The organism is Paenibacillus sp. LHD-117 (genome assembly GCF_030929555.1).
Classification (GTDB): domain Bacteria; phylum Bacillota; class Bacilli; order Paenibacillales; family Paenibacillaceae; genus Pristimantibacillus.
Window position 1 is genome coordinate 1 of sequence record NZ_JAVFVT010000022.1, and the last position, 115,343, is coordinate 115,343.

A 115,343-nucleotide genomic window follows, 5' to 3' on the forward strand; every position below is an offset into this window, starting at 1 on the left:
GTCATACTCCTCGTAGCGAATCGCATTTTCGAGATGGACGAGCTGATTACGGGCGTTGTACGTATATTTCGTGCCGATGATCGTATACCCTTTGCCGACCTCGCGAATCCGTTCAAAAAGCTTCTTCTGTTCGCCCGGCGGCAGGTTAACTTCGCCGTTGACGATGTTGTCGATCGCGGCCAGCAGATGCTCGATTTGACCTGTCTCGAACATCGTGGCCACTTCCGTACTCGTTCCATCAGGCTTCGCAAAGGCGGCGCCCAGCTTCTTGTAAAGGCCAAGCTTCTTGCCGTTGCCGTTTTCCAATGCCTTCAGCCAGCCACAACCGCCGCCGTTGCTGCCGTTCCCGTTTCCGTTGTTTCCATTTTCTTTATTGCCATTATTACCGTTATTGCCATTACCCTTATTACCGTTATTACCGTTGTTGCCGTTACCATTACCGTTACTGCCGTTTCCGTTACCATTTCCGTTATTGCCGTTATTGCCATTTCCGCCGCTATTGCCGTTGTTACCATTATTGCCATTGTTACCGTTGCCGTTGTCATTCGTGTTATTACCATTGCTATTTCCGTTACCATTTCCATTATTGCTATTTCCGTTCCCGTTGCCGCCGCCATTCTCTTTTGCGTCTGAGTTGCCATTGGACAGGATGGAAACCTTACCGGACTTGCCGTTACCATTACCATTACCATTACCGTTGTTGCCGTTATTTCCATTGCCATTGCCGTTTCCATTGTTGCTTTTGTCATTCGTCTCGCAAACGGCTGGCGTTTCGACTTCAGGCTCAGTTGGCTCGGTTGGCTTGCTTGGCTTCATGCCGAACGATTCGAGAACCATCTGCACGAGCTCATCCGTCGTAATGACTTTGTTTTTGTCCTCTATAGTTCCTTGGAGAATGGCCTTTCGTACGGTACGATTTCCCGCTCCGTCGTATTCATACAGGATGACATCGCCGTCAGTTGTCTCTACACGCTCTAACTGCTCCCTATTGTCATAAACAAAACTGCTCGCATCATCCTGCTCTTTAACGTGGGTAATAAAGTCGCGCTCATTATGCTCGTAGTCGCTGATATGAAGAGACTCGCCCGACAGTGTCGTCTTCTGGATATCGATAAGATGCCCTGGTTTATAATCGATTGACGTAACGGTATCATTCGGATATTGGATAGCCGTTACATAACCGTCGGCATCAAATTCGTATTCGTACTTAAAACCTTTGCTATCCGTATAACCTGTCGGACGACCAACGGCGTCGTAATCAAACTCGCTACGTTCGCCGTTTACGATCTCCGCAGTCTTCTCCCCGTTGGCATTATACTCGAAAATAATCTTATCGCCGTTCGGATACACCGTCTGCTTAAGCTGGTTGTTGTCATAATAGCTGTAAGTAATCGTACCGCTAGCGTCGGTACGGGTCAGCATATTGCCCGCTTTATCGTAGGTGTACGCGTACCAGATGCCGTCGCTGTAATCTTCGCGGATTTTGCGGTCCATGAAATCGTACTGATACTTCGTGGTTAATCCGCCCGGTCTTTTCTCCACCAGCAAATTTCCATTCGGATCATACTGGTATTCGAATACATCCTGTCCGTTCTCTGCACGAATAACAACCTTCTGCAAACGCCGCCCAAGCTCGTCATAGTCATATTGCGTCAACTGTTCATTTCCGTCCTGTTGACTTGTACGGTTCAGCTCGGCATCGTACGTATAGGACGTTGACAGGCCTCCTACAATAACGGGCGATTCAATAATGGAAGTTAAACTGTCACGCTCGTCATAGTTGTACTGTACCGGTCCGTATACAGGACGGATTTCTTCCAGCTTATTGCCAGCCGAATCGTATCTATAGCTGAGCTGACCTCCATTCGGCGTTTGTTCCAGCGTGACGCGTCCTTCGGTATCGTAATCGTATTGCGTAACCTCTCCTAATCTGTTGTATATCATTAACGTACGTCCATCAATGTCGAGGTCGAATCGCTGAACATGTCCGAGCGCATCCTTCTCCTCCAACCTATTGCCGCGGAAGTCGTACTTCCACTCGCTATCCCGTCCGAGCGGTCGGCGCTCCGCTATTTTATAACCAGCAGGACTGTACTCGTATTTAGTCCATTGGCCTGCGGCATCCGTCTCCATCACCTTCTGCCCTTCGGCATCATAAACTAACGTCATTTGGTGACCGTTCCCATCGACATGCGCGACAGGCAAGCCCCGAGGATCATACTTGTATTCATTGACGATTTGCTTGCCGGTTAAGGACGAGTCTTCGTAGTAAATTTCTTTCGCCAATTGACCGTTATCGCCATAGATGGAACGTGTGAAGTTGCCGTTCGGATCCTTCTCCAATACGACGCGGCCGGCTCCATCGTATACATACTTGGTTAAAGCCGATATATTCGCCTCGCTTAAGTAGGCAGCGCCTTCCTTGTAGATGATCGAATCCGTTAATTGGCCGGCAGCATCGTAGCGATTTTCTGAAATATTGTTCAGACCATCGATCGCAAGAACGAGGTTACCGTTCGTATCGTAAACCGATTGCGACTCCGTGCCGTCCGGTTCGACTCGCTTCGTCTGTCGCCCCATTACGTCGTACGTATACGAAGTGATTCTCTCCTCGAGCAGCCCGCCATCCGCACGATTCCGTTCGATCGACTGCTTCAAACGTCCAAGCTCGTCATAAGTATGGACATTAACCAGGCCTTCGGACGAAACCCGCTCTTCTAATTCTCCTTCAGGCGTATATTTGTACGAGTTAGTCGCCCATTCGCTATCGTTCAACTGGCGACGTTCTTCCGTCTGATTGCCCCAGGCGTCCGTCTTGTAGACAAACTTCTGAACCGCGCCTAAGCTATCTATCTCCTCTATACGTTCCTTCACGCGTCCAAAAGCGTCAACGGTCGAAGCAACCTTCTGCCCTTCCTCGTTAACCGATTCGATTTCATTCCCGAAAGCGTCATAACGAACAATCGCGACGTCGCCCGATTCGGAAACGGTCCGAACGATTTGACCATTCGTATCGTAAGCGGCGCTTTGCGTGTAGTGAATTAGTTTTCCGTTTTCATCGAATGCAGGAGTAACGGTCTCGACCGTGCGTCCCGAATAACGGTACTCGACTTTATACCCGCTGTTGTCCTTTAAACTAATGATACGACCCAGCTTATCGTAACTGAATTTTTGAGTAATCAGCGCTTCATGCCCCTCATACAGGCTGTCCGCTTCTCCTGTGCCGAGAGATGCTCCGTTCCACTCCGGAACCGCTCCGCCCACTGTTTCCTCCACAACCTGTCCATTGCCGTCATACACGGTCCGACTCCATGAGCCGTTAGGCTCTTTCCGCTCGATCAGCCGTCCGGCGGAGTCGTAGCGGGAAGTGGTCACGACAATCTGCGCTTGGGCATTGGCAACTACGATGTTCGTCGGGAAAACGCTCTTTACGAACTTCTTCTCTTCCATTACTTGATCCCATGCGTCATACGTATACTCCGTGCGACCGCCGTCCGCCTCGACGACCGCCTTCTGGCGTCCCGCCTCATCGTACTCGTAAGTCGTCGTTGCATGACCCGGCGTAACAACCGTACGTACCAAATCTCCTGCTGCATTGTAAGCCGATTCCGTCACCGCGCCGCGAGAATCGATATGCTTCAGCACAAGCCCGCGATTATCATAAACAAAGGATTCTTCGATTTGGCCCTCTGTCCCCGCCTCCATCGGTACATGCGCCCAAGTCAGCACCCGGCCCATTCCATCGTACGTATAGCTGATTTTCGTAAGGCCGTCCGATTCTTCGATCAAATTCCCCCCATCGTTATAACGATAGGTCCTCGTAATAGACTTCGATTCGTCGCTGAGATCGCGTTGAACCTGCTTCGTTACGCGACCCCATGCGTCATATTCGAAAGTCTCCTCCAGCCCTTCCGGCGTTACGCGCTGCATAAGCCAGCCGACAGGGTTGAACGTCTGCGTAGTGACGTCTTCATCTTCGGTGCCAGCATCGGTGATGATTTTCGTCTGATTGCCATTCTGATCATTCTCGTAGGTTTCTCTGGCGCCGTCCGTCGTGACGAACCCGTTCTCGTCATACGCGTATTCGAACAGATTGCCGGCTCCGTCTTTCAGCTTCACGAGATCGCCTTTGACATTGAACGTCTCCGTCGTTACGATGCTTGTATCATCGTTCACGCCGCTTGGGTCCACTGCCTTCTGCGTCGTCGTACGGGTTATTATTTTTCGTGCATCCTTGGTGTACGTAATCTTCATTTCATGCCCATTCGGACCTGTCTCGCCTGTAAAATCCAAAGCTTCATCGTATGTATAACGTACGATACGTCCCGAAGGGCTTTGCTGCGCGATCATGAGATCAGCGTCGTTATAACGATAACGCGTTACGCGATTCAGGGGATCCGTCACTCGGATCCGATTATTGCCGCTGTAAGCGTAAGAAGTAACGGCTAGCTTGTCGCCGTCAATCGTCTTGACCGTTTCGATCTTCTGAGTCGGATGACCGTAATTGTCCCATAGCAGCTTGTATTCGCTGGACGGCAGCTGCACCGTCGCTTCATTCGAACCATACGCTGCTCCGATAAACTCCTTGACTTGATCCTGCTTGCGCGTCATCTCGACGCGCTCTATTCGGTTGCTCGGATCGTAAAGCCAATCCGTCGTTACGGAATCCTGCGTTTCCCCTTCCTCTTCCCTTACGTTGTTGCCGTTGTCGATCACTTTAACGATCCGATGCAGATCGTCATAGACGAAACGGGTAATCGTCTTCGACGGAGCCCGGTAGCCGACGAACTCTCCGACCGCGTTGTACATAAAGTAAAACTTCCGCTTGCCGCTTGTAATCTCATTACCCATTGCGTCAATGTCGGAGATAACCGTTGAGTACAGCGCGTCTTTGCCTTTTTCATAAGTAAAGCTCACAACTTCTTGGCGTTCGATATCATGAACTTTCTCAATGCGGTAATCCATGCCGTGTGCGGTCGGCACCTGTTCCCAATCGAACGACATTTCCGTCGTATAGCGGTCCTGAATGAGCCACATCCGACCGTCGTTATGGAATCGGTAGCGCAGCTGATTCGGCCATTCCATAATGAAAGCGTTCCGGTCAGCCGAACTGGAATCCGGATCGAAGGTCAGTTTAGGAAAATACTGTTTTTGCCCGTTCGCATACGTCGCGTATTTGTCCTTGCCCGCCGGCTGGAACCAGTAGAGCGTTCCGTCATAGCCGCTCCATGTGATATTGCCGTCCGGCCACTTCATCAGACGGGAATCGAGGCTGAAGCTCCAGCCGTAACCAAGCTGCCCGTTGACCCGGTTCTGATGATTATACGTCAGGTAAAAATCGAGATCGGCGCCTGGGCGCTCTTGCGTAAACCCGTCGAAGCGCTGAAGGCCGTTGCCCGACGCCAGATTGATGCGCACATTGTTTCCGGCAATCTGCGATTCCGCGAAAGGAATGCTGTCAGCATTGCCAGTTCCCGTAACATAGGGATATACCGGCAGTTCTTCTTCTGTTGCATGGCCTGCCGCATCCTCCACTTTAATGCGAATCGTCTCGCCGCTGGCAGCCTCAATCGGCACCGCACTGCGCAACGGCAACGCGTCATCCTGCCATTCTTTCGTTACATTCGCAGCCCCGGTTACGGTTAGCTTCTTCAGCCCGCCGACCAGATCGCGCACTTCAACCGCAAGCTTCGATCCGCCGAGCGGATGGATCGCCATAACTTTCGGACCGTTGCGGTCTAACCTGATCATCTGCTTCTCGGCGGAATAGCCTGGAGCGGTCAGCTGCTTCGTCGTCGGGTCGCCGCCTTCCTCTTCGGGAGGCAGCTCGAACGTGACGGCAGGCGCTGCCGCCGTAAGCTGCCAATAATAGACGCCGTCCGGTAATAGGTTGCCCTCAGCATCCTTCCCATTCCATTCGAGCCGGTTCTCACCGCTCTGGTTTATTTTATTGCTAACGAGCATGTAGCTCTTTTTCGTTTTGATATCCTCGACTGATACCGTTACTTTATAGCCGGAAGGCGGATTCTGCGCCTCTCCTTCCTGCTCGGAAATCCAATCCTGCAAGCGGTCCTCCCAAGAAAGAACGGCTTGTCCCGTCTGAACGTCCAAGAAGGCGTCCGTATCGTGCATGGTCAGATAATCGCCGCCGGAGCCTGTACGGTCCGGTCCGAGATCGGACATTTCCTCCAGTACTTGCTCTTCTCCAAAAGAATAATAGTGCGGCGTTTCCGTCTTGTCCGGCCCGTCCGTCCACGAGTCACCCAAACCTCCGTTCCCACCTGCACTTGTCGGAACGAGACTCGAAACAAGCCTCCCCGCGGCGCTCGCAGCGTCCGCCCATACGGCAGCCGGAGCGATGCCTAGCAATAATGAAACGATTAATAAGATTGACAATCCCCTCAACCTACGAAACCCCATTTCTATTCTCTCCCCGTCTCTTTGTTTACTGAACGCAAAAAGCCGCAGCGCCAAAATAGGCGCCCGGCTAAGAGGAGAAGACTCCAGCGGAAGACACACGATTTCGGCGGTCTGGCGATCCTACGAGGGACCCATGACTTTGCGTCCCAGCCTCGCGGCTGGTTTGCCTTTTCGATTCATAGATTTTAACAAGATATGATATATTTGGATATCACATTCTTCATTATAGTAGAAAATGTCGATTTGTGAAGTGTTTTTAGGACTTTATGATTAATCTACTGAGACATTGGAATCAAAATATTGCCTTGATTGGCGTTATCGAAAAAAAACAGAGCTACGGCGGCATTTCACCGTGCTCTGTATTTCGTTTCACTCTCACGAGTTTCTCAACCTGCGTCTCCTCCTGGCTGCCGATCTGCGCCGACTTATCTCCCAGGATTCGCTCCATTCCTTGAACAGCTGATAGTCCTCTCTCACCTGATGCGAGTAGGACAAAGCTCTGTTCGCCACATAATCGCAAAATGCGCCCGTATCTTTGCCGATCGCCCGGACGATTTCGTCTTCGCTGTGATAGCTTAATATGCCGCCCTCCACGTCCGCGTCCGCGCGGGCATGCAGCTTGGCTGTAATCTGCCCCATACACTCCGCCGTTTTCACCCAATCCTTCAGATCTGCCAGCTTGTGCGGCTTTAGCTTTTTCTTGTACGGCGATCTTTCCCTAGCGTAAAAATGCCGGCCGTTCAGCGTCAAGTAGCCGAGGAAGGGATCGGCTTCATGATGCATGGCTTGTTGGGTCGTAATCACTCGTTTGCCTTGATGGGCAAATTGTTCCCAGAATGCATCATTATAAGGCATGAAGTATACCGGCACCGGCGCGCGAACTTCTTTGATTTCGATAATAATATCATCAAGTCCTTGATGCTCAGCTCCGCCTTCCATAAGCACATAATACCGGTCGAGGCCAATGGACGCGGTGCCGGAACCGTGCTTTATCGCAATATCTTTTATGAGATAATAGGAATCCGGCAGTCCCAACCGGGAAGACAGATGGCTCATGTATTCGTTCCAGCCGTTTACAATGAGCTCTCTCTCCTCTTCCGTCGGCAATTGGATTTCCTCGGACCAACGGAATGTCCGCCGCCCCTCTTCCAGGAAAGTAATTTTTTCAATAAAATGGCTTGACGCTAGATTTTCCGTTTTCTTCAGCAGCTTCCGAACCGGACCTTGGGTCGTTTGCTGGTCGAATACGAGAGCTCCCGGATCTTCTTTGCGCCCGGCGTATTTCTTCATCTGCTCCACATAAGCCGACAAATAAGCGTTCACGGTATTCATTTGCTCTTCGATCGATCGCCCGTTCTCGGACATGGCAAGAAAGAGACTGACGGACATACGAAGCACATCGTACAAATACGAACCCGTGCAGCCTTCGTCGAAATCGTTCACGTCAAAAACGATCCGCCCCTTCTCGCTTCGGAACGCTCCGAAATTTTCGAAGTGCAAGTCGCCTTGAATCCATGTCGGCCGCTGCGGATCGGTGTGATAGGGCAGCCATTCATTGCCTAAATCATAATAAAACAAATAGGCGCTCCCGCGAAAAAACAAATAAGCGCTGCCTCTCATTTTTGCATATTTCAACATGCGCTTCTCGTCGCTCAGACCCATCACTTGGCCGTCGAACTCCTCTAACACCCGCGATAACGTGAATCCTCTCAATTTGCGCTGCGTATGCTTTACCCGTTCCGTAATCCCTTCTTCCAGCATCATAGATCCCAGCCTCCGCATGAATAATCGCTCAATGATTCCCATATTATAACACGTTTAAATAGAAATGGCCGGAGTTCTCAAAAGAGAAACTCCGGCCTTCGCCATGTTCGTGTCGGTTCAAGCATTAGGTATCCTGCGCCTCCGTTACGACGGCCGGCATCCCGGCTTCGACCAAATGTTTGTTGCGAATGAAGAACAGGGACAGGATGACAATCAATAACCCGGTGCCAATCAGCAGCCATTCAATCTCGATCGCATCCGCCAGCGGACCGAAGATAAGCATGCCGATTGGCATCATAGACGTCGAGATCATACCGAACACGCCGAATATGCGTCCCAAATAATTCGAGTCTACCTTCTCCTGCAGCATTACGGTCGAAGGCGTACTAAAGACGGGCATCGTCACGCCGAATACGGCCATCACCGCTAAGTAGATCCAAAATACGGGGATCATCCCCAAGGCCAGCGTACAAACACCCATCATCAAGGTCGCGAACGTCATCGTGTAAACCTTGTTGCGGAAGCCTCCCCATGATGCGATCAGCGCTCCGCCAGCCATCATGCCGACCGAGAAGGCGATTTCGATGGCGGTCAACCGCCAATAATCTTCTCCGAAGCTGCGCGTCACTTGCAGCGGCGTCAAGAAGGCGGCCGGCGCCATCAGAACGAAGAAGATGGCTAAGAAAATAAAAAAGGTTTTGAGAAAGCCATGGGTATTAATGTAGCTTAAACCCTGTTTAAAATCATCCAAATAACTTGTCGTTTGCCCATCGGCCGCCTTTTGATGCAAAGGAATTTTCAAAAAGAAAAACAAGGTAAAGATCGCGATCGACGCCGTAACCACATCGATAAATAAGATCACTTCAATGGTTGACATCGTAAGCAACGTCGCGCTTACGATAGGCGCAACAAACATCATGAGCGCCTGAAGACTGCCGTTTATTCCGTTAATTTTCGTCAACTGATCCTCGGGTACGATCTGGGGCAATATCGCCCCGACCGCAGGCGTTTGAATGCCTGCTCCCAGCGCGCGAACGGCAGCAATGGCGAACATTAACCAAATGCCGTCGTAACCCAACATAAAGGTAATGGCGAGAATCAGCGTGACAACGGCGATCATGGCATCCGCGATCATAATCAGATATTTGCGGTTGTAACGGTCCGCCCACACGCCCGCGAATGGCGATAACAGGAAGGTCGGAATGAATCCGCAAATAATAAATAACGTCATCATCAGACCCGATTTCGTAGTGAGCGTAACATGCCACATAATCGCGTACTGAACTAATGCGGATCCGAATAGCGAACAGGTTTGACTGCTCAGGAAGAGGATAATATCTCTTTTCCAATGCGGCTTATCAGGTAACTCGGAATGCGTCATGCTCTTACTCCTCTCAACTCTGCTTCCTACTATTAAATCATTACCATATTTAATAGGATGGAAACAAGCCTGCTCGAAAAATTCGATAAGAGTGGCTGCTGATCGCTCGGGTTACTCTTCACTATCGTTTTGGACGATATTGTTATTCACGCCCGAATCTTGAATATTATGAGGCTGGTTGTTACTCAATCGATTTCTGTACACGAAGTTTGCCATATGAGGAGAGTGGATCAACACCCCGTTTTTTCCGTTCTGTTCGATTCTATTTTCTTGAATGTCGTTAAAATCGGAGGAAACATCGATCCCGCTTCCATGATGGTCCATTATCTGGTTAAATCCCGCAAAGTTGTAGTTAGACGCGAACAATAGGCCATTTTTTCGATTTCCTCTTATTTTGCAATTCAAAATGATATTGTTCGTGCTCCGGCCATTAACGCCGTTAGCGCCGTTATAATAGAGATGATTATCCATGATCAGGTTGTTATCGAGCGCGTTCATTAGAATGGCATCGCCCTTATTACGGGAGATCCGATTCCCGACGATCGCGCCATGTCTGCCGTTTTTCACTTCGATTCCGTGTGCCTCGTTATGTTGAAGCGTATTTTGAATCACCCAGTTTCCCGTAGTCCCATCAAGCAAAATTCCCGTTCCCGTCCCTGCGCTTCCGATTCTCTCTATCGTATTCATCATCATCAGATTGCCAACGGAATTCGTATCGAATATGCCGACGGGATCGTTCGCCCCTCCTATGCCGCTTATTCGGTTTTGAATCATCCGATTCGATTTTCCGTTCACGATATTAATGCCGCGCGAAATATAATTCCTTATCTTAATGCCTTCGATCTCGACGCCGGCAACGCGATTCAATTCAAATGCTGCAGTCAAGACATGGTTTCCATCGAGAATCGCTTGATGCCGTCGTTCCGCAACGAGGCGAATGTTGCTCTTCTCGCTTGGAATCCGCACGGACTCATGATAAACGCCTCTATGGACCAATATAACGTCCCCGGGTTTGGCCAAGGCCACCGCATTCCGAATCGCCTTCGGATGGCCGGGAAACACTTCAATGATCGCCATACTATCACCTCAATGGATAGGAAATTGTTTCCCTATATTAAATTCAAAGAAGTGATTGTTAGATAGGAACAGTCGACTATGCGTCTCCTCCAATTTGCATTTCCGTCCAGTCATCCACTTTATCGTATTCGACAAACTCGAAATACAGAAAAAACCTTTTATATGTAAAATTTCTCGTGACGAGCTCCCGCTTTTCTGCTATTGTTTACTCAATTTATTCCTTATATTTCAATTCGGGTGGAGAGGTCTAACATGAGGGCTTACGGTTACCTGATTAAAATGCGGATGCTGACCGCGCTCGCCTATCGCTTCGACGTGTGGATCGGCATGATCGGCGACGTCATCCTGCTCGCGGCGACTGTGTTCATCTGGAAAGCGGCTTACGGCGGCGATATTCTCGGATCGGGCGCGTCCGTCGTAGGGCTGGACGGCATGATCACGTACACGGTCGTCTCCGTCCTGATGAGCTCCGTATTCAGCACTGGCGTGCAGAACACGATCTATACCCAGGTTCGCGAAGGCAACATCGCGCTGGACTTCATGCGCCCGCAGAACCTGCTCGGCATCTATTTGTCCGAGGACCTTGGCACCATGGTCAGCGCGCTCGTGAACAAAGCGTTACCGCTCGTGGTGATGGCGGCTCTGCTGTTCGGATTCCCGATGCCGGACAGTCCGCTGGCGGCCGCGTTGTTCGTCGTCAGCTGTCTGCTCAGCTTCATGATCCTGTGGCTCATGAGCGCGATGGTTGGACTCGTGGCGTTCTGGGTGGCGGAGCTCGGCAATCTGGGCATGGTCAAGGATGCGTTCGTCCGCGTGCTGTCGGGGAGCATGGTGCCGCTCTGGTTTTTCCCCGAAGGGCTGCAGCGGGTGTCGGAGTGGCTGCCGTTTCAGTATACGTACCAGCTGCCGCTCAGCATCTACATCGGCATGACGAAACCCGCGGAGGCGCTGCGCGGGATGGGCGTGCAGTTGATCTGGATCGTATTGCTCGGCGTGCTGCTCGCTTGGATTTGGACGCGGGCGAGGAGCAAAGTGATGGTACAGGGAGGATGAGGCGAGCATGAGCGAAGTAAGGCACTATTTGACCGTATTCGGTTATTACGCGAAGCTGGCGATTCAGCGGCAGCTCGAATATCCGCTATTTCTCGTCAGCTGGCTGCTTATGATCCCGACGCAATATTTCGCCGGCGTGTGGATGCTCCGCATAATCGTCGACCGGTTCCAGCCGCTCGAAGGATGGGCTTTCGACGATCTTGCCTTTCTGTACGGCCTCGGGCTGCTCAGCCACGGGCTCGTCGTCGTGTTCTTTATCCCGACTTGGGGCACCGAGTTCGCGGTTATTCGCGGAGAGTTCGATCGGTTGCTGCTTCGTCCGATGAACGTCTTTTTCCAATTCGTTACCGGATACTTCAACTTCATAGGACTCATCGACCTCATTCCGGGCGTCGTCATCTTCTTGTACGCGGCTCACGCGGTCGATTTCAGTTGGGCGCCCGGCAACATCGTCAAGCTCGCGCTCGTCGTGATCGGCGGCCTGTTCATTCGCGGCAGTCTGTACACGATCGTCGGGGCGGTCGCTTTCTGGACGAAACGCAGCCGCAACCTGATCAACATGTCGGTCGCGACATTGGAGCGAACGACGATGTATCCGCTGACCTTGTACCCGCATGCGGTGCAAGCAGTGCTGACGTTTCTGTTCCCGATCGGCTTCATCAGCTTCTACCCGGCGGAGAGCTTCCTTGGCAAGACATCATCGCTGGAGCTGCCGCTTGGCATGGCGATTTGGACGCCGATCGCGGGCATCGTCTGCATGGCTGTCGCTTACACGATTTTCCGAATGGGATTACGCAAATACGAGAGCGCAGGTTCATAGGGGGCATATCAAGTGGCGATTATCGAAGTGAACGATTTGGTAAAGGAATTCGTTGTCGTGCGCAAGAAGACGGGGCTTGGAAGCGCGCTTCGCAGTTTGGTTCTGCCGGATAAAACGATCGTGCGGGGCGTGGACGGCTTGTCCTTCGATATCGAGCAAGGGGATATCGTCGGGTATATCGGACCTAACGGCGCGGGAAAAAGCACGACGATCAAAATGCTGACGGGCATCCTCCATCCGACTTCCGGCAGCATCCGCGTCTGCGGCCTGTCGCCGCAGAAAGAACGCAAAAACGTCGTGCGCCAGCTCGGCGTCGTGTTCGGCCAGCGCACGCAGTTGTACTGGGATTTGCGTCTTGGCGAGACGTTCGAGCTGCTCAAGCGGATTTACCGGATCGAGGACAATCGGTTCAAGGCGACGCTGGACATGCTGAACGACGTGCTGCGCATTCAGGATTTTATCGATACGCCGGTACGGCAGCTGTCGCTCGGCCAGCGGATGCGTGGCGATCTGGCGGCGTCGATGATCCATGAGCCGACGGTGCTGTTCCTCGACGAACCGACGATCGGGCTCGACGCCGACGCGAAACACGCGATTCGCCGGTTCATTCGGACGATGAACCGCGAGCGGCGCATGACGGTCGTGCTCACGACGCATGACCTCGACGACGTCGAGCAGCTGTGCTCGCGTCTGCTCGTCGTCAACCACGGCCGCATCGTCGAGGACGGGCCGCTGGACGCGATCGTCGGCAAGCTGGCGCCGCACCGTCTGCTCGAGATCGAGCTCTCCGAAGCGGCGCAGGCGCCCGAGCATGAGCGTGCGAAGATCGTGCGGCAGGACGGGCTCAAGGTGTGGTATCAGTTCGACAAAGCCGGCATTACGGCGGCAGAGCTGATCGCCGACTTGTCGGGCAAGCTGCCGATCCGCGACCTTAGCGTCCAGGAGCCGGACATCGAGGACGCGATTCGCGAGGTGTATCGGACGACGGGGTGAGGCACGAGCCTCACCCCGCAGCTATTAACTTGGCTTTTTCTAAGTGTATCTCGTCCAAGACCTTAACGTATGGGCAACATCCGTGCCTTCCGTAATCATTTTCCGTATGTCCTCGTTAATCAATTGGCGTGAGTTGTTCCACTTCCTGTTTTTGAAAAAGCCGCTGATTTGCACATGGTCCAGCTCCTCCAAGTAGCGGGACCAAACAGGATGTTGGGTCAAACCGCGTTGTTCCGCTTGCGATTGAATCGCCGGAGGCATCCAGGAGTGGCACTCCAGAAGATAATGCCGCAGAAATGCCCATGCGACGCGCGGATGTGCCGATTTCACGGTGACTCCGGCTCCCCCCATGTAAATCATGTTCGCTTTGACGCCGCCGGGCATGTTCGGCAATCCCACAATGCCAATCCGAGCATTCTGCCGTTCCCGGGACAGATGGTGCACATCCCACATAAACGAAAACCGCATCGCGCTCTCTTCATGCCACGACGCCGACAAACAAGGTTCATCCGGCATCCGCACGATTCGGTGTTCGCGGAATGCGTCGATGACCATCCGGAACGCGTCGATCGTTGGCGCGCTGTCCACATACCCTCTGGACGTCGCACCGTCCGGAGAAATGTAACAGCCGCCGTTTCGCATGACGAAAGGCTCGAACCACTCGATATCGACGCCGAGTCCGAGTCCGAATTGCGAAGCGACCCCCTGTTCATTGCGAATGGTGAGCCGTTTCGCCAGTTCGACCATGTCCTCCCACGTCCACTCTTCGGTCGGATATGCCAATCCGGCCCGGTCGAACTTCTCTTTGTCGTACATCATTAACGGCGGGCTTATTTCGATAGGCAACCCCGGCAACATTCCGTCGTATCTGGCAACCCGCAATAACCCCGGATATAAATCCTCCTCTAATCCTTGGACTTCCGCCACATAGGGATTCAAATCCATAAACATGCGATCGTTATTGCTAACCTGGAAGCCGCCCGTTTCGATGAGGTCCGGTGCTTCTTCGGATTGAAAAGCCCGCATCATTTCGAAAAAATCCTTTGCCTGCTCGATGATGATTCTAACGCCCGGGTTTGCTCGTTCGAATGACTCTTTGGCCGCCAACACTTGATGCATGTTATAGGTGATTTCCGTCATAAATCGAATTTCGATCATGGACTCTTCCTCATTTCATATGGGTAATGGCTCTTTCCAAGAAACCGATCGCGGCGGATTCGAATTCTTTGGCCTTGCTTAGGGACGCCGCGCACCTAGCGCGCATCTCCTCCGACAGCATCTCGGACGTGCGGATAAACGGAACATCGCCGCATAGGTTGTCGAACTCTTCGGCGGCTTGCTCATAGGCTTCCGCGGCCAACAACGTCAATCTCATCGCTTCGGTGCGGAAGGGCACGCTTCGCAAATATATCGAGGCATAACGTTTTATCTCCGCATAATAAGCCAACAAATGGCCCATTCCGTAGCGATTCGGAAGGTGATGCCGCTCTCGCAGGTAACCGATCCAGCGATCGTATGCATGAAGGCCGGACGTATATTGCAGATAGCTCGTCGTTGGCCGGTAACCGCATCCGCTTCTCGCGTAGGAGACGGCGAACCGGACCGCTTGCTCGGCGTATGCCCGATTCGCGGTTTCCTCCGTTTGCCGAGGCATGGCTTCATGGAAGATAACCCCGTCAATGCCGGCCAAGAAACGTACCGGATTGTTGACTACATCTTCATAAGACAGCTCCTTTCCCTCAGGCGCCATCGGATCGGTTAAGCAGACCGTTCGCCGTTCATCGTCATACCCGTAAATCATCGACCACTCGTGGACATACGGCCCTGAGACCAAGGTATCGAAGTAAAGCACCGGCTGACCCAAGTTGATATACTTCCGGATAAAAGGAATGACGGCCTCTTCGATAGGCAGAACGACTGGAAACCGTTCCACCGCGCCCAATACGGGCACTGGCGAATTCGAAAGTTGACCGCTGAGCACGGAGATCCGATAGCCGAGTTTCTCGAACCAATCGTGCAGCGTTTGCTTCCAGTCAAAGATATAAATACTGTCTGCAAAAGTCGTTCTGTCGGATATTTTCATGCGAAAAGCAATCGTGGACATGCCCATCAACTTCTCGGTATCGCGCCGATCATTCAGCAGGGCAAGCATACGTCCGACGCTGTCGACCAAAGACGTCTTCAAGGATGGCTGCGCCGTCCAATCCGGCAGCTGCAGCCGCTTGCTCTTCAGCATTCCGCCTCCTCCTTTCTGCTCGGGCATTAGGCTAAGGGAGACGCGGGCATGTTCCTTGCGGAGCTTCTGGCGGGTGCGGTAGATGTACGTATAGACCGAGCCGGTAGTCATTTCATACATGGCCGCGATAGCTTCAGGGGTTAGTTGGCGGAAGAAGTAGGCTTTGAAAATGCCTCTCTCCTTCGTGCTCAGACAATGAAGAAGCGCGTGAATCGTTTCGTACAGCTCTTTGCGAAGCAAGCTCTCGGCCGGATCTTGATCTTTTAACGTAGCCTCGGACGCCTTCCGCGCAAGATGGTAGAGGATGCTGTCCAGATCTTCCCAATCGACTTTGGAGCTGCCGTTACTGCCCGATTGCATGGATACGAAAGGACTTTCTTTTCGGTGCGGACCACCGCGGCGTAAGCGCATATTCGCTTGGTTTCTCGCGATTCGGTATAACCATGGGAGAAACCTGCTCGTATCGGCAAGAGAACCTACATGCAGAAAAGCTTTCACGAATGCATCTTGCACGATATCATCGGCCATATACGTATCTCCGGTCATCCTCGCCGCCCAACCATGGAGATGGCTTCGGTGCTGCTCGAACAACTCGCCGAACGCCTCCGTATCTCCATTCCGTGCCCGCTCTACCAACGTTTCATCGATTTCGGTCAAATTCTTCGATTCCACAGCCCTAGCCTCCCGCGTCTTTTCCGCCCCATTAATATGGATGCCATTCAGAACACCGATTTGAACAATGATCTATCTGATTTCCATATTTTTTTGCAAATTCCTTTTCTGACTTAGGTAAGGATGATTTAATCCATCTTACACCTTGATATAACTGGAAATTTGCCTGACAATGTTTCAAGAGGGGAACGGATTCTCGGAGGACATGCTAGGCTATGGGAGGCAATCGGGAAATGATGTCGTTAAAGAACATGGTGCACGGAACACAAAACAATTCTGTTGCCCAACAATTGATTCAGTCTTGGGAGCATGATGCGGATACGTTAACGTTTTGGAGAGCAAGCAGCAATTTCATCTACTTGTTCGACAGAAACGGTGTTCGGCATTTTCTCCGGTTTATTCATGAAGAGGATAACACGACCCAGAATATTCAGGCCGAACTTGATTTTATGCAGCACCTGATAGCGGGCGGTTATCCGACAGTGACTCCCATCCTCTCCAGAAACGGCAATTGGATTGAAACGATCCGGACGGCTGATCATGGATGCTACTACGGTGTTGTATTTGAACAAGCCAAAGGAATCCATCTTCCGCTTGATCGAATGACGGACCGCCAAGTCCAAGAGTGGGGAAAATCGCTTGCTTCGATGCACATTTTATCGGGGTCGCATACTTCCGGAGCGGCAAAGCGCGGAAGCTGGCTCGATGCACTGTCATTCGTCTCTTCCGTCATGCAGCGGCATCCCCGCGAGGCAGGAGCCCGGCGAGAACTTGAACAAGTGCGAAAACAACTCTCGAAGCTTCCTGCAGGCGCGGAACATATGGGATTAATCCATTATGACTTCGAGACCGACAATATTTTCTATGTTGAAGAGGAATCACGATATCGGGCCATCGATTTCGATGATGCGATGATCCATTGGTACGCGATGGACATCGTATCCGCTATAACCGATCTGGTGGAGCAAGATGATGACAACGCTCAGCGCAAAATAGAGCTTTTTCTATCCGGCTATCGATCGATTAAGCCCTTGGATGAACAGTACGTGCAATGGTTCCCCCTATTTCAAAGGTTTTCGGACCTATACACTTTCGCACGTCTCCTCCGCAGCGCCCAGGATATGGATGTCCGCAGCTCGCCAGAGTGGGCCATTCAACTTAGGGATAAGCTGCTGAAGGTGTGCGATCGGATACGCGAACGTTTTCGGCCGACAGTAGAACTCAGACCAATCGATCAAAGCAATTGGTATGCCTGCACCCAGCTTGAAGTGACGGACGAGCAGAAGAACGTTTTTCCTGTACCGACGGTCTATTGGCTCGCAGAGTCGGCCTATTGCAGGTTTACTCCACTGGCTATTTACACTGGCGAACAATTAGCGGGCTTTGCGGTTTACGCTATCGATCCAGACGATGGAAGCTACTGGATTATGGCTTATATGATCGACCAAAACTTCCAACATCGAGGATTGGGACGGTCCGGCATGGAGGAGCTTGTACACTATATGAAAGAAAAGCACGACTGCGACAAAATCGTACTCGGGCATCGGCCCGAGAACGAACGAGCAGCCGATTTATATGCTTCTCTAGGATTTGTCGAAGTAAACCGAAGCGAACGTGAAGTCGTTCGCGAACTAAGATTTACGAAATAAGATCGATTATTGCCGCCATAGCTTTGGCGGCTTTTTTACAGATATAATAGAAGTTAGCATTATAGAGGAGGACAACATGTTTATCGTCATCGGGCTCGTGTTTATCGTTTTGTACGCCTTGATCGTATTTTACATCGGATGGAGCGGCTGGACGTGGATCAAGCCGGCGGTTTCGCGCAGGTTCCGGCTGTTTTATATCATTGCGCTCGTCTTTCTGGCAAGCTTGCTCATCCTCTCCCGGGTTGTGGCGGGCTCTACCATTCTAAGCGTCATCGGCAGCTACTGGCTGGCCATATTCAGCTTATTGGTTATGCTTCTGCCGCTCGTTCACCTTACGGTTTGGTTAACGAAGTTAACAAAGCTGCCGCGCCATTCCGTCCAAAAGTGGTCGGGGATCGCCACCTTAACTCTGCTGGCCGTTCTGCTCGGTTATGGAAGCTACAACGCGTTTAGCCCGACAGTGCGATCCTATGACATCCAAATCGATAAGGAAGGTCCCGGTAACGGCGAGCTCCATATCGTGATGGCGTCCGATATGCATTTTGGTTATTTATCGGGAAAAAGCCATGCGGAACGGATGGTTAAGGAGATTAACGCATTGAAGCCGGACATCGTGTTGCTGCCCGGCGACATTATGGATGACGATATTGTTCCCTATATAGACAAAGGCATCGGCGATACGTTATCGGGAATCGAAGCGCCTCTCGGCGTATTCGCCTCGCTTGGCAATCATGATCGGTTCAAAGGCGAGACGGGGGAGCTGATCAGGCTTGTCGAGGAGAGCGGGATCCAGGTGCTTTATGACGAGACAATCCAGCTTGGAGGCTGGTTGACGCTGGTCGGCCGGAAGGACTACAGCGATACGGAAAGAGCGGAGCTGGCCCCGTTCATGCAAAATATCGATCGCTCGAAGCCGGTATTCATGCTGGAGCATCAACCTGTCGAATTGGATATCGCGGCGGAGCAAGGCATCGATTTGATGGTATCCGGCCATACGCATCATGGGCAGGTCGCTCCCGGCAATTTTATAACCGCAATGTTGTTCGAGAACGACTGGGGCCACTTGCAAAAAGGGCAGCTGCACTCCATCGTATCTTCCGGCTTCGGCTTCTGGGGCCCGCCGATCCGGATCGGGTCGCAAGCGGAGGTCGTGTCCATTCATGTCCGTTTCTCCAATTCGGAAAGTTAGCGGTCCTCCCCAGCTATTCCATTATTCCAGGCATATCATTAATTTGTTGCCGTCAGGATCTTTTACAACGAACCAGTGGTCATGTTCGATCTCCGTTACAAGTTCGACTCCGAGCTCTTCATGTAGTCCAGCGAACCTTGCAAGTCCTCTGTCATTAGCATAAATGCAGGCGTTTCAATGGATGGCGCTCCGCCTGGCTCTTTGCCTCCCCACATCGGCATCGTATCCAGAATGACGCCGGTACCTTCCATCGGCAACGGGCACAAGTGTCCGGAAATAATTTTGCAGTCCGCTTCATTTAGCCCAAGAACCTGACAATACCAGTCGCGCGACTTCTCGATATCCCGTACCGGGACGAAAATGCTTCCGACTTTATTCTTGATCGGACTGGCCGATTTCAAACTTTCTTCCGTTTCCGGTTGATTATTCACAGAGATTCCTCCATTTATTAGTTTTAGTGCCTTAGGCACGATAAACGGGCGGTAGCCTTCCGGAGATTTTTTACGTATCGGCAATTGTTTCATTGCTCGCCCTCCGGAATCGTCTGAATCGGCAGCGAATACTTGGAGAAGCCTTCGCCTTCATAGTTGTAGCGTTCGCAAATGATGTATTTCCGTTCTTTCGAATTTACGATCATGCCGTTGCCGGCTACATATTGATCGACGACGCGGCAGGCCGCATCATAGTCGCCGCTCTTGTTAGGCACGACAACGCATTTCTGAGGCGGCAATGTTGTCTTGAAATACCACTCCGGAACGCCATCGAAAGATTCGACTTCCACGCAGAGGATATAGGCGTGCATATCGGACTCGCTTTGCGTAGGGACCTCGGGCCAAATGCCATAGTGGATGGAGGGGTTCTTGACGAATGGAAAATGCCTTGTCGACGACAATAACCCTTCTTTCGCATGACCATACTTACCGCTCATGTCTTTCAAGCTGATGCAGGGAATTCCGATCAACTTCAACTCATCGTGTTCTACGATGTGAGGTTTCATATCTTCCATCTTTTTCACCTCGATTTGGGATTGTCGCCGTATGACTTTAAGCGCCGCCGGCACTCGCTCCGGCCTGTAACCGTCCGGATTATCAGATGGTCTTTGCTTTGCAGAGTTGTACATTTCGGGCACTCTCCTTCAGCATGATAGGAATATATACTTTTACAATGGCATCCCGCTCTATATCCATTCCTTGAAATGTGTGATATTCCGCGAACCATTGTCTCTCTTCGTCGAACCGATAGTCGTTGTTCGTCGCGATCCATCTGTGCATCTTATCCAGAATGCCGGTCAACAACCCATACGTTTTGGAAGCGCAGCAAGCATACAAACCGGCACCTATAACCTTCTATTCGAGTTCCGACAATGCATTGGCTTCCGCGTCTGCTGCAAGGATTCCGTTCTCCCACCAGTATTCCTCAGAATCTTTGGCGCCGTAATAATAGGACATATAATATTTCCCTGCATGATCCAATCGGTTTCCATTTGACTTTCTATCGTACCAATCAATCAATCGCCGTTCGGCAGCTTGTTGAGCTTCGGTTCCGTACTCCCTGCAAAAGAAAGCTTGTGCAGTCGTCAAATCAACGACTTCAATCGGTTCGTTACGAAACTTTTTCTGCACGGGGAGATACAAGTTCATTCTTGATACTTTGCCGTTGTATGCAATGAACTCCTCGATGTACTGGTGCGTACCGATTTCGAATGTGCTCTTCGGCAGCCATTCCGACAGCAGCCGGTTCCATCCTTCCTGCACGGTCTTTGAGGACTGCGCGGCGATCTTTCTTACGGCATACAACCCTCCGACGAAGGGCACTTCCGTAAAAGCATCGCTCACGATCTGTTCCTCTTCACTGAAGATAAGCACCCGGTAACCATATTGATGCTCGCCGTCTGCATCAGGGAGGTCGACATTGTGACCGAAAATCCGCGCCTTGGCGGACTTTCCCCCCCCCGCTTGCCCCAGTCTTCTCGCTAATAACCCGAAAAGCCTCATTTTCCATTCCGGCTTCATGCTCGGAAATGTGCAAATACGTATACGCCTTCTCTGGCATGAATCGGATCACTTTGACGTCGGGGAAACGTTCGGTCAGCTCTCTGTCCTCCATATAGGAGACTTGCTCGCGCAAGCAAATCGGTTCGAAGCTGAAGTATATGTCTGCATTGCGATAGTCTGCCGGAGTTAATCCGACGATCTTCTTGAACACTTTCGCGAACGAGTGATAGGACTCGAACCCGCTGTCCCAAGCGAGTTCCTCCACCGTACGCTTCGAGTTTCTAAGGTGACTGGCGGCGACACTCATTCTTCTTTTGCGTATGTAGTCTTTGACGGGATGCCCTGTAAGCGCATAGAAAACCCTATACAATTGAGCAACCGAAGTGTAAGACTCTTTTGCAATCCCTGTGAGATCCAGCTCCTCTCCCAAGTGTTTCTCGATATAGTCGATCGCTCTTTGTACGGACTCCGCATAGCTCATATCTGTCACCTGTTCTGTACGACTTCTTGACTCAGATTATAGCAGAACGAATTACACGCACTATGTTCAAATTTCTCAAAAAACAAAAAACTGCCGCTCAAAGCGGCAGCATAAAAATATATCGCCTGAGAAGCTGCACTCGCTAATTCGAATAGCTCTTCAAAATAAAAGCCGGTTTCCCGTTTGCTCCTTCGCGTACTTCCATGTCTTCATGGAAGCCTTCGACGATGAATCGTTTTTGACTTGAATCCAGCATGCCCAGCTTTACGATCTCTGTATAAAAAGGCCCGTATGCTGCGGAATCGCCGCTTCGTTGTTCATAACGGTCATTCTCGTTACTGTGCAACAGGACATACAGATCATCCTTGTAACGAATCGGCTTCCCGATGTCCGAGTGATTTTGCCGGAACGCTTCCCGCACGCCGTTCCGCTGCAAATCGATCGCGACGATGCGATAACCTTGTACCAGATAAAGGACGCCTCGCGCTTCATCGAGCACAGTGGAATTCTCTCCATGGGGCGTTCGATCATAGATTCCATCCGGTTGCGAGCGCGGAAATTCGATTCGGCTCAGCCAATTGCCCTGACGATCAAATCTCTCCAGCCGGCGGTCAAGCATGACCAGCATCTCATCCCGATAAGGAATGATCCGGACGGTGCCGGCAAAGTTCTCGTTGTAGCCGACGAAGAAGGAGCGCAGTTCCTTCTCTTGATCGCGATACTGATACAAATTGCCGTCGTAGTAATACCACGTAAGCCCGTTCTCCTTATCCTCCGTATACTGCTGAGGACGGAAATACTTCTCTGCCTCATATCTCTTTTTCGCCGTAGATTGGAAGGCCAGTGGCTTCTTCCCTTTCAGCGTGAAGCTTGAATCGATTGTAATCAGACTGCCTTCGGAAGCCACCGTCAGCTGATTCCCCTCAAACGACAGCCGATAAGGCGTGGGGACCGCAACCTCGGCTCTGATCTGCAGATTGTCGTCCAACTTGAGCACGCGTGAACCTTCGGTGTCCGCTACGATCCAGCTTTCGTCGACTCGCGCGAAATCCCTCGCCGTCCTCCCGCCTGCTCCGGCATCTATCGATACGGAAATCGTGACCGGCATATCGCCGATCTTCCGTAATGCTCCATCCTCGTAGACGAAGAAGTGATCGTCGTACAGCACGTACCACCGACCGTCGATCAGACGGTACGTCTTCCCATATCCATAATCGCTGTCCATCAAAACTTCATCCATCGCCCTCCCGAGCTCCTCCGGAATCTCGGCGTTCGTGTTAGCTTCCTCATATGCAATGGCGGGCACTCGCGGTTTAGACCAATCTGAATCAGGATTCGGACGGATCTCCGTTCTGGATTCGTAATCTTCCATCGGGGTCAGCCATATCGGACTTCCCGATTGCGCTCTGGCATGGACGAGATCGTGCCAGGAGATCTGCTTCTTTCCGCTCCCCGCTTCATAGGTCAATAGGGAACCTTGACTGGCAAGCAGCCGCGATCCGGCCGTAGAGTATGACGTCAATGTCGGTTCTCCGATTTGCTTCCGCCCATCCTCCAGATCAGTCTCAGCGAACTGCAAAATCTCCAGCTTATCAGGCATAGCCTGCATGAATGTCAACGAATAAGGCGCAAGCACCTGCCAATCCTCTTCCCATATTCTAGGCTCGATCGGAATTGGCGTATCATCGTAGCCTCCATTCAGAAACATCATCACTTCTCCTCCCGCCTCCGAGCGGAAACGCCCAAGCAGCTGATGAGAAGCGTGCAAGCTGTCTATCTGCTTTAGATCCAATAATTCCAAATCGACATATCGTCTCGCAAAAAGAAACGGAGCTTCGGAATAGAGCATCGTGTCGCCATTATCCGCGTATGTGCGAATCGTGGAACCGTCCGCCAGATTGAACACGCGCCCCTCCGTTACATCGCGCATCCCTTGCTGCTTGTTAAAACCAGCCTGCAAAGGATCGAGCCTCCCCCGATATACGGATATCCAATTGTCGTGCGCAGGATCAAGGAGATGTTCGGAGTAGGCTTCACCGTTCACGACTGTCGCGATGAAGAGCCGCGGATTCTCTGCAGCTACCATTTGCAATACTTCCCGCGGTCCGAAAAACGTCGTTTCGTCGTAATCCACAACAGGTTCGGCACCGACCCGAAGACCTAGCCAATGCCCCGGCATCCCTTGCCCCATAGCTAGCTGACTCGTGTCCCGTTCTTTGGCCTGCACGCCAATTAGCAAGCGGTCGCCATTCAGCCACGCCTCGGCGACGAGAGGCTCCGTCCATTCGTACAGGCTTACAGCCTCCGCCCCGTCAGTCAGGCTATAGAGCTGAAGATTTTGAACGTACAGGGAAGAACGGCCATTTTTCCATAAAATATGCGGCTCCCGGACATCCAATCGGAACTCGCCAACTGTAGGCTGCCCTGCCGTCTCGATGGGTTCAATCGTTTCCAAGAGGGGTGTCGTCGATGGCAAACTCGACGCGATGCTTTCTCCCGTAGGAGCTTCTCTCTTGCCATTCAGCAAGAGGATGAATCCCATAAGCAAAATCGCACAAACGCATCCGATGAGTACTACCGTTTTTTTCGTCCCCACTCGAAAACAAGCCCCCTCTATTGACCAAAACTTTCCACAATACTTTAAATGTATAAAAAATGGAAAAAGTTTCTGGGACCCTTATTCAAGCTTCCGACTCCGTCTATCCGTTTTTTGATCGATTTTGTTTGACAGTCTTGCCTTCGCTTTTTCTCTGCGCATCGCGTACTCCAGTTCTTTCTCCAATTTGACATAGCTCTGATAACGTTTTCGATCGAGCTCGCCGTTTGCGATCGCGCTCTGGATGGCGCAGCCGGGCTCGCCCCGATGCATGCAGTCCCGGTACCGGCAAGCGTCGCTTAACCTTTCGATGTCCTCGAACGCCGCGTCCAAGCCGTCGTCCGATGCGTTCAACTGAAGCTCGCGCATGCCCGGCGTATCGATAATAATCCCGCCTTGCGGCAGCACGATCAGTTCGCGATGCGTAGTCGTGTGCTTGCCGCGCCCGTCCCCATGCCTGATATCATTGACGCGCTGCAGTTCCTCGCCGGCCAGGGCATTAATAAGCGTCGATTTGCCAACGCCGGACGATCCGATCAGCGCCATCGTTCTACCTTGGACCAAATATGGCGCAAGCGCCTGAAGCCCTTGCGTGTGAATGGCGCTGATCGTGTGGACGGGGACGCCGGGCGCTATTGCCTCCACTTGCGCGGCTTGCCCCTCCGCTTCCTCGCTCAGATCGGATTTGCTCAGCACGATAATCGGATTTGCTCCGCTTTCCCAGGCCAGAAGCAAATACCGTTCCATCCGTCGAAGATTAAAATCCTGATTCAGCGCCATGACAAGAAGGGCGATGTCGATGTTAGTCGCGACAATCTGTTCTTCCGTCACGGCTCCGGCGACTTGGCGGGAGAACTTGCTTTTTCTCGGCAAGATCGCATGAATGATGGCGCGCTCCCCCTCTTCCTTTATGACCACCCAATCGCCGACTGCCGGGAGATCGGCCCGCCCAGCAGCCTTGAAGCGCAGTTTGCCCGCCAATTCGCCCAACCTCTCTCCGCTTTCCGAAGCGACGTCGTAGAGTTGCCGGTGCTCTTTGATTACCCGTCCTACCGAATACCCACGCTCCCGGAACGGTTCGTAGTGTTGCTCTAACAAAGGATTCCAGCCTAGTTCTTTTAATTCCAAATTCGATTCCTCCCATTCAAACATTCATCAGTAAACAATCACAACATGCCGGCAACACAAAAAAGCCGCGACAAATTCATATCGGCGGCTTTACCATGTCGGGCATAAACAAAAAAGACATAGAAAAGCCCCGGAACCCTACACTTCGGTTCCGGGGCGATTGGCTCATTCGCTCGAAAGCTTACAACCGAGAACCATGAGGATCGCCTCCTCCAACCAAAGCATGCTTAATCCTTGCAGTCGTTGCAGTCATTGTCCTCACTCCTTCCAGTCTTTGTGAAGTAACTATAGCATGCGAATTGCCGTCATGACAGGTAAAAAACCAGTATAACCAAATGAGCGGACGACTCTTTTTCAAGCAAAGTATTATAATAAAAATATTACCTTGACGATCATAGTACTTTGTCGTATTATACAAATACGGAGGTGATGAGATGAGCGAGAACAAAATTACATCCGACCTGCTGCGCGGACATACCGATACGATGATTTTGCGGCTCTTATCCGAAGCTGACCGCTACGGGTACGAGATCGTCAAGCTGATAGCCGAGCGCTCGGGCGGCGAGTATGAATTAAAGGAAGCCACGATGTACTCCAGCGTCCGGCGGCTTGAAGCGGACGGCGATATCGAGTGGTATTGGGGTGATGAATCTCAAGGTGGACGCCGCAAATATTTTAGAATTACCAATAAGGGCAATGCAGCTTACGCCCGCAACAAAAACAACTGGGAATACGCAAAACGCGTACTTGAAAATTTATTATAAGGAGATTGATGTTATGAATGAGAAATTGACCAGCTATCTGAACGGCGTGTTCGCACCGTACGACGGGGTGAAAAGCATCGAGGAATTGAAAGCGGATCTGCACTCCGATCTGCAGGACCGGTTCCGTGAACTTAAAGAAGAAGGTAGAGACGATGAGTCAGCTTTCGAGATGACCATCGACAGCATCGGCGACATCGAGCAGACGGTCCAGGAGGTTGCCAACCTCTCCCGCTCGCTGGAGCGGCAGGTGGTAACGAACTTTAGCGCGAGCAATCTGCCTAAGAGCGACTTCGCCGGCGTAACTGCGCATAAAGGGAAATTTTCAGGCAGCGCGCTTCGAGGCTCCGACTTTTCGAACGCGGACTTGTCAGGAAGCTCGTTTGCGGGAAGCGATGTACGCGAAGTTAATTTCGACGGCGCAAACCTAACCGACTGCAACTTTTCTGCTCTCGACCTTTCGGACACGAGTTTCAAAAAATCAATCTTAGTTCGAACCAACTACAGCTCGTCGGGCCTAGATCGCGCAACATTTGAAGACGCTAAATTGACGGATGTCAAACTGAATACGACCGACCTTAGAAAAACAATTTTCAACAACTGTATTTTTGACGGCGTGGAATTTAAATATTCCGATCTTACAGGTGTAAGATTTGACGGGCAAACCTTTATCGGCGTCAAGTTCGAGAAATCGGCTTTGACCGAAGTTTCATTTCGAGGCGCAACACTTAAGAATGTATCTTTCCATCCGGGGTTTACGCTGACTAAAAAGTATTATCGTAACATCAAAACGATCTGCTTCGACGGGGCCGTGATGGATAAGTTAACTTACGCAGCGCTCAAAGGCATGGAAGCCGATCTATCCAAAGTTACGGTTATATAAAAGGAGGAGAAAAAATGAAAAACAAATCAATCCAAGTGAAGGGACTGCAAAAGTCTTACAAAAACCTTCAAGTCCTAAAGGGCGTAGATTTCGAGGTGGAAAAGGGAAGTATTTTCGCCCTGCTCGGCTCTAACGGAGCCGGCAAAACGACAGTTGTCAAAATCCTGACCACGCTGCTCAAACAAGACAGCGGAGCCGCCGTCGTTAACGGATTCGATGTGGTGTCCAAATCCGACCATGTGCGACAATCGATCAGTCTAACCGGGCAATTTGCCGCCGTGGATGAAATTTTGACCGGACGGGAAAATCTGATCATGATTGCAAAGCTAAGGCATCTGAAAAATCCGCGTCAGGTTGCGGACGACATGCTTAAACGCTTTGGCCTGACAGAGGCTGCCGACCGCAGGGCGTCTACTTATTCAGGCGGCATGCGCCGCAGGCTCGACATCGCCTTGAGCATTGTGGGAAAACCGCAGATCATTTTCCTCGACGAGCCAACCACCGGGCTTGACCCCGAGGCACGCATCGAGGTTTGGAAAATTGTAAAGGAGCTTTCTGACGGCGGCACGACGGTATTCCTGACCACGCAATATTTAGAGGAAGCCGAGCAGCTTGCCGACCGAATTGCCATTCTTCACGAGGGCAGGATTATCGCCAGCGGCACGCTCTCCGAGCTAAAAAAGCTATTCCCATCCACAAAGGTGGAGTATGTTGAAAAACAGCCGACATTAGAGGAAATATTCCTCGCCATCATCGGCAAAAAGGAGGCAATTTAAATGGAGACGGTAAAAAAACATTTTTTCAGCGATATGGGTGTTATGCTTGGACGTTCCATGCGCCATATCTCCCGCAGCATGGACACCATCTTCACGGTCTGCGTCACTCCGATTGCGATGATGCTGCTGTTCGTCTACGTGTTCGGCGGTGCCATTCAAACCGGAACGGATAATTACGTGAATTACCTGTTGCCCGGCATCCTGCTGATTGCGATTGCCAGCGGAGTAGCCTACACGGCTTACAGACTGTTTACCGATGTGCAGCGGGGCCTATTGGAGCGGTTTCGCACCATGCCGATTTCACGTTCCGCTTTCCTGTGGGGGCATGTACTGACTTCGCTTGTATCTAATGCCTTATCGTTGGTCATCATCATTATTGTAGCGCTTATCATGGGTTTTCGTTCATCCGCGGGAGTGCTGCCATGGCTCGCCGTAGCGGGTATCCTCGCTCTGTTTACGCTAGCTTTAACATGGGTCGCGGCTATAGCCGGACTGTCCGCAAAAACGGTCGATGGCGCGAGCGCCTTTTCCTACCCCATTATCTTCCTGCCATTTATCAGTTCGGCATTTGTGCCAACCGAGTCGATGCCGACCGTCGTTCGCGTCTTTGCCGAAAACCAGCCCGTGACTTCGATCGTCGAATCCATCCGCGCATTGCTCTCGGGTCAGCCGGTGGGCAATGACATCTGGATCGCTCTTGCATGGTGCGTCGGAATTTTGCTCGTAGCCTATTACTTTGCAATGAGGGTATATAAAAATCGGGCGTAAAATAAAGGACAGCGTCTTCCAATGGTTATCCACATCCGCCGCATCCCTTGTCCTGACAGGGTTTGCGGCGGTTGGTGCATCTACGTGGTATATTAGATAAAGAAATGATTGCGGGTCTACATGATACGTTTAGGTCTTCTTATAAGGCGGTGTTGCCATGGATGAAGATGTACAGGATCTCAATAATCACAGCTGCGTAACCGAAGCCAGAAATGGCGATTTTGATGCTTTTCGCCAAATCGTGCTTCAATATTCCAACGCCTTGTTTTCCGTTGCCTTCAGTATAATCGGGGACTTTCATGAAGCGCAGGATGCAACGCAAGAGGCTTTCGTGAAATGTTATCGCCGACTTCATACCCTGGATGATCCTTCGAAATTGGGCAGTTGGTTATATGCCATTGTTTATCGAACAAGCCTCGATTTCGTCAAAAAGAAAAAACAAACGTTGCCTTACGAAGATGCGATTGCCCCTTCCATTAATTATGTCGATGCATGGCTAGATCAGCGTATGACGCAAGAAACGATTTGGAATGCGATTCAAAATTTAGAGCAGACAAGCAAAATGGCCATAACGCTGCATTACTTAAGCGAATGGTCAATGAAGGAAATCGGTCAATTTCTGAATCTTTCACTGTCAGCCGTGGAAAGCCGCATTCGGCGCGCGAGAGAAATGCTGAAGCGTCAACTCGCTGGCGATTTCGAGCCTTATTTCCGCATGCAACGTCTGGATCAAAGATTCGAACAGAAGGTTTCGGAACTGGTGTTAAGAAGTGTGGGGCATTTCTATATTCCCGTCCTTCATCGGGAGCGAGTTCTAGACTGGTTCGTCCGTCATTTTAAATTAAGTATCAGCAGACATGGCAATTTAAAAGTAGAGTCTGGCCATGAATTATATTTACTGGAATGCCATTCACATCTACCAAGCGAGCTGCCTTTGTTAGCCTTCGAGGTGACCGATGTTGAAGAGCTATGGCTCAAGTTGCAAGATGACGAAGTGAGGTTGGAGCCGATCGATACGAATACATTTATCGGCAAACACTTCGTTTTCTACGACCCGGACGGTAACCCGTATCATGCGATCGAAAATAAATTTAAAAACGGAGCTTAACGATGACGGCTTTGACGAAGTCGGATCGTCTATATATAGAAACACATTTGATTACGAAAGGCGGAGCTTTCATGGCCGAAAAAGAATTAAACCAAACACAGGAGCAACCAGCAACGCAAGCACCGATGCTAAAAAGAGTCTCTCACAACTATTTGCCCGTATCAAACGTGGAGCTTGCCTCAAAGTGGTACAAAGAGACATTGGGCCTCACGGTTAAGCCGCGCGGGCCTGCCGACGGAGCCATCCTTGTTCTTGGCAACGGGCAATGGTTGTTCCTGCTGGAAACGAAAGAGAAGCGAACGGCAAACTTCGTGACTGATCAATGGGATGGCCACGAATACGAAATGTTCTCACTGACGTTCGAGGTCGAGAACATCGTAGAGGTTCATAAACGCCTCCGCGAAAGCGGCGTCTATGTCGAGCCGCTGAACGATCAAGGAAGCTGCGGTTTACAATTCAAATTCAAGGACCCGGACGGCAACAAGTTCAATGTTTGGCAGGACGTAGATCAAAATTAACGGGGTTGTTGACTCCGTGTTGACTCCAAAAAAATGAAAATACAGAGCTATGGAGGTCATGCTTCCATCGCTCTGTAATCAACATTAACTTAGTCACAAATCTCGTACACCCTGATCATCATTTTTTTAGCTCCACCTTCATGGTGTTCTCCTCCGGTTCCAGTAAGAAGACAGAGGTTTCCTCTCTCATTGGTATATTCTGATAACACTTGTCCTTTCAACCGATGGCGTGAGATAACATTCAGTTGCGAGTCGATTATTTCAATCGTATTTGACCCCGTGATTAAGAGAGCTCTTCCATATGAATCCACGGTGAAAAAATTAGAGTCTTCCTCCCACTTTTTTCTGTAGATAATACGGAATGACTTCGTATCGATTACTAGAAGCTGCTTGTAGGATAGATACACATATAGCTTATAATTTCTAGAATCTAAGGCTACTGAAATACTCCACCCTTCTAAATCTAACTCTCTTATTAGTTCCAGTTGTTCGGTTAAAACAAAAATCTTCACAACCGGTCTGCCGGGAGTCGTTGCACTGCAATAATAGAAAACTCTTCCTGATTCATCAAATACAAATTCACCATTAGGCCCATGATATCCGTCGTATTCTAAGTGAAATGATGCTACAACTTGCCCATTGCGATTTAGTTTTACGAGCTCCGAAAACTGACCTGACGAGTCGATTCTGCACATATAGATTGCATTGTTATTGTAATAAGGAAAACCCATGTACGGGATCTCCCATCTGGTCTCTAAACGCTGCGTATATTCCCTGAGCGTCTTCCCACTATTATGGGATGAAAGAAAGCCGCCATCCTCCAATATGCTGAACGGATTAATGATATTTCCACCCAAAGAAGTTTCGGAAACCATTCGGCCCGTATAATCAAACACATAATATTGACTCCTGAGAAAACTAATGTAACCGATATAACCACGAGCAGCACTTAAAATGCCAGTTCCACTTCTGTGGTTGAAAGAATGAACATCCAGCATAGGTTCCAAAGTGCCGTTTGGGATAAAGGTGTAGATCAGCTCATCCTTATAGCAATCCTTATATCTATCATATGGAGGAACGCCGATGAGATATTTATGATCCCCCAATACTGCAATTAAAGCGCCCTCAAACTCCTGAAGAAGAGTTGCTTTTGTTTGATTTTTAATACGCCTTTTTATTGCTGTTTCATTTATATATTCCTCAATAATAGGAAGTTCACGTTTGCAGCAAAAAGCAGCTTCTGGATCATCAAGCAGCATTGTGTGATCAATCCAAATGGTCACACCTAGAAAATGCTGGAGCAACTCAATCTTCTTCCCTATATCCTCACAAATTAAAATAGCTCTCAACAATATAATTTCGCTTGGTTCAAACCCAAATTGTTCTAGAAATACTGCGGGTTTGCCAAGTGTCCTGGGAAGTCCGTACCCTTCGCCCCCGGCGATATGGCTCGTGAGAGTCTTCCCGTTTCGGTAAACAGACAACTTCAGCATATCGTCATCGAGATATTCAATGGACATGACGCTTGGAGTGATCGCCTTCGATAATTTCTTTGCTGCTTTCTGAATGTCACCGACGTGAAAATGCTCACTCACGATTGTAGTCCATCCATCCGATAGACATCTTACAACACAGCCAGGCAAAACTTTTTCTATTTCCAGAGCAGAACAATCAGATCTAATTTGCAGGTTGGCAAAAGTAGTACCCATTATCCTCATATCCCCCTGTATATCGTTCACTTAGATTACAATTTGTTGATTCTATGTTGTTGACTTCCTGTTGAGCGCTTTCTCAATCTCCGTATTGCATGTATAAATTGAGGTCGTTATAATAAAACTAAAGAAGGAGCCGTGCGCCAACACGACTCCAACAGCACAGTAGACCGCTTCAAAGGCGGTCGGCTCCGGATAAGTGATCAGAAATAGACCGTTTACCTAGCAGAGGGCGGTCTATTTCTTTTGGTTATCTTTAACCTCCATGGGCATCCCTCCCTTCTTCGAGAGGTAGCCGACCACCCTTGCAAGCCGTTCTATGTGCTTGTCTTATTATAGCATTATTTGTAAGAAGCAGAAAAACTTAAATATTGTTCGCGCGTAAGCCCGTTGTTTTCCCTATTGAATTGATCCATATCCATATCTAATGAAAATCCGAACCATTCAAAAACCTTTTTAAATAAACTTGAGTTATATGGATGCAAGAGGTCCACACTTTCAGTAAATTGGGGTTGGTTATTCAACACATTAGTAAGTTGATATTTAGGCAAACTTAACGCTACCCCACTATTGGAATATAGCTGCTCATGCACTTTTTCCATCAACTCACTGTCATCTGATCGATGATCGATTTCCTTAATCCCATAACCCCAAGCAAATCTGTAAACGAGACGATGATTATCGTCACTTATACATTCTAAATGTAAAGTAAAATCAATATCGTCCTCCGCCAACTTCTTATTCCCGATGATTTCATGCGTACCCCAAATCAATTCAGCATCGCTCATGATGTCAGCACGTAATAATCTATGCGAAAATAGGTCCTTGAAAGACAGATCTTTATCTTTTGTTTTAATCTCGAATATTCTTATTAAAATCGGAACCGTCATCAAAAATTTCCAGGGATGATTCTTTGGCGCTCGCTCCCTTAGCTTCTTAACTTCTCCGATAATAAGCCCGAAGCCATAATGCTCTCTATCGATTTCAAATCTAAAAACGTCTCCCGTACTGTACTTTATGGTCCGATGCGGCGTTTCCCTCATTTTGTTCACTTTATCGAAATAACCATTGGGACAAGTGTTCATGTAGTCATGAATCCACGATTCTAGTTCAGAGACATGGTTTAGGTTCTCGTCGTTATCAATGGGAAGTTCAATATTGTTTCTAATGTTGTACGCACGTACCATGGACTTATTTCCCCCATTACTTGTCAACGAAACATAGAAAGTACACCCTGTAGGCATAAAACTAAGGATGTTTGACGGTGTCATTTTTTTCTCTTTGCCCTTGGAGGATTTCGGTAAAATAAATTGTCTGCTATTCGTAAACAGTTCCGTATCATATTCTTTATATGTAAAAGTTCTAAATAGATCGAAGTGAATAACCTTTCTTATAACATCTCCCTGATAAAATACGATAGTTCCTGTTTTGATTTCGACTTCATCCCAATCATCTTCTATTCCGTCCAGCCCGAAATACTGCCTTTGCTCATTGGTTAGTCGAAAGGAAAGATATTCCAATTGCTTAACGTCTGCCAAGTTAATCTTCATATATTCTCTCCCTATCCTTCTGAATACCGCAGATAAATAATGATGGGAACTCCCCAGGTCAAAAATCATAGGTAAGTTCTTTGTTGATTTCATGTTGAATTAACTCTCTTGCTCTTTGCAGTAAGTATTTGACATTGACTCAATTTTGTTGTAAAAAAATAGTAATACAATTTCATACAACTTTGCAATGATGAAGAGAGTAAGCATAACGAATACTCCAGAGAGCTGATGGTTGGTGCGAATCAGTGTAGGGATTATGCCGAAGTGGGCTTCTGAGCATCCAAACCGAAAATACATTGAGTAGGCTTTGGCGAAAGTCTCGTCGTTACAAGAGACGCGTATTCAAACATACTGCATGTTTCGATACGTCAAAGCGAGTCCGATTTATATTCGGGCTAATTAAGGTGGTACCACGGGGTCTTCTCGTCCTTTCAAGGATGAGAACCCCTTTTTTATTTTGAGGAGGGATATCATGAACAATGAAATTGTATTAACTGGAATTAAGCCTACAGGTAAAGTCCATGTAGGGAATTACATCGCAGCAATAAAACCTGCACTACAAATCGCAAAAAATAGTAATTGTACCGCACTTTACTTTATTGCCGACTACCACGGATTAACATTCATTCAGAACAGGGATGAGTTTAACGATCTCTCTTACGGTATTGCAGCAACGTGGCTAGCACTGGGACTTGACCCGGAAAGGGTAGTTTTTTATAGACAATCGGATGTACCAGAGATATTCGAGCTGAGCTGGATACTTTCATGTCTGACTTCCAAGGGATTAATGAATCGTGCCCATGCATACAAAGCAATTCTTGATAAAAATGAACAATTGGGCGTGGATATGGATACTGGTGTTAAGGACCAAATACAGCATGTTGAGATTGCAAGAGATATTGCAGAAGGATTCAACAGAAATTATGGAGAAACCTTCAAGTTACCTAATTATATCGTAGATGATAATACAGCTGTAATTCCTGGTCTCGATGGTAGAAAAATGAGTAAAAGTTATAGTAATACGATACCGCTTTTCGAAACAGCTGATAACCTTAAGAAGCTGATAAACAAAATCAAAACAGACTCTACTCCTCCTCATGAACCTAAAGACCCTGATACATCTAATATCTTTTTATTGTATAAAGAATTTGCGACGCCCGGACAAGTCCAAAATTTAAGGAGTAAATTTCTGAATGGAATTAGTTGGGGGGAAGCAAAGCAGGAACTGTTTCAGGTCATAAATGCTTTTTTGGAAGAACCACGCAAAAAATATAATGACTTAATGTCATCACCAGATAAAATTGACATTATCCTTTATGAAGGAGCCAAGAAAGCAAGAGCTATGGCTGCGCCTTTACTTGAGAAGGTCAAACATAAAATTGGGCGTTATAAATAAGCCTTCGGATAATAGAATAAAGTCATTCAAGTCCATCAGTACCTCCACTCTCCGCTTTACCACTACTTGCGATACGGTTCTGCGTATCATTGTTAAGGCGAAATTTCAGGGCACCCTATTACAAGGGTGCCCTGATTCATGGAAAGGAGTTCAGCGAGGTGAGCCGCGGCTGTACAAATCCGCCGCAGGTTGATGTTGAGGATATTGGGAAAAAATACAGGCAAACACTAATCGGTTTTGTTTTTATTAGAAAGGGAAAATGCGGTATTCATCGCTATGCCTGCGTCGCCATATCCTTCTACTTTATATTCTCAACGTTTTATTGAAAATGTTTGAGAGCCATGATGTCTTCAGTCATATTTTTATATGATCAACTTTTTTTGACCCACTCTCTTCACAGCTGGTTGTAAACATCGATCAGCTTTTGGGCGACTTTGTCATAGTTATGGGTTTGTTCCACATAGCTGCGGCCGGCCATCCCGAGTTTTGGCCAGTCCTCCGGCCGGTTTAATAAATCCTTCAATACCTCATAGATGGTATCGGGGGTAGCGCTGACGATCGGGAAACCGGGAGGGAAGGTGCTGCGCAGACCGTCACGGATATAACAGATGACGGGCTTTCCCATCGCCATTGCTTCCATGCTTAAATTCGCATACGTTCCAACGGTCAGTTGGTCGATAATAATGGTCGATTTTTGATAAATCTGTTTCGCCTGTTCGCGCGGGACTTTTTCAACCAAACGAAATTGAAACTTCTGGCCTTCTCTCTTTAATCGTTCCACGGCCTGCAGCACAAACTCCGTGCCTTTCACCCTGCGGTCCGACGGCGCATGGACAACTACCGGCTCGGCACCCGGAGACGGGTACTCGGGCGTAAATTCACGGGCGTCGATCGCATAAGGGATGATGTGCACTTTTTTAAAATACGGTTCGACTTGAGACAATAGCTCATGATCGTTAATGATGGCATGATCGATGTAGGCAGAATTAAGCATTAGATTCTCCCTGATCCTTTCTTCTGTCCAGGGCTCCCTTACTTGAACATACGGATTGTTAAATGTTCTTGCTATCGATGGCACGCGTGCTTCATCACCGTTAAAGTGAGCCACCAGCTTCTTCCCTAAGCTCTTCAGAATTTTCAAATCCCTTTTATCAGGCGCATAAAAAGTTGAACCAAAATGAAAATGGAAGATGTCGTATGTTTCTAATGCTTCCTCAAAATAGGCATCCCGAATCTTCACTCTAAGATCCATAGGATTTTGATCTAAATTCAAACAAACATCGGATAAATAGGAGTAAACGTCTTTATAAAAACTGCAAGAGGTTGCATGTACGCCGCGAGAACGCAATGCATGAGCCAAAGTGCCAATTCCGATGCCGTGAGGAGAGAGATGGACTTTCTCTCTGATTGTGTCATATTTTTGTTGTGGATTTTCGAAGGGTTTAATGGACACGTAATTCTTTATGATTTCCTGTCTGGATAGCCTATCCATTGTTTCAATTCCTCTTTTCATTCTGTAGATAATAAACCTTTGCCTACCTAAAGCTGTTTGTAGACATTGATCAGCTTTTGGGCGACATTTCCATAACCATGATTTTGCTCTACATAGGATCGGCCAACCATTCCAAGTCTGCGCCAATCCTCAGGGCGATATAGTAAATCCTTTAAAACCTCATATATGGTATCGGGATTAGCGCTTACGATCGGCAATCCGGGCGGGAATGTACTACGGAGGTCGTCACGGATATAACAGATGACGGGCTTTCCCATCGCCATTGCCTCTATGCTTAAATTTGCATAAGTACCAATTCGAAGCTGGTCGATGACGATAGTGGACTTTCGATATAATTGCATGACCTCGGTATGGGGTAAATTTTCTAGCAGCTTAAATTGAAATTCGTGCCCTTCTTTTTTCAAACGTTCGACTGCGGCTATTACGAATTCTGTTCCCTTGACCTCTCGATGCGAGGGTGCATGAACGATTAATGGCTGGGAATCCGGTGCCGGGTAAAACGGCTTAATTTGATGTACATCAATAGTGTAAGGCACAACGTGGACGTGTTTGTAATAAGGCTTGACATATGGCATTAATTCATAGTCATTGATGATTGTATGGTCGATATAGGAGGAAAGCAACCTCATATTAGCGTGGACTTTTTCTTCCGGCCAAGTTTCTTTTACAAAAACATAAGGGTTGTTAAAACTCCTCGCCACCGACAATAAACGCACATCAGAACCATTATGATGGACAATCAACTTTTTACCCATGGTTTTAAGAAGCTGCAAATCCCTTTTATCAGGCTCATAAAAAGTTGAACCGAAATGAAAATGGAAAATGTCGTATGTTTCTAATGCTTCCTCGAAATAGGCATCCCGAATCTTCGCTCTAAGATCCATGGGATTTTGATCTAAATTCAAACAAACATCGGATAGGTAGGAGTAAACGTCCTTATAAAAACTGCAAGAGGTTGCATCTACGCCACGAGAACGTAATGCAGGAGCCAAAGTGCCAATTCCGATGCCGTGAGGAGAGAGATGGACTTTCTCTCTGATTGTGTCATATTTTTGTTGTGGATTTTCGAAGGGTTTAATGGACACGTAACTTTTTATCATTTCCTGTTTTGAAAGCCTATCCATTGTTTTTAATTCCTCTTTTCAACAGTTAATAACCCTTGCCTACTTAAAGCTGATTGTAAACATCGATCAGCTTTTGGGCGACTTTGTCGTAGTTATGGGTTTGTTCCACATAGCTGCGGCCGGCCAGCCCGAGTTTTGGCCAGTCCTCTGGCCTGTTTAATAAATCCTTCAATACCTCATAGATAGTATCGGGGGTAGCGCTGACGATCGGGAGACCGGGAGGGAATGTGCTGCGAAGATCGTCACGGATATAACAGATGACGGGCTTTCCCAACGCCATTGCCTCCATGCTTAAGTTTGCGTACGTTCCAATGGACAGTTGATCAATGACAATCGCAGCCTTTTGATAAATCTGTTTTGCCTGTTCGCGCGGGATTTTTTCAACTAACCGGAATTGAAATTTATGCCCCTCCTTTTGTAATCGTTCGACAGCCTTCAATATAAATTCAGTGCCCTTAACCTCCCGATTCGAGGGTGCATGAACGACTATAGGCTCGATATCGGGAGATGGGTATTTAGGAGTAAATGGATTGGCATTGATTGCATAAGGAACAATGTGAACTTTTTTAAAATACGGTTGGACATGAGGCATTAATTCGTGATCGCAAATAATCGCATGATCGATATAGGCGGAAAGAACGTTTAGGTGCTCCCGAATCCTTTCTTCTGTCCACCCCCAAGCTCCCTCTTGTATATATCGATTGTTAAAACTTCTGGCTACCGACGGTAACCGCGCTTCAACACCGGTCAAGTGGGCCACAACCTTTTTTCCCTTGCTTGAATAAATTTTTAAGTCACTTTTATCGGGATCAAAAAAAGTTAAACCAAAACGAAAATGGAAAATGTCGTATGTTTCTAATGCTTCCTCAAAAAAGGCATCCCGAATCTTCACTCTAAGATCCATGGGATTTTGATCTAAATTCAAACAAACATCGGATAAGTAGGAGTAAACGTCTTTATAAAAACTGCAAGAGGTTGCATGTACGCCACGAGAACGTAATGCATGAGCCAAAGTGCTAATTCCGATGCCGTGAGGAGAGAGAAGGACTTTCTCTCTGATTGTGTCATCGTTTTGCTGTGGATTTTCGAAGGGTTTAATGGACACGTAATTTTTTATAATTTCCTGTCTGGATAGCCTATCCATTGTTTTAATTCCTCTTTTCAGTAGTTAATAACTAACCACTATCAGCTTAAAGCTGTTTGTAAACATCGATGAGCTTTTGGGCGACTTTGTCATAGTTATGGGTTTGTTCCACATAGCTGCGGCCGGCCATCCCGAGTTTTGGCCAGTCCTCAGGCCGGTTTAATAAATCCTTCAATACCTCATAGATGGTATCGGGGGTAGCGCTGACGATCGGGAAACCGGGAGGGAAGGTGCTGCGCAGATCGTCACGGATATAACAGATGACGGGCTTTCCCATCGCCATTGCTTCCATGCTTAAATTCGCATACGTACCAACGGTCAGTTGGTCGATAATAATGGTCGATTTTTGATAAATCTGTTTTGCCTGTTCGTGCGGGACTTTTTCAACCAAACGAAATTGAAATTTTTGGCCTTCTCTCTTCAATCGTTCCACGGCCTGCAGCACAAACTCCGTACCTTTCACCCTGCGGTCCGACGGCGCATGGACAACTACCGGCTCGGCACCCGGAGACGGGTACTCGGGCGTAAATTCCCGGGCGTCGATCGCATAAGGGATGATGTGCACTTTTTTAAAATACGGTTCGACTTGAGGCAATAATTCATGATCGTTGATAATGGCATGGTCGATGTAGGCAGAATTAAGCTTTAAATTGTCCCTAATCCTTTCTTCTGTCCAGAGCTCCCTTACTTGAACATACGGATTGTTAAATGCACTTGCTATCGATGGACTACGTGCTTCATCACCGTTAAAGTGAGCCACCAGCTTCTTCCCTAAGCTCTTCAGAATTTTTAAATCCCTTTTATCAGGCTCAAAAAAAGTTGAACCAAAATGAAAATGGAAGATGTCGTATGTTTCTAACGCTTCCTCGAAATAGGCATCCCGAATCTTCACTCTAAGATCCATAGGATTTAGATCTAAATTCAAACAAACATCAGATAGGTAGGAGTAAACGTTTGTATAAAAACTGCAAGAGGTTGCATGTACGCCACAAGAACGTAATGCATGAGCCAAAGTGCTAATTCCGATGCCGTGAGAAGAGAGGTGGGCTTTCCCCCTGATTATGTCATATTCTTGTTGTGGATTTTCGAAAGGTTTAATGGACACGTAATTCTTTATGATTTCCTGTCTTGATAACCTATTCATTTGTTCAATTCCTCTTTTCATTCCGTAGTTATCCCTGCAGCTTCTCCCGGAAAAATTGTGCGGTTTTATGAATTCCTTCCTCCAACCCGACTTTTGCCTCAAATCCCAAAATTCTCTTGGCCTTTTCTACATTGGGGATTCGAAGTTCAATATCTGCTGAGTCCGCCTCCTTAAATTCAAGCTCCGATTGAGAGTTTAATACTCGTATGATCGTGCTTGCCAGTCCATAGATCGTATTCACAGTTCTTAGATTGCCGATGTTAAAAGACTCGCCAATCGCTTTATCATTACCCATCGTGCAGAGAATACCGTCTACCATATCGTCAATGTAACACCATGCCCGTATTTGAGTTCCATCGCCATGAATCTGAAGCGTTTGATTCTTTAACGCGTGCATTACGAAGGCACGAATGGCTCCCTCTCCCACTTGTCCCGGGCCATAAACATTAAATGGCCTTACAGTTACCGTTGGAAGACCAAATTCTTTGTAGAAAGCATATGCTAAATGCTCTACCGACAATTTACTAACGGCATATGTCCAGCGCGCTTCGCCGACCGCCCCCATAACTGCCGGGCTAGTCTCGTTGGAACGGAACGCCATTTGACCGAAAACCTCGCTTGTGCTAAAGCAAACGATTCTTCTGCAATTAGGGAGCGAGGCCGCAGCCTCAAGCACATTATAAGAACCTACCATATTGATTTTCATAGTCGTAACCGGGCTTTTAATAACGGAATCAATGCCCGCTACGGCTGCTGCATGAACCACTCTGGTTGAATTTTGCATGGATCTCTTGAGGCTGTCCAAATCAAGAATATCCCCATGGATAATGGTTAAGTTGGGGTGGTTATAATAAGGTTTGTCCTTAATGGCGTTTCGTGAGAAATTATCATAAACGGTGACTTTGTTATATTCTATTAAGCGTCCGATTAGCGTCGATCCAATAAAGCCGGCGCCGCCAGTAATAAACACGTTTTCCCCTTGAATCTGTTCGGCAGTCATATTATCACTCCTTGAAATATTGAAGGATTCCGCCTTTCCCATCGGCAGTGCCAATTATCGATGTGGGGCTCTTGATATTAGCAACTACAATATCGCCAAGCGCGCCAAGGATTCCTCCGGCAACGTAAGTTTTACCGTTAATCGTACATGTTCCTGCAATCTGATTTATAAAGTGTTCGGTTGATAAAATGCTGTCAAGGATAAATGGAAGAGCAATCCTAACGTCCAATCGAAACATTTTGAGACCTAACTCTTTGGCTTTCGCTATAGCTTCTTCTGTTACGTTACCAACCCCGCCATCTATCACCAGAGCGTTTGGGGAAAGAGAAGAAACCATAGAGCCATTAATCGCCGGATACCCTTGAGTGAAGCCGATCAGGACATCAGCATCCTTTGCAGACAAAGCGTGGTTGTTCTCACTATAGACCGTCCCAGAAGTGTATCGGGTTTTCATCATATTTATTGCTTCTGCCAGGATCTCGCTCTTGTTATCCCTCCGGGTAATATAAACCTCTGCCCCTCTTTCAACTAGTTTTACAGCTACCTTGGATCCGATATTTCCCGCTCCGATAATGGACACTTTTTTCCCTTTAAGGTCGCCCACAATCTCGCTAACTAATAGATCGCATGCAAGCGCTGTAATATCGTTTCCTTTAAAGGTTTTGATCTTGCTTTTTTTCACCCACAATTCAGCTTCCGCTAGGAAATCGATCGGCGGCTCTGTCTTCGCTTCAACATCGATAAATAGGTAATCGACTTTGCCATCCGCATATCTACATATCTCTTTAAAATGGTTTAAGTCTTTGGTAATAAAGCTGCTGCCAACAAATTTCTCCGATTCTTTCAAAGGCCCTATAACAAATGGAGGATTATTATATTTGGCGGTTGATCCAACAATTGCAAGTGAAACTTTATTGCTCGCCTTAGCTTTACTGATACATTGCTCGATGATCTCCCTCAAAGGCAGCACCTCCCATTCTTCTTGTTAGAAGGATCGAGATATTGTATGTTAGAGACCAAAAGATGTATGGACTAGTGAATGACTACTTATAAATTAGGTATATAGCTCGATACTCGCGAACGTGTTGCGCCTTGACCGATCGATTCCCGTTTGCTCAGAGACCATGTTCATTGGACCTTTTCTTAATAACAAAAGCGCTCGGCTTCAAGCCAGGCGCTTCTAATCCGCTCGGCTTTTATCCAAGCAGAACTCTATCGTCTAACCTGTCTCGCGCGTCCACGGTTACTGCGTGTTCAAGCTGTGGCACATCTGAGCCAGCGAATGGCAGATTCGCTTCTGTATCGCTGCCGATCGGAAGTGTCCGCCATGCGAGCCGAGTGGCGTCCAGTTCATCAAGCCGAATAACAAAAAAACATCGCCAGGGCATACAAGCCGCATGGCGATGTATTCATCGAGTGAATAAGGCCAAGTGAAGCAAGGTAGCACAAGTCTATTTTACAGAATCCGGTCCGAATACCGGCGCTAATTTTGATGCTGACAGCTGCTCGCCGAGGCCGAAATATTCGCAGAAATTCATAATCATCGGATTCCATTTCGAAGGATCGACATAGTTGGAGTTTACATCCATTAGAAGATCGTCTTTTATATGAACTTTTTCGATGTGCACTTCAATGGCGACAAGGGAACTTGGTTCTTCGAATGGATGTAGCTTCACAAACTTGGCTTCCAGATGGACGGGGCATTCTTTGACACGCGGTGCTCGAACAAGTTGTGACGGAAGTTGGGTCAGCCCTGCGATACCGAACTTATCTGCTTCATACTTATAGCCCCTCAATGCTTTGGATTCCGGCACCGGATTGCGGCCTGTTAACAGAGTCAGCCGATCAACCGCGGGAATCAAGTCAATAGATGGGAGATTAAGCACGCACTCGTGTTCACGGATCAAATTCTGAACGGTCTGCGACTTACTACTGAGCCCGAGCATACATGATTGATTGAGCCACCAGGCAGACGACATAGGAGCCAAATTGGGCGTGCCGTCTTCATTGATTGTACTTATAAGCACGACAGAGGTGCCAAAGTAAAGAATTTTGGGTTCGATTACCGTATGCATATCAGCTTCACTTCCCTCGTAGATAGATTCATTTGCAATTAATGTATCACACGCCTTTTAAGTGATATAGGGATATGGAATAAGTCCGCAAGATTGCAAAAGGTTGTTTGCAAGCTGTTAATAGAAATGCCCAAAAAGGGCTGCAACAGCCTGCCTCCCAGCAACCTGTCGCAGCCCCCAAACCCGCGTCCGACGCGGCCTTTCGGCTCTGGCAATCTTATCGAATCGTAGAAATATCCAATCTCCAGTCATTGCATTGCATTAAGCTTCCAGGAGGATATTCAAATTCGCATTCTCGGATATGAGAAAAGTTAAGTTTTCGGCAAATAGCGTTCGACGCGAGGTTATTTATCGATGGAAAGGCATGAATAGCCTTATGCTTTTGTTCGTTTCTGGCAGAAGTAATAGCTTCCGCAACAGCTAGGGTAGCAATCCCCCTACCTTGAAATTGCGGGAGGACGCCCCAGCCGATCTCGTACACGGTTTCTTCCTGCCAGGATTTGTCCCAATATCCTACACTGCCCACAGGTTCGAGGCTTGGAAGCAGGACAATACTAAAAATTCTACCTGCTCCTCGTCCGGTTATATCCAGATAACGTTTGTGTCTAGCGAGAATCTTCTCCTCTGTCTCCGATCCTCCAAGGTACTCCGTCATCTCCGGAGCATTGATAGATCTAAGCAAAGTAAGGTCTTTGTCGGCCCACGGTTCAATCCGAACATGCTGTGCTTTCATATGCTCTGACATTCTATCACTCCTACGGTTGGTTGTGCCGTATCCAATTATATAACAAATGATATCAGGAACATACGTTCTATTCAAGGGCATAAAGTTAGACTCGATACATAGCTGTCATTGAGCGTGAGTATTGCTCATTTCATTCGGCAAGTATGGTTTCATAACAGGATGGATGCTAAAATTGAATAATGACAAGCTGACCGAGGCTTATTTGTTCCGATAGAAAGAAAGGAAGATCAAAGACATGGAATTGATCTTGCAAGGGGTTACCAAAAGCTTTGGGGACAAAAAAGTGCTCCAAGGCGCAGAGTTCCAATTTCAAAAAGGTAAAATATACGGACTTCTGGGTCGCAACGGCGCCGGGAAAACGACATTGTTTAATTGTTTAAGCGGTGAAACCAGAATCGATGACGGACACGCTCGGTTGAAAGAAGCGGGAGTCGCGAGGGAACTGGTCGAGGAGGATATTGGTTATGTGTATTCGTTGCCGATTTTGCCCGAATTTCTGACCGGTTATGAATTTATTAAGTTTTTCCTCGATATTAACCGGGACAAGCACCCTCATTCCAATATTGATGATTACTTCGACAAGATAAGCATGTCGCAAGAAGACCGCCACCGGCTTATTAAGAACTACTCCCATGGCATGAAAAACAAAATTCAGATGCTGCTTTTTCTCATTTCGAAACCGCCGGTCATTTTGCTTGACGAACCGCTGACCCTTCGATCTGATCGTGGCGCTCGAGATGAAAAATATGCTGCGCGAAATGAAGCGCGATCACATACTCATTTTCTCCACCCATATTTTGCAATTGGCCACCGATTTGTGCGATGAGCTTGTCGTGCTGAACAACGGTCAATTGTCCGCCGTACCGACCGATTTGCTGCATAGTCCGGAGTTTGAACAAAACATTATTTCTTTGCTAAAGGATGAAGGCCATGCTGAGAACATTTAACACATTGCTCTCCATTCGGACTTCCTCAGCCGTCAATCGATTCATTTTTTACGCTCAGAGACTGCCGTTAGTCGGCAGAACCATTCAAGATACGCTATACGCCAATCTGGATGGAAAAAAAGCAATTTCCGTCATTGCGTTCCTTCTGCAAATCGTTTGGGGTTTTGTAACCAAGCTGGCTTATCTAGGGCTGAGGAAGATCAGCTTTCGCTGTTTATGCATATTTTTTTGCTGCTTAGCTTTGTGGTGGCGGGTGTCGCCAGCATCACGGTTTTGGAGACGAAACGAGAGAAGTACATTGCCGTCAAGCTCATGCGGATGAAGCCTGCCGCCTATATGCAAGCGTCGTTGGGTTATCGTTATGTCTCTTACTTTATCTACTATATTCCGGCTATGCTGCTTTTCACCTCCCTACTGAATGTCCCTGTTCTTCAGGGGATGGCACTGGCAGTATCGGTCACGCTTTGGCGGGTAGTATGCGAATATCTTCATCTGAAGCTGTTTCAGCAAAGAGGCATCGTACTCATCAAAATTAACGCAGTCGTTTGGCTTGCGATCGGACTTGGTTACGGTGCCGCTTATGCGCCGATTGTTCTGAATTGGATTCCCTCCAGCGGCGAGCTGCTGCTCCTGTGGCCCGTTACGATGCTCATTGCGGTGCTGGGCGCAATTGCTGCGGTGCAGTTAAAACGATATTCCGACTATCGAACGGCAGTGGAAGCTGCGACGAAGCGGGATGATCCGCTGCTCGATCTTGGGCGTATGTTCACGAAAGCCAATAAAACGCAAGTGAAATCAAAAGACATGGACTATACTTCTATGGTCGGGCAGACGAACCAATTCAAGAGCCGGGAAGGTTATGCGTATCTGAATGCGTTGTTTTTCGCCAGGCATCGCAGTCTCATCGTACGACCCCTGTGGAACAGATTGGCGATTATTGGCGCCATAGGCGTAATCGGCGTGGCGTTCTCTGTCATCGAACCGGAAAGGGCCTCCTCCTTGGCCGAAAACTGGAGTATGGGAATCCCTTATTTGATTTGGATCATGAACTTCCTGTCCATTGGAGAAAGAGCGTGTAAGGCTATATTCTATAACTGTGATCTCAGCCTTATGCGTTACAGCTTCTACCGAAACGCCGCCCACCGGCATTTCCGTCAACGGTTATACCGCATCTGCGGGCACAACCTAACTCTTGCCGCCGGGGTTGGAGCCGCATTGACCGGATTTGCTCTGGCTGCCGGGGGAGTTTCTTCAGGAGAATTACTTCTGGCGTTGGTCTGTGTGTTTGCCCTGTCCGTGTTTTTCTCCATCCACCATCTGTTCATGTATTACATCCTGCAGCCTTATTCGACCGAGCTCAATATGAAAAATCCTTTTTTCTTTATGATAAACATTGTTGTTTCTTTGGCTTTCGTATTGGCCCTCATTCTAGAAGTCGATACCACGGCGCTCGCGGTAGCCATAGTCTCCTTAACGGCCGTTTACTACATGACGGCGTTGATCCTTGTTAAGAGATGGGGACCTCGCACTTTCAGAGTGAAGTGAGGAAGCGCTCATCATTGGCGGGGACACGACCAAAGGCCGGCGCAGCCTCCTCGGAAGAGGAGCTGACCGGTGACAGCGCGTCCAAGCGATGGATATGGGATAACCCGTTCAATATTGCTGCTTCAAATCCACGACATTAAGAGATGGCTTCTTGCCTTCCGCTGCCTCCCGCAAATTACGCAAAAAGATTTGCATCGCCCGCTCATGGTAATGGACGGTGGAGCCGGAATTGTGCGGCGTAATGATCACGTTCTCCATCTCCCAAAGCGGACTAGCCTCCGAAAGCGGTTCTTCCTCGAACACGTCCAGCCCGGCCCCCGCAATCGTTCCGTTGCTCAGCGCTTCAGCCAAAGCTTGCTCATCTGTCGTTGCACCTCTGCCGATATTGATATAGATGGCCGTCGAACGCATCCGTCGGAGCTGCTCTCTTCCAATCAACCGATAAGTCGAGTTCGTCAACGGCAGCGTATTGATCACATAATCGCTTTGCTCCAATACCTCGTCCAGCTCCTGAATGCCCACCATTCGATCCACGTGGACGGACGGTTCGCCTGATCTGCGAACGCCCAGCACCCGCATCCCGAACGCCTTGGCCAACTTGGCCGTTTCCTCGCCAATGGCGCCAACCCCAATAATCCCAGCTGTTTTTCCGTGAATTTCGTGCAGAGCGTCCGTGCTCCGCCAGCTTTTCTCCGCTTGATAGCGTACCGAAAGATGCAGCTTCCGCGCAAACATCAGCATCATTCCGAGGATCGTCTCAGAGATCGGATAGGCATGAACACCGCTTGCATTGGTCAACGTCACGCCTTTCGTGGCGAATGCTTCCAATGGCATCTTCTCCACTCCCGCTCCCCAAGCCTGAACCCACTTCAGCTTGGCTTCCGGAACAAGGCACGCCTCTTCGGCGGCTTGGCTCCAACCGACCACCACCGCCGCCTCCTTTAATTGTGACACGTACGCCTCGCTATCGTCTTTGCTTATCAACTCCCAATCCGGAACTACGTTCCGTATTTGTTCCTGATCCCGATCAGTCAACTTAATCAAGGAAACTATCTTAGCCATTCGATTAATCGCCTCCCTTCCCATCTTACTATAATGGCTAGAGAACATGCCGCTATTTCGATTCATCCTTCACCTCATCGGATTTAACTTTTCAACCGGTTCCCCTCAATTAACTCTTATTCTCGACCAGCTTATGCTCGGGCGTTTCCTCCCCTTGCCATAGAAGCCGCATTTCTTCGCTCGTTGCCAGCAGCTCGGACAGGCTGCCCTCAGCCTCGATCCGTCCGTCCTTCAAGACGATGATATGATCGGCTTTCGACAGTGCGGCCCGCCGATGGGATACAGCGATGCAAGTCATGTCGCCTTCCTTGAACAATCCGTTCCATACCTGCTGCTCCGTCTCCACATCGAGCGCGCTGGACAAGTCGTCAAATATATACAAATCAGCGCCTGTCATCAACATGCGAGCTGTCGCAGCCCGCTGAATCTGGCCGCCGGACAGCATGACGCCTCTTGGGCCGACGAATGTCTCCAGACCTTTATCCAGATCGCGGATGTCTTTATCCATAACGGATAAACGAATCGCGCGTTCAAAAGCGAACTCGCTGTCTTTTTTGCCTACCGCTATATTTTCCCTCAGCGTATCACTGAACAAGCGCGGAACCTGCGGCGTATACGCGGCATAGGGCGGCATCAGAAAGCTCGCCGGATCAACCTCTCGGCCGTTCCAGTGAATCGTTCCCTGCTGCTTGGGCAGCAGCCCGAGCAGCGTCCTTACCAGCGTCGATTTGCCTGAGCCAATACGACCGGTAATGACGAGGAATTGGCCTCGCTTCAGTCTGAGGTGGATATTTTCGATCCCGTTGTCCGAATTCGGATATCGATAAGTCAAGCCGCTTGCCTCCAATTCACGCAGCTTTATTCTATCACCCTGCGAGGTTTCAGGCTGCGGAGGCGGGTCCTTATGTAGATAAGTTTCCCGATACTCCATAATGCGGTCCTCTTCGCCGGTTCTGAACAGCGTCCGCATCCGGTCGAACGAAACCTTTAGCCGCTTATGCTGGAACACCATATAACCGAATAAAGAGATGCTGTAGCCGATATTCATCAAGTAGCTTGTAAACAACGCAAAGTCGCCTACTGTAAATTGACCGGCCTTCATCTCCGCCGCGCACATGAGCAAAACAAGCCCGGTGCTAATGCTCAGCACATGCTGGCTGAGCGATTTCATCCATTGCTTGAACAAATCATCCTTGAGCGCCGCTTGACGGCGGCTTTCGTTCAAATGCTCGAAACGTCTGGAGACATGCTCTTCAGCCTGCCCAAGCTTCAAAGTCTGTACAGCTCCGAAGGTCTCTGCGATGAAGCTCGTCACTCTCCCCGTCGCCTCGCGATTCTGCTTTCCGTAGCGGCGGGCGCGGCTCCCTGATAAATTGTTGATTAGCGTTACCAGCGCAAACGGCAGCAACGCAACAACCGTGATCTGCCAGTTAATCGAAGCCATAATGCCGACTGACATGACGGCGAACACGAACATCCCCCAAAAGTCGACCCAGGATTCCACATATTCAACGGCTTCATTAACGTCATCCCGAAATCGGCTCATCGCCTCGCCCGGCGATGCCGGCAGATTCCTTCCGGGCCAGCGCATAATGCCAGCCAGCATGTTCGTGCGCAAGATCGCTTGAATATGATAAATATAAGTAATCCACTTATAAAATGCGGCAAAAAAAATGCCGACTCTTGCAAGCCTGACAACCGCGATAAACAGAAGCGGCGCGGCAAGCCACATAAACCCTGAGTCCTCGACAGCCACTCGGTCAAAAAAACGTTGCATTCCGATTCCGATTAGCAAAGGCAGCGAGTGAAATGCGCACCATAAAACGCCATTCACAAGAAACAAGGCCAGTCTGAATCGAAAGAGTCGGCCGATAAACCCGGCGATTGTCATGCAAGCTCCTCCTCTCGTCCGCTTTGAAGCAGTCTGGCATAATGCGATTCCGGATTCGCCGCCAGTTCTTCCCGCGATCCGAATTCCAATAGCCGGCCGTCGCCAACCACCATAATTTTATCCACCTGCTCCAAGGTAGCCAGCCGATGGGCAATGATGACGCCCGTGCTGTGCCGCAGCAATTGATCCACCCCGGTTTGAAGCATCGCTTCCGTCGCGGCATCAAGCCTCGAGGAAGGCTCATCCAGAACGATCAAGCTCGGCTTGGAAAGAAACACCCTGGCAAGCGCGAATAGCTGCGCTTCTCCCGCTGACAGCGATGAGCCGCCCGACGACAAATACGTGTCCAGCCCTTCCGGCTGAGCCAAAATCCAGGGACGCAGACCAAGCTGTTCAATTGTCTCCATAATTGACGCATCGGACACGTTCTCGTTGAACAAGTTCAAATTGTCACGTAGGGTACCGTCGAACAATTGAACATCCTGCGTCACCATGCCGACCCGGCGATATAGCGCCGGCAATGCGAGCTTCGTTATATCAACCCCACCAATGCGGATAACGCCGCTGTCCAGATTATATAGGCGAAGAAGCAATCGACTAAGACTGGATTTCCCGCTGCCTGTTCGCCCGATAATGCCGAGGCGCTTCCCCGGCTGCAGCGAGAAGGATATATTTTGCAGAACCGGTTTATCTTTGTTGTAGCTGAAGCATACTTGTTCAAACTCCAGACTGAGCGCACCCTCTGGCAGCCGCTCCTCTTCGCCGTCAATGATTTCCGAGCGATGCGACAGCAATTCCCGGGATCGAAGCATGCCCGACTTTGCCTTTTGGAATTCCTGCACCTGATCGCCAAGCCTTTCAATCGGATCATTCAGCATTTGCGTATATTGATAGATCAAATACAGCATGCCCAAGCTGATTTCGTCAAGCATATAGGAACGAACGCCCAGCAGCATAACAGCCGTCACCGCCAGCGTAAACAAGGAAACCGTAACATTAAATGGCACGACCCGAAGCATCCAGGCTCTTCTCCCTTTAAGAAAGACGGCGCGCATGGAATGGTAGAAACGATTCATGACGTAAGGGACATGCCCGTTCGCCTGTACATCTTCGATTCCGGCAATCCGCTCTTCAATCAAGCCGAACAGAGAAGCGCTTGCTTCACGATCCTTATTGGAAGACTGGACGCCAACATTGCGGATGGTCATCATCGCCAGAACGGATAGAAGCGTAAACGCCGTCATTACAACAGCGATCGGCACATTGACCGTATACATAAATCCGAGAATGCCGGCGAGCAGCACGAAGCTGCCAATGACTTGCACAATAAACATGGCAAAAAAATTAGAAATGCTGGACACGTCTCCGTCAATGCGCTCGATCATTTCGCCCGGCGTCTTCTGGTTATGGAATCGCATATCAAGCCGCAGGCAATGCTTCAGCAAATCGCCGCGAAGCCGATTTGTCGTGCGCCAGGACACATCGCTCCCCAAGTAAGTGACCGCAACCCCCAACGATTGATTGACGACAGCGAGTACAAGAAACAAAGCCGCAAGCTCCAGCAATGCGGCCATCCCCCCGCTCCCCGCAGCCGCATCAATAAAGCGCTTAATGACTTGCGGATTAATCAATTGCAGACTCGTCGATCCAAGCAGCAGGATTAGCAGCAGGAAGATCCGCCCCTTAACCGGCTTCAAATAACGCAACAACCAAATCGTAGATATTTTCTGTTGGTCAGCCATGGCGTCTCCTCCTTCTCATTTGCAATAATGAATAGTCTATTCGATATTCAGCCGTGCCGCCAGATAATAAACATTTATAATTGAAGGCGGTCATCTTGGGTTCCGGAATATAAAAAGCCTATCGTCCCGACTGTCCTGTTGTCGCTGACTCCAGGTTTTTTGCAACTGTTCTCCAAGTTCAATTTGCATGCTGATTGCAGAATAACCCATCAGGCGAGACGCTGCGGGCGCTGTTCCCCAGTCAGTTCGATAATCACGCTCCCGAATTCACCTATGCCTTCCATTCCGCGCCGAAGGAAGATCAGGGACTCTACTTCCAGCAGTTCCCGACGAACAAAAAGATTCGAACCACGCTGACCGAGGTTGACGCGGAGCTTAACCCCAATGGCGATCTTGCGCCCAATGTACGCACGTTGTCGGCCGATCCCAGAAGCAGCAAGGATATCGTTCGCAAGTTTCCTTTTCGCATAGAGACGGTCATGCCCGAGACAACGGATGCGTTGTATATCCTGCTTACGGAGCTGGTCGAGTCGGATGAATCCGTATCGGACGCCATCGCGCAGGTCTATTACATACCAGGCAAAGTCATTCATGCGGAGCTTTCAGCGGATAAGCCCGTCTATTCTCCCGGCGATGAGCTGCAGCTGAAGACTATCAACCATGGACCGACGAACCTTGCTCATCACGGGAAGCTGTATGACCTGGAGAAGCAAAGCAGCGACGGCTGGAAGCAGATGAACGAACGTCCAACAGCTATGACGCTTGAAGGTTATTTGCCTATTCCGGTCGGCGAGTACACTCAGAACATTACGCTCCCCGAGGATCTTGCGCCCGGAACCTACCGGATCGTCAAACACATAGGCGGACCTCGCCCAATACGGAACGGAACTATCGGCTACTTTCGAGGTTCAATAGAAAAAGGTTATAATGCCGGTAAGATTCCAAAATGACGGTACCAGCGTTGGCTCCGCGCAAAAAAAACATCGCCCCGGCCCAATCGGCCTGGCGATGTATTTCGCAGCTCCATTCAATATTGCTGTAGGAAACCAACTTCGTCATTCGCTTCATCGCCTCCATATCCCCATCTTACTACAAATGATGGGCAAGGCGGTCAAGAAGTCTAGACAATCGGAATATAAATGTCGACTTCCGAACGATCGTCATGCGGTCCGCGAAACCGCTCGTCGTACCGCTCATAGTCGATGCCTTTGGCAAGCTGGAGTCCTTGCTGCTGCAGCCACTTGCCATAAATCAATTCATACGTTTCGCTAAGCCGGTCAACGCTTCCGGCGTGGGTAAACACGGCATAACGCTGAGCCGGCACGACGATCCGCTCCATCCCTTGCGGAATCGTTTCTCCATCGGTTTCATATCCCGCCACGTACGTGAACTCCTCTTCATTGTCGCCCGGCACGCAAATGCCATAGGAAACGGATGGCTGCGATTTGCCGTCGATTTCCCGCTCGCGAGGGATGAAACGCCCCCATAGCGCGGGAACATCGCCTTCGTCGGTTTTGCTGTTCCATGTCATGCCGACAACCGTAAACGCCTCTAGTTCCACAATCTTCGCTTCCATCGGAATGCCTCCAGTGAACCTCATGTACTCGACCATTCGTTGAATGGCATCCACTTGTTGCCGGCGGGCCGCGATCTCCTCTTGCAGATCGTTCGCGCGTTTCTCCAGGAGCCTTTTAATTTTGCCGTCGTCGTCCAACGTCCCGTCGCGCTTCAATGCCAACAACGCTTCGATGCCCAGTCCCATGGAACGCAGGAACACGATTCGCCGCAGCTCGGGCAATTGATCGGTCGCGTACAACCGGTAATGATTCGTCTCTCCGATTCTGCTCGGCATGAACAATCCAATGGAATCGTAATAGCGTAGCGTCTTGGACGTCACTCCGAACAATCTCGCAAGATGGCCAACCGTCAGCAAGTGCATGTCTCCTCTCGTCAGTGGTCTGTACGTTCATCCTAAAACATTGACCCTGGGGCAATGTCAACACCTTCACGCATCGTAGCATAGGTTCCGAAAGGCGGCAAGCCATCGGCATCGATCCGAGGAAGTTTTTCCCTCCGTATAGATTTAGCTTTTCAGCCGGGGGAAAAGCTGTTGTTAGGATAGTGGCTGTCTGCATACGCAGTCGCGGTTCGTAACCATCCCGCGTTACCAAAACTAAGGGGGCTTTTTTTGTGTTCAATTTCTTCTGGGGCGTGCTGTTCATGCTCGTCCACTTTGGCCTATTTCTGCTGTGCTATCGCATGTTCGGCAAGAAAGGGCTGTACGCCTGGATCGGCTTCGCCACGGTGATCGCCAATATTCAGGTGACCAAAACGATCGAGATGTCCATCGGCACGCTCGGCATCGTGATGACGCTTGGCAATACGATTTACACGTCCATCTACATGACGACGGATCTGCTCAACGAAAGGTACGGCCGGCAACCCGCGAGGCAAGCCGTATGGTTCGGCTTCTTCACGCTCATTGCTTCCACCATTCTGATGCAAATGACGCTTGCCTTCGTTCCGCAAGCCGACGACTTTGCCCATGAGCCGCTGACGGCCATCTTCGGGTTTCTGCCGCAGGTCGCGGCAGGCAGCCTATGCGCCTACTTCGTCAGCCAGTTTCTGGACGTCCGGGTATTCAGCTATTTGAAGCAAAAATTCCCGGTGCGCAATCAGTTCTGGATTCGGATCAACGGCAGCTCGCTTGTGAGCCAGTTCGTCGATTCCCTTGTCTTTTGCACGATCGCGTTTTACAAGGTGCACGCTTTCGATATTTGGATCCAAATCTTCCTGACGACGTACTTGCTGAAGCTGCTCATTTCGTTCCTGGCCACGCCGGTGCTCTACTGGGCAAGAAACATGAAGGTTCGGGAGGACTGACATCCCCGACAAGAAAAGGAGCCCGAAGGCTCCTTTTTCTATTAAGGCGATGTACAATAGGGTTATCTGCTTGCTCATGCAGTAAACCTCCATTCCCTGGCCTATATGGAAGATCGCCAGGTTCTGAGCCTATCTTATCCGTTCCCGCAGGCCTTTGCTTTGCAATTCTTGCTGTAACTTATACGCGTGGATAGATCGCCTAAACTCTCATTAGACGAAATCCAATCGGATTCGAACCTCACATTGCGGGTCAATCAGCATAATATTTCTGGAATTTGTGCAGATCCGCCGGTTTACCTACAAGGAATACCCGATCGCCCTCTTGAAACACTTCCGTAGGCGCCGGGGAAACAATAGGCTCGGCGTTGTTGTTCCGCAGGATATACAGAATTGTCACGCCGAAGCGTTGCCTAATGTTTAGTTGGAGCAAGCTTTTATTCACGAAATCATCGGGCACTGTCGTGTCTATTCCGCCGAGAAGTGACGAAAGCTCGATATATTCTTTCAAACTGCTGAGCGACAGCTGCTTCGCCAGACGAATGCCGGCTTCCTCTTCCGGATAGATGACGTGGTCCGCTCCAACGATGCTCGACAAAATTTCGCCGCGGAATCGGTCGTTGGACTTTACGATCACATGCTTGCAATTTCTCTTTTTCAATTTCGCTACGATCAGAATCGTGGATTCGAAATCATCCGCCGTGGAGACGACGATCACGTCGAATTGTTCCACGTTCATTTCGTCCAGAACATCGTCGTCGCAAGCGTCTCCCTCCACGACATATTCGGCGAAATTCTGAACCTCCCTGAGTAACGCGGGAACTTTGTCGCAGCCTACAACCTCGTGTCCGAGGGAATACATCTCCTTTAGAACGGTGCTTCCGAATCTTCCAAGACCGATAATCAACGCTTTTTTCTTCATTTACGCACCTCTAACCTGCCATAATGGATTCCTTTGCATATTTGATGGCCGATTTCTTGGCGTCCATGACGCTGTAGACGATCGGGATGAGCCCGATTTTTCCGATAATCATGAGGATGGAAAGCCAGATTTGCGAGAACGCCGTCAGCCCCGGCGTAATTCCGACGGAAAAGCCGGTACTCGTCATCGCCGACATCACTTCGAAGGCGACCGCTTCGGGCGGATGCCGTTCGATGCTTACCAACAGAATCGTCGAGAACAAATAGAGCGACGCAAATACGAAAAACATCAAGTAAGCCTTCATGACATCTTCATCATATAGCGATTTCTTCATGATGACGATGTCGGCTTTTCCCTGGAACGCGCTCTTCGCTTTCGCCGCCAATACGGCTAGCGTCGTCATCCGTATTCCTCCGGCGCAGCTGCTTGCCGATCCGCCGATAAACATCAATACCATAATTAGCATGAGACTGCCTGGGTTCAATAAAGCCAAATCCACGCTGGAGTAGCCGGAGTTCCGGGAGCCGGCAGACAGGAACAACCCGTTGCTCAGCTTATCCTCGACAGACAAGGGAGAGAATACCCCGTTCCATTCTATGAGCAGCAGCAAAAGCGTTCCGCCAAGCAGCAATAGGCCATGTATGCGGAGATTAACCTTCGTGAACAGACTTTTTTTATGCTTGCGGAACGCGATCAATTCCCAGATTGTCGGAAAACCTAGCCCGCCGATCGTAATCAATGCGACCGTCGTCAATAGAAATAACGGATTGCCGGTGAACGGGTAGACGTTGCCGCCGAATAAATCTAGGCTGGCGTGGGTGAAGCTGGATATGGAGTGAAATGCGCTTTTCATCAGTGCTTGCGGCATCGAGCCGGTATGCTCAATGACCGCCGGGAACACGAGCAGCATTCCGATCAGTTCGACGGCTAGCGAGAACGAGACGATAAAAAAGATCATGTTCTTGATATTGCGTTGGTTTTGACCGAATCCCATTAACGTAATCTGGGGCAGCGACATTTCCTTCTGAATGATAAGGATGAGCCCGCCGATCACTACCATGATACCGATTCCGCCGATTTGCATCTCGAGCATGAGGCAAAATTCCGAAAAAGGATTTAAGTAATCCGTTAACGTAATCGTAGTCAAGCCGGTTCCGCTAAGCGCGCTGGACGACAAAAACCATGCATCCAGGAAACTCATCTGCCGCTTATTCGCAAAAGGAAGCCAATAAATAATAGAAAAGAAGAAATTCAACAGTAAGTATAGCAAGGCGATCTTTCGAAACGGCAAACGCCGAAAAGTGAATCTTGCCAAAACAAGCACCGACTTCCTCTAAACGACTAGTTTCCGTAGGGTGGATTACCAGTATTCAGCATGTGAATCCGGCTTTAGATTTATACTAACATACCTACTTCTTTTCACGTTAATTTGCGAGCCTATGGTGAATTGTTATTTCATTGGTCTGATGTATAAGGTCCCGTTTCTTCACCATGAACCACAGGAATCATCCATTGGTAATGCAGCTTGTCGTTAAGCTGATAATGCTCCATATTCGGTCCAGCTGGCTCGAATCCGAACGATTGCAAAACGAGCATTAAACTAAAACAAGCGTAAGAATCGGTAGACAAGCAATCAAGTGTAACGAACAGTGTGGGCTGAAAGACTTCAAGCTCAACTTCAAGCTCCGTTTCATGCTTCCAATCGTCCGGTAAGGCTGACTTCAAAGGCAAGCGAAAACCGACTTTGCCGAGCATCTCATCTCCGATCATTCGTTCCTGACGTACATAAGCCTCTTTCGCATGCAAAAGCCCTCGCTTTTCTAAGTAAGCCGCACTCTCATCCATGGCCTGTGCAAACGGATGAAGCTGACGCTTGACACGATGTCGAAACCAAAGCATCCTCGTGGACTGAGACCATCTAACCAACCGGATATGCTCATCAACGGAATCTACACCATCCAGGTACTGTTTGGCTACATTCAGCGCCAACAGCTTCGCGTCGACGTCCTGACGCCATTTACGCAGCCATCCTGCCTGCCCGTCAGCATCCGCAGCAAGATAATGACGGATCTCGGTAAGGCCAATTCCCACTTGGCGCAGCGTATGAATCTTCAAGGCGCTCGGAATCTGATCCTCCCGATAGTATCGATACCCGTTATCCGCCCGATGAAACTCGGCTGCAGCAGCCCTTCTTTTTCGTAATAACGAAGCGTGCTGGCAGGAAGACCCGTCCGCTCGGAAAAGCCTTGGATAGTCATGTTGGTTTTCAACGGTTCCTCCTCCTACCACCCTCATTAATAATAACTCCACACGTTTAATCGATTCCCGTCCGGATCATAGAAATGGAATCCTTTCCAACGCTCCCCTATAATTTCGGATACTTCAATTCCCTGCCCTTTGAGCCATTCATTCGTCTTATACAGATCCTCTTGCTTTTTAATCCTAAAGTATAACCTGGCTCCGGGATTGGCCTTTTTTGATGATCGCTCGACGTTCACTTTTTCCAGCCAGACAAAGTCCCATGTTTCGCGCATCAACGCAAATCCTCGGTCTTGATAATTTTTCTTCGAACTTTCCCAACCGCATATCCGCGAATACCAATTAATTGAAGCTTCCAAATCGGTGACACCTAACCACAATGGCTTGGCAGCGTATTGAATGACGCGCGATTCAGGGAATTTACCTTCCAACTTCCTGTCTTCGCTTAACGTCAGGCGAACATTCCCGAATGCGATAATATCGGCAGACCGCGTTCCGTCCGGCATCTTTAACGGCGCGGTGCATTTGACGCCTTGATTATTGAAGTATTCTAATGTCTGATCAAGATTGGCCGTGCGAAAACAAAACCTGCAATTTCCTTCGAAATAATCTTCGGACGTAAAGTGGCTTAATTCACTTTCAAACGATTTCAGGTTGGCTTGTCCCGACCCAGGCATTTTGAAGAAAGCCTTCCTGCCGACAGGACCATCACCCGTACCTAACAAATGCCAGCCCATTTTCTCGCCATACCATTCTACTGCCTCATCGAACTGATCCCATGGCACCATAATAAAACCACCGTCAAACTTAAAATTAGGTGTCTCCATTTATGCAACCCCCACTTTTTGGAATAATCCCGGGTGAGATCATCATACACCTTGAAGTTACTTTAAGGTCAAGAGCTATTTTTGCGTTTGCCTCCATAAAAATGTCTAGGGCAGAGAAGTAGCTATCCCGTCCCGTTGTCTGTTTGTAAAGAGCATTGAATACGAGCACACGCTAGGCCCGACCATCGCTGTAAGTATTTTCACGAACTGAGTATTGACTTCGAGCTATAAAAAATACATCGCCTGGGCATTGAATCCTCATGGCGATGTTTCAGAGTTTACTTAGCGGCTTGGAGAAAAGCCTTGATCAACGGATGTACTATTTTATTCAAAGCAGATCGTTCAGGCTGAAATAACGTGCCGACAAAGAAGGGATGCTGGCTATGCTCCATGATACGAGTTTCACCATTTTGATCGACTCCAACAATCCGCATCCCTGCTTGTTCCAATAGTGGTGCAAATTCAGGATTCAAACCATAATTACAAATACCGTATTGCTCCGCAATTTCACCCTTCCCATAAATTGCTGCAACCTTTGAATCTGGAGCGAGTTTGAAAGTTTGCGTTTTTTCACTCACGGAGCATGTAAGAGGAGCAACCAGCAACAAGGAAGCAGCAGGATTTTCCTCAGCGTGATCTGCTTCATGAAGTCCCATCACGTTTCTGGCAAATTCAATGATCATGTGTTGAAATCCACCGCACGTTCCTATAAAGGGCACCTGATTTTCACGAGCAAATCGAATGCCGTTAAGAGCACCTTGCATACTGGCATAAGGACTTGCAGGAACTGTCCAAATCGCTTGATACTTTGCCAACTTTTGTTCGAAATCGTGTTCCAACAAAGAAGTTGCAATCCATTCAAAATCGACCCGAAATCTGAGATCTTTCGCCGCTAACTCAATAGCCTGAGGAATTGCCACATGCGCTACGACCTGTCGATCATAATCACCGATTAACGCAACACGAATCATTTGTTTCTCACCTCTCCATTTTAGGACAATATGAAGTACATATAAAAAGAGATAGTAATCCATATAATGGATATTGTCAACACTCTTTTTGTAGTTGACTTGATGTTGATTATGCATACTCAATTTTGTAGGACGTTGACTTCGAGAAATAAAAAATACATCGTCAGGGTGTTCAGACCGCATGGCGATGTATTTATTGAATAAGTACTGCTATACGCTTTTCGATTCTTCTTCATCCCCGGTTGCAATAAGATTGTCATCGTACGAAATCCAATCGCTCCAACTCCCCGCATACAACCGCACCTTGGTGTAGCCGGCTTCCTGCAGTGCGATGACGTTGGGCGTTGCGGTCACGCCGGAGCCGCAATATACGATGAGCTCGCCGTCGCGGTTCAGGTCCGCGAAGCGATCCGCTTGCCCGCTCGCGTCCTTCCAAGCGCCGGACTCCACCAGGCCTTCCTTCCAGAAGCGGTTGATCGCGCCGGGGATGTGGCCGGCAACCTTGTCCAGCGGTTCGACCTCGCCGCGATAGCGCGGAGCTTCACGCGAATCGATCAACGTGACGCGTTCGTCTCCCAGCAACTCCTTCACTTCGTCCATCTCCACCAGCATCGTATGCTGAACGGTTGCCAGGAACTTCGACGGGATGAGCACCCTCTGCTCGGAAGTGACTGGGAAACCTGCGTTCGACCATGCCGTGAAACCCTCGTCCAAGACGAAGACGTTCTCGTGTCCCAAATATTTGAGCAGCCACCACAAGCGGGAAGCCATCGCCCCGCCCTGATCGTCGTAAGCGACGACGCGCGATTCGTTGCCGATGCCGACGCGGCTCAAAGCGACCGTAAGGTCGAAAATATCCGGCAGCGGATGGCGTCCGCCATGCCCGTTCTCTTCGAGCGGCGCGGACAGATCCTTCTCCAAATCCAAATAGACGGCTCCCGGGATGTGCGACGCCTCGTACAATTCGCGGCCGGCATCCGGCTTGCCCATCAGGAACCGGCAGTCGACAATGACGACGTCCGGCTCGTACATGCGGGCCAGCAGCCATTTTAAAGAAACGATATTATTCATTCCGAATTCCGCCTTCCTATTACGTTCATGCGTCCTATTATACCGGAAATCGGCCGCGCGCATAAGCAGGAAAACCGTCGTATAAAAATTTGAAGACCGGACTTCTTCCGCCCGGCCTTCTCTATTGTATTTATTGCAAAAGGATCTAGACCTCAATCTCTTCCCCATAAAAGGTAATCGGTTCGACGATCAAAGCTGCCGGAGTCCCAGGAGTTCCCAGCCGTCAAATTTCATCTTGAATTATAAAATATCCACTTCTAGAATGATGGCTTCAGAATACTTCCCATAATGCGGCCAAGCTAACCGAATCATTTATCTATCGCCTCAGACTGTGCATGGACCATGCTTCTACATCCCACGTTTTTGTTACCCAATCCTCATAAAAATCAGGCTCATGAGAGACGAGAACGACTGTACCTTTGTAAGCATTTAGCGCTCGCTTCAATTCGGATTTGGCGACTACGTCCAAATGGTTCGTCGGCTCATCGAACAAAATCCAGTTGCTTTCTCGCATCATCAGCTTGCAAAGACGAACCTTCGCCTGCTCTCCGCCACTAAGCTGGTTAAGAGAGCGTGTAATGTGCTCATTCTTTAGTCCGCAGCGGGCTAGCGCTGCCCGAACCTCATGCTGGTTCATAGAGGAGAACTCATCCCATACATCCTCTAGCGGGGTCATCGTTGGAGCCTTAGCTTCCTGCTCGAAGTAAGCAGGAGATAAATAATCGCCAAGATAAGTCTTGCCTTCCAGTGGAGAAATAACGCCAAGAATGGTCTTAAGGAGCGTTGATTTACCAACGCCGTTGCAACCTACGATTGCAATCTTATCGCCTCGCTCAATGACCATATCCATCTTAGGAAGAAGCGGCTTATTGTAGCCGATGACCATTCCCACTGCTTCGAATACGGTCTTGCCACTTGATCTGGACTCTTTAAAGTTAAAGGTCGGCTTTACCGCTTCCTCCGGCTTGTCGATGCGATCGATACGGTCGAGCTGCTTCTCGCGGCTCTTCGCGCGCCCGGAGGTTGAAGCTCGCGCCTTATTTTTTTGAATGAATTCCTCTTGCTTCTTAATATAATCCTTTTGTTTTTCGTAAGCGTCGATATGCTGTGCTTTGTTCAGTTCAGCCATCTCCAGAAACTTCTCATAATTGGCCGAATAACGCGTCAACTTCGTAAATTCAAGATGATAGATAACATCGACGACCTGATTCATAAAGCCCGTTTCATGAGAAATAAGAATAAGCGCATGTGGATAATTTTTCAAATAATTAGTCAGCCAGTTAATATGCTCTTCATCTAAATAGTTCGTAGGCTCATCAAGCAATAAAACTCCCGGCTTCTCAAGCAACAGCTTGGCGAGCAGTACCTTCGTCCGCTGACCGCCGCTAAGCGCCGTGACGTCGCGGTCAAGCCCGATCGCATTCAGACCTAAACCATTGGACATCTCATCGACCTTCACGTCGATTAAATAGAAATCGCCGATTTCAAGCTCCTCTTGAATTTCTCCCATACGCACTAAAAGCTGCTCCAGCGTATCCAGATCGGCATCGCCCATTTGCGCGGTAATATCGTTTAGCTCTTCTTCAAGTACTAGTAAAGGCAAAAACGCATCCTTCAATACGTCCCGGATGGTCTTACCTGCTTCAAGCTTCGTATGTTGGTCCAAATAACCGTAACGAACGCGGGGCGTCCATTCCACCTTGCCTTCGTCCTTCAACAGCTTGCCTGTCAAAATATTCATAAGCGTAGATTTTCCTGTACCATTCGCACCAACCAGCCCGACATGCTCCCCCTCGAGCAAACGGAAAGACACATTCCTAAACAATACCCGATCGCCAAACGTATGCGATAATTGCTCGACAGTCAATAAACTCATTTTTCTTTATCTCCATTCATATTTGCGCATTAATTCAAACTTACTAATCTCTCAGATTTGCCCGTATCATTGTACCACAATAACGTTCGATCTATATTCTTCTTGATTCGGCGTTGATCAGCTTTTGTTGCTTGCACATGTTGATTCACCTTTTAGGCTCTATATTTTACATAAACACCAGTAAATTCAAAAAAAGACCAAAGTCACTCGCAAGAGGAGGGCTGACCGGTCTTCTTTGTATGTGTACAGAGGGCTGTACAATGTGTGAGGGAGAATACGAATGAGCGCTCTTCACAGAGCCATGTTGACTTTAGACGTTTGAGGTTGGTCAGTTCGGACGAAACGCCAATCCGTTCTCCTGCAGCACCGCACTAAGTTTGGGCATCGAAGCCTCTACACCCAAGCTTCGTTCGCGTACCCCCGTTGCTCCCAGTAGCCGATATGCTCGCCTTCGATGAGCTCGATCCGGTTCAGCCATTTCACGGACTTGTAAGCGTACATCTTCGGCATGATGAGCCGCACCGGCCCGCCGAGATCGCTCGGGATCGGCTTGCCGTCGTGCATGACGGCGATCAACGCGTCGTCCTTCGCCAGCTGCTCCAGCGTAATGCCACTCGTATAAACCCCGTCCCCCGAATAAAAGATCGCCGACTTCGCGCCGCCCTTCACGCCCGCCATCGCCAGCATCTCCTTCACGGGAATACCCTCCCAAGTGTTCTTGTACACCGACCACCCCGTCACGCAGTGGAAGTCGCTCACCTGCACAGAACGCTTCAGCTTCACGAACGTCTCCCAGTTCCATTCCATCTGCTTGTCCACGAGTCCGTCGATACGGAACGACCAATTGTCGTTGTTGAAAGAAGGGATTGGCGTCACCGTATAGACGCGGAACTGCCCCTGAGCCCCGCCACCCATCGGCGGAGATGACGCGGGCAGCGGCTGCGGCTCGGGCAGCAGCCGGTTGGCGTTATTTTCGATGAGTTGATCGATGCTGCTCCCCCCGCCCGCGCTGCCGAACGATTGGCCGAGCCACTTCAGGAAGGACGGCCCGACCGTCACGGCGAGCCCTACGCCGATCGCTCCTCGAATGAAAGCACGGCGCGTGTACACGGGCTGCGGCGCCGCGGGATGCACGTCCGCAACATCCTTGGGCACCCGCACCGAGAGGCGGCTCGGGTCTTTCAGCCACTTCGCCCTCGCGATGGAATGGTAGATGATGTAGGGCAGTCCAATCCAAGTCAACACGTCGTGGACGATCAACGCCGCGTTCGAGACGCGGGGGCCGACCGCCTTGAACTGCCACAGCAGGACGCCCGACACGAACCAACCGAATAAGAAAGCTAGCACGACATAGACGTTGAACTTCTGCCATGGCTTTCCCCTCAGCTGTTTCCAGTGTTTGCCCGCCAGCGCAAGATAATAAGCGATCGGCAGGATTGAAGCGATGCCGACGACAAAATGGAACCACTTCAGCCACACGCGCCCCTCTCCAAGCACACCTCTCCAGAAACCGCCAAGCAGAACCAATCCCGACAGAGCGAGCAAAACGACGATCCAGCCGTTCCAGGCATGGATGCCGACCAGCTTCTTGCCGTAGCCTTTGCGCAGACGTTGCAGCAGTTCATTCATTCGACCTTCCTCCTCCCCGACGCCAATCGTCGCGCGTATCCGATTTACGTCTTTCTCTTATTATCTTTCATCCGTCTAAAATATTCCACACCGGCCGTCCGGCCCAAAAAAACAAACCTGCCTTCGGCTCGGCCGATAGCAGGTTTGCAAACTTCATTATTCCCACCGCGTCAAAATAACCGGGCCGTCCTTCGTAATGGCGACCGTATGCTCGAACTGTGCCGACCAGGCGCCGTCGACGGTTCTGGCCGCCCATCCGTTGCGGGCGACGAACACATCCGGCCGTCCGGACGTAATAATCGGCTCGATCGTGATAACCATCCCTTCCTCCAGCCGGACGCCCTGTCCCGGCGGTCCTTGATGCTCCACCTCGGGAAATTCGTGAATGCTGCGGCCGATGCCGTGCCCGACGAACATCGGAACGACCTTGCAGCCCTCGCGTTCCGCCCGAGTTTGCACCGCATGGCCGATGTCGCCAATATAATTGCCGGGAAGCGCTTGCTTAATGCCGTCCATCATCGCTTGTTTCGCCACGCGAAGCAGCCGCTCGGTAGCGGCTGTCGATTTGCCGACGATATAAGTCCAAGCGGAATCGGCTTTCCAGCCGTTCAGGTCAGCCACCATATCTATGGTTACGATATCGCCGGATTCAAGCGGTTCCGTATCGGGGAATCCGTGGCATACGACATCGTTAACGGAAGCGCAAGTTGCGTACGGATAACCTTTGAACCCTTTCTGGGCCGGCGTCGCCCCCCTGTCGATCATGAATCGCTCGACGAATCGGTCGATCTCGAGCGTCGTAACCCCCGGCGCGAGCCGCTTTGACAACGCTTTGTGACACGCCCCTACGATTCTGCCGGCCATGCGAATTCCTCTTATATGTTCCTTCGACTTCAATTCCACCGCCATCCGCGCTGCCTCCTTCTTCACGTAAGATATAGAAAATGTGCGTATATGCTTACCCTATTCCATCTTTCGAGAACTCATTCCCGTTAACGGTGGAGGAGGTGTGAATTTGTGAACAATCAATCCGCGGAGCACGAAAAAATGCCTTCCCCCCGTCTACCGGGAGAAGACATTTTCCGTACATCCGTAATTGAGCATACCGCCGTTCTTACTTATCCAAAGCTTCTAGCACGGCTTCGATGCCGTAGCTGTTGCCGATCGGGCCGTAACCCATCGCGAGCGCGCCGTTAATGCCGTACGTCTGACCGCTCTCGACCGCCTTCAGCTTCTTCCAAACCTCGCTCTTCTCCCACTCGTCCGTCAAAGTGGCCATCGAAGGGTTATCGTAGTTGAAGTAACCGAGGATCAGGTGATCCGGATTCAGCTCGCTGAGCCCTTCCAGCGACAGCTCCGCGCCTTCATCCATGGCCGGATCGTCCGGCGCTTTGAGCCCGAGTCCCTTCTCGTAATACGGGGCCAAATAATTTGTACCGCCCAGCCATACCGCCGTATCCCTCACTTGCAGGAAAGCGACGGTGCCTTCCACGTCCGCCAGCTTCTCCTTCGCTTCTTGCAGCTTCGCATTATAACCCGCGATATATTGCTCCGCAACGTCCTCCTGCCCCAAAATCTCGCCGAATTTCGTCACGAGCGCCGGCCAATTGCTCCATACGTCGGTCACCGCTTCGTCGATCACGACGGTCGTCGCGATTTTCGTCAGCTGCTCCGTGACCTCCGCGTTAACGGCGTTGCCCGCGATGATAAGATCCGGCGCGTAGGCGAGCAGCGACTCCATGTTAACCGTCGTGTTCTCGCCGACGATGGCTAGCTCCTCGACCTTGTCTACGTATGGCTTGTAGCTGTCGGTTTGCAGCGAGGAATTATCCTTCGTGAACGGCAACGCTACTGCGGCGGTCTTCAAATCGAACAGCAGAATGGAGTCCGTGTAGCCCCAGTGGACGACGGCGACCCGCTCCGGCTTTTTGTCGATGACGATGCTGCCGTTCGCCGCTTCGATCGTGCGCGGGAACGCCGCGGCTTCCTCTTGGGCCGTCCCTTCGGTTGGCGACGGGCTCGGTGCTCCTCCGTTATTCGAACCCGAGTTGCCCGAGCAAGCGCTCAGGAAGAGGGCCAAGCTCAGCAATCCAATGATTGCGCCGAAGCGCGATTTTCTCATATTTCCGTTCATGTCTAGCATCCTCTCTTCTGTTACCCTCTTTAACGATAACGATTCTCATTTACAACTAAAACAGTACCATCCTCCGGGTTCGATGAGAATAGAGAGATTCCCGATCCGATGATGGACTTTTTTCCGATGAACGATGAAGATGCCGCAAGTATGCTCCCAATTAAGCTTCCCTGCTGTCGAACCCGACCTTACTTGGGGCGACTCCCTTATGTTTTTTGAACAGCCTGCTAAAATAATACGGGTCCGAATACCCCACGCTCCTCGCGACCGCAGACACGGAGAACTGCTTGGTCAGCAGCCACTCGTGCGCCTTGTTCATCCGGTAGCGGATCAAATACTCGATCGGGCCAGTCCCCGAATATTTGGTAAACAGGTGCGAAAAATATTTGGACCTCAACTTATATCGTTCGGCAAGCCCGGCCAGCGTGAGCGGCTCCATGAAATGCGTCTGGATATACCGGATCGCGTCTTCGATAGCCGGGTAGCTCTCTTCATTCTGCCGATAACGCTCCGATTGCAATACGTTCGCGATGATTTGGTAGAAAAGCGATTTTTTCTCCAGCAATCCCATGAAATCCGGCGCGGAAGCCGCTCCGAGAAGCTGCTCGATCAACCGGAGAAGATCCGGATCCAGCGCCGCCTCCAGGGAAGAGACGTCCTTCAACCGCCGCTCCCCCTCCTCGTCTGTCGGGCCGCTCGGCATGTAGTGCGCGAGGCAATACCGGAAGCCGTTCTCGCCTGTCTCGATCTCCAGGCGCCTTCTCGCTCCCCCGAGCAACACGCGTCCGGGCGCAAGCGTATACCGCTCCCGATCGTCGAAGATGAACTCGGCTTCCCCTTCCAGTGCAATAATGACGCCGCATTTGGCCGTAGGCTTGTCCACATGCCCGCCATAAATCCGGTTTGCTTCCAGCTGTGTGCGATAAACGCCGAAAACCTCGATGGGCGTATCCGCAAAATATTTGGCCAGCTCTTCATAGGTATGCGCCATGCTCGTAGCCTCCTAGGATTTGCTTCTGGCCATCAAATACAAGAAATACGGAGCGCCGATGACCGCCGTCACGATTCCCGTCGGCACTTCGCTCGGCTGCAGGATCCATCTGCCGATCGTATCCGCCGCGAGCACGAGCAACGCTCCGATCAACGCGGACGCGGGCAGAAGCCCTTGATGCTTCGGGCCGACGAGTCTCTTGGCGAGATGAGGCGCGATGAGTCCGACGAAGCCGATGCCTCCGCTGACCGCGACGCAAGCCGCTGCCAACGCGACGCTCGCCGCAAGCAGCTTGAGCTGCTCTCTCGACACGTGGGCGCCCAGTCCCCTTGCCGTCGCGTCGCTCAGATTAAGTACGTTCATCGTCTGCGCCTTGATGAAGACGTACGGGAGCAGAATGAGTATCCAAGGAAGCAGAGCAAGAACGAACTTCCAACTGGTGCCCCAGATGGAGCCGGCCAGCCAGGTCGCGACCAACTGGTATTTCTCCGGATTAAGGCGAAGGGTCAGCACGATCATGGCCGCGCTAATCCCCGCCGCGATGGCGACGCCTGTGAGGATGAGCCGCGTCGGCATGATGCCTTCGTGTTTTTTGTATGAAAGGACGTAGATTAACAAAGCCGTCAACGCCGCGCCTCCAAACGCGAGCAGCGGAAGGAAAAAGACCGGTACGTTCACCGTTGTCGGGAAGTACGACACGTACAACATGACGACGAGGCCCGCGCCCGCGTTAATGCCGAGGATGCCGGGATCCGCCAGCGCGTTGCGCGAGATCCCCTGCATGATGCAGCCGGAGAGCGCAAGTCCCGCGCCGATCAGCATCGCGATCACGATGCGCGGCAGCCTGAATTCGAACAGGACAAGCTCTTGCCGGTCCGTTCCTTGGCCGAATAACGTGAGAAAGAGCTCCTTCGGCGAGAGAGCGATGACGCCCGTATTCATGCTAATGACGAACGCGATGACAATAAGCGCTCCAAGCACGTTCATGACGAGGATGGAACGGTTTCTTCGTTTTTTTTCGATGGATTCTGCGGTTACGGCATGCATCTACAGCTCCCTCCTTTCCTTGCGCGCTATGAACAGGAAGAACGGAACGCCGATGAGCGCGATCAGCGCGCCGACAGGCACTTCTTCCGGCGGATTCACCATCCGGGCGCCGATATCCGCGAAAATGACGAGCAGTGCGCCTAGAATGGCGGAGCATGGAATGATCCAGCGATAATCCACGCCGACGAGCTTGCGAGTCAAATGAGGGATGATGAGGCCGACGAAGCCGACTGCGCCGACGATGGACACGGCCGATCCTGCGAGAATAAGCACGACGACCGTGCAAGCGGCCTTCACGAGCTGGGTCCGCTGTCCGAGACCGCGCGCGATTTCTTCGCCGAGGCTGAGCATCGTGACGGAACGGGAGAGGGCGATCGCCCCGATCAGCGCCGCCGCTACCCAAGGAAACATGACTTGCAGCTGATCCCAACGCGTGCCCGCGACGCCGCCCGCATACCAGAACGCGATATCTTGCCCGATTTGGAAATAAAGAGCGATGCCTTCGCTCAAGGCGCTAAGCAATGCGCTAAGCGCTGCGCCGGCAAGTACGAGGCGAGCGGGCGAAAGTCCGCCTTTGGCGAGCGCGCCGATCCCGTATACCAGACCCGCTCCGATAGCAGCGCCGAGGAAGGAGAACAGGATGAGCGTCGTGAACGGCATGCCCGGGAAAAAAGCGAAGCAGAGCGCCAGCATAAAGCCCGCGCCAGCGTTAATGCCGAGCAGCCCCGAGTCGGCCAGCGGATTGCGGGTCATGCCTTGCATGATCGCTCCCGCGACCGCGAAGCTGGCTCCCACCATCGCGCCCCCGAAGACGCGCGGCAGCCGAAGCTCTTGAATGATTTGGTGATCGGTGATATCCGGATTAAATTGAAAAATAGCCTGCCACACGACGCGGAACGAAATATCTGCAGCCCCCAAGTTGATCGACAGGAATAACCCGAGCGCAAGCGCGATCAGGCCACCGAACAACACGATTGTTGCCGCTAGCGGGCGGCTCCGAATCGGTGCCGCGTCGGGCGTTGCGGTTGAAGCCGCTGATAATGTGCTCGGTTTAGAGGACTGAACCTCTCCCTTTGCTGAAGTAGTCACCGTCATTTCTCCCATGCTTTCTTATTTTCAATTGATATTGATAGTTGTTCTCAATTACAGAAAAATTATAGAGGATAGACCTCCCGATTGCAATGGAAAAATGCCAGCGTTGCAGGTACGTTACGCGTATCTGCAACCGCCCGCATGCGCAATCGACGCCCTAACGCGCGCATAAAAAAAGCCCTGCCGCCCGTCCTGCAAACGGGCAACAAAGCTTTATCGTCATTGTGATCTCATCCGACCGAGGAGTTCATTCTGCCTAGTTCATCTTCGACAAGGGAAGTCAACTCATCCTCATACCCGCCTGTGATGCGATATTTGCGAATGTAATCCTTCACAAACTTGCGCGGGTCCTTGGGCTGGAAAATTCTCGTTAGTTCTTTCAGGCTTTCCTTGACTTCATTCTGGCTATGTTTCGCCATGAAATCTCCTCCCTTATACGATGGATGGTCGTCCTAAACAGCATTATCCGAGAACGTATGCGGCTCTTACACCGCAAGAACCCCCCTTCGGTGCAGGCAATCATGGCCAATGAGTCACAATGTTTTCATTTTTCTTACTATTATATCAGTTTGCCAACAATTATGAAAGTGAACAAATATTAACCCTTTGTGGGTTTTTGTTCGGCATCCGGCCCCTTATCGGCAAGAGAGGCATCCTTCGCGGACTGGGATTCGAACAGTTTCTCCTTCCGGAACAACCGCAAATACGCCACGACACCGCTGATGCCGACCGCTATTCCGAATGCCAACAGCACGATGGTAACCCAATCCTGAAGCATGCCTCCACCTCCAATCCTACTTCAAATATCGGCGTTTCCCGGGGCTAAATTTATGGTCAAATTGCACAAGATTAATTCCATATATTAGCTATTATTATAGCGAAAATGACAACCACTGGCAACTCGTGGAAATCGCGACGCCGGTTCCGATCCCCGTTTTTTCAGATCATGCGGTAAGCTCCGCTGCCCCAGGCCAGAAGCTTGCCGTCTTCGTCCGTCACGGAAGACTGCAACGTGATCGTCCGCCCCGTGCGGTGCATGAACTCGGCTTTGCAGATCAACGTCCCTCCTCTGCTGCTCGCAAGGAAATGCGTGTTCATATTCGCGGTAACGGTCCTCTCGTTGCTCTCCGCCAACATGACGAGCAGTCCCATCGCATTATCCATCATGGACATCAATACGCCGCCATGGACGATGCCGAGCAAATTCAAGTGAGATGGCTCAATCGCCAGGCTGATGGATGTCTTGCTGCCGTCAGCCTGAATAACCTTGCACCCGAGCCGTCCCCAGAACGTCTCTTCGGCCCGCTCCGCAAGCCGCAACCACCGTTCGGCTTCTTCCGCCTGCTGCGCGAACCTCTGTTCATCCATTCCGATTTAATCCTCCTTCCCCGTCGCCTGCCGCTCGGCTTCTTCCTCCGCGAGCTTGCGCCTCAGCACTTTGCCCACCATCGTTTTTGGAAGCGTTTCCCTAAAATCATACTGATGCGGCACCTTATATGCGGCCAGCCGGTCTCTGCACCAGCGGTCCAACTGGCTGCGCGAGACGTGCCAGCCCTCCTTGAGCACGATAAACGCCTTGACGGTCTCGCCGCGATATTCGTCCTTTACGCCAAGCACGGACGCTTCCCTGACTGCCGGATGCTCGAACAGCACCTCCTCCACTTCGCGCGGATAGACGTTGAAGCCGCTGGCGATGATCACATCCTTGATCCGGTCCATGATCGTGAAGAAGCCGTCTTCGTCCATCGTCGCCAGATCTCCGGTATGGAGCCAGCCGTTCTTCAGCGTCTTGGCCGTCTCTTCGGGCCGGTTCCAATATCCTTTCATCACTTGCGGTCCGCGAACGACCAGCTCTCCCAACTCGCCTAACGGCAGCCTTCGTCCCGTCGCGGGATCCACGATGGCAACCTCGGTGTCGGGGAACGGAATCCCGATCGTCCCGATCTTCCGCTTGCCCCAGATCGGATTGGCATGCGTGACGGGCGACGACTCGGTTAATCCGTACCCTTCGACAAGCCGGCCGCCCGTAAGCGACTCGAACTGCTCCTGCACCTCCAGCGGCAAGGCCGAGGAGCCGCTGACGCAGATTTTAATCGAAGACAGGTCGTTTTTCGCCGCGTTTGGATGATTAATCAAGGCTACATACATCGTCGGCGCTCCGGGGAAGATCGTCGGCTTCTCGTCGTTGATCGTCTTCAGCACCGTCTCAATCTCGAAACGCGGCAACAGAATAAGCATTCCGGCGCGCAGGACGGACAAATTCATTAATACCGTCAAGCCAAACACGTGAAACAACGGCAGTGCCGCAAGAAACTTTTCCTTGCCGTCTTCCGCCTTGTAGCACCATGCAGCCATTTGCATCGAGTTGGACACAAAGTTGCCGTGCGTCAGCATGACGCCTTTCGGCGTGCCGGTCGTGCCGCCGGTATATTGCAGCGCGGCAAGCTCATCGCCGCGTGCAAGCTCCGGCAGCTCGACGGACGGCGCGCGTCCCGCGAACAGCTTCCGGTAAGACAGGACGCCATGCTGCCCGTACGGAATGTTGTTCTTGAAGCCTTCTTTGCGCTGTTTGATGGGATAGAGCATATTTTTCGGGAAGGGGAGTCCGTCTTTAATGGAAGTTATGATCGCGTGGCGCAGATGCGGAATAGGACCTTCTTCGGGCCGATCGCCGCGTACGCGGGACAGCCTTGCGTACAGCAGATCGACCGTGATGATCGCGACGGCTCCGCTATCCTTCAGTTGGTGCTCCAGCTCCCGCTCGACGTAAAGCGGGTTCGTCTGGACGACGACGCCTCCCGCCAGCAGCACGCCGTAATACGAGACGACAGCTTGCGGACAATTCGGCAGCATGATCGCGACGCGGTCTCCCTTGGCGACGCCGAGCGCGACGAGCTCGCTGCCGAGACGCACGGCTGCCGTATGGACCTCGCGGTACGTCATCGTTTTGCCTAAGAAGTGGAGCGCATTATGGTTCGGGTAGCGGCTCACTGAGTCGAGCAGGAACTGCGCGATGTTCTGGTCGGGGTACTTCAAGGAAGGCGGAACTTCTTCCGGATAGTTCCTCAGCCAAGGACGAGCGAGAGGTTCATCGTGAGCATCCGCTTCTTCCGAAGCCGAGTCGGCTCCTGTTTCTTCGGAGACGAGGACGGCTGCAACATGGGCCTCGGCTGCCTCCGAAACGGCGTCATGGGCATCCCCGGCGTCCGCTGTCTCCGAAGCGGTAATCGTTGCGGCCTGTGCCCCTTCCGCTTCCGAAGCGGATTCCGCCGGCTCTGCCGACTCCGCTGCTTCAGCGATGAACGCGGCTGAGCCGACAGGCGCCTCAGGTACAAGCGGCTCATCCCGTTCAGCGTTGCTGACGGCTTCCGGATCTTGCCCGGCGGAGGCTACGGCTGCCGAAGCCTCCCCAGGCCCAGGCTCCGCAGACTCCCGAGCTGCCCCAGCTTCCCGAGGCTCGTTAATCCGTTCGGAAGCCGCGCTCCGTTCTTCCGCGGCGTCCTCCCATGCTTGCGACTCGGCAGATAGCTCTTCGGCCGAGTTTCCCTGCGTATCGGCTGCGGCGCGTGAATCTTCGTTCGGCAATGAATCGGGCAATAGCGGGTCTTCCGGTCTAAGCGGTTCCATCGCTGCGCTCCCCCTCTACACAACATAGTGCTCACTGCGAATCACGCGGGCCGCGATCCCTCGCTTCATGGCGATCGTATCCGACAGCGGTGCCCGCATCAGCTTCTTCAAGACGGACAGCTGCATCTGCAGTCCGTCGCCGCGCTCCAAAGCAGAGAGCGCAGTCTTGGCAAGCGACTCGACCTTCTCCATGGCTTCTTGCACGAACACCTCCGTCATCGAGAGCGCAAGCCCGGTGTCCTCCGTCCGAGCCCCCCCGCTTCGGGCGAGCATCTTCCGCGTCCGAAGCAGCGCGCTCTCCATAGCGAAGGTTTGAATCATCAGATCCGCTAATACGCATAACACCTCCTGCTCCTGTTCAAGCTTCAGGCCGAGTTTCTGCACGGCAAGGCCGCCGATGGCGAGGAATGTTTTTTTCGCCTGGGCGACGCGGTAGGCTTCTTTGTCCAGCGGTTCCGTGAAAATAGGCAGGGGCATTGGCTGCATCAACTCTCCGAGCAGCGCCTGCGTCTTTTCCATGAGCGGCAGCTCGCCTTTCATCGCTTTCTTAAGCAACGTTCCGGGAATGAGCATGCGGTTGATTTCGTTCGTCCCTTCAAAAATCCGGTTGATCCGCGAATCACGGTAAATCCGCTCGACTTTATATTCGCGAATGTAGCCGTATCCGCCGTGAATCTGGACGCCCTCGTCGATGACGAAATCGAGCGCCTCCGAAGCGAATACTTTCACGATCGAGCATTCGATGGCGTACTCGCTGATCGCCTTGACCGCGCGAGCGCCCGCGTTCGCGTCCGTGGCCCCCTCCTGCGCCTCCGAATCGCGAAGCATCGCGTCGATGAACCCCGCGATCCGGTACACCATGCTCTCGAGGACGAACGTGCGGATGTTCATGTCCGCCAGCTTGGCGCCGATGAGCGGATAGGACGAGATTTCGCGGCCGAACTGCTTGCGCGTGTTCGCGTAGGCCGAAGCCAGCTCGATCGTCTCCTTCGACGAGCCGAGACAGGCCGCGCCCAGCTTGAACCTTCCGATGTTCAGAATGTTAAACGCGATATGATGGCCCTTGCCTACCTCGCCGAGTACGTTCTCCACGGGGACATGCACGTCCTCAAAGAAGAGCGGGCAGGTCGAAGAGCCCTTGATGCCCATCTTATGCTCCTCCGGCCCGATACTGAACCCCGCCATCTCCCGCTCCACGATAAAAGCCGTGAACTTGTCGCCGTCCACCTTCGCGTATACGATAAAAACATCCGCGAACCCGGCGTTCGTTATATACAGCTTGGAGCCGTTCAGCACGTAGAATTGTCCGTCCGCCGACAGCTTCGCCGTCGTTCTCGCCCCGAGCGCGTCGGAGCCCGAAGCCGGCTCCGTCAGGCAGTACGCCGCGATGCGGTTGCCCGCGGCCAGGTCGGGCAAATATTTCTCCTTCTGCGCCGAGGTGCCGAAGAACACGATCGGCAGCGTCCCGATGCCGGTATGGGCGCCGACCGACAGCGCGAACGACGATGCCCTCGCCATCGTCTCCGCGAGCAGCGTCGTGCTCACTTTGTCGAGGCCGATGCCGCCGTACTGCTCCGGCACATCCGCGCCGAGCAAGCCGAGCTCGCCGGCCTTCCGCATGAGCTGGACCGTCAAGCCGTAGTCCAGCCCTTCGATGTCCGCGTCGCGGGGCAGCAGCTCCGTCTCCAGGAACTGCTCCGCCGCCTGCGACATCATCCGCTGCTCCTCCGAGAAATCCTCCGGCGTCACGACCGACGCCGGATCGCTCTCCTCCACGACGAACCGTCCGCCGAAACGTATCGTTCCCGTCGTCACTTTCGCATTCCTCCTTTTTTTGCGCTAGCAGATCGCTCTCTCCGAAACTTCCGTACCTGCTCGATGATCTAACGGAACTCAGCGCGCTTACCTTGCATGTATGAGCCCATTTCGAAATCTAACGGAACTCAGCGCTCTTACTATGCATGTATGAGCCCATTTCGAAATCTAACGGAACTCAGCGCTCTTAATCGATCGAATATGGCATTTTTTCAGGCAGAAAGACTTAATAACGCCACATACTTCCGTTAGATTTTAAAATCGAACAAAATCAGCCGAATAGCGTCGACTGCTTCCGTTAGCTCCAAGACAACCGAATTGGTAACTACGCTCCCGAGAGTCCATTCGGCGGATTTAAGTTCGCGTGGCGGACCTAATCCAACAACCGTTCATCCAGTAATTACATCAACTGACACGTCCCTGCTTAAAACCCAGCTACTCTCCCGGATAAACCTCGAGCACGCCCGCCGCGCCCATGCCGCCGCCGATGCACATCGTCACGACGCCGATGCCGCCTCCTCTCCGGCGCAGCTCATGAATGAGCGACACGGTCAGCTTCGTGCCGGTGCAGCCGAGCGGATGGCCGAGCGCGATCGCCCCGCCGTTCACGTTCACCCGTTCCGGATCAAGGCCAAGCTCCCGGATGATCGGCACGCATTGCGCGGCGAACGCTTCGTTCAGCTCGAACAAGTCGACCTGCTCCTTCGTAATGCCGGCTTTCTTGAGCGCTTTGGGAACGGCCTCGATCGGGCCGATCCCCATAATCTCCGGAGCGACGCCCGCCACGCCGAAGCTTCGGAATGCCGCGAGCGGCCGAATGCCAAGCGCCTCCGCCTTCTCCCGGCTCATGACGATGACCGCGGCCGCGCCGTCGCTCATTTGCGAGGCGTTGCCCGCCGTCACGGTCCCTTCCCTCGCGAAAGAAGGTTTGAGCGGAGCGAGCGTTTGCGGCGTCGTCTCCGGCCGGACGCCCTCGTCGACGTCGAAGACGAACGTCTTTTCCCAAGGGCGGCCCGCATCGTCCGTCCCTGAGCGCGTAGCCGTAACCGGCACGATCTCCTCCCGGAAGCGCCCGGCCGCGATGGCCGCCGCCGCTCTCTGATGGCTCCTCGCGGCGAAAACATCCTGCTCCTCCCGCGAGACGCCATATCGCCGCGCGACCTCCTCTGCCGTGTGCCCCATGCCCATGTACACCTCGGGCATCGCGTCTACGATGCCGGGATGCGGCGACAAGCGGAAGCCGCTCATGGGCACATGGCTCATGCTCTCCACGCCGCCCGCGACGACAACGTCCGCCTCGCCGAGCCGGATACGTTCAGCCGCATAGGCGATCGATTGCAGACCCGACGCGCAGAACCGGTTGATCGTGACGGCCGGCGTCGTGACGGGCAGCCCTGCGTACAGCGAAATAATTCGCGCCATATTAAGCCCTTGCTCTCCTTCCGGCATGGCGCAGCCGATAATGACGTCCTCGACGTCCGCCGCGGCAAGTTGCGGGACCCGCTCCAACGCGCCCCTTAGTGCCGCCCTTCCGAGATCCTCCGCCCTCGTCTCCGCCAGGCTGCCCTTGTTCGCCTTGCCCACGGCCGTTCTTGCTGCCGCTACGATAACCGCATCCCGGCCGCTCCTTCTAAACGGCGATTCCGGTAATGATCGATCCGCTGACATCTCTCGCACCTCCTTCAAGGGAATCCATTTGCTCCAAAAATACAACTGCCTCATCGCCGCCCGCTCTCGCCCGAGCCGATCCAAGCCGATCCAGAAAAACCAATCCCCGCTTCCGTTCGCGGCAAGCCTGGATCGACATGCCGGCTCCGCCGAAGGCCAGACCGCGTCCAGCCTTCACATTCGACTCGCTGCTAATTCCGCAGCGGCTTGCCTTTCGACAACATATGGCTCATTCGCTCCTGCGTCTTGCTCTCCCCGCACAGGCTCAGGAAAGCTTCGCACTCCAGGTCGAGCAAATATTTCTCGCTGACCATCGCGCCCTGCCTGACGTCTCCGCCGGCGAGCACATGCGCCAGCTTCCCGGCGATCAGCGCGTCATGCTTGCTGATGTGGCCGCCAAGCCGCATCGCCTGCACCCCCATGGCAAGCACCGCCTTGCCCTCCCTGCCCGCGACCGCCACTCGCTCTTCCACCGGTGCCGAATACCCCGCGCGGTCGAGCTCAAGTACAAGGCGCTTCGCTTCGGCAATGCGCGCATCCTGCCGTACGATGGCGCGGTCCTGCGGGCGCAGCAGGCCCAGCTTCGCCGCGTCGTGCCCGCTGGTCGACGTCTTGGCCATCGCGATCGTCTCGAACAGCGCGTTCAGATGCGGCTGCAGATCGCCAGGCGTCACACCGGACCGGACGCCCGCGGCCGATAACCCCGCACGCTCCGCCGCCATGATCGCCGCTTCCTTGCAGCCGCCGCCCGCGGGGATAAGACCGACGCCCGTCTCGACCAGCCCGAAGTACGTCTCCGGCGAGAGCAGAATGACATCCGCCGGAAGGCAAGCTTCGACTCCGCCGCCGAGCGTCATCCGGTGCGGCGCGGCGACAACCGGGCGGTCCAGCCGTTTCAGCCGCAGCATGCTGTCCTGGAAGAAACGAATAATGTCCTCCACTTCGTCCCATTCCCCGGCCTGCGCTTCCATAAGCAGCAGCATCAAGTTGGCGCCGACGCAGAAGTTCCGTCCTTCGTTAGCCAGCACGAGGCCTCTCCAATTCCGCGACACCTCCGCGACGCTTTGGCGGATGGCGGATAAGATTTCGCCGCCGATGGCGTTGTTCTGAGAATGGAATTCGAGGCAGACCACGTCGTCGCCGATATCGATCAAGCTGGCGCCCTGCGTGCCGAGCACCGTGCGGCCCGCGCCTTTGAGCGCGGACAGGGAGATGACATCCGCCTCCTGATTCTCCTCCGCGAAGCCTCCCGGCACGGCATAGAATCGCTTCAGTTCCGCAGCCTGATAAAATGACGAGTGTCCTTCGGCGAGCCGCTTCTCGACCCAATCCGGGATGCTTTCGCCTTCCTCCTTCATTCTGGCCACGGACTTCTCCACTCCGATCGCGTCCCACAGCTCGAACGGCCCCAGTTCCCAGTTGAATCCCCACTTCATCGCGCGGTCGATATCGACGACCGTCTCCGCGATGACGCCGACCTGGGCGGCCGCGTAAAGCAGTGTTCGCTTCACGGTCGACCAGGCGAACTGGGCGTAGCAGTCCTTCGGATTCGCCGCCAGCAGCGCCTTCGCCTTCGCCGCCGCGCCCTTCGCGGCTTTGGCCGCGTCGATCACGGGCGACGAGATTCGCACCTGCGGCCCGTATTCCAGCGTCCCGAGCCGAAGCGACTCGATGCGGCTGCGACCGTCCGGGTCCTTGCGCTTGCGGTAAAAGCCGGAGCCGCTTTTCTCGCCGAGCCGGCCCGCCGCGACCAGCTCCTCCAGCAGCCGCGGCCGCGCGAATATCGCCCGTTCGGCATCATCCTCGCTGCGCTCCCTGACGTTGTCGACGACATGCAGCAGCGTATCGAGGCCGACGAGATCGAGCATGCGGAACGTCGCGGTTTTCGGCCTTCCCATGGCCGGTCCCGTCAGCGCGTCCGCTTCCTCCACCGTCAGCCCGTAGCGGATCGTATCCTCCAGCGTGACGAGCATCCCGTACGTGCCGATCCGGTTCGCGATGAAGTTCGGCGTATCCCGGGCGATGACGACGCCTTTGCCCAGCCGCTTGACGCACAGTTCGGCGAGCAGCTCCGTCACCTCGGCGCCCGTATCCGCCGTCGGCACGATCTCGACGAGCTTCATATAGCGCGGCGGGTTAAAAAAATGCGTCGCGGCAAAATGCTCTCGAAACTCCTTGCTCCTCCCCTCTGCCATCGCGGCTACTGACAAGCCGGACGTGTTGGTCGTCACGAGCGTTCCCGGACGCCTTGCGGACTCGATCGCCGCGAGCACCTCCCGCTTGACGTCGAACCGTTCCACGACCGCCTCCACGATCCAGTCGGTATCGCCGAGCAAAGCGATATCGTCCGTCAGATTCCCCGGTCTGATGCGGGAGGCCGAGGCCGAATCGTAAAGCGGCGCCGGCTGGCTCCTCGCCATGTTCGCGATGGCTCCGGCCGCGAGCCGGTTGCGAACCTTCGGATCGTTTAAGGTAAGCCCCTTCCTCTCTTCCTCTTCCGTCAGCGTCCGGGGGACAACATCCAGCAGCACCACCCGCATTCCCGCATTGGCCAGATGGGCGGCGATCCCCGCCCCCATCACCCCCGAGCCGATTACGGCCGCGGACCGGACGGACGCCGCGCTTTTGACTTGAGTCGTTCGAATCGACATCTTATGCATTCACCTTCCTTATCCAGATTCTCACTTTGCTTCGGGCGCCGTGCACGCCCGCTTGGCTGTACGCTCGTCATTTCCCGAATACGCTTTCCGCCAGCAACTCCGCCACATCCCTCGCTTCGACCTGCTCATCCGCGGATAAAAATCTTAGCCCGTCTTCCATCATCGTGAGGCAATACGGACAAGCGGAGCTGATGACGGAAGGCTTCACTTCGAGCGCTTGCGCCGTTCTCGCGTAGTTGACCCTCGTGCCGGAATGCTCCTCCATCCACATCAGTCCGCCTCCCGCTCCGCAGCACATGCCTTGCGCGCCGGAACGCTCCATCTCCTGCACGGTCACGCCCGGAATGGCCCGAAGCAGGCTGCGCGGCGCCTCGTACGAGTTGTTATAGCGTCCAAGGTAGCAGGAATCGTGAATCGTTACTTTCTCCTCCAGCGCGAACGTCGTCCTTAGCTTCCCTTCCGCGACAAGCCGGGCAAGGAGCTCGGTATGATGCTCGACGCGCACCTCCGCGGATAATCCGAAATCCGGGTATTCGTTCTTGAACGTGTTAAACGTATGCGGGCAGACCGTCACGATATGACTGACGCCGTACTTCCGGAACGTCGCGACGTTATCTTTGCACAGCTCCTGGAACAGCAGCTCGTTGCCGATCCGCCTTGCCGTATCGCCGGAGCTTTTCTCCTCGTTGCCGAGGGTGGCGAAGTCGATGCCCGCGTGCGCGAGCAGTCTGATCACGTCAAAAAGTACCTTGCGGCTTCTCGTGTCGTACGCCCCCATCGAACCGGCCCAAAGCAAAAGAGACGGCAGCTTCTTGCCCCGCTGCTTCCGCTCCGCCATTGTATCGACGCGAACGCCGGTGCGGCTGTAACATTCCTCGATCCAGGCGGCCCTCTCGGCCCTGGGCAATCCCCACGGATTGCTCTGCCGTTCGATGTTCTGCAGCGCGCGCTGGCCGTCGGAAGGCAGTTTGCCTTCCATGAGTACCAGGTATCTGCGCATGTCGATGATTTTGTCCACGTGTTCGTTGCCGACCGGGCACTGCTCTTCGCAGTTTCGGCATGTCGTGCACGACCACAGCTCATCCTCCGTCATAACGTCGCCGATCAGCTCGAGCTCCTCCGCCTTTGCCCCCGCGCGCTTCGTCCAGCCCGCGTTCTGCACCTCCATGGTAGGAGCGATATTCGTGCGGTAAGTCGCCGAACGCGCGCCCTCCGAGCCTTCGCCGCTTCCCTGCGAGTCCCAATCCGGCATGACGGCGCCCATCACATGGGCGGACGGCTCCTTGCCGCGATAAATTAGACTGCCAGGCAGCCATGGCGACTTCGAGGTAATGGAAGCTCCCTTCTCCGTAAGATGGTCGCGAAGCTTCACGATGAGATGCATCGGCGAGAGCAGCTTGCCGGTACTCGAAGCCGGGCATACGTTCGTGCAGCGCCCGCACTCCACGCAGGCGTAGAGATCCAGCATCTGCTTCTGCGTAAAATGCTCGATCTTTCCCACGCCGAACATCTCGGCCTCTTCGTTCTCGAGATCGAGCGGCGTCAGTCTGCCTGGCGGCGTATTTCGGCGAAACCAGATGTTGACGGGCGCCGTGATCAAGTGAAAGTGTTTGGATTGCGGCACGTACACGAGGAAGCTGAGCAGAATAAGCAGATGCAGCCACCAGAAAACCTCGAAGCCTGTATGGGCGAGCCAGCCGCCGCGTTCCACGGCATTCGCGAGCAGCTCCGAGACCGGTGCGCTAATAGGAGCGAACCCTGCATGGACGGGCTCGGCGACGGCCAGCCTTTCGAAGGATAGCGACATCAGAATCGACAGCATAAGCCCTCCAATGAACCACAACACGATCGAGGGCTTCAAATCTTTTTTGAGCCGGGGAAGTCTCTCGCCGTAACGTCTATACCCCCCATAGATGACCGCCAGCAAAACAAGAAATACGGTCGCCTCTTGCAGCCAAGAGAATTGGCCGTAGAACGGGATCGGCAAGGGGCGGCCGCCGCTTAACCCTTTCCAGATCAGATCCAGCGCGCCGAATTGAAGCATGATGAATCCATAAAAATAAACCGCATGCATGATGCCGCTTCGAATGTCGTTCATCAGACGGCGATGCCCGAAAACCTCGGCCCCGAGCCCGGTTCGTCCGCCGCGGCGATAGGCGCCTCCTCCTTCTCCCCGGTTGTTTCTCGCGCCACCAGGCCGATGCCGCTCGAATACGGCCGGCACTCCGAGCCGCATGTATCCGATTCGCCGCCGAATAACCGTCGCGAACATCCACACAGCCGCGATGACAAGCGCCGCGAACAGCAGCCATCTCGCCCATGCCGCTGCCGCCGGGTAACCTCCACCCGCAATCGCGGCCGCGATTGCCGACGCCTCCGCCATCGCGCCGTTCCGCCCTGCTTCAAAAGGGACTGTCGTCCATAGCCATGCCACCATCCAGCCCTCCCTTGTCAACCGTTTTGAATCTACGCCCCGCCCCTCGTTACGCCAGCCCCAAAACGAGACGACCCATTCGCCTGCCCATCGCGCGATTAGTTTGGACAAGCTTTTAAAGCGCTTTCATAAATAATCTCGGTGCTCCAATTATATGAACGGGAAGCGGCGAACATGCTTTTTTCGCCATTGCCGCAAGCGGTCTAAAGGAGGGGCTCCCGTCATATGGTAGCACTGATGGACAGTCAATTCGCGCAGTTAGGCAAGACCGAAACTACAGCTAACAAGGGAGGTTTCTATGCAAACCATCGTCGTGCTTCTCAAACAAACCTTCGACACCGAGGAGAAAATAACCGTTACGCCGCAAGGCGTCGAGGAACGGGATGCCAAGCTGGTCATCAATCCCTACGACGAATACGCGCTTGAGGAAGCGCTGCGGCTCAAGGAACGCGTCGGCGGCAACGTCGTTGTCGTGACATGCGGGCCCGAACGCGCGCAGGAATCGCTTCGTACGGCGCTCGCGGTAGGCGCCGACGAGGCGATCCGGATCGATTCCGCGGGGCTCGAGGCCGATAGCCATCTGCTATCCGCGGCGCTCGCCGCCGTCATTGCCCCGCTCGCCCCCGATCTGCTCCTAGCCGGCCTGTTCGCCGTCGACAGCGGTTCAGGCAGCGTCGCTTTGCAGGTCGCCGAGCGGCTTGGGCTGCCTCACGCCTCGGCCGCCGTGAAGCTCGCCGTCGGCAGCGCGGCGGAGCTCGGCGTAGATCCGATCGGAGGCGCGGCCGCGTATGCGCTCGTGGAGCGAGACGTCGAAGGCGATACCGAGACGGTCGCCCTGCCGCTGCCCGCGTTAATCACGGCGCAGCAAGGATTGAACGAACCGCGTTACCCGTCGCTGCCGGGCATCATGAAGGCGAAGCGCAAGCCGCTTCGGATCGTCGCGCTGGACGAGATCGGCTTGAACGAGGACGACGCGATCGCGTCGATTCGCACCCGCCGGACCCACCTCTACCCTCCCCCGCCCCGCGCGGCGGGGAAACGAATCGGCGGCTCGGCGGCGGAGCAGGCATTCGGACTCGTGAAGCTGCTTCAAGATGAGGCGAAGGTGCTGTAACGGCGAGGCGATTCTAAGCGGCTTCCGCCCTCCCGAGGGCTCGTTCATGCCGCAGCGTTCGAAAAACGGGGGAAAACCGTCCGAAGAAACCGGTCGTAGGCGGCTCCGCTTGCGGACTGAGCTTCCACTTGCGGACCGGGAATCCGCCTAACGGACGCAGAAGACGCTATTCGTGCAAAATGAGACCACTTTGAAAGCTAACGGACCCATATGCCGTTATTTCGAACTTTTGATGAGTTTGAAGCTGTTTATTGGGCAAATAACGCTCCTGCAGTCCGTTACGTTTTGAAATGCCCTAATGGACGCCAAATAGCGGCGCTGTGGTCCGTTAAGTGAAGAAATGCGGCGTCGATGCGGCGTAACATAAAATCGCTAGTGTCGAACCAGCATCGCGTCTCCAGTTGCAATATTGTAGGTGGACTATGACAGAGAGGAGTTACGAGATATGAGCAGAACGATATTGATCTATGCGGAGCGCCGAGACGGCGCATTGCGCCGCGTTGCGCTGGAGGCGCTCGGCGCAGCCAGGCTTCTCGCGGGCGAAGATGGCGCCGTCCATGCCGTCATCGCCTGCTCCGGCGGAGCGGCGGAGGACGCCGACGCGCTGATCGCGAGGGGCGCGGACGTCGTGCATATCGCCGACGATCCAGTCCTGCTGAGCTATGCGCCTGAGACGTACGCAGCCGTACTGGGCGCAGCGATGGCGACGGTCCAACCGGACGCGCTGCTGCTTGGCCATACCGCGGCGGGACGCGAGCTTGCGCCGCGCGTTGCCGCAGCACGCGGCGCCGGGCACATCGCCGACGTCATCGCCATCGAGCCGGCGGAGGGCGGCGACAGCGTCGGGTTCATCCGCCCGCTCTACGCCGGCAAGGCGTTCGAGCGGCGCTGCTTCGAGCCGGGCCATCCGTGGATCGTCACAGTGCGCCCGAACAACTTGCCGCCGGCTGAGCCGCTGGAAGCCGGCGGCAGAAGCGGCACGGTCACCGGGCTAGCGTTCACGGTGCCGCCGCTGGTGACGGCGGTGCGCGGCGTCGTTCGCCGCACCGCCGGAGGAATCGACCTCGCCGAAGCCGACATCGTCGTATCGGGCGGCAGAGGCGTGCGCAGCGCGGCGGGCTTCGAGCCGCTGCAGGCGCTGGCGACGGCGCTCGGCGGCGCGGTCGGCGCTTCGCGCGCCGCTTGCGACGCCGGCTACTGCGACTATGCCCTCCAGATCGGGCAGACGGGCAAGGTCGTCACGCCGCAGCTGTACATCGCCTGCGGCATTAGCGGCGCGATTCAGCATCTGGCCGGCATGAGCCAGTCGCGGACCATCGTCGCCATCAACAAAGACCCCGATGCTCCCATTTTCGGCATCGCGGACTACGGCATCGTCGGCGACTTGTTCGAAGTCGTTCCGATGCTAACCGCCGAAGTGCTCCGCACCCGATCGGCGGGCTGAAGCGACTTGTGCCTACAGGAGTGACCGTTTCCTTCAAGCTCAAGCTCAAACGCTCAGCAGTTGGACTAATTCACACCGTTACAAAACATTCCTCATACGCTGCTGCATAACAAAACAGGGCAACCAACGGGTTAAGAAACAATGACCCGTTGGCTGCCCTTTTTTTTGCTTTAACACACCTCTCGCCGACTTTCGGAGCTTTTAAGTCGGTCCCGCCGACAAACTGGCCGATTTCGGGCCGTTTCGAATCGACTTTATCGGTCTCGCCGACAAACTGACCGGTTTCGGGCCGTTTCTGATCGACTTTGTCGGTCTCGCCGACAAACCAGCCGCCATCGGCCACATTCGAATCGACTTTATCGGTCTCGCCGACTTCAACTCCCCGCGCGAGCCGCCGAAGCCTGGCTTGGCTTCGCGCTTCTTAGTCCACTACGCGAAATCCGGCATCCGGATTTCCATGACGCAGTCCGGCGATTCGTACAATTCGTCGCGGACCGCATTCGTGACGGGATAGGAACGCATCAAGTAGCTCTCCATCGCCTCCAGATGTTTGCGCACCCGATTGAATTCCGTCAGCTTTGGATCGAGCCAATCTTCGATCCCCTCTTCGTCGAGGACGACCGGCACGCGCGGCTGCCAGACGGACATGGCGCCGGAGGAAGCCGCGGTTAACATGGTGAAGGCGCGAACCTCCTTGCCGTTCACATGCCGCCAGCAATCATAGATGCCGGCTATGCCGAGCAACGGTTGGTTCGGCACGATTGTGTGCATCGCGCGCGGATCGCGCTCCTGGCCGAACTTCTTCTGGCCGTAGAACCCGCTGCAGGGAATGACGCATCTTTGACGCTTCAGCATGCGCGCCAAGAATGGCTTATCTCCCAATGTCTGGTAATCGGTATTGACCGAATCCTTCGCCCAGAACGGGAACAGCCCCCATCTCGATTCCTGCAGCACGCGCAGGTCATGCCTATCGTTCATAATGATGGATACGTTCTGGGTCGGCGTAATGTTGAAGCGGCCCGTATGTCCCTTCATCACCTTGCGCACGTCGAATTTCTCCATCAGCTCGCCAATCTCCGCCGTTAACGAAAACCGTTCAATCATCGCATTCGCTCCTTCACTAGATGCACCTACGTTAATGAATCCAGTTTTTGTTAAGCGAATGGAAATTATACGCAATCCCGGCAATTCGCTCCGTAAACGATTCATGCCGTAATCGATTTACGTGGTAAAGCGCTTGCGGAATTTCAAAGGCGGCATGCCGGTATGCGCGGCGAACAGCCTGGAGAAATGCGGCGTCTGCCGGAACCCCGTCTCTTCCGCGATGCGTGCGATGGTCCAATCGGTTTTGATGAGCAGCAGCTTCGCTTGGTCCAGTCTGTAATAAAGCAAATATTGCTGAGGCGTACAGCCGAACACCTCCGCCATGCAGCGCGTGATGTAGTTGGTATGCAGCTCCAGCACCTCGCTCAGCATCGAATTGCTGATGGTGCTCCGATAGTTCAGCTTCAAATAAGCGGCTGCCCGCTCCGCGATGGATACCGCGGCTTTGGCCGCATCCGATCTCCACCCTTCGTCCATCATCTGCAGCAAATGAAGGAAACGCTGCTGACGATCCCAGAAGGCGCCGTGCGAAGAGCTTTTGGCCGCATCGTGCAGCTGCGAGAAGATGAGCTTGGCTTCATCGGGATAGGTCAGCTTCATGCGCTTCGGCACCCGAATAGCGTACGTATAATAATCGCCGCGCAGCGTGCCCGGCTGGCCGGAGCTCGTCTCTTCCCATGCGCCCGCGGCTTGGAAATGCACCCAATCGAACACGGTTACCTCCGTGCAAGGTTTAAAAGCGTAATGCCAGCGGTCCGGCCTCAGAATAAGCGCGTCGCCGGGGGTCAGCGACCACTTATTATTTTCTTCCGCGACGTGGAGCGTTCCCTCGTTCACGAAGAGCATGTCGAAAACGCCCAGATTCGTACGGTTGGGATGTTCGTCCCCGGGCTGGTAAGTTGTGCGGTTGGATTCAATAAAATAAGGCAGCGGCGGCGAACGGAACGTGACTAATAAATCGTCTGACAAGCTGATCTCTCCTCGAGGCATCGAAAGTACCATTTCCCATGAATACTGACATGTTACTTGATTCGCTCATGGATTGTCTAGAAGAGGTTGTTCAAAAAAGTCCAATTTTGATCACGAAGTATTTCAGGCAGCCTATTCGACATCGAATCTTGAATTCAGCCAGAACTTCCGGTGCTCACGTAGCCTCCAGCTACGCTCCGCTCCTCATTTCCTAGCTTCTTTCAACCTTCTCGGTGCTAAAAACTGGACTTTTTGAACACGAACTGGAATTGTTAGAAAAACAAAAAACACCCCCCGCCTTCCCGTAGGAAATCGAGGGGTGGAGATTCACGTCGCGAAGCTCGGCATGCCCCGCCCATCCTCCATCGCTGCGTCTTGTTCGCCGCCGGCCAGCATCGTCTTCACAAGACGCAAATAATCGAGGGATTCCCGCCAGGAGCTCTCGTCGGGCGTCCAGCGGATGCGCCCGCCGCCAAGCGGCAGCAGCGCTTCAATAGAAGACGGCAGCCGGCCGAACGCGCTGCGGCAGAACACCGTCGTCATATGCCGGTACAGCTCCATCGCTTCTCCGTCCCGATCCGCGACCAGCTTCTGCACGGTGTAGGAGCATTCGCCGCTCTCCCCCTCCGAATAGATCAGGTGAAAATATTGCGAAAGCTCCATATCCAGCTCCTCCACGTAAACCGTAAACGGCTCGAAGCGCACCATTAGCGTTCCGGCGCAAGGCTCATGTACGAAATACGCCTGCAGCCGGGAGATCACCTCTTGCCGGATTTGCAGGAAATGCTCCGCCGAATGGAACCGGTAGTGGCGATTGGTCCACCTGTCCATGACGGCCAGCGCTACCCGCTCTTCCGTCCGCTCCTTGTCCGGCAGCAGGCAGAGGTCAGAAGCGCTCAAGCAAGCGGATTGCAAGGCGAGATGTCTCCAGTCGCCGGACGCCTTATTCGCTTTCGCTGCCTCGGAGCGCTTATCCATGCCGGGACCTGCGCCGCGCAGCATCCGTTCGATCTTGTGATCCTCGAGCCGAATGAGCGGAGCGATCAGCTGCACAGCACACCCGCCACCGCACGGCCCATGCGCTTGCCTTGCTCCTTCTCTTCGTCCGAGGCGTTGTACTCGAATTTCAAGCTGTCGCAGACGATCGCGGCTCCGAGCTCGCGCAGCTTGTTCTCAATGATATCCACCGCGCCGCAATAAACAGGGTAGCTTGTATCGCCGGAGCCGAATGCCGCCGCTTGCTTGCCGGTCAAATCCAGTCCGTCCATCTCTTCGTAGAAATCGAGGAACTCATCCGGCAATTCTCCGTCTCCCCATGTGTAAGCGCCGATCAGAATACCGTCGTACTCCATAAGCTCCTCCGGCTTCGCGTCGTAGGCTTCCTTGCAAACGACGTCCAGCCCCGTTTCCTTCGCGCCTTGCGCGATTGCTTCCGCCATCTCCTCCGTATTGCCCGTCAAACTCGTATACAGAACGATCACTTTCGGCATTCGTCCGCTCCTTCCGTTATGCTCCCGTTATTCGTTTCTCTTCTATATATCTATGGATTGCACGCCTTGGAACAGCGTCGCCATGTACAAACGATCGCCCTCCACATCGACATCCGTTACGGGGAATCCCAGCTTCACGGACATCAGGACAATTCGGTCCGCGATAAAGGCAAGCGTGAATACCCCTTGGTCGGTGCAGACATATACTTCTTTGCCTTTGGTCGTCACGGAGAATATGAACTTCCCGCCGAACGAAATCCGGTCGAATCTTCCCTTTTTGTCGCCGACGAACAACTCCCCTTGGTCGCTCGCGCCGATCAGATGTCCACGGAACACCGCTAGACTGCTAATTCGGCGGGATAATTCGAACTCCGCCCATTCATCCATGAACCTGTCGTAGAGCGAGATGCCGGACTCATGGCCGACAATCATATATTGAGGCAAGTTTATAAAATCGTAGATCCGTTTCCCTTCGCAGGCAAGCAGCCCCCATTTGGCTCCTGTGCGAATCCAGAGCCCGTTGTCTGTAGCCGCATAACGGGCGCCCCCGATATTGCGGTACTGGTAACACGGCAGCGACAGGCCATCGTTCTCCCAATGCTCCCCCATCCATTCGTACAATCCCTTGCTCGTGCACGCATGCAGCAATTCATGCTGAAGCTGCAGCCGATGAATATTCGCCGAGTCCGGCAGCCCATGGCCGAGCTTATCCCAATTGGCGTTTCCATCTATTTCATATACGCCGTATCCGACAGAGCCCGCATACACGCCATATGGGGTTGCTTTCACCGACGAGAACGGGAACAGCAGCCAGTTCCACGGTTTTTGGGTATCCGTTCGCATCTTGAGTCTCCTTAATGTTGATAATGATTATCACTTTCGTATTTATGATAACGATTCTCAGTTTATCTGTCAATCCTTGGTGCCCGAATCATTGACGAAGGATGTCCAGTTTTCGCCCATTTTTCGAAAAATGGTCACGAGCCTATCCGCTGGAGCCTCCGCACCCAATCACCCATGCCCACTCTGCCGTAAGATAAATAAACCACAAGGAGGTGCTCAAACTGGACTACTCAAATTCGAAAAAAAGACGCCGTCCTGCGAAGAAACTGCTCGTCTTCGTCAGCACATACAGCGGCGGCAAATCCGCAAAACATAAAAAGAACGACAAAAAAGGCAGCAAGTTGCGCAAGAAACGAATTATCGTTCAAAATTCCGCGGCCACAAGACGCCAGCAGAACGAGTTTCTTCGCAATAGCGACAACTTCATCGGGCCGACTGGACCGACGGGCGCTGCCGGCGAGAACGGACCGATTGGACCGCAGGGCGAACGGGGCAAAAAAGGCGACGACGGCGACCGCGGCAAACGCGGGCATCCCGGAGAACCCGGGCCGATGGGGCCGGTAGGACCGATGGGACCGCGAGGATCGGCGGGATCGGCGGGACCGATGGGGCCGGCAGGGCCGGTTGGAGCGATGGGCCCGACAGGACCGTCGGGCGGGCCTCCCGGACCGATGGGACCGACTGGCGCAACCGGAGCTCAAGGACCGGTTGGACCGCAAGGACCGCAGGGCACGCAAGGCGGCATAGGGCCGCAAGGACCGCAAGGCTTCCTGGGTGAGCAAGGTCCGGCCGGACCGCAAGGGGCGATCGGACCGCAAGGACCGCAAGGACCCGATGGCCCGCAAGGGCCGCAGGGCAACGCAGGTCCGATCGGACCTCAGGGGCCTCAGGGCATTCGGGGCCTAATCGGCGCCACCGGCGCCACTGGTGCGACCGGCTTGCAAGGGCCGGCCGGACCGCAAGGGCCGCTGGGCAACAACGGAGCCACAGGCGCCACCGGCGCAACGGGCGCTCTTGGACCGCAAGGCCCCGTCGGTCCGCAAGGACCACAGGGCGACGCGGGGCTGCAAGGCATTCAAGGACTTGCCGGACAGCAAGGGCCGCAAGGCGCGCAAGGGCCGATCGGTGCAACCGGCGCAACTGGCGCAACTGGCGCTCCTGGATCTGTCGGTGTTGCCGGCGTAGCTGGCACGGCCGGTGCTACTGGCGCAACCGGTGCGACCGGTGCGACCGGTGCGACTGGCTCGACTGGCTCGACTGGCTCGACAGGGGCCACTGGGGCAACGGGGGCTGCGGGTGCAGACGGAGCGGCAGGCGCAACCGGTACGACAGGCGCTGACGGTGCGACCGGTGCAACTGGCGCGACTGGCTCGACGGGGGCCACCGGGGCAACGGGAGCTTCGGGCGCGGACGGAGCGGCTGGCGTAACCGGCACGACCGGTGCGACTGGTGCGACTGGCACCGACGGAGCGACGGGGGCTACCGGGGCAACGGGAACTGCGGGAGCAGACGGAGCGGCTGGCGTAACCGGCGCGACCGGTGCGACTGGTGCGACTGGCACCGACGGAGCGACGGGCGCCACGGGTGCGGCAGCTGCCGGATCCATCATTCCGTTCTCGTCCGGAATGCCGATCGCGCTATCTTCCGCGTTAGACGGATTGGCTTCCACCGTGGGACTTGTCGGATTCGGAAGCAGTGCGCCGACAGCCTTGCTGCTCGGTAATACCATTGACCTCACCGGAGCGGGCGGAACGTTATTGAACTTCGCTTTCTCCGTTCCTCGCGACGGGATCATTACGTCGGTTGTCGCTTACTTCAGCACGACAATCTCACTCGCGCTGGTCAATTCCACCGTTTCCGTACACGCCCAGCTTTTCAGCTCGACAACGCCTGATAATATTTTCACGGCAATACCCGGAACAAACGTGACCCTCTCCCCTGCCCTGACCGGAATCTTATCGCTTGGCGAGATAAGCGACGAAAGTTTGGAAGGCTTGGCTATCCCTGTCAGCACGGGAACCCGATTGCTCATGGTTTTCTCGATCACCTCGAGAGGGGCCAGTCTCCTCAACACCGTTGCCGGCTACGGCAGCGCCGGTATTACGATTGTGTAGCCCATTCAAACCATACAAACCAAGCCATATTTTCGGATATGGCTTGGTACTCGTTTGCAACCCCGCTTGTCAATCCTGCGCTGCTATACCGGATGCTTAACGCCAACAGGACAATAAGACAACCTCTGCAAAAGCCTATCCGCATTAGCACATTTTTGCGAAATGGTTGGAAAAATATGAGATTTCTTCCTAAACGCACATACAGAACCGTGACACTTACCGTACTATGAAGAAGTTTTATTAAGGAGGTGCTTCTTCTGGAAAAGCCAACTAGGCGAACGATACTAATTAAACTAGTAAACAAGAAATCGAAGTATAAAAAGAAATCGATCACCGTCCACGCTAGTTCCCATCGCAAACACGGCGATAAAAAGAAACGTTGCTTGAAGAAAAAGAAGAAATGCAAAAAAATCACGGTTATCAAAAAGTGCAGAGGTCCGATCGGGCCACGGGGCCCAAGGGGGCTAAGGGGGCCATGTGGTCCAACGGGACCGACGGGGGCAACCGGCGCGACCGGGGAACGCGGGGAACGCGGGAGACGCGGGAAACGCGGCGATGACGGCGATGATGGCAAAAGAGGCGAAAGAGGCGAAGACGGAAGAAGAGGACGTACAGGCGATCCCGGGGCACCTGGTGCACCTGGGGCAAGAGGCGCGACTGGCGCACAAGGCGCACAAGGCGCACCGGGAGCACCGGGAGTACCGGGAGCGCCTGGAGCACCTGGAGCGCCTGGAGCACCTGGAGCGCCTGGTGCGCCGGGTGCAAGAGGCGCGACTGGCGCAACAGGAGCGACAGGTCCGACAGGAACAGTCGAAGGGGTTCTCTTTAACGTTATTGGAGAAGTAGGTTTCGCTACGGTTGAAGTTGGAGATAACCTGATTTTTGAATCCGATACATTGGATATCGTAGTAACTGAAGGATCCGCTGTCGTTCGAATTGAAAACACGTCCCCGGGCGCGACGGGCGCAACAGGGGCTACTGGTGCGACGGGTGCGACTGGAGCAACTGGTGAGGATGGCGCTACGGGCGCGACCGGGGCGACCGGAGCAACTGGTGAGGATGGCGCTACTGGCGCGACCGGGGCGACCGGGGCAACTGGAGAGGATGGCGCTACGGGCGCGACCGGTGCGACCGGGGCAACTGGAGAGGATGGCGCTACGGGCGCGACCGGGGCAACTGGAGAGGACGGCGCTACGGGTGCGACCGGGGCGACTGGAGAGGACGGCGTGACGGGTGCGACCGGGGCGACTGGAGCGGATGGAGCGACTGGTGCTTACGGTGCGACGGGACCGACTGGAGCGACTGGTGCTGACGGCGCGACCGGACCGACTGGGCCGACTGGAGCGACTGGTGCGACTGGCGCTGACGGCGCGACTGGTGCGACTGGCGCGACTGGTGCTGACGGCGCGACCGGACCGACTGGGCCGACTGGCGCGACTGGCACTGACGGCGCGACTGGTGCGACTGGAGCGACTGGAGCGACGGGTGCTGACGGCGCGACCGGACCGACTGGGCCGACTGGCGCTGACGGCGCTACTGGTGCGACTGGCGCGACTGGTGCGACGGGTGCTGACGGCGCGACCGGACCGACTGGGCCGACTGGCGCGACTGGCGCTGACGGCGCGACTGGTGCGACTGGCGCGACTGGCGCGACTGGCGCTGACGGCGCGACTGGTGCGACTGGCGCGACTGGCGCGACTGGCGCTGACGGCGCGACTGGTGCGACTGGCGCGACTGGCGCGACTGGTGCTGACGGCGCGACTGGACCGACCGGACCAACTGGAGCGACTGGCGCGACTGGTGCTGACGGCGCGACTGGACCGACCGGGCCGACTGGCGCGGATGGTGCGACTGGCGCGACCGGACCGACTGGACCGACAGGGCCGACTGGCGCTGATGGTGCGACTGGCGCGACTGGCGCAACTGGACCAACTGGACCGACAGGACCGACTGGCGCGGACGGCGCGACGGGACCGACCGGACCGACGGGGCCGACTGGGCCGACTGGCGCTGATGGTGCGACTGGCGCGGACGGCGCGACCGGACCGACTGGACCGACGGGGCCGACTGGCGCTGATGGTGCGACTGGCGCGGATGGTGCGACTGGACCGACTGGACCGACTGGACCAACAGGACCGACTGGCGATACCGGCGCGGACGGCGCGACTGGACCGACCGGACCGACCGGACCGACTGGACCAACTGGACCGACGGGACCGACGGGTCCGACATTCGAAGGTGTACTCTTTAACGTCATCGGACCAACCGGTTCCGCTACGGTTGAAGTTGGAGAAAATCTGATCCTTGAATCCGACACATTGGATATTGTGGTAACCGAAGGATCTGCGATCGTTCGTATCGAAAATCTGTTCCCAGGCGTTACGGGTCCAACTGGACCGACTGGCGCTGACGGCGCTACCGGACCAACTGGACCAACAGGACCATCCGGACCAACTGGTGAATTTCCCGGTGGACTTGGATTCTCTGCGACTCGCGCTCCGGCAGCCGTGACGGCCAGCGAACAATTAGGCACTTGGCTAGTTACTCCGCCGTATTACTCTGATCCGCTTGACTTTGACGCTGCTACAGGAACCTACACCGTTCCGGTAACAGGCAGATATGCGATCGCAGCAACGATTAGTTACTCTACTCTTGCAGCGGTTACGGTTCAATTAGGAGCAGGAGATCCAGCTTTTATCGTCCAACGTATCGGGGATTCTCAAGAACTCGTATCCGGGTTGATCCCCCTTTTGAATACAAGTATTGCATTGGTTCTAACCGTACGCACAATTCTTGGCAACGGAACAGTTACGCTTGCAGGGGACGTAGAACTTGATTTTGGCGATGAAATCGGCTTGTTCTATGTAGCAGACGGTTTAACCGTCGCCTTGACGCTTGGCGGGGCCGGCGCGCCGATTACTTGGTCCATGCACCTCATCGCCGAAAGCTTATAATTAAGCTTGGCCTTGCACTGAAGTACACCCTTTAGAACGATTATTGTGAAAACCTAGGGTTATATTAGGGATTCTGGGGTGTACCACGGAATGATGCTAAAAAGGCTGGCGACGAAACAAGCGTGTTTACCCAAGCAATTGTTACGAAATGTCCGACTAACGAAACGAACCCTTCCATCCCGAAAGGGAATGAGAAGGGTTCTTCTTTGAAATATAGGAAAGTATGTGATTTCGCGATACTTTCTCTATATTTCTCGGAATGAAACGCGCTGCGCCGCCAAAGGACGGCGACAGCCGTTTCACCTTGTTAGAAAGAGATATTTAGTTTGAATAAAACCCGAATCGCATCCGCTTCGAACCGGACATCCTTCACCTCGACCACATTCCCCGTCGGAAGATCAAGCGGAACGATGATCGTATCCAGTAGATCGACGGGCAACTCGATATCCTTTACTTTGAGCGATTGCGGTCTAAGCGCAATATTCGGATCCTGCCACTCCAATCGGTATTCGGCTTGGACAGCCATGGGGATACGATCCCGGTATGTCACGTTCATGTCCGCGATCAGCCTGTCCTTCTCCAACGAGAAATTAGCTCCGTCCACCATGACATGATCCGCGATGTCCGGACTGAGATTCATTTTGATCAAATGGTTTATGTCCGCTTCGGTCAACACAAGCTCCGGCTTTAGCCGCTTTACCATATCGGTCGCTTTCTCGCGAACGTCGATCGTCTGATAGGACAAGTCCAGCTCCTGGTCCGGAGCGACATACGAAAGCACCCACCAGCCAGCCCCAACGATTAACAGAATCAAGAACACAATCGCCAATAGCAGCCTTCTTACGAGCTTTCCCATGATTTCCACCCTCCCCTCCCCATTCTCTCGCCCATTCTGCTCATCAAAGTGGTATAATGGTTCACAACTATCATACTTAGGAATATCCCATTTATTATTTAGAAGCTAGAAGGAAGGTTCTGTTCGATATGAGTACCCAATCCCTGCACCGCATCGGTCTGGAAGAAATCGTGCAAGCGCACATGCATCTGAAAGATGTCATCGTCCGCACGCCCCTCCAATACAACCGCGTTTTATCCGAGAGATACAACTGCCAAGTATGGCTGAAACGCGAGGATCTTCAAATCGTCCGTTCGTTCAAAATAAGAGGAGCCTATCATCTCATGCGCTCCCTTGCTCCAGAAGATGTAGCCAAGGGCGTTGTATGCGCCAGCGCCGGCAATCACGCCCAAGGTGTCGCTTATTCCTGCCAAACGCTCGGCATTCCCGGCAAAATCTATATGCCCAGCACCACCCCGCGCCAAAAGGTCAAACAAGTCTCCTTCTTCGGCGGCGACCAAGTCGAAGTCATTCTGACCGGCGACACCTTCGACGATGCATACGCGGAAGCGACGGCGGAGAGCAAGCGCAGCGGCATGGCATTCATCCACCCCTTCGACGATCGCAAAATCATCGCGGGCAACGGAACCGTCGGCCAAGAGCTCATGGAGAAAGCGGAGTCCGCACCCGACTACATCTTCGTCACGGTTGGCGGCGGTGGCCTGGCTGCAGGTGTCGCTTCATATATTAAAATCGTCTCCCCGACCACCCAAATCGTCGGCGTCGAACCGGAAGGGGCCCCTTCTCTCCGCGTGTCGCTCGACGCAGGCGAAGTCATCGCTCTCGATCAGATCGACAAATTCGTGGACGGGGCGGCCGTGAAGCGGATTGGCGACTTGACGTTCTCGATCTGCCGCGACCTGCTCGACGACGTCATCACGGTACCCGAGGGCAAAATTTGCACAACGATGCTCGATCTCTACAACGAGAACGCGATCGTCGCCGAGCCCGCCGGAGCGCTCCCGATCGCCGCGCTTGACGCGTACCGCGACCAAATCGCGGGCAAGAACGTGGTTTGCGTCGTCAGCGGCGGCAACAATGACGTGGACCGTATGCAGGAGATCAAAGAACGATCGTTGATCTATGAAGGGTATAAACATTATTTTATGGTCAGCTTCCCGCAGCGCGCGGGAGCGCTTCGCGAGTTCCTCGACCAAGTGCTGGGACCGAACGACGATATCACTCGCTTCGAATATACGAAAAAATCGAACAAGGACAACGGCCCGGCTCTCGTCGGCATCGAGCTGAAGCATCGGGAGGATTACGAGCCGCTCGTCGAAAGAATGACGAAAAAAGGCTTTCAATTTCTCGAGCTGAACAAGGATCCCGTTCTGTTCAACTTGCTTATTTGATCGGATTTCAGTGTGCCTACTGCGCCTCCGAGTGGGGCAGCTGACGAATGTTACATTATCGGTTCCTCCGACTTTAACCGGCCTTCAAGCCTCCGGGTGTGTGGATCTTCCACCTCCCCGGGGCTTTTTTACTTGAGTATGTGTTGTCTACTATTATCAACCGCGAGGAAATCAAACAGTTGTCCAATTCGCTATGAAGCGACGCTGAAGAGGCAGTCCTGCAAATATGCATCATTTCCCTTCAGATAACGAGTCAAGTTGACTCATTGCTGCATATCTACATCATTTTCAGTCGTTTTTGAAGCTGTAACGTCCCGCTTCGGGAATATTGATGCACATTCGCAGCAATTTGATTCTCCAGCCTCTGAGGCACGAACAATTGATGCACATTTGCAGTAACTTCGCCCGAAACGCGGGTTTAAGTCGGTCCCACCGACTTAAATCTCCGCACACAGTTACTTTCGACTATTTAAGTCGGTCCCGCCAACTTAAATTTCCTCACTCAGTTACTTTCGACTATTAAGTCGGTCCCGCCGACTTAATCTCCGTACGCAGTTACCTTCGACTATTAAGTCGGTCCCGCCGACTTAAATTTCCGCACGCAGTTACTTTCGACTGTTTAAGTCGGTCCTGCCGACTTAATCTCCGCACGCAGCTACGTTCGGCGCTCGCGCCTCGCTCCTCCGCGCCAGTCTACTCTCCCGCTCTTACACGCGGGGGCTCCCTAGACCAGCGCAATCGCCGCACATCGCCTATCTAAGCGGATGTCCCGCTCCTCTTACCAAGCATAAGCCTTAGGCGCGTCGCCGCCAGGCCCCGGGAAGATCTCGTCGATCCGCGTGAGCGTCGACTCGTCGAGTTCTAATTCGACCGCGCGCAGCGAGCGCTCGAATTGGTCAAGCGTACGCACGCCGATGATCGGCGCCGTGACCGCCGGATTGGCGAGCAGCCATGCTAGCGACACCAGATCCTCCGGTTCGCCGAGCTCGTCGCATAGCTTCGCGTATGCCTCAAGCTGCTTCCCGTACTTGTCCAGCCTATTCTGATCCCCGCTTCGGCGTCCGCCGTCCTGCCGGCGATGGTTGCCGGCAAGCAGTCCGCCGTCGAGCGGACTCCAAGGAATGACGCCCAGGCCAAGCGCCCGTGACGCCGGCAATACTTCCAGCTCAGGCAAGCGGCATAACAGATTGTATTTGTGCTGCTCCGATACGAGCCCGAGCACGCCGCGCGCCTTCGCCTCGCCTTGTGCGACGGCGATGTCCCAGCCCGCGAAGTTACTGGAGCCGACATAGCCGATCTTCCCCTGCAGCTGCGCAGTCTGGAACGCTCCCCACAACTCGTTCCAATTGACGTTACGATCCACGTGATGCATTTGGTACAGCTCGATATGATCGGTTTGAAGCCGCTTCAGCGAACCTTCGAGGTGACGCCGGATTTTGTATGCCGACAGCCCTTGCTCCCGGTTCGGACCGTCATATGTATCATGCATGTCGCCATACACTTTAGTAGCCAGCACCGTACGCTCCCGTCTGCCGCCTCCTTGCTTGAACCACTTGCCGATGATCTCTTCCGTGCGGCCCGCGTTCTCGCCCCAACCATAAATATTCGCCGTATCGAAAAAGTTAATTCCCGCATCCAACGCGGCATCCATGATTCGGAAGGCTTCCGATTCGTCGGTATCGACTCCGAAATTCATCGTTCCCAGACATAGGCGGCTAACCCGCAGGCCCGAACGGCCCAGATAAGCAAACTTCATGATAGATGATCGCTCCTTCGCCATGAATCATTATTTTGGATATTACAGTAAGTATACAAAAATAATATAAAGGATCCAAACCGCGTTCACTTAGATTTTACAAATACCAGCTACACTTGTGGACAGGAGGTGTGCCCATGCTACATCCATCTAACTATCGGCAACCGAAATTATTAATCCTATACGCCTCTTACGGGGAAGGACATGTTCAAGCTGCCCGCGCCTTGAAGAGCGCCATGGAAGAGTACGGCAACGACCGGACGGTCCTCTATGACCTGATGGCGGAATCCCATCCTTGGCTGAACGGGATGACCCGCCGATTCTATCACAGCAGCTACACGCATATACCTTACCTTTACGGCTGGATGTACGACGTCACGAAACCGATGAAACACAACTCCTTGTTCGGCAGCTGGCTCCACTCGTTCGGACGGCACAAGATCCGGCAGCTGCTCGATCAGGAACGCCCCGACGCCGTCATCTACACCTTCCCGCTTTACGCCATGCAGTCCGCCAAAAAAGAACTAAGCGCCGGAAGGATTCCGTCTTACGCCGTCATTACCGACTTCGACCTTCACCGCAGATGGGTTCATCCCGTCGTGGATCGATATTACGTGGCAACCGACGACTTGCGGCGCGAGCTGCGACACCTCGGCATCCCTGCCCGCGGCATACAAGTCAGCGGCATTCCGCTCAAACGCGGCTTCGCCGCAGCTTCGGCGACGCCAGAGCTCTATGAACGATACGGATTAAATCCGAATCGGCCTACCGTACTCGTGATGGCTGGCGCGCAAGGCGTCATGCCGAACATCCCGAATATGTGCGAGCGTCTGCTTCAAGACCCCCATATCCAGATCGCCGCCGTATGCGGCAGGAACGAAGAACTCCGCGCGGCGCTTCCCGAGTATTTCGAATCGCATCCCGCCCGCGACCGGCTGCATGTCTACGGCTTCATCCATTCGATTCACGAGCTGATGTCGCTCTCGGACTGCCTGGTGACGAAGCCAGGCGGCATTACGCTCGCCGAGGCGATCGCCACGGAGCTTCCGACCTTCATCTACCGGCCGGTGCCGGGACAAGAGAAGCAGAACGCCCTCTATCTCGCTTCCAAGGGAGCCGCCTTCATCGCGAACGACGTGGATTCGCTGACCGACCAGCTGCTTGCGCTCGTTCACGACCCGCATAAGCTGCGGATCAGCCGGCTCGGCATGCGGAAGCTTCAGGCTCCGCCCGCTCCAAGCGGCGATCGTTCGATTCCGGCTGGCGCCAATGCAGCGCAATCGATTATTTTGGATATAATATCCAATAGGCGTATAATGGAACAAACCTCAATCTTCTAATCGCCAAAGGAGTCGAAACGTGCCTATTCAGTCTAAACGTTGGTTCGGGGCGGAAATGAGCCTCATCGCGATCGTTATGTTCATCGTCGAATTCGTCCGGGGAGCCGTCCTCGTCAGCCTGCTTCCCATCTATGGGGCGAACACGCTGGGACTGTCGTCGGACGTCATCGGAGCGGCCATCTCCGCTCACTATATTACGGATACGATTCTGAAAATCGCCATCGGCTACTTGCTCGACCGTTTCTCCGCCAGACTGGTCGTTCAGGTCAGCCTGATAATCGCGCTTGCGGGCGTCTATGCGCTGCAGTTCGCCGACGTGCCCTGGATGTTCATCGGCGCCTCTGCGATCTACGGCATCGGCATGTCTCCGATCTGGATTGTCTGCCTGACGAAAGTGACGGAAGAACATCGTGCCACGCAGATGGGTTTTCTCTATACCATCTGGCTGTTCGGGCTCGGCAGCGGGCCGATCGTGTGCAATATTTTGCTCGACTATAGTTCGGATCTGACTTACTTGCTGCTCATCCTGCTGTCCGTCCTCGCCTGCGTGTTGTCCTTCTTCATGCGGAAGCAGACGGTGCTTAGCGGCACTACCCGTATCCCCTTGAAACGTCAAGTGGCCGTATTGAAGGACCGGCTGAACAAGATGAAGCTGCTGTTGCCTGGGATGATCCTCCAGACGATGGCCGCCAGTATGCTCATCCCGATCCTGCCAAACTTCGCCAGCGACGAACTGGGCTTTAGCGGCACCCAATATTCCATCCTGCTTACCGTCGGCGGGTTATTCGCGGTGGCCGGCCTTATTCCGATGGGCAAGCTGTCGGATAAGCTTGGCGGCGGCAGATGGTTCCTGGTTATCGGCTTCGGCGCGTTCGCCCTAGGATTGTACGTCTTGGCATGGGGTCTGTCGTTCTGGTATTGTTTAGGTATCGCGATCATTCTCGGCTTGTCGTACTCCACGATTCTGCCCACATGGAACGCATTGCTCGCCGCGTACGTACCTCCTAAGCAAGAGGGCGTAGGCTGGGGACTCTTGTCCACGTTCGAAGGGATCGGCGTCATGATTGGTCCCGTCGTCGGCGGCGTGCTTGCCTTATGGGGCGGCGAATCGACCGTATTCTGGACAAGCGCGGTCATCTTCGCTCTAATTGGACTATTCTACGCGTCATTGAAGGGGATTGGAGCTAAAACATGAGTACTTTGCAAGACTGGATCAACCATCTCAAAAACATGGACATCGACAGCATACAGCGGACGCTCGAAAGTTATTCGCAGTTCGGGCCGCTGCCGGGCCTTCTTCTTCCGTTCATCGAGTCGTTCCTGCCGTTCCTGCCGCTTATTCTCATTATCGCGGCCAATGCCAACATCTACGGTCTCGGCTTCGGATTCCTCTTCTCTTGGGTCGGGGTATCCGCGGGCGCGATCTGCGTCTTCTTCATCTGCCGCGCGCTTGGCAAGAACGTGAAAGAGAGGCTCATGCGGCGGTTCCCGAAATCCGAACGTTTCTTCAACTGGGTGGAGCGCAGAGGCTTCACCCCTTTGTTCCTGCTCGCCTGTTTCCCTTTCACCCCTTCCGTTGTCATCACCGTCATTTCCGGCCTGAGCAGAGTGCCGTTCCACACCTTCCTGCTCGCCACGCTACTGGGCAAAGCGGTCATGATTTTCTGCATTTCGCTTATCAGCTTCGATATCGGCAATCTGGTCGACGAGCCTTGGCGAATCTTCGTGTCCATCACGGCGGTGCTGGTCATGTGGTTCGGCGGGAAGAGTCTGGAGAGCCGCTACCAGGTTAACGGTTAGGCGATGACCACCATGAACTGGATCGATATCGGCGCGACGACGTTAGTGCTTCTTCTCGCCGGAGCGCTCATCGGCGCGATGTTCCTGATCGTCCGCGTCGCTTCCGGCGACTCGGAGAGCTCCAAGACGGTGCGCGACATGGTCGAGACGCTGTTCGGAACGCCCGCCCACTTGCGAAGCGGCAGCGATTCCTCCTCTGGGCAGGCCGATGCCGTCTCCAATGCGAAGGCGGCAAGCGGCGCTTCCGCAGCTCCCTTCCGGGAACCTTGTCCCGCATGCGGCGCGGAAGTGACCGAGCGGGATGCCGTCTGCCCTTCCTGCGAGCTTCGATTATTATAACTTCGATTCCATTCGCCTTCGGAACTCATACAATTCTTCCTCCCGTGGCAAACTAATGCCGATCTTCCTTGAGCAAGATCACATTTCCTGCAAAGGGGCGATACACATGTCACGCCACAAGCATCATTCCGATCGCCAGAAAGCAGCCGGCAAGGCGCAATCGTTAGCGGATCAAGGCGCCGGAAGCAAAGAGCAGGCAAGCGAGCTTCAATCCGAGGCCGACCGCGCGGCCGTACCGAAGCACGGATTGTAAGTTTTGGATCCGCGAGCTAGCGGCCCCGGCCGAGGCTAGTTCGGACCCGGATCCGGGCGGGAGCAAGGACCGCGCGGGCCGGGCAGCAGCATTTCCAACATGTTCCGCAAAGGGGTAATTGGCATCATGAGCAATGAAGATAAGCATACGCATAGGATGGAACCTCTCTCCGGTGAGCCCGTCGAAGCAGACGGCGTCTACCGCAACGAATGGGGGCGCGACGAGAAGCTGGAACGCGGCGACGTGTTCCCTGCCGACCCCATTATGGGAACGACGGAGTGGAAGCAGGTCGAGCTCGAATTCGACAATCATCACGAAGGACGGACCGATCCGCGTCTCACTCCGCACGACGACGACGACGATCCGGAAGCGCACATGCAGCATCCAAGGCGGCATAAGGGCAGCAATAAGGAGTAAAAAAAATGGCGGTGCAAGGGATCGCAAACCCCCTTGCACCGCCATTCTCGTTCGCGCCGTATTCCGATCGCCACCCGTCTGACTAGGGTGATGCCCGCTCGAAGCGTTCGCCGGGAGAAGTTACATTCCCGCCTTCGGGTCCTCCAGCATCAGCCCGCTCCGGGCGACTTCGACCCCGTTCACCCATAACGTGAAGACATGGCTTCCCGCGTAATGCTTGCGCGTCGACAGGTCGGCGAAGCGATGCGTGCGCGTCCCCTCCGCCCGCTTGCCGGGTTCGAACTCGCGATCCGACAGCAGGAATCGCTTGAGCGAGGTTTTCCCGCCCGACTTGACGAAATCGATGCCGTACTCGACGCGGAGCTTGAGCGGTTCCCCGCTTCCGTCTTCGCCGGCAGGCGTAAACGCGTAACGCAGGATAACGTCCTCTCCAAGCGCGATCACCTCCCGCGACAGCTTCAAGGAAGCTTCTTCGACGAGCGGTGCCGCGTCCGCGCCCCCGCCTGTGTAACCGAACAATTCCATGATCTCGGGGTCTGCGCGCTTGATCAGCGTACGGCACGCATGCCTCACGATCCAATCCGTCAGTGGATTGTCGCCCTTCCATCGCTTCGCGATCCCTATGACGAGATCCGGATGATCCTTCGCGATATCGTTCAGGTGATTCGCGACGCTCTTGCGCACGTAGAGCGACGGGTCGGCCTTCAGCCGCTTCAGCACCGGCAATACCGGCGACGGATCCCGCTTGAACATCGGCAGCGCCGGCGCCCAGGGCAGCCTAGGCCTCGCTCCTTCGCTCGCGAGTCTCCGAACATGCTCATTCGGATGCTCGGCCCACTTGAGCAGCTGCGCGGCCATGCGCTCCGACTGCGCCAATATAAACGGCCTGACCGCATACTCCGCCGTCGAACGCTGCGTGAACCGCTCCAGCGCTTCCATCGAATGCGTCCAGTCCGCCTCCGCCATGCCGAACAGCTCCACGAAATCCGGGAAAAATAAATAAGGAAATCCCGTACACGATTCGTCGACGAGATACAGCACGTCCAGCGCCTCGCGATAATCGGCCGGCAGCGTCTTTCCCAGCGATTCCGTTATTCGCCGAGTTCTCGCTTTCAGCTCCAGGCTCTCCCAGTCGTCGCCTCGCACCAGCGCAAGGAACCTATTCTCGTCGAACGGAGACCATGCTCCTTTCATTCGAGCAGCGAACTGCTCCAGAAACATGCCATCGTATATATATTTCAGCGGCTCTGCCATCGCTATTACAGCTCCTATCTTCACCCAAAAAGGGATCGTATGTTCTTATATAGGTATATCATAGCGAAGCAGCTTCCGCAAGCCGAACCGATCGATGCTACCTTGCTGCCGCTCCGCCTCCTTCATGCAATTCGGAGGGAAATGCGATTCGGAGCGTCGTGCCGACGCCCATTTCGCTCTCGATCGCGATATGGCCGTTATGGTTCTCGACGATTTTGTAGGTGACCAGCAATCCCAGTCCCGTGCCCTTGTCTTTGGTCGAATAGAACGGCTGTCCCATCTTCGCGAGCTGATCTTGCGGGATGCCTGTTCCAGTATCCGTCACACAGACCAGGATCATCCCCCGCTGGTCCGTCTTCAGCTCGATTCGCAGCGTGCCGCCTTCCTGCATGGCTTCGACCGCATTCTTCATGACGTTAATAAAGGCTTGCTTCAGCTGAATGCCTACGCCGAGCACCCACGCTGGATCGTTCCCGAAGCGATGCTTGATGCGCACCCCTTGAGCCATGGCCCGCGCGCCGATCGCGGCGGAAGACTCGGATAGCAGCTCCTTCAGATTCGTTCGCTTCAACTCGTAAGCCTGCGGCTTGGAGAGCATAAGCAGCTCGCTTACCGTGCTCTCGATTCGGGATAGCTCGGCCTTCATAATCGGGTAGTATTGATTGCCGAGAACGCGTCCCGAAGCGATGAGCTGCACGAAGCCTTTGAGCGACGTTAAAGGATTCCGGATCTCGTGGGCGACGCCCGCGGCCAGCTGCCCTGCGATCGACAGCTTCTCCGCGTTGACGTACAGCTGCTCATTGCGCTTGCGCTCGGAGATGTCGCGAATCATGACTTGCTCCACCGGCTTGCCGTCATACGTCGTACGTATGCGTACCATCTCCGTCAGGATGAGATTGCCTTTCAGCGTCCGCCACTGCAGCTCGATCGGACCGAGCTCGGACTCCCCCTCCATCGGAACATGCTGCAGCCACGCCTGCATCTCCGTATGATTGCTCCCATGCAGCATACTGAAGATACAGTTCCCCATCAGCTCATGTTCGCCTTCCGCCTCGAACAAGCGCAGCCCGGACGGGTTCAGATATTCCCATCGGCCATCGACGATGATCGCGATCGTATCCGTCGAGTTCTCGACAAGCAGCCGATAACGTTCGTCGATCTGGGTAATCTTCTTCATGCCGAGCCAAGTCGTATAGAAAAACGCAATAATAAGCATCGTCATAATCCCCAGCATAAAAGCGAGCAGCATTAAAAAATCGTTGAGCCGGTCCATGGTCATGACATGACGGTATTCCACGGTCAGCGCCTGCATGCCAAGCGTATGCATCGCCAGGCTGCTAAGCCCGACCGCAACGCTGCCGGACAAGTACCGCCACTGCGTGCGGCGGCGGAGCAGCACGATCGCCGCATAAGATCCGGCGAAGCTGATAAAGAACGAAATGAAGGCCAGCGGGACGTCCATATCGATTTTTTGAATAGAGTGGCTAAGGATGGAAAAGTAGTGCAGCCAAGTGACGGCAACCGCCAGAAGGAACGAGGCGGCGGCTTCGGCGAGCCGCTTCGAAAGCTTGCTGTGATGGTAGCACCACAGCGCGCATGAAACGAGAAAGGCGGTCGAGGAGAAATTAACGGCCAGCGTCCACTGAACGTTCAGCATGAAGTCCGAGGCAAGCAGAATCACGACGTGCATCGCCCATAAACCGAGCGTAAACACCAGGGAAGATCCGACAATGCCGAAGAAGGTGCCTTGTCCGTTATCCGGCTTCTTCCGCCGCTGCATTTGGAACATCGTATACGTTGCGAAGCTTATAATAAACAGGGAGAGCAGAAGAAAGGACGGGCTCCCGAGCTGAAACAGATGATTCATCGCGCTCCTCCAGGTTACAAATTGTGAGGGTTCTCTAGAAAGTTCGACATTTTTCCATAATATCCTTTTCCTATAAGCCAAGTCTGCCGCAATTTGACGCCTTTCTATCTTTCCGCCCTTGTAATCGCCGGTTAGCAATGCTAGATTTGGTGTACACTTGTAGTAGATTAATGTAGGAATGTTTTCGCAAACGGAGGGTATTTTTATGAAAATCGTAAAAGAGTTCAAAGAGTTCGCCATGCGCGGCAACGTCATCGACCTCGCGGTCGGCGTCATTATCGGCGGGGCGTTCGGCAAAATCGTCACTTCGCTTGTCAACGACATTATTATGCCGCCGATCGGAAGACTGCTGGGGGGCATTAATTTCAGGGATTTGAAAGTTGCTTTGGTGGATCCGAGCACCTATACAGGCAAACCTGAAGAGCTCCCTTACATAAAGTACGGCCAGTTCATCAACGTGCTGCTCGACTTTGTCATCGTCGCGTTCTGCATCTTCCTGCTCGTGAAGGGCATTAACGCGCTGCGCCGCAAGAAGGAAGAGCCGGAGAAGGCTCCTGCCGATCCGACGGAAAAAGAATGTCCGTACTGCTTGTCGCAAGTGCCGATCAAAGCGACGCGTTGCAAGCACTGCACCTCTCATCTGGAGGAGAACGCCGCGAATGCCTGAGGAGCGATTCGATATTTACGATGAGGACATGACTCCGCTCGGCACCGCGACGCGTTCGGAGACGCACGCGAACGGCTATTGGCATCGTTCATTTCATTGCTGGCTGATCCGGCGAGAAGGCGGCCGTAAATGGGTTCGGTTCCAGCGCCGTCAACTCGTGAAGGATACGAATCCCGGCTGCTACGACATTACGGTGGCCGGCCATCTGACGGCCGGCGAGTCGATGCGTGACGCCGTCCGCGAAATCGAGGAGGAAGTCGGCGTAACCGCCGGATTCGAGGAGCTGATCCCGCTCGGCCAAGTGCGCGAGGACGCCAGCGGGATGATCGGCGGCAAGCTCTTCGTCGACAGGGAAGTCAGCGACGTGTTCGCGCTCGTCTGCGACTTGCCGCTGTCTGCGCTCCGCCTGCAGCCGGAAGAAGTACTCGGCGTGTATGAGGCAGATCTCGGCGACATGCTGGCGCTCTTCCGCGGCGAGCTGGAGGAGCTTGAGGTTGCCGGAGCGGAGCTCGCGGAGGATGAAGCAGCGCACGATCGTTCCCGCTTAACTCCCTGCGTCCGCACCGTTCGCACCGATCAATTCGTCCCCCGCGACAACGGCTACTACGAGGACGTTATGGAGAAGCTTCACGAATCCATCGTGCGGCTCCCGTGAACGTACCGCAATGCAAAAGGAGAGGCATGCCCGAGGCTGCCTCTCCTTTGTGTTAGTTGGCTTATCATTCTGCTTGTTTCCCCATGCTTAGGCGCGGAATTTAATAGAATCCGCAGCCGCCGCCGCAGCCGCCGCCGCAGCGATGGCGCAGACTTCTTACGCAAATGTCGAAGTTGACGATGGCCGAGTTGTTGCGACCGAAGCCGCAAGCGATTTTGACGCAATCGTAGCCTGGTTTCTTGAAGAAGCAGACGGCTCTGCAGTCGCGGTCCAGCAATCGGTTAACCGCTCTGAAATCGCAGTGGCGGATGGCAGCCACCAACTTTCTGGCATTGCTCCGCTTGCGCAACCTGGCGAACGATTGGCTTAATTCTCTGCCTGCCTCTTGAACGCCTCTAACCGCATTACCGCGATGTCTGTGATCTCCGCTATAACAACCGCTTATTTCCAATCTATCGGACATAATGAACCCTCCTCTCTACCACATTACTCTATTGTATGCGGCCGAGGACGACTCGCTTGGGTAGATTGATAGAGTCATTCGCCAATGCCAATCAATTCCCAAACACTTACTAATGTTATTAACAATTGGGTATGTTAATATCGTGTCATGCAGAACATAATTCATATGCGTAAGGGGATCAATCAACCAGATGAAAAGTGAAAAATCGTTTGTCGTCGCGTTAATTCTGTCCATTCTAGTCGGCTCGCTCGGTATCCACCGTTTCTACGTCGGCAAGATCGGAACGGGCATTCTTCAGCTTGTAACGCTCGGCGGACTCGGCGTGTGGGCTCTCGTCGACATCATTCTTATCGCGGTAGGCAGCTTCAAAGACAAACAAGGCCTCGTTCTCAAACCATAACGATAAAACTCCACCGCAATTGATTTTGCGGTGGAGTTTTTAATTATACTTTTGCTTTTTATTAGGGTATCCGACTTCTCCATAAATATCCGCTCTTCATCGCCAATGCGCTCTCGATGAGATCGGCATCTTCTCGCTCATACTTACATCGCTTTCAAAATGGCTTCGTGAATGAGCCGGCGCGTCCCGAGCAGCCAAGCGATGCGAACGGGATATTTTTTGAATTGGAGCGACTCCTCCGTCTCCTCTTCCAGCAAGGCAAGCGCCTTCTCCCTTCCCGCTAACGCCTCCAGCAATTCCAGAGCGCGCTGGTCCTGCAGCGCCTCGCGGAACACCTCCCACCGGATGGAATCGATAGGTCCGTCCGGGCCGGGATAGACGACAAAGGCGTCGCCCGAGGCGAAAGCGCAGTCCGCGTCCGTCACCTTGTACGGGTCGACCGCGCGCCTAGCGCCTTGGCTGTACCAGAAGTTATAGCCCCAATGCAGGAAGCCTTGAATGCCGAATTTGTACATTTGCATGCCGATGATCCGGTTTCTTGCGGACGGCATGGCGAAGAAACGGTTGGAGACATCCCTGTGCTGGGCGCAGCAATAATAGGTCCACAGCGGATCGACCTTCCCTTCGAGGAACCGGTCCATATGATCGTTGGCCGGAACCGGTATTTCCACCAGACCTTGCTCGTAGAAGGCGTAGTCTGACAAGGCATCTAGGAACCGGAAGCCTTTAAGATGTTTCTTCAGAATATCGCTGGCCCTGCGGTACGCTTCCAGTTGCTCCAATACAGGCTCATCCGAGACGTGGAAATAAAAGTCGTTCTCCATCCCTCTCGATCGAATGAACGCCGTCAGCTTCGGCAAAAACGCGTCAAGGAATGCCTCGTAGCATTCCCCCGCCGCATCCGTCTCCCAGCCGAAAATGCGTCGCTCCCCTTCCGGCGTCTTCGCCATGATCTTGGGCGCATGGGCGGCGCCCCACTGCGTGAACAGATGGGAGCATTCGAAATAATGAATGCCCGCTCGCCGGCACATGTCGATCCAACGCTCCAGCTTCCCGAAGCCAAAGGCATATTCGTTCTCGCCCGCGACGTCCACGTCGATGAGCTGCATTGTAAGGCGCTCTTCCCCGACCGCCGTATCCAATGGCGGCGTGAAGAGCGGGGTCAGAAGCATGTTCACGCCATGCTCCGCCGCGTTGCGGGCATAACGCTCCAGCAGCTCCCAATGTCTCTCGCTGAAAGCGTCGACTCCGTATTGCGTCGCGATGCAATCCGCATGGAACCATTCCGTATGAATCAGCTTCTGGGTCGGAAGCTCGACCGGAATGATCTCAAGGGTGAAGGTTTCCTTGCCCAGGTTTTCCCCATTCTCATCCAAGAAGCTGACGCTGATTTCATAGAAGAGACTCTTCTTCGCGAAAGCGACGGATTCCGGCATGGAAGGGATTCGAACAGTCAGCCACAAGGAGCGCCATTGGCCCGGAAGCGCCTTGAATTCCGCCTCGAGCGGATAAAGCGGATCGGGATACAAGCCCGGCGTTGTCCGGATATAATTGGCGTCGGGATTATCGTATACAGGCAGCTCCGAAGGCGACAGTCCCACTGAACGCACCGTAATAAAGGGAAGCAGCTCGGAATCGGCTTCAATCTTCGCCCGAACCGAACGGATAAGATGGGACGAACAATAGGCAGCCTGAAAGCTGAACGTCTCATTCCACATCGCGCTTCCCGTCTGGACAGCTTCGTCTGTGAGAACTTCATCTGGGAATACTTTGCTCAGCGAGCTTAAGCATCTTGTTGCAAAATTTTTCGTTTGCTGCGTCATCGTATATCCTCCTCATTCGGCCGATGCGTCGGAAGCTCCGCAATCGTGCCGTCGTTTTGTCTAATCCAAGTATCGAATCCTCGTTCACCTGCGCGAAGCCGAATGACGCGGGCGCCTGTCTTGAACCGATCGTTGCGCGCACCGTCCACATAACTGACATAGCGAGTGGAGCGGCCGTAGCAAAGGCGGATGCCTTGCAGCTCTCCGCTGAAATCATTGGCATGGTCGTGGCCGACGAAGGTGCCCATGATATCGCCCATCTCCACCATCGCCGCGAACATGCCGGAGTTGATGCGGGGAGAGCTTACTCCCTCGAAGCAATGGCCGTGACAAGTTGTCGTCTCCCATGCCTCCCGGTACTCGGGTAACGGAATGTGGAAGAAAGCGAGGGAAGGCAGCGGAACGCCTCCTGCCGCGATCGTGCGCTTACGTGACTCCGTCACATACCAGTCGATCTGGTCGCGGCGAATCCAGTCGTAGCCTCCGACGGAGGGCAGCTGCGAATAATCGCCGCTGTCCAAGAAGTAGAGTGCGGCGCAAGGGGTGCCGTCCTTGTCCGTTAATGTCACGGAATAATTGCCGAAGCCGCTGACATGCGGCGGGTCCGGCTGCGCGACGGTATAGCGGTGCGCCAGCTGCTCCTCGTTCATCTCGCTTCGCGTGACCGCTCCTTCGGAATCATGGTTGCCGAATACGGCGGCCCATGGAATGCCCTTCTCCTCGGCGACCGCCACCGCCTGCCGGAACGATTCGCGCGGATCCTTGCCGCGCGCGCTTGCCGTAACATCGCCGGCGAAGACGATCAGGTCCGGCTTCTCGTGCGCGATGACCGTCTCCATCGTTGCTCTTGCCTCCGCGTTATGATCGGGCGTATCCGGATCATAATCTCCCTCCGAAATAAATTCCGTATCGGAAAACTGGACGATGACGAACGTGCCGTCCTCGCGATAGGTCAGTTTTTTGTCCATTGCAGCTATCCCCTCTCTGCGTGTAAACGCGGTTCCGCTCGGAACCAAAGTCCAATGATAAGGAATAAGACGGCGCTGGCGATATATACGGTCGTGATGCCGTACTTGCTCCCCAAAGCGGCATAAGCCAATGCCGGGCCGACTGCCGCTCCCAAATCCGTGCTAACCGTGTAAGCGGTTATCGTTTTGACGGTAGACGTCCCTTTCGCCTCATCAGCGGCCATCGCATCCAACAGCGTGCCTAGCGCGGTCGTTGTCATCATGACGTAGACGACGGTGAGCAGCCATACTTCGAGCGGCAGCTTCCACGGCATCAGCGCATATCCGGCAGCCGACGCGGCCAGCGTTGCTATAAAGAGAGGCACCCTGCCCTTAGGGCCATCGGATATGCCTCCGATAAAGGCGCCCAGGAATGGCTCCCACAAGCACCGCAGAGCCTGCAGCAATCCGGCCAGCGCCGCGCTGCTGAGTGCGATACCGGCCACGGCGATTTCCGATTGGCCGATGTCGTCTATTAAATAACTTAAGGTTGCTCCGAATACGGCATGAAGCATGGCGATCATAAAGCCGCTTGCGATCATGCGCTTCACCCGCGGCGTCCACGCCGACGAGATCGCTTTAGCTGCCTCCCCGCCCGTCTTCTGTCCGGTATTCTCTTGCGCTTTGTCTTTCGTAATAAAGAATGCAATAATCGGCAATCCGAGCACCGCCAGCGAACCGAAGACGATCGAGACATTCGCCAAACCGTATATCGGCACGAGAAGCCCGCCGAACAATACGCCGACAAGGCTGCCGAGCCTCCATACTCCGTTATACCGTCCCATAAGATGGCCGCGATTCGAATCGTCGGAATAACGAATGACCGTCAAATAACCGCCCATTCGCAAGAGCGACCAAGCAAACCCCCACAAGGAGCGAAGAATCAGCCATGCCGCGAAGCCCTTCCATACGCCGTAACCAATCGTGGTGAACGCGCCGACGACGGTGGCAAGCGCTAGGCCCGTTCGCAAAGTTATTCGATTGTAGAGCCAACCGATCAAAGGATTGAGGGGCAGCCTGACGAACCGGTTCATGGAAAGGATGACGCCAACTTGCCAGAGAGAGGTTAGTCCCGCCTCCTCCCAATAAATCGGCAGGATGACATATAACATCGAGTCCCCGAACAGCGCCAGGCCCGATACCGCTCCCACCGCGATAACCGCGCGCTCCGAGCGTCGTCTTATTGATCGTTCTCGTCCTTCATCCATTAGACGTTGATGACCAGCCCATCATAAGCGACGCGGATTCCCGCCGGGGCGAAAGCCTTCTCCCAATCGTCGTGCAGCATTCCGGAATTATGCGTAAAATGCGTTACATACAGCTGGCTGTTCTCGTTGATGACGCCTTGCTCCCGCCATTCGCGCTGCACTTCCAGCACCGTCTCAATGTTCATATGGCCGGAATTCCGATTGTTGCCCGTAAAGCCGTGCGTGCAATCCAGAATAGCCAAATCGATTTTTTTGTCCTTCAGCCACTCCCACGTATCTTCCGGGAACCAGCCCGTATCATGTCCGTAGAACAGCCGCTTGCCTCCGCGCTCCACATAATACAGCAGGCAAGTTTCATTCCGGTCGTGATCGGCGGGCAGCGGAGTAACTACGGTATCTCCGAACGTAAACGGACGGAACGGACGGACCAATTGGAAGGCCAGCCGGTTCCCTCCGTAAATGCCTAGCTCGGCATAGCTGCGCGTAATGACAGCGTCATTGCCGTATATCTTCATCGGAGCTTCCAGTCCATGGGCGTACTCCTCTACCCGGCAGAACAAATCTTCCGGAATAAAGTGGTCGCAATGCGTATGCGTGAACAGCAAATGTTCGATCGATCCGAGATCGATGCCGTCCCGAAGCGCCTGCATGCTCGAATCCGGCGAATAATCGAATTTGATGATGTCGTCAATGATGACGGAGCTTCTTGTCCTTATATTTTTGCCGCCCAGCTTTCGCGCTTCAAGGCAAGCGTTGCATCTGCAGAATACGTTCGGAAATCCTTCGGCCGCAGCCGTCCCCAAAAAATGTACCTTCATGACTAACATCCTCCCGAATCTATTATTGCTTCAGCTCTGCTTCTTGTTTCGCTTCTTGCCTATCCACACTGCCATCTGCCAGTCGCAGCCATGATTCGAACTGCCTCTCTCCCTCACGCAGACGAATGACTCGCGCCCCCCGCGGGAAACCTTCCTTGCCGTAGGTGTTGTAGCCGGACGCTCGTCCATACGTAAGACGGATGCCGTACAGCTCGCCCCAGAAGTCGTTAATGTGATCGTGGCCGACGAAAGTGCCCATCACGTCGCTTCGCTCCACCATAGCGGCAAACAAGCCAGAGTTGATCTTCGCGCTGCATACGTTCTCATGCTTCTGCCCGAAGCATGTTCCCTTCGCCCATACCGTCTCGTATTCCGGAAGCGGAATATGGAAGAAGGTAAGCGCCGGCAGCGTCTCTCCCCCGTTCTTCTCGGCGAATTGACGAGATTCTGCGGCGTACCAGTCAATCTGATCCCGGTTGATCCATGCGTAGCTGTCGACATGCTTCAGCTTGGAATAATCACCGCTATCCAAGAAGTACAGCGCCGCTGCCGGCGTTCCGCCGCTCCCCGCCACCTGCAATGCGTAATTGCCGAAGCCTCTCACCCCGGGCGTATGCCCCGTAAGGCTTCCCTGCTGCGAACGCAGGTAACCGAGCACTTCCTCTCTAGTCACATTCGCCTCCGCGTCGTGATTGCCGAGGACGGCCGCCCAAGGCACTCCGCTGCGAACCGCTTCAGCCACGACCTCGCGTACGGATCGTTCCGGATTTTCGCAATGCTCGCTATAGATCAAATCGCCGGTGAACACGATCAGGTCGGGCTTCTCCTCCCGGATCACCTCTTCCATTAACGCGCGCGTCAGCTCATCCTTCTCGTCCCCGTTCTGCCAATGCAAATCCGTAAATTGGACGATTGTGAACGTGCCGTCTTCATTAAACTTTAACTGCTTATCCATCGTATCTGATCTCCCCCAAAGAAGGCCTATTTCCCTTTATGTTAGGCAGACTTCGCTCTTGCTGGCAATAGTTAAAAACGTCATAAAGTTAACCATTTGTGCGAAAGACAAGAAGGACGCCCGAAAGCGCCCGACTTGTCAAAAAAAACGATATTAGCGCTGCAATATTGGAAAATCTTGCAGCAGGGCTTCCAGCGCGTTCTATCGTACCGATTGTACGCTGATTTCAACAATGCACGAACTCCGCATATATTTAACCATTTGTGCGGGAACAGTACGAAATGTTCTTTATGATCGGAAGCTATCTGTAAAGCTTGTTAGATCAATGATGCTGCCATCTATTCTGGATTGCTCTGCGGCAATAGCCATTAAGTGGCTCTGAACCGACTGATCCGCCGATGTTAGGCCTTGACTCTTGCCATCCTCTCTTACCAGCCTCAAGAAATCCTTGATTAATCCCATATCACCGCCGCCGTGACCAACGTGACCGCCCATATTCTCCAATGAGATCTGCTCCGCTTTGCCGCTGTCAAAATGAATGATTTCGATTTCGTTTTTCTCCATAGCGCCGCGAATTTCACCTTTGGTTCCCATTAGTTTGATCGTACGGCTGACATCCTTCGTAAACGCGCTCATCGTAAATGCGACAGTGACAGCATTTGCGAACTCGAGATTGACGACTTGATGATCGACGACATCGTTATCGCAATAATAGACGCATCTGCCGTAGGGTCCTTCTTTCAGCGCCTTATAACGGGCATCATAGCTCAAATCATCGCTTATCGCCGATGTAGGCCAGTTCGTGTCGTCTGTTAAATAATGCTTAGGCGCATAGTATAGACACTCATCCGACACCGGACAGCCATCCAAACAACGGAACGGAGCCCCTTCCGGAGCTTGATCGGCAGTAAAATGTGATAGCGATCCGAAAGAGGATACTCGCGTACAATCCGCACCCGCCAGCCAGAGCAGAATATCGAGATCATGACAGGACTTGGCTAGAATCATCGGACTGGACTCCTCTTCGCGGCGCCAATTCCCTCTGACGAAGCTATGCGCTTGATGCCAATAACCCACATTTTCATTATGAGCGATGGACATCAGCCTTCCGATCGCTCCATTATCCAACAGTCTTTTTATGGTAGAGAAGAAATGCGTATACCGAAGAACGTGGCATATCGAAAATACACGATTGACTCGCGTCGCCATCTCCCCCATAAGGATACATTCCTTGGCATCCGGCGACATGGGTTTCTCCAGAAGGACATGATATCCAGCCTCAAGCGCCCTCATTGTCGGATCAAAATGCTGTTTATCCTGCGTGCAAATGAGGACGGCATCCGCGAGTTTGGGAGCCGCAAAAAAATCGTCCCAGCTCTCGAAGCATTGGTCATCGTCCAGTCGATGCTTCGCTTTAAAGCTATCCCTTCGTTCGGCAATCGGCTCCGCAACGGCAACGACTTGCAACTCGTCAGGATGCTGAAGAGCATACTCCAAATAATTGACTCCCCGTAATCCCGCTCCAATTAATGCAACGGTAACCTTCTTCATCGATCATCCATCTCCCTGATGTAAGCATTACTGCTATTCCTTGACGCTTCCAACTGTCATTCCTTTGACAAAATACTTTTGCAAGAACGGATACACTAACATAATCGGCAATGCGCCCATAAAGATTTGCGCGGTTTTGAGAGACTTCTCGCTGAGGTTCTCCATGACTTTGAGCTGTTCGAGCGACATCGACGACATCTGGGCGTTAATGGACATGATCAACGTAGACAGATAGGTTTGAAGCGGATATTTCTCCGGCGAATTCAAATATAGAATACCGTCGAACCAAGAGTTCCAGTGGCCGACAATGGTGAACAGCCCGATGGTTGCAATCGACGGAAGAGACACAGGCAAATAAATTTGCCAAAGCACCCGCAAGTGTCCCGCACCGTCGATCGTAGCCGCTTCATCCAATTCTCTTGGAATGGATCTGAAAAAATTCAGCATCAGGACCATGTTCCATACGTTTAATGCCCCAGGCAAAATAAGCGCCCAGACGGAATTAATCAATCCTGTTTCTTTGACCACGATATAAGTAGGAATGAGCCCGCCGCCGAAAAACATCGTGATCGCAAAAAACCAGACATACGGCGTTCTATATTTAAACTGATCATTCGATTTGGATAGCGGATAAGCCGAAATAAATACGAGCAGCATATTGACGATCGTACCAAGCAGGACCCGCTCTATCGAAACCCAAAACGAACGGAAAAACTCTACCTTCTCTCCTAGATAGGCATATGAATCCCAGGTAAACCCGACAGGCCACAGCTTCACTTCTCCAGCCATCGCCGCTGTATTGGAGCTAAGCGAGATCGCGAGCAAATGGATGAACGGAATAACCCCGAGCAATGTAATGAGAGTCAACAATAACGTATTGAATACGACAAAGAGTTTCCTGCTGATTGTCTGCTTGTGTAACACGGCACTACCTCCTGCCTAAAATATTCGATAGTTATTGTATTTGTAAGCTGCGTAGTAGGTCAGTGATACCAACGCCAGCGAAATTACGGATTTAAAGAGACCGACTGCTGCGGCTGGACCAAATTGTTGACTGAACATCCCCAGTCGATAGACGAATGTATCGATAATATCCGCCCCCTCATAAACCGTAGGGTTGTACATGATCAAGATTTGTTCGAAACCCGCGTTGAGAACGCCGCCTAAGCTTAATACAGCCAGCAGAATAAGAATCGGCGCCATGCCGGGCAGCGTAATATGAATCATCTGCTTCCACTTCCCTGCCCCGTCCACCTCCGCGGCTTCATAGAGCGTAGCATTGATTCCCGTAATCGCAGCCAGCATCACGATCATGTTGTAGCCCATGCCCTTCCAAACGTCCGATCCAATGATAATCCCTCTAAACCATTCATTATCCAGCATAAACATGATAGGCTCCATACCAAATGCCGTAATTAAGCTATTAACAGGCCCGTTCAATGAGAATAGCTCAATAATGACGCCTCCAAGGACCGTCCATGACAGAAAGAAAGGCAGAAAAATAGCGGATTGGATAAAGCGTGAAAACCATCTTCTCGTTACTTCATTCAACAATAGCGCGAGAATGAGCGGAACAAGCAGGAACAGCACCATTTTGAAAATCGAGATGATAACCGTATTCCAGAGCACTTGATTGAAATCCGGCAGATTGAATACATAGCGGAAGTTGTCGAGGCCGACAAGCTCCGATTTGAAAAAACCGGACAACGGTTCAAACTGTTGAAATGCCAT

At 53.0% G+C, this 115,343-nt stretch carries 96 protein-coding genes, 2 pseudogenes, 1 riboswitch and 1 other annotated feature (1 of these 100 running past the window's edge); of the genes and pseudogenes, 31 read left to right on the plus strand and 67 right to left on the minus strand.

The window, feature by feature from the left end; genetic code table 11:
• The 4 genes from RB620_RS17645 to RB620_RS17660 form a co-directional block, all read right to left on the minus strand.
• The coding region (locus RB620_RS17645) for a DUF6531 domain-containing protein (RefSeq protein WP_308096483.1) at window positions 1–6,396 on the minus strand (6,396 nt) is incomplete at its 3' end.
• Window positions 6,397–6,522: 126 nt separating this feature from the next.
• Window positions 6,523–6,598: riboswitch (cyclic di-GMP riboswitch) on the minus strand.
• Between the two features lie 197 nt (window positions 6,599–6,795).
• The gene (locus tag RB620_RS17650) at window positions 6,796–8,184 is read right to left on the minus strand and encodes a DUF2252 domain-containing protein (protein WP_308096485.1); all 1,389 of its coding nucleotides are present in this window, start codon (window positions 8,182–8,184) and stop codon (window positions 6,796–6,798) included.
• 124 nt (window positions 8,185–8,308) lie between these two features.
• The gene (locus tag RB620_RS17655) at window positions 8,309–9,565 is read right to left on the minus strand and encodes an MFS transporter (RefSeq protein WP_308096487.1); all 1,257 of its coding nucleotides are present in this window, start codon (window positions 9,563–9,565) and stop codon (window positions 8,309–8,311) included.
• Window positions 9,566–9,676: 111 nt separating this feature from the next.
• Complete coding sequence (locus RB620_RS17660) at window positions 9,677–10,642, minus strand: right-handed parallel beta-helix repeat-containing protein (protein WP_308096489.1); 966 nt, start codon at window positions 10,640–10,642, stop codon at window positions 9,677–9,679.
• Between the two features lie 252 nt (window positions 10,643–10,894).
• On the opposite strand from RB620_RS17660, the gene RB620_RS17665 reads away from it, so the two are divergent.
• The 3 genes from RB620_RS17665 to RB620_RS17675 are packed head-to-tail and all read left to right on the plus strand — an operon-like array spanning window position 10,895 to window position 13,508.
• Window positions 10,895–11,695, plus strand: a complete 801-nt coding sequence (locus RB620_RS17665; RefSeq protein WP_308096491.1) for an ABC transporter permease — start codon at window positions 10,895–10,897, stop codon at window positions 11,693–11,695.
• 7 nt (window positions 11,696–11,702) lie between these two features.
• Window positions 11,703–12,515 (plus strand): ABC transporter permease, encoded by an 813-nt coding sequence (locus tag RB620_RS17670; RefSeq protein WP_308096493.1) that lies wholly within the window; start codon window positions 11,703–11,705, stop codon window positions 12,513–12,515.
• 12 nt (window positions 12,516–12,527) lie between these two features.
• Window positions 12,528–13,508, plus strand: coding sequence for an ABC transporter ATP-binding protein (locus RB620_RS17675; RefSeq protein WP_308096494.1), 981 nt, complete (start codon window positions 12,528–12,530; stop codon window positions 13,506–13,508).
• Window positions 13,509–13,547: 39 nt separating this feature from the next.
• On the opposite strand, the gene RB620_RS17680 is transcribed toward RB620_RS17675, so the two are convergent.
• Window positions 13,548–14,666 carry an ABC transporter substrate-binding protein gene (locus tag RB620_RS17680; protein ID WP_308096496.1) on the minus strand — a complete coding sequence of 373 codons (1,119 nt, stop codon included), beginning with the start codon at window positions 14,664–14,666 and terminating at the stop codon, window positions 13,548–13,550.
• A 10-nt stretch (window positions 14,667–14,676) separates the two neighbouring features.
• The gene (locus tag RB620_RS17685) at window positions 14,677–16,416 is read right to left on the minus strand and encodes an RNA polymerase sigma factor (protein ID WP_308096497.1); all 1,740 of its coding nucleotides are present in this window, start codon (window positions 16,414–16,416) and stop codon (window positions 14,677–14,679) included.
• A gap of 359 nt (window positions 16,417–16,775) precedes the next feature.
• On the opposite strand from RB620_RS17685, the gene RB620_RS17690 reads away from it, so the two are divergent.
• On the plus strand, window positions 16,776–18,065 hold the full coding sequence (locus RB620_RS17690; RefSeq protein WP_308096499.1) for a GNAT family N-acetyltransferase: 1,290 nt from the start codon (window positions 16,776–16,778) through the stop codon (window positions 18,063–18,065).
• 76 nt (window positions 18,066–18,141) lie between these two features.
• Complete coding sequence (locus RB620_RS17695) at window positions 18,142–19,254, plus strand: metallophosphoesterase (RefSeq protein WP_308096501.1); 1,113 nt, start codon at window positions 18,142–18,144, stop codon at window positions 19,252–19,254.
• A gap of 21 nt (window positions 19,255–19,275) precedes the next feature.
• Here RB620_RS17695 and RB620_RS17700 read toward each other — a convergent pair.
• The 6 genes and pseudogenes from RB620_RS17700 to rsgA all read right to left on the minus strand — a co-directional run bounded on the left by RB620_RS17700 (window position 19,276) and on the right by rsgA (window position 25,453).
• Window positions 19,276–19,778 (minus strand): annotated as a pseudogene (locus tag RB620_RS17700) (VOC family protein).
• Window positions 19,775–20,374, minus strand: a complete 600-nt coding sequence (locus RB620_RS17705) for an effector binding domain-containing protein (RefSeq protein ID WP_308096503.1) — start codon at window positions 20,372–20,374, stop codon at window positions 19,775–19,777. Before RB620_RS17705 ends, RB620_RS17700 begins: the two are co-directional and overlap by 4 nt.
• A 226-nt stretch (window positions 20,375–20,600) precedes the next feature.
• On the minus strand, window positions 20,601–21,266 hold the full coding sequence (locus tag RB620_RS17710; protein ID WP_308096505.1) for an effector binding domain-containing protein: 666 nt from the start codon (window positions 21,264–21,266) through the stop codon (window positions 20,601–20,603).
• Complete coding sequence (locus tag RB620_RS30365) at window positions 21,151–21,729, minus strand: helix-turn-helix domain-containing protein (protein WP_374121422.1); 579 nt, start codon at window positions 21,727–21,729, stop codon at window positions 21,151–21,153. Before RB620_RS30365 ends, RB620_RS17710 begins: the two co-directional genes overlap by 116 nt.
• A 142-nt stretch (window positions 21,730–21,871) precedes the next feature.
• Window positions 21,872–24,325 carry a hypothetical protein gene (locus RB620_RS17715; protein WP_308096507.1) on the minus strand — a complete coding sequence of 818 codons (2,454 nt, stop codon included), beginning with the start codon at window positions 24,323–24,325 and terminating at the stop codon, window positions 21,872–21,874.
• A gap of 81 nt (window positions 24,326–24,406) precedes the next feature.
• Complete coding sequence (gene rsgA, locus RB620_RS17720) at window positions 24,407–25,453, minus strand: ribosome small subunit-dependent GTPase A (RefSeq protein ID WP_308096509.1); 1,047 nt, start codon at window positions 25,451–25,453, stop codon at window positions 24,407–24,409.
• A 434-nt stretch (window positions 25,454–25,887) separates the two neighbouring features.
• Here rsgA and RB620_RS17725 point away from each other — a divergent pair, with 434 nt between their 5' ends.
• The 6 genes from RB620_RS17725 (at window position 25,888) to RB620_RS17750 (ending at window position 30,267) form a co-directional block, all read left to right on the plus strand.
• Entirely contained in the window at window positions 25,888–26,217 is a 330-nt protein-coding gene (locus RB620_RS17725; protein ID WP_308096510.1) for a PadR family transcriptional regulator, read from the plus strand.
• A 13-nt stretch (window positions 26,218–26,230) separates the two neighbouring features.
• Complete coding sequence (locus RB620_RS17730) at window positions 26,231–27,097, plus strand: pentapeptide repeat-containing protein (RefSeq protein WP_308096511.1); 867 nt, start codon at window positions 26,231–26,233, stop codon at window positions 27,095–27,097.
• A gap of 14 nt (window positions 27,098–27,111) precedes the next feature.
• A complete protein-coding gene (locus RB620_RS17735) occupies window positions 27,112–27,873 on the plus strand; it encodes an ABC transporter ATP-binding protein (RefSeq protein WP_308096512.1) in 762 nt (253 codons plus the stop codon).
• Window positions 27,874–28,641: an ABC transporter permease gene (locus RB620_RS17740; RefSeq protein ID WP_308096513.1), complete on the plus strand. Its 768-nt coding sequence runs from the start codon at window positions 27,874–27,876 to the stop codon at window positions 28,639–28,641.
• A gap of 157 nt (window positions 28,642–28,798) precedes the next feature.
• The gene (locus RB620_RS17745) at window positions 28,799–29,749 is read left to right on the plus strand and encodes a sigma-70 family RNA polymerase sigma factor (protein WP_308096515.1); all 951 of its coding nucleotides are present in this window, start codon (window positions 28,799–28,801) and stop codon (window positions 29,747–29,749) included.
• 2 nt (window positions 29,750–29,751) lie between these two features.
• On the plus strand, window positions 29,752–30,267 hold the full coding sequence (locus tag RB620_RS17750; protein WP_308096517.1) for a VOC family protein: 516 nt from the start codon (window positions 29,752–29,754) through the stop codon (window positions 30,265–30,267).
• 89 nt (window positions 30,268–30,356) lie between these two features.
• On the opposite strand, the gene RB620_RS17755 is transcribed toward RB620_RS17750, so the two are convergent.
• Entirely contained in the window at window positions 30,357–31,976 is a 1,620-nt protein-coding gene (locus RB620_RS17755; protein WP_308096519.1) for a YncE family protein, read from the minus strand.
• Between the two features lie 344 nt (window positions 31,977–32,320).
• Complete coding sequence (locus RB620_RS17760; RefSeq protein WP_308096521.1) at window positions 32,321–33,529, minus strand: immunity 26/phosphotriesterase HocA family protein; 1,209 nt, start codon at window positions 33,527–33,529, stop codon at window positions 32,321–32,323.
• 178 nt (window positions 33,530–33,707) lie between these two features.
• Window positions 33,708–33,963 (plus strand) — a binding site (T-box leader).
• 38 nt (window positions 33,964–34,001) lie between these two features.
• Between RB620_RS17760 and RB620_RS17765 the strand changes: the two genes are divergently transcribed.
• Window positions 34,002–34,925, plus strand: a complete 924-nt coding sequence (locus tag RB620_RS17765) for a nucleotidyl transferase family protein (protein WP_308096523.1) — start codon at window positions 34,002–34,004, stop codon at window positions 34,923–34,925.
• Between the two features lie 394 nt (window positions 34,926–35,319).
• Here RB620_RS17765 and RB620_RS17770 read toward each other — a convergent pair whose 3' ends face one another.
• The 8 genes from RB620_RS17770 to RB620_RS17805 form a co-directional block, all read right to left on the minus strand.
• Window positions 35,320–36,417 (minus strand): glycosyltransferase family 4 protein, encoded by a 1,098-nt coding sequence (locus RB620_RS17770; protein ID WP_308096525.1) that lies wholly within the window; start codon window positions 36,415–36,417, stop codon window positions 35,320–35,322.
• Window positions 36,418–36,464: 47 nt separating this feature from the next.
• A complete protein-coding gene (locus RB620_RS17775; RefSeq protein ID WP_308096527.1) occupies window positions 36,465–37,562 on the minus strand; it encodes a glycosyltransferase family 4 protein in 1,098 nt (365 codons plus the stop codon).
• Between the two features lie 43 nt (window positions 37,563–37,605).
• A complete protein-coding gene (locus RB620_RS17780) occupies window positions 37,606–38,706 on the minus strand; it encodes a glycosyltransferase family 4 protein (protein WP_308096528.1) in 1,101 nt (366 codons plus the stop codon).
• Window positions 38,707–38,752: 46 nt separating this feature from the next.
• On the minus strand, window positions 38,753–39,871 hold the full coding sequence (locus RB620_RS17785; protein ID WP_308096529.1) for a glycosyltransferase family 4 protein: 1,119 nt from the start codon (window positions 39,869–39,871) through the stop codon (window positions 38,753–38,755).
• A gap of 7 nt (window positions 39,872–39,878) precedes the next feature.
• Window positions 39,879–40,850: an NAD-dependent epimerase/dehydratase family protein gene (locus RB620_RS17790; RefSeq protein ID WP_308096530.1), complete on the minus strand. Its 972-nt coding sequence runs from the start codon at window positions 40,848–40,850 to the stop codon at window positions 39,879–39,881.
• 4 nt (window positions 40,851–40,854) lie between these two features.
• The gene (locus RB620_RS17795) at window positions 40,855–41,811 is read right to left on the minus strand and encodes an NAD(P)-binding domain-containing protein (RefSeq protein WP_308096532.1); all 957 of its coding nucleotides are present in this window, start codon (window positions 41,809–41,811) and stop codon (window positions 40,855–40,857) included.
• A gap of 490 nt (window positions 41,812–42,301) precedes the next feature.
• On the minus strand, window positions 42,302–42,925 hold the full coding sequence (locus tag RB620_RS17800) for a flavin reductase family protein (protein ID WP_308096534.1): 624 nt from the start codon (window positions 42,923–42,925) through the stop codon (window positions 42,302–42,304).
• 217 nt (window positions 42,926–43,142) lie between these two features.
• On the minus strand, window positions 43,143–43,670 hold the full coding sequence (locus RB620_RS17805; protein WP_308096536.1) for a GNAT family N-acetyltransferase: 528 nt from the start codon (window positions 43,668–43,670) through the stop codon (window positions 43,143–43,145).
• A 235-nt stretch (window positions 43,671–43,905) separates the two neighbouring features.
• Here RB620_RS17805 and RB620_RS17810 point away from each other — a divergent pair, with 235 nt between their 5' ends.
• A complete protein-coding gene (locus RB620_RS17810; RefSeq protein ID WP_308096538.1) occupies window positions 43,906–44,496 on the plus strand; it encodes an ATP-binding cassette domain-containing protein in 591 nt (196 codons plus the stop codon).
• A 337-nt stretch (window positions 44,497–44,833) separates the two neighbouring features.
• Window positions 44,834–46,162, plus strand: coding sequence for an ABC transporter permease (locus RB620_RS17815; protein WP_308096540.1), 1,329 nt, complete (start codon window positions 44,834–44,836; stop codon window positions 46,160–46,162).
• A gap of 108 nt (window positions 46,163–46,270) precedes the next feature.
• Here the strand turns inward: RB620_RS17815 and RB620_RS17820 are convergent, their stop codons facing one another.
• The 3 genes from RB620_RS17820 to RB620_RS17830 form a co-directional block, all read right to left on the minus strand.
• On the minus strand, window positions 46,271–47,224 hold the full coding sequence (locus RB620_RS17820) for a D-2-hydroxyacid dehydrogenase (protein ID WP_308096542.1): 954 nt from the start codon (window positions 47,222–47,224) through the stop codon (window positions 46,271–46,273).
• A 109-nt stretch (window positions 47,225–47,333) separates the two neighbouring features.
• On the minus strand, window positions 47,334–49,115 hold the full coding sequence (locus tag RB620_RS17825; protein ID WP_308096544.1) for an ABC transporter ATP-binding protein: 1,782 nt from the start codon (window positions 49,113–49,115) through the stop codon (window positions 47,334–47,336).
• Window positions 49,112–50,857 (minus strand): ABC transporter ATP-binding protein, encoded by a 1,746-nt coding sequence (locus RB620_RS17830; protein ID WP_308096545.1) that lies wholly within the window; start codon window positions 50,855–50,857, stop codon window positions 49,112–49,114. Before RB620_RS17830 ends, RB620_RS17825 begins: the two co-directional genes overlap by 4 nt.
• Window positions 50,858–51,051: 194 nt before the next feature.
• Here RB620_RS17830 and RB620_RS17835 point away from each other — a divergent pair, with 194 nt between their 5' ends.
• A complete protein-coding gene (locus RB620_RS17835; RefSeq protein ID WP_308096547.1) occupies window positions 51,052–51,807 on the plus strand; it encodes an immunoglobulin-like domain-containing protein in 756 nt (251 codons plus the stop codon).
• 170 nt (window positions 51,808–51,977) lie between these two features.
• Here the strand turns inward: RB620_RS17835 and RB620_RS17840 are convergent, their stop codons facing one another.
• On the minus strand, window positions 51,978–52,790 hold the full coding sequence (locus RB620_RS17840) for a GyrI-like domain-containing protein (RefSeq protein ID WP_308096549.1): 813 nt from the start codon (window positions 52,788–52,790) through the stop codon (window positions 51,978–51,980).
• A 257-nt stretch (window positions 52,791–53,047) separates the two neighbouring features.
• Between RB620_RS17840 and RB620_RS17845 the strand changes: the two genes are divergently transcribed.
• Window positions 53,048–53,740 (plus strand): queuosine precursor transporter, encoded by a 693-nt coding sequence (locus RB620_RS17845; RefSeq protein ID WP_308096550.1) that lies wholly within the window; start codon window positions 53,048–53,050, stop codon window positions 53,738–53,740.
• A 250-nt stretch (window positions 53,741–53,990) separates the two neighbouring features.
• Here RB620_RS17845 and RB620_RS17850 read toward each other — a convergent pair whose 3' ends face one another.
• The 22 genes from RB620_RS17850 to RB620_RS17955 all read right to left on the minus strand — a co-directional run bounded on the left by RB620_RS17850 (window position 53,991) and on the right by RB620_RS17955 (window position 80,598).
• Window positions 53,991–54,659: a potassium channel family protein gene (locus RB620_RS17850; RefSeq protein ID WP_308096552.1), complete on the minus strand. Its 669-nt coding sequence runs from the start codon at window positions 54,657–54,659 to the stop codon at window positions 53,991–53,993.
• A 10-nt stretch (window positions 54,660–54,669) separates the two neighbouring features.
• Entirely contained in the window at window positions 54,670–55,860 is a 1,191-nt protein-coding gene (locus tag RB620_RS17855) for a potassium transporter TrkG (protein WP_308096555.1), read from the minus strand.
• 254 nt (window positions 55,861–56,114) lie between these two features.
• The gene (locus RB620_RS17860; RefSeq protein ID WP_308096557.1) at window positions 56,115–56,954 is read right to left on the minus strand and encodes a MerR family transcriptional regulator; all 840 of its coding nucleotides are present in this window, start codon (window positions 56,952–56,954) and stop codon (window positions 56,115–56,117) included.
• Window positions 56,954–57,745, minus strand: a complete 792-nt coding sequence (locus tag RB620_RS17865; protein ID WP_308096558.1) for a VOC family protein — start codon at window positions 57,743–57,745, stop codon at window positions 56,954–56,956. The genes RB620_RS17860 and RB620_RS17865 overlap by 1 nt, the downstream gene beginning before the upstream one ends.
• A gap of 278 nt (window positions 57,746–58,023) precedes the next feature.
• On the minus strand, window positions 58,024–58,716 hold the full coding sequence (locus RB620_RS17870; protein ID WP_308096559.1) for a CTP synthase C-terminal region-related (seleno)protein: 693 nt from the start codon (window positions 58,714–58,716) through the stop codon (window positions 58,024–58,026).
• Between the two features lie 210 nt (window positions 58,717–58,926).
• On the minus strand, window positions 58,927–59,787 hold the full coding sequence (locus RB620_RS17875) for a sulfurtransferase (RefSeq protein WP_308096561.1): 861 nt from the start codon (window positions 59,785–59,787) through the stop codon (window positions 58,927–58,929).
• A 316-nt stretch (window positions 59,788–60,103) separates the two neighbouring features.
• Entirely contained in the window at window positions 60,104–61,663 is a 1,560-nt protein-coding gene (locus RB620_RS17880) for an ABC-F family ATP-binding cassette domain-containing protein (RefSeq protein ID WP_308096562.1), read from the minus strand.
• 393 nt (window positions 61,664–62,056) lie between these two features.
• Entirely contained in the window at window positions 62,057–63,292 is a 1,236-nt protein-coding gene (locus RB620_RS17885) for a molybdopterin-dependent oxidoreductase (protein ID WP_308096564.1), read from the minus strand.
• Between the two features lie 156 nt (window positions 63,293–63,448).
• On the minus strand, window positions 63,449–64,201 hold the full coding sequence (gene map / locus RB620_RS17890) for a type I methionyl aminopeptidase (protein WP_308096566.1): 753 nt from the start codon (window positions 64,199–64,201) through the stop codon (window positions 63,449–63,451).
• Window positions 64,202–64,406: 205 nt separating this feature from the next.
• The gene (locus RB620_RS17895; protein ID WP_308096568.1) at window positions 64,407–65,426 is read right to left on the minus strand and encodes an ABC transporter substrate-binding protein; all 1,020 of its coding nucleotides are present in this window, start codon (window positions 65,424–65,426) and stop codon (window positions 64,407–64,409) included.
• A gap of 160 nt (window positions 65,427–65,586) precedes the next feature.
• Window positions 65,587–66,417, minus strand: a complete 831-nt coding sequence (locus RB620_RS17900) for a helix-turn-helix transcriptional regulator (RefSeq protein ID WP_308096570.1) — start codon at window positions 66,415–66,417, stop codon at window positions 65,587–65,589.
• A 12-nt stretch (window positions 66,418–66,429) separates the two neighbouring features.
• Window positions 66,430–67,464, minus strand: coding sequence for a FecCD family ABC transporter permease (locus tag RB620_RS17905; RefSeq protein WP_308096572.1), 1,035 nt, complete (start codon window positions 67,462–67,464; stop codon window positions 66,430–66,432).
• The gene (locus RB620_RS17910) at window positions 67,465–68,559 is read right to left on the minus strand and encodes a FecCD family ABC transporter permease (protein WP_374121423.1); all 1,095 of its coding nucleotides are present in this window, start codon (window positions 68,557–68,559) and stop codon (window positions 67,465–67,467) included. It lies immediately after the preceding gene.
• Window positions 68,560–68,786: 227 nt separating this feature from the next.
• Window positions 68,787–68,975: a hypothetical protein gene (locus RB620_RS17915; protein ID WP_119597648.1), complete on the minus strand. Its 189-nt coding sequence runs from the start codon at window positions 68,973–68,975 to the stop codon at window positions 68,787–68,789.
• 179 nt (window positions 68,976–69,154) lie between these two features.
• Window positions 69,155–69,334: a hypothetical protein gene (locus RB620_RS17920; RefSeq protein ID WP_308096579.1), complete on the minus strand. Its 180-nt coding sequence runs from the start codon at window positions 69,332–69,334 to the stop codon at window positions 69,155–69,157.
• A gap of 161 nt (window positions 69,335–69,495) precedes the next feature.
• Entirely contained in the window at window positions 69,496–69,924 is a 429-nt protein-coding gene (locus RB620_RS17925; protein ID WP_308096581.1) for a PaaI family thioesterase, read from the minus strand.
• Window positions 69,925–69,930: 6 nt separating this feature from the next.
• Complete coding sequence (locus tag RB620_RS17930) at window positions 69,931–71,625, minus strand: long-chain-fatty-acid--CoA ligase (RefSeq protein ID WP_308096666.1); 1,695 nt, start codon at window positions 71,623–71,625, stop codon at window positions 69,931–69,933.
• Window positions 71,626–72,198: 573 nt separating this feature from the next.
• Complete coding sequence (locus RB620_RS17935) at window positions 72,199–73,998, minus strand: acyl-CoA dehydrogenase family protein (RefSeq protein ID WP_308096583.1); 1,800 nt, start codon at window positions 73,996–73,998, stop codon at window positions 72,199–72,201.
• 435 nt (window positions 73,999–74,433) lie between these two features.
• On the minus strand, window positions 74,434–75,666 hold the full coding sequence (locus tag RB620_RS17940) for an acetyl-CoA C-acyltransferase (RefSeq protein ID WP_308096585.1): 1,233 nt from the start codon (window positions 75,664–75,666) through the stop codon (window positions 74,434–74,436).
• The gene (locus RB620_RS17945; protein ID WP_308096587.1) at window positions 75,629–75,844 is read right to left on the minus strand and encodes a hypothetical protein; all 216 of its coding nucleotides are present in this window, start codon (window positions 75,842–75,844) and stop codon (window positions 75,629–75,631) included. The genes RB620_RS17940 and RB620_RS17945 overlap by 38 nt, the downstream gene beginning before the upstream one ends.
• 13 nt (window positions 75,845–75,857) lie before the next feature.
• Window positions 75,858–78,317: a 3-hydroxyacyl-CoA dehydrogenase/enoyl-CoA hydratase family protein gene (locus RB620_RS17950; protein ID WP_308096589.1), complete on the minus strand. Its 2,460-nt coding sequence runs from the start codon at window positions 78,315–78,317 to the stop codon at window positions 75,858–75,860.
• 76 nt (window positions 78,318–78,393) lie between these two features.
• Window positions 78,394–80,598: a (Fe-S)-binding protein gene (locus RB620_RS17955; protein WP_308096667.1), complete on the minus strand. Its 2,205-nt coding sequence runs from the start codon at window positions 80,596–80,598 to the stop codon at window positions 78,394–78,396.
• Between the two features lie 460 nt (window positions 80,599–81,058).
• Here RB620_RS17955 and RB620_RS17960 point away from each other — a divergent pair, with 460 nt between their 5' ends.
• Window positions 81,059–81,874 (plus strand): electron transfer flavoprotein subunit beta/FixA family protein, encoded by an 816-nt coding sequence (locus tag RB620_RS17960; RefSeq protein WP_308096594.1) that lies wholly within the window; start codon window positions 81,059–81,061, stop codon window positions 81,872–81,874.
• Between the two features lie 445 nt (window positions 81,875–82,319).
• Entirely contained in the window at window positions 82,320–83,318 is a 999-nt protein-coding gene (locus tag RB620_RS17965; protein WP_308096598.1) for an electron transfer flavoprotein subunit alpha/FixB family protein, read from the plus strand.
• Between the two features lie 70 nt (window positions 83,319–83,388).
• Here the strand turns inward: RB620_RS17965 and RB620_RS17970 are convergent, their stop codons facing one another.
• The 6 genes from RB620_RS17970 to RB620_RS17995 form a co-directional block, all read right to left on the minus strand.
• A complete protein-coding gene (locus RB620_RS17970) occupies window positions 83,389–83,661 on the minus strand; it encodes a hypothetical protein (protein ID WP_308096600.1) in 273 nt (90 codons plus the stop codon).
• A gap of 86 nt (window positions 83,662–83,747) precedes the next feature.
• Entirely contained in the window at window positions 83,748–84,422 is a 675-nt protein-coding gene (locus RB620_RS17975; RefSeq protein WP_308096601.1) for an SOS response-associated peptidase, read from the minus strand.
• 117 nt (window positions 84,423–84,539) lie between these two features.
• Window positions 84,540–85,391 carry an AraC family transcriptional regulator gene (locus tag RB620_RS17980; protein WP_308096603.1) on the minus strand — a complete coding sequence of 284 codons (852 nt, stop codon included), beginning with the start codon at window positions 85,389–85,391 and terminating at the stop codon, window positions 84,540–84,542.
• Window positions 85,392–85,718: 327 nt separating this feature from the next.
• Window positions 85,719–86,444, minus strand: a complete 726-nt coding sequence (locus RB620_RS17985) for a hypothetical protein (RefSeq protein WP_308096605.1) — start codon at window positions 86,442–86,444, stop codon at window positions 85,719–85,721.
• Window positions 86,435–86,881, minus strand: coding sequence for a flavodoxin (locus RB620_RS17990; protein ID WP_308096607.1), 447 nt, complete (start codon window positions 86,879–86,881; stop codon window positions 86,435–86,437). Before RB620_RS17990 ends, RB620_RS17985 begins: the two co-directional genes overlap by 10 nt.
• A gap of 42 nt (window positions 86,882–86,923) precedes the next feature.
• Window positions 86,924–87,724: a hypothetical protein gene (locus tag RB620_RS17995; RefSeq protein WP_308096609.1), complete on the minus strand. Its 801-nt coding sequence runs from the start codon at window positions 87,722–87,724 to the stop codon at window positions 86,924–86,926.
• Between the two features lie 341 nt (window positions 87,725–88,065).
• On the opposite strand from RB620_RS17995, the gene RB620_RS18000 reads away from it, so the two are divergent.
• The 3 genes and pseudogenes from RB620_RS18000 to RB620_RS18010 form a co-directional block, all read left to right on the plus strand.
• A complete protein-coding gene (locus RB620_RS18000; protein WP_308096611.1) occupies window positions 88,066–89,838 on the plus strand; it encodes an exosporium glycoprotein BclB-related protein in 1,773 nt (590 codons plus the stop codon).
• Window positions 89,839–90,393: 555 nt separating this feature from the next.
• Complete coding sequence (locus tag RB620_RS18005; RefSeq protein WP_308096613.1) at window positions 90,394–90,684, plus strand: hypothetical protein; 291 nt, start codon at window positions 90,394–90,396, stop codon at window positions 90,682–90,684.
• Between the two features lie 377 nt (window positions 90,685–91,061).
• Window positions 91,062–92,792, plus strand: a pseudogene (locus RB620_RS18010) (collagen-like protein); the annotation flags it as partial.
• 307 nt (window positions 92,793–93,099) lie between these two features.
• Here RB620_RS18010 and RB620_RS18015 read toward each other — a convergent pair.
• Window positions 93,100–93,648, minus strand: a complete 549-nt coding sequence (locus RB620_RS18015) for a hypothetical protein (protein ID WP_308096617.1) — start codon at window positions 93,646–93,648, stop codon at window positions 93,100–93,102.
• A 128-nt stretch (window positions 93,649–93,776) separates the two neighbouring features.
• On the opposite strand from RB620_RS18015, the gene ilvA reads away from it, so the two are divergent.
• Entirely contained in the window at window positions 93,777–95,039 is a 1,263-nt protein-coding gene (gene ilvA / locus RB620_RS18020; RefSeq protein WP_308096619.1) for a threonine ammonia-lyase IlvA, read from the plus strand.
• A gap of 778 nt (window positions 95,040–95,817) precedes the next feature.
• Here ilvA and RB620_RS18025 read toward each other — a convergent pair.
• Window positions 95,818–96,795 carry an aldo/keto reductase gene (locus tag RB620_RS18025; protein WP_308096621.1) on the minus strand — a complete coding sequence of 326 codons (978 nt, stop codon included), beginning with the start codon at window positions 96,793–96,795 and terminating at the stop codon, window positions 95,818–95,820.
• Between the two features lie 137 nt (window positions 96,796–96,932).
• Here RB620_RS18025 and RB620_RS18030 point away from each other — a divergent pair, with 137 nt between their 5' ends.
• The 6 genes from RB620_RS18030 (at window position 96,933) to RB620_RS18055 (ending at window position 100,944) form a co-directional block, all read left to right on the plus strand.
• Window positions 96,933–98,135, plus strand: coding sequence for an MGDG synthase family glycosyltransferase (locus RB620_RS18030; RefSeq protein WP_308096623.1), 1,203 nt, complete (start codon window positions 96,933–96,935; stop codon window positions 98,133–98,135).
• 19 nt (window positions 98,136–98,154) lie between these two features.
• Complete coding sequence (locus RB620_RS18035) at window positions 98,155–99,330, plus strand: MFS transporter (RefSeq protein ID WP_308096625.1); 1,176 nt, start codon at window positions 98,155–98,157, stop codon at window positions 99,328–99,330.
• On the plus strand, window positions 99,327–99,935 hold the full coding sequence (locus tag RB620_RS18040; protein ID WP_308096626.1) for a TVP38/TMEM64 family protein: 609 nt from the start codon (window positions 99,327–99,329) through the stop codon (window positions 99,933–99,935). The genes RB620_RS18035 and RB620_RS18040 overlap by 4 nt, the downstream gene beginning before the upstream one ends.
• 12 nt (window positions 99,936–99,947) lie before the next feature.
• The gene (locus RB620_RS18045; RefSeq protein WP_308096628.1) at window positions 99,948–100,274 is read left to right on the plus strand and encodes a zinc ribbon domain-containing protein; all 327 of its coding nucleotides are present in this window, start codon (window positions 99,948–99,950) and stop codon (window positions 100,272–100,274) included.
• 106 nt (window positions 100,275–100,380) lie between these two features.
• The gene (locus RB620_RS18050; RefSeq protein ID WP_308096629.1) at window positions 100,381–100,527 is read left to right on the plus strand and encodes a hypothetical protein; all 147 of its coding nucleotides are present in this window, start codon (window positions 100,381–100,383) and stop codon (window positions 100,525–100,527) included.
• A 126-nt stretch (window positions 100,528–100,653) separates the two neighbouring features.
• A complete protein-coding gene (locus RB620_RS18055; protein ID WP_308096631.1) occupies window positions 100,654–100,944 on the plus strand; it encodes a transposase in 291 nt (96 codons plus the stop codon).
• Window positions 100,945–101,064: 120 nt separating this feature from the next.
• Here RB620_RS18055 and RB620_RS18060 read toward each other — a convergent pair whose 3' ends face one another.
• Entirely contained in the window at window positions 101,065–102,198 is a 1,134-nt protein-coding gene (locus tag RB620_RS18060; protein ID WP_308096633.1) for a DNA alkylation repair protein, read from the minus strand.
• A 97-nt stretch (window positions 102,199–102,295) separates the two neighbouring features.
• Window positions 102,296–104,065 carry an ATP-binding protein gene (locus RB620_RS18065; RefSeq protein ID WP_308096635.1) on the minus strand — a complete coding sequence of 590 codons (1,770 nt, stop codon included), beginning with the start codon at window positions 104,063–104,065 and terminating at the stop codon, window positions 102,296–102,298.
• Between the two features lie 205 nt (window positions 104,066–104,270).
• Here RB620_RS18065 and mscL point away from each other — a divergent pair, with 205 nt between their 5' ends.
• Window positions 104,271–104,732 (plus strand): large-conductance mechanosensitive channel protein MscL, encoded by a 462-nt coding sequence (mscL, locus tag RB620_RS18070; protein ID WP_308096636.1) that lies wholly within the window; start codon window positions 104,271–104,273, stop codon window positions 104,730–104,732.
• The gene (locus RB620_RS18075; RefSeq protein ID WP_308096638.1) at window positions 104,725–105,387 is read left to right on the plus strand and encodes an NUDIX hydrolase; all 663 of its coding nucleotides are present in this window, start codon (window positions 104,725–104,727) and stop codon (window positions 105,385–105,387) included. The genes mscL and RB620_RS18075 overlap by 8 nt, the downstream gene beginning before the upstream one ends.
• Window positions 105,388–105,487: 100 nt before the next feature.
• Here RB620_RS18075 and RB620_RS18080 read toward each other — a convergent pair whose 3' ends face one another.
• Window positions 105,488–105,850 (minus strand): hypothetical protein, encoded by a 363-nt coding sequence (locus RB620_RS18080; protein WP_308096640.1) that lies wholly within the window; start codon window positions 105,848–105,850, stop codon window positions 105,488–105,490.
• A 190-nt stretch (window positions 105,851–106,040) separates the two neighbouring features.
• On the opposite strand from RB620_RS18080, the gene RB620_RS18085 reads away from it, so the two are divergent.
• A complete protein-coding gene (locus RB620_RS18085; RefSeq protein WP_308096641.1) occupies window positions 106,041–106,250 on the plus strand; it encodes a TM2 domain-containing protein in 210 nt (69 codons plus the stop codon).
• A 143-nt stretch (window positions 106,251–106,393) separates the two neighbouring features.
• Here the strand turns inward: RB620_RS18085 and RB620_RS18090 are convergent, their stop codons facing one another.
• The 8 genes from RB620_RS18090 to RB620_RS18125 all read right to left on the minus strand — a co-directional run.
• Window positions 106,394–108,073 (minus strand): DUF4091 domain-containing protein, encoded by a 1,680-nt coding sequence (locus RB620_RS18090; RefSeq protein WP_308096643.1) that lies wholly within the window; start codon window positions 108,071–108,073, stop codon window positions 106,394–106,396.
• Window positions 108,070–109,041 carry a metallophosphoesterase family protein gene (locus RB620_RS18095; protein ID WP_308096644.1) on the minus strand — a complete coding sequence of 324 codons (972 nt, stop codon included), beginning with the start codon at window positions 109,039–109,041 and terminating at the stop codon, window positions 108,070–108,072. Before RB620_RS18095 ends, RB620_RS18090 begins: the two co-directional genes overlap by 4 nt.
• A 5-nt stretch (window positions 109,042–109,046) precedes the next feature.
• Window positions 109,047–110,231: an MFS transporter gene (locus RB620_RS18100; protein WP_308096646.1), complete on the minus strand. Its 1,185-nt coding sequence runs from the start codon at window positions 110,229–110,231 to the stop codon at window positions 109,047–109,049.
• 56 nt (window positions 110,232–110,287) lie between these two features.
• A complete protein-coding gene (locus RB620_RS18105) occupies window positions 110,288–111,106 on the minus strand; it encodes an MBL fold metallo-hydrolase (RefSeq protein ID WP_308096647.1) in 819 nt (272 codons plus the stop codon).
• 22 nt (window positions 111,107–111,128) lie between these two features.
• Entirely contained in the window at window positions 111,129–112,061 is a 933-nt protein-coding gene (locus RB620_RS18110; RefSeq protein WP_308096649.1) for a metallophosphoesterase family protein, read from the minus strand.
• A 288-nt stretch (window positions 112,062–112,349) separates the two neighbouring features.
• Window positions 112,350–113,612 (minus strand): Gfo/Idh/MocA family protein, encoded by a 1,263-nt coding sequence (locus tag RB620_RS18115; RefSeq protein WP_308096651.1) that lies wholly within the window; start codon window positions 113,610–113,612, stop codon window positions 112,350–112,352.
• 33 nt (window positions 113,613–113,645) lie between these two features.
• Complete coding sequence (locus RB620_RS18120) at window positions 113,646–114,536, minus strand: carbohydrate ABC transporter permease (protein WP_308096653.1); 891 nt, start codon at window positions 114,534–114,536, stop codon at window positions 113,646–113,648.
• Between the two features lie 15 nt (window positions 114,537–114,551).
• Window positions 114,552–115,343, minus strand: the 3' portion of a protein-coding gene (locus RB620_RS18125; RefSeq protein ID WP_308096654.1) for an ABC transporter permease. Its footprint extends 99 nt past the window's final position; 792 of the gene's 891 nt are visible here — the last part of the coding sequence; its start codon lies off the right edge, out of view — the gene reads right to left on this strand; its stop codon occupies window positions 114,552–114,554.

Coding starts and splice junctions, on each gene's coding strand:
- RB620_RS17650 (WP_308096485.1), bottom strand. CDS start 8,184: ATGATGCTGGAAGAAGGGATTACGGAACGGGTAAAGCATACGCAGCGC.
- RB620_RS17655 (WP_308096487.1), bottom strand. CDS start 9,565: ATGACGCATTCCGAGTTACCTGATAAGCCGCATTGGAAAAGAGATATT.
- RB620_RS17660 (WP_308096489.1), bottom strand. CDS start 10,642: ATGGCGATCATTGAAGTGTTTCCCGGCCATCCGAAGGCGATTCGGAAT.
- RB620_RS17665 (WP_308096491.1), top strand. CDS start 10,895: ATGAGGGCTTACGGTTACCTGATTAAAATGCGGATGCTGACCGCGCTC.
- RB620_RS17670 (WP_308096493.1), top strand. CDS start 11,703: ATGAGCGAAGTAAGGCACTATTTGACCGTATTCGGTTATTACGCGAAG.
- RB620_RS17680 (WP_308096496.1), bottom strand. CDS start 14,666: ATGATCGAAATTCGATTTATGACGGAAATCACCTATAACATGCATCAA.
- RB620_RS17695 (WP_308096501.1), top strand. CDS start 18,142: ATGTTTATCGTCATCGGGCTCGTGTTTATCGTTTTGTACGCCTTGATC.
- RB620_RS17705 (WP_308096503.1), bottom strand. CDS start 20,374: ATGTACAACTCTGCAAAGCAAAGACCATCTGATAATCCGGACGGTTAC.
- RB620_RS17710 (WP_308096505.1), bottom strand. CDS start 21,266: ATGAAGCCGGAATGGAAAATGAGGCTTTTCGGGTTATTAGCGAGAAGA.
- RB620_RS30365 (WP_374121422.1), bottom strand. CDS start 21,729: ATGAGCTATGCGGAGTCCGTACAAAGAGCGATCGACTATATCGAGAAA.
- RB620_RS17725 (WP_308096510.1), top strand. CDS start 25,888: ATGAGCGAGAACAAAATTACATCCGACCTGCTGCGCGGACATACCGAT.
- RB620_RS17730 (WP_308096511.1), top strand. CDS start 26,231: ATGAATGAGAAATTGACCAGCTATCTGAACGGCGTGTTCGCACCGTAC.
- RB620_RS17735 (WP_308096512.1), top strand. CDS start 27,112: ATGAAAAACAAATCAATCCAAGTGAAGGGACTGCAAAAGTCTTACAAA.
- RB620_RS17740 (WP_308096513.1), top strand. CDS start 27,874: ATGGAGACGGTAAAAAAACATTTTTTCAGCGATATGGGTGTTATGCTT.
- RB620_RS17745 (WP_308096515.1), top strand. CDS start 28,799: ATGGATGAAGATGTACAGGATCTCAATAATCACAGCTGCGTAACCGAA.
- RB620_RS17750 (WP_308096517.1), top strand. CDS start 29,752: ATGACGGCTTTGACGAAGTCGGATCGTCTATATATAGAAACACATTTG.
- RB620_RS17755 (WP_308096519.1), bottom strand. CDS start 31,976: ATGGGTACTACTTTTGCCAACCTGCAAATTAGATCTGATTGTTCTGCT.
- RB620_RS17760 (WP_308096521.1), bottom strand. CDS start 33,529: ATGAAGATTAACTTGGCAGACGTTAAGCAATTGGAATATCTTTCCTTT.
- RB620_RS17765 (WP_308096523.1), top strand. CDS start 34,002: ATGAACAATGAAATTGTATTAACTGGAATTAAGCCTACAGGTAAAGTC.
- RB620_RS17770 (WP_308096525.1), bottom strand. CDS start 36,417: ATGGATAGGCTATCCAGACAGGAAATCATAAAGAATTACGTGTCCATT.
- RB620_RS17775 (WP_308096527.1), bottom strand. CDS start 37,562: ATGGATAGGCTTTCAAAACAGGAAATGATAAAAAGTTACGTGTCCATT.
- RB620_RS17780 (WP_308096528.1), bottom strand. CDS start 38,706: ATGGATAGGCTATCCAGACAGGAAATTATAAAAAATTACGTGTCCATT.
- RB620_RS17785 (WP_308096529.1), bottom strand. CDS start 39,871: ATGAAAAGAGGAATTGAACAAATGAATAGGTTATCAAGACAGGAAATC.
- RB620_RS17790 (WP_308096530.1), bottom strand. CDS start 40,850: ATGACTGCCGAACAGATTCAAGGGGAAAACGTGTTTATTACTGGCGGC.
- RB620_RS17800 (WP_308096534.1), bottom strand. CDS start 42,925: ATGCATACGGTAATCGAACCCAAAATTCTTTACTTTGGCACCTCTGTC.
- RB620_RS17805 (WP_308096536.1), bottom strand. CDS start 43,670: ATGTCAGAGCATATGAAAGCACAGCATGTTCGGATTGAACCGTGGGCC.
- RB620_RS17810 (WP_308096538.1), top strand. CDS start 43,906: ATGGAATTGATCTTGCAAGGGGTTACCAAAAGCTTTGGGGACAAAAAA.
- RB620_RS17815 (WP_308096540.1), top strand. CDS start 44,834: ATGCATATTTTTTTGCTGCTTAGCTTTGTGGTGGCGGGTGTCGCCAGC.
- RB620_RS17820 (WP_308096542.1), bottom strand. CDS start 47,224: ATGGCTAAGATAGTTTCCTTGATTAAGTTGACTGATCGGGATCAGGAA.
- RB620_RS17825 (WP_308096544.1), bottom strand. CDS start 49,115: ATGACAATCGCCGGGTTTATCGGCCGACTCTTTCGATTCAGACTGGCC.
- RB620_RS17830 (WP_308096545.1), bottom strand. CDS start 50,857: ATGGCTGACCAACAGAAAATATCTACGATTTGGTTGTTGCGTTATTTG.
- RB620_RS17850 (WP_308096552.1), bottom strand. CDS start 54,659: ATGAAGAAAAAAGCGTTGATTATCGGTCTTGGAAGATTCGGAAGCACC.
- RB620_RS17855 (WP_308096555.1), bottom strand. CDS start 55,860: ATGAGTTTCCTGGATGCATGGTTTTTGTCGTCCAGCGCGCTTAGCGGA.
- RB620_RS17860 (WP_308096557.1), bottom strand. CDS start 56,954: ATGAGGGTGGTAGGAGGAGGAACCGTTGAAAACCAACATGACTATCCA.
- RB620_RS17865 (WP_308096558.1), bottom strand. CDS start 57,745: ATGGAGACACCTAATTTTAAGTTTGACGGTGGTTTTATTATGGTGCCA.
- RB620_RS17870 (WP_308096559.1), bottom strand. CDS start 58,716: ATGATTCGTGTTGCGTTAATCGGTGATTATGATCGACAGGTCGTAGCG.
- RB620_RS17875 (WP_308096561.1), bottom strand. CDS start 59,787: ATGAATAATATCGTTTCTTTAAAATGGCTGCTGGCCCGCATGTACGAG.
- RB620_RS17880 (WP_308096562.1), bottom strand. CDS start 61,663: ATGAGTTTATTGACTGTCGAGCAATTATCGCATACGTTTGGCGATCGG.
- RB620_RS17885 (WP_308096564.1), bottom strand. CDS start 63,292: ATGAATGAACTGCTGCAACGTCTGCGCAAAGGCTACGGCAAGAAGCTG.
- map (WP_308096566.1), bottom strand. CDS start 64,201: ATGGCGGTGGAATTGAAGTCGAAGGAACATATAAGAGGAATTCGCATG.
- RB620_RS17895 (WP_308096568.1), bottom strand. CDS start 65,426: ATGAACGGAAATATGAGAAAATCGCGCTTCGGCGCAATCATTGGATTG.
- RB620_RS17900 (WP_308096570.1), bottom strand. CDS start 66,417: ATGGCGCATACCTATGAAGAGCTGGCCAAATATTTTGCGGATACGCCC.
- RB620_RS17905 (WP_308096572.1), bottom strand. CDS start 67,464: ATGCATGCCGTAACCGCAGAATCCATCGAAAAAAAACGAAGAAACCGT.
- RB620_RS17910 (WP_374121423.1), bottom strand. CDS start 68,559: ATGACGGTGACTACTTCAGCAAAGGGAGAGGTTCAGTCCTCTAAACCG.
- RB620_RS17915 (WP_119597648.1), bottom strand. CDS start 68,975: ATGGCGAAACATAGCCAGAATGAAGTCAAGGAAAGCCTGAAAGAACTA.
- RB620_RS17920 (WP_308096579.1), bottom strand. CDS start 69,334: ATGCTTCAGGATTGGGTTACCATCGTGCTGTTGGCATTCGGAATAGCG.
- RB620_RS17925 (WP_308096581.1), bottom strand. CDS start 69,924: ATGGATGAACAGAGGTTCGCGCAGCAGGCGGAAGAAGCCGAACGGTGG.
- RB620_RS17940 (WP_308096585.1), bottom strand. CDS start 75,666: ATGTCAGCGGATCGATCATTACCGGAATCGCCGTTTAGAAGGAGCGGC.
- RB620_RS17950 (WP_308096589.1), bottom strand. CDS start 78,317: ATGTCGATTCGAACGACTCAAGTCAAAAGCGCGGCGTCCGTCCGGTCC.
- RB620_RS17955 (WP_308096667.1), bottom strand. CDS start 80,598: ATGTTCGCGACGGTTATTCGGCGGCGAATCGGATACATGCGGCTCGGA.
- RB620_RS17960 (WP_308096594.1), top strand. CDS start 81,059: ATGCAAACCATCGTCGTGCTTCTCAAACAAACCTTCGACACCGAGGAG.
- RB620_RS17965 (WP_308096598.1), top strand. CDS start 82,320: ATGAGCAGAACGATATTGATCTATGCGGAGCGCCGAGACGGCGCATTG.
- RB620_RS17975 (WP_308096601.1), bottom strand. CDS start 84,422: ATGATTGAACGGTTTTCGTTAACGGCGGAGATTGGCGAGCTGATGGAG.
- RB620_RS17990 (WP_308096607.1), bottom strand. CDS start 86,881: ATGCCGAAAGTGATCGTTCTGTATACGAGTTTGACGGGCAATACGGAG.
- RB620_RS17995 (WP_308096609.1), bottom strand. CDS start 87,724: ATGCGAACGGATACCCAAAAACCGTGGAACTGGCTGCTGTTCCCGTTC.
- RB620_RS18005 (WP_308096613.1), top strand. CDS start 90,394: ATGACGGCGATGATGGCAAAAGAGGCGAAAGAGGCGAAGACGGAAGAA.
- RB620_RS18015 (WP_308096617.1), bottom strand. CDS start 93,648: ATGGGAAAGCTCGTAAGAAGGCTGCTATTGGCGATTGTGTTCTTGATT.
- ilvA (WP_308096619.1), top strand. CDS start 93,777: ATGAGTACCCAATCCCTGCACCGCATCGGTCTGGAAGAAATCGTGCAA.
- RB620_RS18025 (WP_308096621.1), bottom strand. CDS start 96,795: ATGAAGTTTGCTTATCTGGGCCGTTCGGGCCTGCGGGTTAGCCGCCTA.
- RB620_RS18030 (WP_308096623.1), top strand. CDS start 96,933: ATGCTACATCCATCTAACTATCGGCAACCGAAATTATTAATCCTATAC.
- RB620_RS18040 (WP_308096626.1), top strand. CDS start 99,327: ATGAGTACTTTGCAAGACTGGATCAACCATCTCAAAAACATGGACATC.
- RB620_RS18045 (WP_308096628.1), top strand. CDS start 99,948: ATGAACTGGATCGATATCGGCGCGACGACGTTAGTGCTTCTTCTCGCC.
- RB620_RS18050 (WP_308096629.1), top strand. CDS start 100,381: ATGTCACGCCACAAGCATCATTCCGATCGCCAGAAAGCAGCCGGCAAG.
- RB620_RS18055 (WP_308096631.1), top strand. CDS start 100,654: ATGAGCAATGAAGATAAGCATACGCATAGGATGGAACCTCTCTCCGGT.
- RB620_RS18060 (WP_308096633.1), bottom strand. CDS start 102,198: ATGGCAGAGCCGCTGAAATATATATACGATGGCATGTTTCTGGAGCAG.
- RB620_RS18065 (WP_308096635.1), bottom strand. CDS start 104,065: ATGAATCATCTGTTTCAGCTCGGGAGCCCGTCCTTTCTTCTGCTCTCC.
- mscL (WP_308096636.1), top strand. CDS start 104,271: ATGAAAATCGTAAAAGAGTTCAAAGAGTTCGCCATGCGCGGCAACGTC.
- RB620_RS18075 (WP_308096638.1), top strand. CDS start 104,725: ATGCCTGAGGAGCGATTCGATATTTACGATGAGGACATGACTCCGCTC.
- RB620_RS18080 (WP_308096640.1), bottom strand. CDS start 105,850: ATGTCCGATAGATTGGAAATAAGCGGTTGTTATAGCGGAGATCACAGA.
- RB620_RS18085 (WP_308096641.1), top strand. CDS start 106,041: ATGAAAAGTGAAAAATCGTTTGTCGTCGCGTTAATTCTGTCCATTCTA.
- RB620_RS18090 (WP_308096643.1), bottom strand. CDS start 108,073: ATGACGCAGCAAACGAAAAATTTTGCAACAAGATGCTTAAGCTCGCTG.
- RB620_RS18095 (WP_308096644.1), bottom strand. CDS start 109,041: ATGGACAAAAAACTGACCTATCGCGAGGACGGCACGTTCGTCATCGTC.
- RB620_RS18105 (WP_308096647.1), bottom strand. CDS start 111,106: ATGAAGGTACATTTTTTGGGGACGGCTGCGGCCGAAGGATTTCCGAAC.
- RB620_RS18110 (WP_308096649.1), bottom strand. CDS start 112,061: ATGGATAAGCAGTTAAAGTTTAATGAAGACGGCACGTTCACAATCGTC.
- RB620_RS18115 (WP_308096651.1), bottom strand. CDS start 113,612: ATGAAGAAGGTTACCGTTGCATTAATTGGAGCGGGATTACGGGGAGTC.